This is a genomic window from Dasania sp. GY-MA-18 (assembly GCF_024734385.1).
GTDB lineage: Bacteria > Pseudomonadota > Gammaproteobacteria > Pseudomonadales > Dasaniaceae > Dasania > Dasania phycosphaerae.
Genome location: NZ_JANHAP010000005.1, coordinates 173,014 through 258,464, shown reverse-complemented (window position 1 = coordinate 258,464; position 85,451 = coordinate 173,014). Strand labels below are relative to the sequence as shown.

At 48.7% G+C, this 85,451-nt stretch carries 76 protein-coding genes (1 of these 76 running past the window's edge); 29 read left to right on the top strand and 47 right to left on the bottom strand.

The window, feature by feature from the left end; all coding sequences use genetic code 11:
• Nucleotides 1-217 (bottom strand): MerR family transcriptional regulator (locus NO559_RS08335; RefSeq protein ID WP_258331350.1); only part of this gene is annotated, 217 nt, incomplete at its 3' end.
• 224 nt (nt 218-441) lie between these two features.
• Between NO559_RS08335 and NO559_RS08330 the strand changes: the two genes are divergently transcribed.
• The 3 genes from NO559_RS08330 (at nt 442) to NO559_RS17030 (ending at nt 5,067) form a co-directional block, all read left to right on the top strand.
• A complete protein-coding gene (locus tag NO559_RS08330) occupies nt 442-1,584 on the top strand; it encodes an efflux RND transporter periplasmic adaptor subunit (RefSeq protein WP_258331349.1) in 1,143 nt (380 codons plus the stop codon).
• 17 nt (nt 1,585-1,601) lie between these two features.
• Nucleotides 1,602-4,682: an efflux RND transporter permease subunit gene (locus tag NO559_RS08325; protein ID WP_258331348.1), complete on the top strand. Its 3,081-nt coding sequence runs from the start codon at nt 1,602-1,604 to the stop codon at nt 4,680-4,682.
• A gap of 91 nt (nt 4,683-4,773) precedes the next feature.
• Nucleotides 4,774-5,067, top strand: coding sequence for an efflux RND transporter permease subunit (locus tag NO559_RS17030; protein ID WP_375542737.1), 294 nt, complete (start codon nt 4,774-4,776; stop codon nt 5,065-5,067).
• A gap of 70 nt (nt 5,068-5,137) precedes the next feature.
• On the opposite strand, the gene NO559_RS08315 is transcribed toward NO559_RS17030, so the two are convergent.
• Nucleotides 5,138-5,581, bottom strand: coding sequence for a DUF411 domain-containing protein (locus NO559_RS08315; RefSeq protein ID WP_258331346.1), 444 nt, complete (start codon nt 5,579-5,581; stop codon nt 5,138-5,140).
• Between the two features lie 431 nt (nt 5,582-6,012).
• Here NO559_RS08315 and NO559_RS08310 point away from each other — a divergent pair, with 431 nt between their 5' ends.
• From NO559_RS08310 to NO559_RS08290, 5 genes are all read left to right on the top strand, one after another.
• Nucleotides 6,013-6,906: a cation transporter gene (locus NO559_RS08310; RefSeq protein ID WP_258331354.1), complete on the top strand. Its 894-nt coding sequence runs from the start codon at nt 6,013-6,015 to the stop codon at nt 6,904-6,906.
• An 18-nt stretch (nt 6,907-6,924) separates the two neighbouring features.
• On the top strand, nt 6,925-7,614 hold the full coding sequence (locus NO559_RS08305) for a class I SAM-dependent methyltransferase (RefSeq protein WP_258331345.1): 690 nt from the start codon (nt 6,925-6,927) through the stop codon (nt 7,612-7,614).
• 497 nt (nt 7,615-8,111) lie between these two features.
• Entirely contained in the window at nt 8,112-9,494 is a 1,383-nt protein-coding gene (locus NO559_RS08300; protein ID WP_258331344.1) for a TolC family protein, read from the top strand.
• Nucleotides 9,495-9,569: 75 nt separating this feature from the next.
• Nucleotides 9,570-10,472 carry an efflux RND transporter periplasmic adaptor subunit gene (locus NO559_RS08295; RefSeq protein WP_258331343.1) on the top strand — a complete coding sequence of 301 codons (903 nt, stop codon included), beginning with the start codon at nt 9,570-9,572 and terminating at the stop codon, nt 10,470-10,472.
• Between the two features lie 10 nt (nt 10,473-10,482).
• Nucleotides 10,483-13,608, top strand: a complete 3,126-nt coding sequence (locus tag NO559_RS08290; protein ID WP_258331342.1) for an efflux RND transporter permease subunit — start codon at nt 10,483-10,485, stop codon at nt 13,606-13,608.
• Between the two features lie 83 nt (nt 13,609-13,691).
• Here the strand turns inward: NO559_RS08290 and traD are convergent, their stop codons facing one another.
• The 14 genes from traD to NO559_RS08220 form a co-directional block, all read right to left on the bottom strand.
• Nucleotides 13,692-15,038 (bottom strand): conjugative transfer system coupling protein TraD, encoded by a 1,347-nt coding sequence (traD, locus tag NO559_RS08285; protein ID WP_258331341.1) that lies wholly within the window; start codon nt 15,036-15,038, stop codon nt 13,692-13,694.
• The gene (locus NO559_RS08280) at nt 15,035-15,460 is read right to left on the bottom strand and encodes an integrating conjugative element protein (RefSeq protein WP_258331340.1); all 426 of its coding nucleotides are present in this window, start codon (nt 15,458-15,460) and stop codon (nt 15,035-15,037) included. The genes traD and NO559_RS08280 overlap by 4 nt, the downstream gene beginning before the upstream one ends.
• Nucleotides 15,461-15,528: 68 nt before the next feature.
• Nucleotides 15,529-16,095 carry a transglycosylase SLT domain-containing protein gene (locus NO559_RS08275; RefSeq protein WP_258331339.1) on the bottom strand — a complete coding sequence of 189 codons (567 nt, stop codon included), beginning with the start codon at nt 16,093-16,095 and terminating at the stop codon, nt 15,529-15,531.
• The gene (locus NO559_RS08270) at nt 16,092-16,922 is read right to left on the bottom strand and encodes a TIGR03759 family integrating conjugative element protein (protein WP_096910816.1); all 831 of its coding nucleotides are present in this window, start codon (nt 16,920-16,922) and stop codon (nt 16,092-16,094) included. Before NO559_RS08270 ends, NO559_RS08275 begins: the two co-directional genes overlap by 4 nt.
• Nucleotides 16,919-17,710 (bottom strand): FimV/HubP family polar landmark protein, encoded by a 792-nt coding sequence (locus NO559_RS08265; protein ID WP_258331338.1) that lies wholly within the window; start codon nt 17,708-17,710, stop codon nt 16,919-16,921. Before NO559_RS08265 ends, NO559_RS08270 begins: the two co-directional genes overlap by 4 nt.
• A 209-nt stretch (nt 17,711-17,919) precedes the next feature.
• Nucleotides 17,920-18,264 (bottom strand): hypothetical protein, encoded by a 345-nt coding sequence (locus NO559_RS08260; protein WP_204995684.1) that lies wholly within the window; start codon nt 18,262-18,264, stop codon nt 17,920-17,922.
• Between the two features lie 360 nt (nt 18,265-18,624).
• Nucleotides 18,625-19,491 carry a phage integrase N-terminal domain-containing protein gene (locus NO559_RS08255; RefSeq protein WP_204995685.1) on the bottom strand — a complete coding sequence of 289 codons (867 nt, stop codon included), beginning with the start codon at nt 19,489-19,491 and terminating at the stop codon, nt 18,625-18,627.
• A gap of 838 nt (nt 19,492-20,329) precedes the next feature.
• Nucleotides 20,330-21,178 carry a cation diffusion facilitator family transporter gene (locus NO559_RS08250; RefSeq protein ID WP_258331337.1) on the bottom strand — a complete coding sequence of 283 codons (849 nt, stop codon included), beginning with the start codon at nt 21,176-21,178 and terminating at the stop codon, nt 20,330-20,332.
• A gap of 4 nt (nt 21,179-21,182) precedes the next feature.
• Complete coding sequence (locus NO559_RS08245) at nt 21,183-21,605, bottom strand: MgtC/SapB family protein (RefSeq protein WP_258331336.1); 423 nt, start codon at nt 21,603-21,605, stop codon at nt 21,183-21,185.
• Between the two features lie 245 nt (nt 21,606-21,850).
• Nucleotides 21,851-22,132, bottom strand: coding sequence for a hypothetical protein (locus tag NO559_RS08240; RefSeq protein WP_258331335.1), 282 nt, complete (start codon nt 22,130-22,132; stop codon nt 21,851-21,853).
• 95 nt (nt 22,133-22,227) lie between these two features.
• Complete coding sequence (locus tag NO559_RS08235; RefSeq protein WP_258331334.1) at nt 22,228-25,338, bottom strand: efflux RND transporter permease subunit; 3,111 nt, start codon at nt 25,336-25,338, stop codon at nt 22,228-22,230.
• Nucleotides 25,339-25,350: 12 nt separating this feature from the next.
• Nucleotides 25,351-26,394 (bottom strand): efflux RND transporter periplasmic adaptor subunit, encoded by a 1,044-nt coding sequence (locus NO559_RS08230; RefSeq protein WP_258331333.1) that lies wholly within the window; start codon nt 26,392-26,394, stop codon nt 25,351-25,353.
• A complete protein-coding gene (locus NO559_RS08225) occupies nt 26,391-27,722 on the bottom strand; it encodes a TolC family protein (RefSeq protein WP_258331332.1) in 1,332 nt (443 codons plus the stop codon). Before NO559_RS08225 ends, NO559_RS08230 begins: the two co-directional genes overlap by 4 nt.
• A gap of 82 nt (nt 27,723-27,804) precedes the next feature.
• Complete coding sequence (locus tag NO559_RS08220) at nt 27,805-28,128, bottom strand: hypothetical protein (protein ID WP_258331331.1); 324 nt, start codon at nt 28,126-28,128, stop codon at nt 27,805-27,807.
• Between the two features lie 475 nt (nt 28,129-28,603).
• Between NO559_RS08220 and NO559_RS08215 the strand changes: the two genes are divergently transcribed.
• The 3 genes from NO559_RS08215 (at nt 28,604) to NO559_RS08205 (ending at nt 30,050) form a co-directional block, all read left to right on the top strand.
• Complete coding sequence (locus NO559_RS08215) at nt 28,604-28,828, top strand: helix-turn-helix domain-containing protein (protein WP_258331330.1); 225 nt, start codon at nt 28,604-28,606, stop codon at nt 28,826-28,828.
• A gap of 422 nt (nt 28,829-29,250) precedes the next feature.
• Nucleotides 29,251-29,673: a DUF1249 domain-containing protein gene (locus NO559_RS08210; RefSeq protein WP_258331329.1), complete on the top strand. Its 423-nt coding sequence runs from the start codon at nt 29,251-29,253 to the stop codon at nt 29,671-29,673.
• Nucleotides 29,674-29,816: 143 nt separating this feature from the next.
• A complete protein-coding gene (locus NO559_RS08205; RefSeq protein WP_156873349.1) occupies nt 29,817-30,050 on the top strand; it encodes an AlpA family transcriptional regulator in 234 nt (77 codons plus the stop codon).
• Here the strand turns inward: NO559_RS08205 and NO559_RS08200 are convergent.
• The 3 genes from NO559_RS08200 to guaB form a co-directional block, all read right to left on the bottom strand.
• On the bottom strand, nt 30,013-31,230 hold the full coding sequence (locus NO559_RS08200) for a site-specific integrase (RefSeq protein ID WP_258331328.1): 1,218 nt from the start codon (nt 31,228-31,230) through the stop codon (nt 30,013-30,015). The genes NO559_RS08205 and NO559_RS08200 overlap by 38 nt on opposite strands.
• A 308-nt stretch (nt 31,231-31,538) precedes the next feature.
• Nucleotides 31,539-33,119 carry a glutamine-hydrolyzing GMP synthase gene (gene guaA, locus NO559_RS08195; RefSeq protein WP_258331327.1) on the bottom strand — a complete coding sequence of 527 codons (1,581 nt, stop codon included), beginning with the start codon at nt 33,117-33,119 and terminating at the stop codon, nt 31,539-31,541.
• Between the two features lie 81 nt (nt 33,120-33,200).
• Nucleotides 33,201-34,670, bottom strand: coding sequence for an IMP dehydrogenase (gene guaB, locus NO559_RS08190; RefSeq protein ID WP_258331326.1), 1,470 nt, complete (start codon nt 34,668-34,670; stop codon nt 33,201-33,203).
• A 192-nt stretch (nt 34,671-34,862) separates the two neighbouring features.
• Here guaB and xseA point away from each other — a divergent pair, with 192 nt between their 5' ends.
• Nucleotides 34,863-36,233 carry an exodeoxyribonuclease VII large subunit gene (gene xseA, locus NO559_RS08185; protein WP_258331325.1) on the top strand — a complete coding sequence of 457 codons (1,371 nt, stop codon included), beginning with the start codon at nt 34,863-34,865 and terminating at the stop codon, nt 36,231-36,233.
• Here the strand turns inward: xseA and NO559_RS08180 are convergent.
• Nucleotides 36,230-36,880 (bottom strand): Crp/Fnr family transcriptional regulator, encoded by a 651-nt coding sequence (locus NO559_RS08180; protein WP_258331323.1) that lies wholly within the window; start codon nt 36,878-36,880, stop codon nt 36,230-36,232. The two genes, xseA and NO559_RS08180, sit on opposite strands and share 4 nt — an antisense overlap.
• A gap of 266 nt (nt 36,881-37,146) precedes the next feature.
• Here NO559_RS08180 and NO559_RS08175 point away from each other — a divergent pair, with 266 nt between their 5' ends.
• The 7 genes from NO559_RS08175 to NO559_RS08145 all read left to right on the top strand — a co-directional run bounded on the left by NO559_RS08175 (nt 37,147) and on the right by NO559_RS08145 (nt 44,196).
• Complete coding sequence (locus NO559_RS08175; protein WP_258331322.1) at nt 37,147-38,637, top strand: adenylate/guanylate cyclase domain-containing response regulator; 1,491 nt, start codon at nt 37,147-37,149, stop codon at nt 38,635-38,637.
• An 18-nt stretch (nt 38,638-38,655) separates the two neighbouring features.
• Nucleotides 38,656-39,033 carry a response regulator gene (locus NO559_RS08170; protein ID WP_309149062.1) on the top strand — a complete coding sequence of 126 codons (378 nt, stop codon included), beginning with the start codon at nt 38,656-38,658 and terminating at the stop codon, nt 39,031-39,033.
• Nucleotides 39,034-39,052: 19 nt separating this feature from the next.
• Nucleotides 39,053-40,606 carry a HAMP domain-containing sensor histidine kinase gene (locus NO559_RS08165; RefSeq protein WP_258331321.1) on the top strand — a complete coding sequence of 518 codons (1,554 nt, stop codon included), beginning with the start codon at nt 39,053-39,055 and terminating at the stop codon, nt 40,604-40,606.
• A gap of 26 nt (nt 40,607-40,632) precedes the next feature.
• Entirely contained in the window at nt 40,633-41,262 is a 630-nt protein-coding gene (locus NO559_RS08160) for a YigZ family protein (protein ID WP_258331320.1), read from the top strand.
• A gap of 85 nt (nt 41,263-41,347) precedes the next feature.
• Nucleotides 41,348-42,529, top strand: coding sequence for an MFS transporter (locus NO559_RS08155; protein WP_258331319.1), 1,182 nt, complete (start codon nt 41,348-41,350; stop codon nt 42,527-42,529).
• Entirely contained in the window at nt 42,522-43,259 is a 738-nt protein-coding gene (gene truC, locus NO559_RS08150; protein ID WP_258331318.1) for a tRNA pseudouridine(65) synthase TruC, read from the top strand. The genes NO559_RS08155 and truC overlap by 8 nt, the downstream gene beginning before the upstream one ends.
• An 88-nt stretch (nt 43,260-43,347) precedes the next feature.
• Complete coding sequence (locus tag NO559_RS08145) at nt 43,348-44,196, top strand: S1 RNA-binding domain-containing protein (RefSeq protein ID WP_258331317.1); 849 nt, start codon at nt 43,348-43,350, stop codon at nt 44,194-44,196.
• 153 nt (nt 44,197-44,349) lie between these two features.
• On the opposite strand, the gene NO559_RS08140 is transcribed toward NO559_RS08145, so the two are convergent.
• On the bottom strand, nt 44,350-45,144 hold the full coding sequence (locus NO559_RS08140; RefSeq protein ID WP_258331316.1) for an alpha/beta fold hydrolase: 795 nt from the start codon (nt 45,142-45,144) through the stop codon (nt 44,350-44,352).
• Nucleotides 45,145-45,255: 111 nt separating this feature from the next.
• Here NO559_RS08140 and NO559_RS08135 point away from each other — a divergent pair, with 111 nt between their 5' ends.
• The 6 genes from NO559_RS08135 to NO559_RS08110 all read left to right on the top strand — a co-directional run bounded on the left by NO559_RS08135 (nt 45,256) and on the right by NO559_RS08110 (nt 52,809).
• The gene (locus tag NO559_RS08135; protein ID WP_258331315.1) at nt 45,256-46,083 is read left to right on the top strand and encodes a hypothetical protein; all 828 of its coding nucleotides are present in this window, start codon (nt 45,256-45,258) and stop codon (nt 46,081-46,083) included.
• Nucleotides 46,080-46,844: a phosphoribosylformimino-5-aminoimidazole carboxamide ribotide isomerase gene (gene hisA / locus NO559_RS08130; protein ID WP_258331314.1), complete on the top strand. Its 765-nt coding sequence runs from the start codon at nt 46,080-46,082 to the stop codon at nt 46,842-46,844. Before NO559_RS08135 ends, hisA begins: the two co-directional genes overlap by 4 nt.
• Nucleotides 46,845-47,404: 560 nt before the next feature.
• On the top strand, nt 47,405-48,235 hold the full coding sequence (locus tag NO559_RS08125; protein ID WP_258331313.1) for a GIY-YIG nuclease family protein: 831 nt from the start codon (nt 47,405-47,407) through the stop codon (nt 48,233-48,235).
• A 164-nt stretch (nt 48,236-48,399) separates the two neighbouring features.
• Nucleotides 48,400-48,813: a GFA family protein gene (locus NO559_RS08120; protein WP_258331312.1), complete on the top strand. Its 414-nt coding sequence runs from the start codon at nt 48,400-48,402 to the stop codon at nt 48,811-48,813.
• Between the two features lie 829 nt (nt 48,814-49,642).
• Nucleotides 49,643-50,767 (top strand): OprO/OprP family phosphate-selective porin, encoded by a 1,125-nt coding sequence (locus tag NO559_RS08115; protein WP_258331311.1) that lies wholly within the window; start codon nt 49,643-49,645, stop codon nt 50,765-50,767.
• A gap of 38 nt (nt 50,768-50,805) precedes the next feature.
• Nucleotides 50,806-52,809, top strand: a complete 2,004-nt coding sequence (locus tag NO559_RS08110; RefSeq protein ID WP_258331310.1) for a choline BCCT transporter BetT — start codon at nt 50,806-50,808, stop codon at nt 52,807-52,809.
• A 176-nt stretch (nt 52,810-52,985) separates the two neighbouring features.
• On the opposite strand, the gene NO559_RS08105 is transcribed toward NO559_RS08110, so the two are convergent.
• The 11 genes from NO559_RS08105 to NO559_RS08055 all read right to left on the bottom strand — a co-directional run bounded on the left by NO559_RS08105 (nt 52,986) and on the right by NO559_RS08055 (nt 65,840).
• On the bottom strand, nt 52,986-53,690 hold the full coding sequence (locus NO559_RS08105; protein ID WP_258331309.1) for a phosphoadenylyl-sulfate reductase: 705 nt from the start codon (nt 53,688-53,690) through the stop codon (nt 52,986-52,988).
• 146 nt (nt 53,691-53,836) lie between these two features.
• Nucleotides 53,837-55,237 (bottom strand): siroheme synthase CysG, encoded by a 1,401-nt coding sequence (cysG, locus tag NO559_RS08100; RefSeq protein ID WP_258331308.1) that lies wholly within the window; start codon nt 55,235-55,237, stop codon nt 53,837-53,839.
• A gap of 143 nt (nt 55,238-55,380) precedes the next feature.
• Nucleotides 55,381-57,105, bottom strand: a complete 1,725-nt coding sequence (gene cysI, locus NO559_RS08095) for an assimilatory sulfite reductase (NADPH) hemoprotein subunit (RefSeq protein ID WP_258331307.1) — start codon at nt 57,103-57,105, stop codon at nt 55,381-55,383.
• A 1-nt stretch (nt 57,106) separates the two neighbouring features.
• Nucleotides 57,107-58,951, bottom strand: a complete 1,845-nt coding sequence (locus NO559_RS08090; RefSeq protein WP_258331306.1) for an assimilatory sulfite reductase (NADPH) flavoprotein subunit — start codon at nt 58,949-58,951, stop codon at nt 57,107-57,109.
• A 297-nt stretch (nt 58,952-59,248) separates the two neighbouring features.
• Nucleotides 59,249-60,127, bottom strand: a complete 879-nt coding sequence (gene cysM / locus NO559_RS08085; RefSeq protein WP_258331305.1) for a cysteine synthase CysM — start codon at nt 60,125-60,127, stop codon at nt 59,249-59,251.
• Nucleotides 60,124-60,960 carry a serine O-acetyltransferase EpsC gene (gene epsC, locus NO559_RS08080; protein ID WP_258331304.1) on the bottom strand — a complete coding sequence of 279 codons (837 nt, stop codon included), beginning with the start codon at nt 60,958-60,960 and terminating at the stop codon, nt 60,124-60,126. Before epsC ends, cysM begins: the two co-directional genes overlap by 4 nt.
• A gap of 140 nt (nt 60,961-61,100) precedes the next feature.
• Nucleotides 61,101-61,571, bottom strand: a complete 471-nt coding sequence (locus NO559_RS08075) for a MaoC family dehydratase (RefSeq protein ID WP_258331303.1) — start codon at nt 61,569-61,571, stop codon at nt 61,101-61,103.
• Nucleotides 61,572-61,596: 25 nt separating this feature from the next.
• Nucleotides 61,597-62,274, bottom strand: coding sequence for an ABC transporter substrate-binding protein (locus tag NO559_RS08070; protein ID WP_258331302.1), 678 nt, complete (start codon nt 62,272-62,274; stop codon nt 61,597-61,599).
• Between the two features lie 333 nt (nt 62,275-62,607).
• Nucleotides 62,608-63,021: a hypothetical protein gene (locus tag NO559_RS08065; RefSeq protein WP_258331301.1), complete on the bottom strand. Its 414-nt coding sequence runs from the start codon at nt 63,019-63,021 to the stop codon at nt 62,608-62,610.
• 18 nt (nt 63,022-63,039) lie between these two features.
• Nucleotides 63,040-63,600, bottom strand: a complete 561-nt coding sequence (locus tag NO559_RS08060; protein WP_258331300.1) for a class GN sortase — start codon at nt 63,598-63,600, stop codon at nt 63,040-63,042.
• Nucleotides 63,597-65,840, bottom strand: a complete 2,244-nt coding sequence (locus NO559_RS08055) for a marine proteobacterial sortase target protein (protein WP_258331299.1) — start codon at nt 65,838-65,840, stop codon at nt 63,597-63,599. Before NO559_RS08055 ends, NO559_RS08060 begins: the two co-directional genes overlap by 4 nt.
• Before the next feature lie 195 nt (nt 65,841-66,035).
• Between NO559_RS08055 and pdsR the strand changes: the two genes are divergently transcribed.
• Entirely contained in the window at nt 66,036-66,728 is a 693-nt protein-coding gene (gene pdsR / locus NO559_RS08050; protein ID WP_258331298.1) for a proteobacterial dedicated sortase system response regulator, read from the top strand.
• 6 nt (nt 66,729-66,734) lie between these two features.
• Entirely contained in the window at nt 66,735-68,822 is a 2,088-nt protein-coding gene (locus NO559_RS08045) for an ATP-binding protein (protein ID WP_258331297.1), read from the top strand.
• A gap of 472 nt (nt 68,823-69,294) precedes the next feature.
• On the opposite strand, the gene NO559_RS08040 is transcribed toward NO559_RS08045, so the two are convergent.
• The 12 genes from NO559_RS08040 to ffh all read right to left on the bottom strand — a co-directional run bounded on the left by NO559_RS08040 (nt 69,295) and on the right by ffh (nt 81,528).
• The gene (locus NO559_RS08040) at nt 69,295-69,999 is read right to left on the bottom strand and encodes an OmpA family protein (protein ID WP_258331296.1); all 705 of its coding nucleotides are present in this window, start codon (nt 69,997-69,999) and stop codon (nt 69,295-69,297) included.
• A gap of 132 nt (nt 70,000-70,131) precedes the next feature.
• The gene (recJ, locus tag NO559_RS08035) at nt 70,132-71,874 is read right to left on the bottom strand and encodes a single-stranded-DNA-specific exonuclease RecJ (RefSeq protein WP_258331295.1); all 1,743 of its coding nucleotides are present in this window, start codon (nt 71,872-71,874) and stop codon (nt 70,132-70,134) included.
• A gap of 140 nt (nt 71,875-72,014) precedes the next feature.
• Nucleotides 72,015-73,412: a threonine synthase gene (gene thrC / locus NO559_RS08030; RefSeq protein ID WP_258331294.1), complete on the bottom strand. Its 1,398-nt coding sequence runs from the start codon at nt 73,410-73,412 to the stop codon at nt 72,015-72,017.
• Between the two features lie 46 nt (nt 73,413-73,458).
• The gene (locus NO559_RS08025) at nt 73,459-74,769 is read right to left on the bottom strand and encodes a homoserine dehydrogenase (RefSeq protein WP_258331293.1); all 1,311 of its coding nucleotides are present in this window, start codon (nt 74,767-74,769) and stop codon (nt 73,459-73,461) included.
• A gap of 162 nt (nt 74,770-74,931) precedes the next feature.
• Nucleotides 74,932-75,807 carry a DsbC family protein gene (locus tag NO559_RS08020; RefSeq protein ID WP_258331292.1) on the bottom strand — a complete coding sequence of 292 codons (876 nt, stop codon included), beginning with the start codon at nt 75,805-75,807 and terminating at the stop codon, nt 74,932-74,934.
• A gap of 45 nt (nt 75,808-75,852) precedes the next feature.
• On the bottom strand, nt 75,853-76,620 hold the full coding sequence (locus NO559_RS08015) for a DsbC family protein (protein WP_258331291.1): 768 nt from the start codon (nt 76,618-76,620) through the stop codon (nt 75,853-75,855).
• Between the two features lie 69 nt (nt 76,621-76,689).
• Nucleotides 76,690-77,586 carry a site-specific tyrosine recombinase XerD gene (gene xerD, locus NO559_RS08010; protein ID WP_258331290.1) on the bottom strand — a complete coding sequence of 299 codons (897 nt, stop codon included), beginning with the start codon at nt 77,584-77,586 and terminating at the stop codon, nt 76,690-76,692.
• Nucleotides 77,587-77,830: 244 nt separating this feature from the next.
• Nucleotides 77,831-78,187, bottom strand: coding sequence for a 50S ribosomal protein L19 (gene rplS, locus NO559_RS08005; RefSeq protein ID WP_258331289.1), 357 nt, complete (start codon nt 78,185-78,187; stop codon nt 77,831-77,833).
• Between the two features lie 155 nt (nt 78,188-78,342).
• The gene (gene trmD / locus NO559_RS08000; RefSeq protein ID WP_258331288.1) at nt 78,343-79,101 is read right to left on the bottom strand and encodes a tRNA (guanosine(37)-N1)-methyltransferase TrmD; all 759 of its coding nucleotides are present in this window, start codon (nt 79,099-79,101) and stop codon (nt 78,343-78,345) included.
• Between the two features lie 26 nt (nt 79,102-79,127).
• Nucleotides 79,128-79,682, bottom strand: a complete 555-nt coding sequence (gene rimM / locus NO559_RS07995) for a ribosome maturation factor RimM (protein ID WP_258331287.1) — start codon at nt 79,680-79,682, stop codon at nt 79,128-79,130.
• Nucleotides 79,683-79,685: 3 nt separating this feature from the next.
• Nucleotides 79,686-79,934, bottom strand: coding sequence for a 30S ribosomal protein S16 (rpsP, locus tag NO559_RS07990; protein ID WP_258331286.1), 249 nt, complete (start codon nt 79,932-79,934; stop codon nt 79,686-79,688).
• A gap of 217 nt (nt 79,935-80,151) precedes the next feature.
• Nucleotides 80,152-81,528 carry a signal recognition particle protein gene (gene ffh, locus NO559_RS07985; protein ID WP_258331285.1) on the bottom strand — a complete coding sequence of 459 codons (1,377 nt, stop codon included), beginning with the start codon at nt 81,526-81,528 and terminating at the stop codon, nt 80,152-80,154.
• Between the two features lie 229 nt (nt 81,529-81,757).
• Between ffh and NO559_RS07980 the strand changes: the two genes are divergently transcribed.
• A complete protein-coding gene (locus NO559_RS07980) occupies nt 81,758-82,540 on the top strand; it encodes an inner membrane protein YpjD (protein WP_258331284.1) in 783 nt (260 codons plus the stop codon).
• Nucleotides 82,541-82,609: 69 nt separating this feature from the next.
• Nucleotides 82,610-83,890: an HlyC/CorC family transporter gene (locus NO559_RS07975; protein WP_258331283.1), complete on the top strand. Its 1,281-nt coding sequence runs from the start codon at nt 82,610-82,612 to the stop codon at nt 83,888-83,890.
• Between the two features lie 230 nt (nt 83,891-84,120).
• Here the strand turns inward: NO559_RS07975 and NO559_RS07970 are convergent, their stop codons facing one another.
• The 3 genes from NO559_RS07970 to tgt all read right to left on the bottom strand — a co-directional run.
• Complete coding sequence (locus NO559_RS07970; protein WP_258331282.1) at nt 84,121-84,339, bottom strand: DUF1289 domain-containing protein; 219 nt, start codon at nt 84,337-84,339, stop codon at nt 84,121-84,123.
• 126 nt (nt 84,340-84,465) lie between these two features.
• The gene (locus tag NO559_RS07965; protein WP_258331281.1) at nt 84,466-85,071 is read right to left on the bottom strand and encodes a CoA pyrophosphatase; all 606 of its coding nucleotides are present in this window, start codon (nt 85,069-85,071) and stop codon (nt 84,466-84,468) included.
• Nucleotides 85,071-85,451, bottom strand: partial view of a tRNA guanosine(34) transglycosylase Tgt gene (gene tgt / locus NO559_RS07960; protein WP_258331352.1) — the final stretch only. The gene runs 759 nt beyond the window's last position; only the last 381 of its 1,140 coding nucleotides appear in the window; its start codon lies off the right edge, out of view — the gene reads right to left on this strand; its stop codon occupies nt 85,071-85,073. The genes NO559_RS07965 and tgt overlap by 1 nt, the downstream gene beginning before the upstream one ends.

The following is an 85,451-nucleotide window of genomic DNA, read 5'->3' as shown; positions in this document are numbered from 1 at the left end:
GCGATTGGTTTAGTTCGATCAACTGACGAACCTCTGATAAAGCAAGGTCAAGGCTACGGCAGTGTTTAATAAACATAAGTTGTTCAACAGCTGAGGCATCATACAGACGAAAATTTCCTTCACTGCGCGTTTTCGATTTAAGCAGCTTCTCTTTTTCATAATAGCGAATTGTCTGTACAGAACACCCGGTCAATTTGGCTAGCTCACCAATTTTCATCATTTCCTCCAACGCTTGACTCTATAGCAACCATAGAGTTTACACTATAGATACCAAGCCAAACAAGGGATACAAAAGAGCGGCTCATCCGATATTTTAACTACAATTCAACGGCGCTGATTGTGAAAGCTCATTAAGAGGAGCGAATTAAGGAAATGGCAACGTAATTTAATTACGGCTCAATTTAACTGGATTAACTTAATCTGGCCTACATGGGAATATTGATGCGTATTATCAAACCTATTATTTTAATTGTAGCTTTCACTGCTTTTCTGAATGGATGCTCCGAGAATACCGAACAATTGCCACCCCCAATCCCGAGCGTGAAAACTTTTACAGTAGGCGAATTGACAAAAGGACATGCTCGGCGTTTATCGGGTTATTTATCAGCGAGCGAAGAAGCGGTGCTTAGTTTTCCTGTAGGTGGAACTCTGAATTCGGTTCTTGTGGTTCCGGGTGACGAAGTAAAAAAAGGACAAATTCTGGCTCGTTTGAATAGCCGTCCGTTCGAACTGGCGTTACAGGATGCACAAGCAAAATTGCAGGCAAGTCGCGCCCGCCTTCAAGAAGTCGAACAGCGTTACAAACGTATAAAAAACCTGGCAAACTCGAAATTCATATCTGTGTCTGAGCTCAACCTGGCTGAGGCTGAACTTAGCTCAGCTCGGGCGCATGTGGCGTCGGCACAGAGTCAATTGGAGGATGCTGAGCAAAACGTGCTAAATGCAGTAATGTTGGCTCCCTTTTCCGGATCAATTTCTCAACGAACTGTTGACCCCTTTGAAGAGATTAAAGCGGGTGACCGAGCTCTGATCATCAGCTCACAAGATCAACTACAAGTAGAGGTGCTAATACCGGAAACACTGATTCAATATGTGGAATTTGGACAGAAGGTGATCATCGATTTCCCTGCACTAAAAGGAATTAGTACTGATGGAATGATTACTGAAATTGCATCAAAGGTAGCTGGCACCGCTTATCCGGTGAAAGTTCGGTTGATGAACTCACCACCTGAATTGCGAGAGGGTATGAGTGCAGCGGTCACCTTTAACTTTCAGCAGGCTGATCCGGAATCGGAAACTTATATGATTCCCATATCGGCACTAAATTTAAGCTTCATTACCGCTGAAACTGGCCAGCAGGAATCAGCAACCATTGATCGTCGTAATGTGCCGTTATTGGTATTCAATCCCGAAACATCGCAACTAGAAAAACGCGAAGTAATGATTGGAGAGTTACGAGGAAATCAACTGGAGGTGTATAGCGGCTTACAGGAAGGTGAGCAAATTGTAACTGGAGGGGTGGCGATGTTGCGAGACGGTATGACCGTGCGTGTATGGACCCCTGAAATGGGGCTGGCACGTTAGCGTGCGTTGATAATGTGATGCACAAACTAACGCAATTCGCGATCGAAAATTCCCGCTTTACAATTTTATGGCTGCTGGCAATTTTTGTAGGAGGTATAGCTACATATCAAAACCAGCCGCGCCAGGAAGATCCCCAAGTGACTCTGCGAGTCGGTAATGTAGTTGCCCAGTTTCCCGGTTTATCACCGGAGCGGATGGAGCAACTAGTGACCAAACCGATAGAAGCTGCAATTAAGCAGATTCCAGAAATAGAGACTATCGATACCGTTACCATGACGGGCCTGACCATTGTTACGCCGAGGATTGCGCCCAACCACTCAGAGCTTGAGCCCATCTGGGCAGAGTTGCGCGTAAAAATGGACGATCTGATTCGGCACCTGCCTAAAGGAGTTCACGGCCCATTTGTTAATGACGATTTTGGTCAGGTTGCGGTAGCAACGCTGGCGTTGACGGGTGGCGATTATACTATGGTCGAGCTGTATGAAATCGCCACTGATTTAAATGATGAGCTATCGTCCCTGCCCCTTGTGTCTAAGGTGAAGCTTTATGGCATCCAAGATGAGCGAATCTGGGTAGAACTTAATCCTGAGTTTTTGGAACAAGTTGGCTTAAGTGTCGGTGATGTCTCAACCACTATCAACGCTCAGAATTTGGTGCTACCTGGCGGGACCGTTAGTGCCGACAACCAACGCATTGTCATTGAACCTTCTGGCGACTTTAACTCACTATCAGAATTGGAAAATCTACCGCTGAAAACTCCTGCAGGTGGTCTGGTGTACCTACAGGATATTGCTGTGATTCATCGCGCCTATGTTGATCCTCCAGAAACGCTGGCTTTTTATAATGGTAAGTCAGCCATTGTTCTTGGCGTTTCGATGACCAATGGTTCAAACGTTGTTGCCATGGGTAAACAGTTGGTTGACGAACTTTTGCTGATCCGACAGCGCCTACCCGTGGGTATGGACTTAGATGTAGCCGTTTTTCAACCTGACCTGGTAGAGACATCGGTAAATAGCGCATTCAACAATCTACTTCAAACCATGCTGGTGGTATTGATGGTAGTGCTGCTGTTTCTTGGATGGCGTGCAGGTTTGATTGTTGGGCTTATGGTGCCATTGACTATATTAGCAACATTAACGGGTATGTCTTTCACAGAAATTGAACTGCACCGTGTATCTATTGCAGCCATTATTGTTTCACTGGGTCTACTTGTCGACAACAGTGTAGTAATCATAGAAGACATTCGTCGCAGGCTCGACTTGGGCGAAGGGCCTTTACCGGCAGTATTGCAGGCACCAAAAACGCTAGCGTTGCCTTTGCTGACCAGTTCACTGACAACCGTGTTAGCCTTTGTGCCTTTATTACTCATATCTGATGCGATCGGTGAGTTTTTGCGTTCTCTTGGTCAGGTAGTCACTTTGGCATTACTTCTATCTTGGCTGATATCTGTTACCGTTGCACCAGCATTGTATTACTGGTTTTTAACTGGAAAGGCAAAGACAACAAGAACACCATCGATAGCAGCATCCTCCATTTCTGGCAATGACTCGAACTATCGATTTTATCGGTACTGTCTCGAGTTCATTTTGCAACATCGACTTGCATTTATTTTGGCTTTATTGGGGGCTCTGATCATATCATTATCAATGTTCAGCTTGGTAAAGCAGAGATCATTAGGGCCATCGGAACGCAATCAGTTTTCAGTTTATCTAGACCTACCTGCCGGTTATGATATTACCGCCACAAAAGAGTCCGCAGAGACTCTAATGCGCTATTTACTCAACAAAAGTTACAATCCAGAAGTAACCGATGTGGTTGGCTACGTGGGTACTGGTGGGCCGCGTTTTTTTCTAGCGTTAAGCCCTAATGATCCGCAGCCGAACAAAGCCTTTTTTGTGGTCAATACGGCGAGTTATCAACAGGTTGACACAGTAATGAAGCGCGCACAACAGTATATTGTTGAGGGGTTGCCGCTGGCGACCGGTCGTGCTGAATTGCTTTTTTTGGGTACGGCCCCACTAGGAACAGTGGAGTACCGAATTAGTGGCCCGGAAATTGGGACATTGCGACAGCTTGGGCAGCAGGTGAGCAACGCATTTTATGAAATCGATAGCATCCAAGCAGTACGCAATGACTGGGAAAATCCAGTCTTGAAAATACGCGTCGAGATTGATCAGGACCGCGCACGTCATTCAGGCGTCACCAGCGAAGTGATTGCTCGTACTTTATCGGGTTACTACGATGGTGAAGCGGTGACGGTATTTCGAGAACGAGAAAAAAACATCCCGATAATAATGCGGGCACAACCCAACATGCGAGATACCATTGATGGATTGCGCACAGTAGAAGTACCCTCTAGCAATGGCACATTCATACCATTGATGCAATTTGCTGATTTCTCCGGTTCTATCGAACCAAGTAAAATTGTTCGCCACAATCAGGAGCGAACCCTAACCATTGCAGCCAAACACCCTAAACTGACAGCGGTAGAGTTGAATGCGTTAATGCAAGAAAAACTTACCAGTCTCGCACTGCCTGCCGGATATACGATCGAATTAGATGGAGAAATCAAAGGCGCAGAGAAGTCCAGAGCTGCGTTGTTTCAATATGCGCCACAGGCACTATTTGGCGTTTTCGTTTTACTGATATTACAGTTCGGTTCATTTCGCCGGGTAGGTATTATTCTATCAGCTATCCCGTTGATTCTGATAGGCGCCATATGGGGGCTACTTGTCTTCGAAGCCTATTTTGATTTCACTGGCATGCTGGGACTGTTCAGCCTTGCCGGTATTCTAATTAACAATGGCATTGTGTTGATTGATCTAATCGATAAGAAGCGCAAAGATATACCCGATGTTGACCAGGCAGTTATTGCTGCGGCGATAGAGCGAGCCAGACCCATTATCATGACCACGCTTACGACTATTGTCGGGTTGGTTCCACTAGCATTGTTTGGCGGTGAATTTTGGTACGGCATGGCTATTGTCATCATGTGTGGCTTGGGGTGTGGCACGCTGTTGACATTGGGCTATGTACCCGTGATATACAGCCTATTATTCAACAAAAACATACGACTATCAGCGCAGCCACAACCATAAGCACAGTGAAAGGCTGAAACTAAGTGACGCGATCAGAACATTGATTGTAGCAATTGCTACAAAGCGTCCCACTATAAATACGAAAGTGGCCATGGGCGCTGCCCAGCGTACCCGCCCCATGCTGATGACAGGGCTGGCGTTGTCGATTTTGCTAATTCCCATTCTGGTGAGTGATGGCACCGGTGCGGATGTGATGAAACGCATCGCCGCGCCAATGGTGGGCGGCACTGCATCGGCAATGGTAGCGGTACTGCTGGTGTTTCCGGCCTTATTTGTCCTGTGGAAGTCGCCGGCAGTTAACTCGGCGAGATTCATTCTCTTGGAGCCTAGCACAACATCGAGGGCCAACCCTTGCAAGCTGCAGTTACACCCAACCACAGGCTGATTGCAAGTGTCTGAAGCACTTAAGCAACCGAGTAGCTCAGTGCCGGGGGGACTCCCGCAGGACACCGACATCAATGCTTCACAAAGATGTCGATACTACCGGCTTCATCAAAGCTCATCACGTTGTAGGGTTCTTTGGTACTGCCACGCTCCATACCGGGTGTGCCAATGGGCATGCCCGGTACGGCAATGCCTTTGATCTCAGGCTGAAATAAGAGCAGGCGTTTTATGTCTCTGTGCGTGATGTGTCCTTCAATCACATAGTCGCCAATCACCGCCGTATGGCAGGCAGCAACCTCAGGCGGAACGCCAAGTCGACGCTTGTGCGCGTAGACATCTCGGGTATTCACAACGGTGACTGCATAATCGTGTTCTTGCAGGTATCTTATCCACTTGTCACAGCAGCGACAGTCCGGGTTTTTGTAGACCGTAATCTCGTTGGGCAGCAGCGCCGCAGCCTGGAGACTGGATGTGATGTTGAAGGTGAGCACCACCACGATAATCAGGAATCTCATCTATGTCTCCGGCACAGTGATTATGGCCTTTAGGGCTGTCTGTACTACAGTGTAATCTAAATGGCGAGCAAAAAATGTTAAGTAGCGCAAAGCGCTTTAAAATACTCCCTTTGATCCTGCCTCTCGGCTAGGTCCATCCCGGCGCGTCTATCGCGGGTTTTTTGCGAGCTGAAAAATGGCGACTACGGATGGATAATTGTCAATGGATGCGCATCGCACGGAATTTAAGATAGGCTTTCGTCTTCCCCTGAGTGACACGCTAGTCGCCCTAACACCGTGGGTAATCGTCATGATGTGAGGCAGCGTTAATGACCACAGACAACGCGACGAGAAAACCAAAGTACACCAAGGACGTCAGGCTCCATAGGGCTTGACTCTATAGCTACTATAGAGATTAAGCTAGACCCTACTGATAAAGCAAGGGTGTAATGATGACAAATTCGTGTAACGGCGGCTGTGAAAAATCGGCTAACGAGGAGGTGAGCTCGCCCTCTTTGCCCAGGGGCATGGGGGGCTTTGCCAGCGTACTGACCGTACCCCAGATGGATTGTCCCTCGGAAGAGCGGATGATCCGTCTGGCTGTAGAGGCCATCGACCCCGCAGTGGCCCTAGAGTTTGATACCCCGAATCGCAAGCTCACGGTGTTTTATGGGGGCAATTTTGCACCCATTCAGGCCGCTATCGAAAATCTTGGACTGGGGGCAACCGTAGATGATACGCGACCCATTGATGGGGAGGACTTCTCAGCAGCGGTCACCTCCGCGCAGGCAACCAACAGCAAGGAAGCTGGCGTCCTCAAGTGGCTATTAGCGATCAATGCCCTCATGTTTGGGGTAGAAATCAGCATCGGTTGGGTTGCACAGTCGACTGGATTAATTGCCGATTCACTGGATATGTTTGCCGATGCAGCCGTCTACGGCCTAGCACTGTATGCCGTGGGGCATAGTGCTCAAATGAAGCTGCGTGCCGCGCACTTTGCAGGCTGGTTACAGATGCTGCTTGCACTGGGTGCGTTGAGTGAAGTTATCCGGCGATTTTTGTTTGGCAGTGAACCGGAGTCGATGCTCATGATGAGCTTTGGCTGCGTGGCACTGGCGGCCAACACCCTGTGCCTGGTGCTCATTGCCAAACAAAAGGACAGCGGAGCCCACATGAAGGCCAGTTGGATTTTTTCAGCCAACGATGTGATTGCTAATCTTGGGGTTATCGGGGCTGGTTTATTAGTTGCATTGACTGGTTCACGCTACCCGGATCTGGTGATTGGTTTTCTAATCGGCTTGATCGTGCTGAATGGCGCACGCCGCATTTTACAGCTGAAGTCTTAACGGTGAATCTTTGAGCCTATGAAATCATACAGCCAACAACCCTATATACCCGCATTGAAATATCACGCGCTAACACGCTTTTATGACTTAGTAGTGCGGCTGACCACCCGTGAAGGAATGTTTAAAAATAAATTGGTTGAACTAGCGGCCCCTCAAGCTGGGGAGCATGTTCTCGATGTTGGCTGTGGCACCGGCACATTGACCTATCTACTCGCAGAACGCGAGCAAAAGCTTCGTATCAAGGGGTTGGACGCCGATCCAGTGCAGCTTGAGCGGGCGAATAGCAAAGTGGCTGCCATTGGCAGTCAAATTAGTTTCCAGCAAGGGTATGCACAACAGCTACCGGATAACGCACAGACTTTCGATATCGTTGTTTCGAGCCTGTTCTTTCATCATTTGACAACCCACCAAAAACGCGAAGCCTTGGCCGAAATTCTTCGTGTCCTTAAACCGGGAGGCCGGCTGCATATCGCGGATTGGGGAAAGCCGTCATCGCGTATCCAACGACTCATGTTTTTCATCGTTCAACTACTGGACGGTTTTGAAACGACACGCGACAGCGTTAAAGGTACATTACCAAACCATATGAAAGAAACCGGATTCACTGATGTAGAAAATAGTAGATTTGTACCCACATTCTTGGGAACCGTTCGACTTTTTCAAGCAAAAAAACCATCAAAACAACCAAATACAGCACAATTAAACTAAAATGAGCAATTGAAAATTGAACACCTCCAGTACAATAACTCTGTTTCCCGTAATCAGGACAGTATAGACTTGTTAGCTATGTTGCGACCCGTCATCCTATATTTGTTTGTTTTTTCGTTACTCTTTATGGGTATCGAAGGCGCAGTGGATTCTGTGGATGGAGAGCATCCTCTCGGGGAGAAATATGCACATATTTTAGATAGCAGTGATTCTCTTTCGCCAGACGTAGATGACATGACAACCGCTGCCAGCATTGTTGTCACGGTCACTGCATCAACATCTCAGGGCATCTCACCATCATGAACTGTGATATGACCGACCAGAGATTTTCAGCTTACGACCCTCACACCCTCAATTTCGCACAGGCACCACCGACTCCTCCTCCCATCGTATAAGCCATTTCTGATACTTATCAGCGCGCAGCTATTACTGTAAACCATTACCGGTAACAGGCTAATCACTGTGCACGATCGTTCATTAAAATCGGATTTTGATTTATGCAAACGCGAAATATTGTCGCTACTTTATTATCGGGTAGCTCATCCATTTTCAGCAGGGCGGAATCTACGGAACCGCCCAAGGCTGTGCGCTCTACAAGCGCTGGATTTAATAGAATCAGCTTTAAAAAGCTGGTATTTATCGGTCTGATTGTAGGCGGACAACTGCCTCTTGCTCAGGCTCAAGCCACAAACAGTACCCTCACGCTAAACGCCGCACTGAAGCGTACTCTAGAACAGAACCCTTCCCTCAAGGTTTTTGACTTTCGTAACACAGCGCTAACTGGGCAGTTGGAAACGGCAAATTTAAAACCGGCTTATGAACTTGGTTTGGAAGCAGAAAATTTTGCGGGCTCCGACGAACTCAGCGGCTTTGATGGTGCTGAACTAACCATTTCGCTCTCTTCCGTACTGGAATTGGGCGATAAGCGCGCTGCGCGCAGGGGCATCGTTTCTAATAGTCGCTCCGTTCTCGATGCACAGAGACAGGTGGAATCACTGGAATTGCTGGGTGAAGTAACCCGGCGCTATGTGGATGTACTCGCTGCACAAGAGCAGGTATCCCTGGCGAAAGAAGCAAGTGAGCTTTCTAACCAGACTCTAAACATCGTAAAAGAACGCGCTAAAGCAGGCGCAACACCAGATGCCGAAGTAAAACGCGCCCAGGCTGCGGCCTCGCAAGCACAACTCACACTACTCTCCACTCAACAGCAGCTCGCTTATCTGAAAGTGTCACTCGCGGCACTTTGGGGAGAAACGTCGCCAAAATTTGCAGCCATTGATGGTGATTTGTTCCACTTTGGTACGGATGTTAATTTTGACAGGCTCTATACCAAAATGAAAAATAACCCGGCTATCAAAGTCTTTGCAGCAGAAGAGCGTCTCAAAGAAGCGGAAGTACGTCTTGCCCGAACACAGTCGAAAGCTGACATTAACTGGTCGGTTGGTGTGCGCCGTTTTCAGGAAAATGACGATACAGCCCTGGTTGCAGGTTTTAGCATGCCGCTCTTTTCATCGAAAAGAAACTCCGGCGCGGTTTCTACTGCACTTGCTCAACGCAACGAAGTCTTTGTTCAAAAGGAAGTTTCATTACTCAACATGCACACGCAGTTATTTCGCGCATACCACAATAGAAAGCAGGCCATTCTTGCAGCCAGGGAGCTTCAAAACTCTATTATTCCTGCGTTAGAAGAAGCGCTCAAAGAAATACAGGCGGCGTACCAACGTGGCCGTTACGGCTATCTTGAATATGTTTCCGCCAGACAGGAATTGCTCAGTGCCAAGCGCACCCTGATCGAATCCGCTTCATCCGCATTAATGTATGGAGCCGAAATCGAACAGCTCACAGCAGAGCCTTTGTCCACCTCGCAGTATGTATGGTGAAGCATTAACAAAGTAAACAAATTTTAACGCTATTTTATTGATTCGGCTTCAAGCTGATCTAACAGGTAATCGAAAATGAAAAACTATTTACTCATACTATCACTGCTACTTGGCGTTGTTTCGCCAATACAGAACATTCTGGCGGATGAAGACAACGACGGAGAAGAACATGAAGAGACGGCCAGTCATATCGATGACGACCTCTCTGAGAAAGTTGGCATTGTCACGACAATTGCATCACCAGGAACACTCAGTCAAACCATTACGGTTTATGGAGAACTAACACAAGCACCAGAAAACACTCATGAAATTTATGCGCGTTTTCCCGGTGTTATCAAGTCAGTGAATGTTTCGATTGGTGATACGGTAAAAGAAGGTGATCGGCTAGCAACAATAGAATCAAATGAAAGCCTAAAGGACTATCCGTTACATGCACCAGCAACCGGTCTGATTGTGCAACGTCAGGCGAACCCTGGAGAACTCACTCAAGAGCGACAATTATTTACCATCGTGAATTTAAACACTGCTTGGCTGGAGTTTCGCGTTTACCCCGCTCAACAAGAAAAGGTAAATAAAGGCCAAACTATTCTGGTCGTTATAAATGACCAATCCCTCGAAGCTCTTGTTACACATGTGATTCCAGCAGCAGACAAACCGTATGCCCTCGCTCGTGTAAAACTGAGCAACACCGATTTAAATTTATCACCAGGGCAATTTGCCAAGGGTAAAATCCATACACGTCAATTTGATGTTGCATTGACCGTGAAAAAAGAAGCTGTTCAGGAACTGGGGGGGCGATTTGGCGTATTTGTAAAAAATGACGAGAAGTATGAGTTCACCCCGTTAGTGTTAGGGAAATCGGACGATAACTTTTTTGAGGTACTTTCAGGTCTCGACAGCGGGGCTGAATACGTATCAGAAAACAGCTACTTAATTAAAGCGGATATTTTGAAATCCGAAGCCGAAGATAACGACTAGGAGACGCAACATGATTGAATCTATTTTGCGTCTCGCTATTGAGCGGCGCTATCTGTTTTTGAGCTTTATATTAGTAATTTTCGCTCTTGGAATTTGGAGCTATCAAAAGCTACCCATTGATGCAGTGCCTGATATTACCAATGTGCAAGTACAAATTAACACAACTGCACCTGGCTATTCGCCATTGGAAGCGGAGCAGCGTATTACCTATCCGGTCGAGACAGCTTTAGCGGGTTTACCTCGTCTCTCGCATACTCGCTCGCTTTCGCGTTACGGCTTATCTCAAGTTACTGTTGTTTTTGAAGAAGGTACGGACATCTACTTCGCACGCAACCTTATTAATGAACGTCTTGGTGCGATCAAAAGTGTACTACCACAGGGCCTGGAGCCAGAAATGGGACCAATATCCACGGGGCTTGGCGAAATTTTTATGTACACAATTCAAGCCAACCCAGATGCACGCATGACTAATGGAAAACCTTACACGGCAACAGCTTTACGAGAAATTCAGGATTGGATTATTAAGCCACAACTTGCACAAGTAAAAGGTGTTATCGAGGTAAATAGTATCGGCGGTTACAACAAGCAATATCATGTTACGCCTATTCCAGAAAAGCTTTTGTATCACGAAGTAAGTTTCAATGACATTGCTAATGCATTAAGGGCAAATAACGAAAACCGTGGCGCAGGTTATATTGAGAAAAATGGCCAGCAATTATTGGTTCGTGCTCCAGGGCAACTAGCGACTATTGAAGAAATTCTAGATGTCATCATCAAGCAGAACGACGGGATTCCAGTGAAAATTCATGACATCGCCGAAGTCGCTATTGGCAAAGAACTTCGCACTGGTGCCGCGACGCGTGATGGCGTGGAGACCGTACTGGGCACTGCCATGATGCTAATTGGCGCAAATTCCCGAACGGTTGCTCGAGATGTCGCACTAAAACTCGAAGATATTCAGATATCACTACCAGAAGGAGTGGTCGCAGAGCCTGTGTATAACCGCACAACGCTGGTCGACAAAGCCATTGCAACAGTCACTAAAAATCTTGTTGAAGGCGCATTATTAGTCATTGTTGTGTTGTTTTTACTACTTGGCAATCTCCGTGCAGCGTTAATTACCGCTGCTGTGATACCGCTATCTATGTTGATGACAATAACAGGGATGGTTAAGACGGGTGTTTCCGCTAATTTAATGAGCCTTGGTGCACTTGATTTTGGGTTAATAGTTGATGGTGCCGTCATTATTGTTGAAAACGCCGTTCGTCGGCTTGCGGAATCACAAAAACAGAATGGGGGTATTCAGGCATTACGCGAGCGGTTGAATATAGTTTTTGAAGCAACGTCGGAGGTAATAAGACTCAGTTTATTCGGTGTGGCAATTATTACGGTTGTGTACATCCCCATCTTTACGCTTACCGGCGTCGAAGGCAAGATGTTTCACCCCATGGCCGCAACCGTGGTGATGGCGTTAATTTCCGCCATGGTTTTGTCTCTAACACTTGTACCTGCTGCTGTCGCGGTATTCATGAACGGAAGAATCAGCGAGAAAGAAAATGCGGTGTTGTCTGCTACCAAAAGGTTCTACCGTCCAGCATTGCTCTTGGCCTTTAAATTCCGTTACTTAGTTGTATCATTTGCAGCAATGCTTGTCGCATTTAGCCTCTGGCTGGCGACGACATTAGGTTCTGAGTTTGTTCCGCAACTGAATGAGGGCGATATTGCGCTTCAGGCTTTACGGATACCCGGCACAGGTTTGGAGCAATCCGTTGAGATGCAAGAAATCCTGGAAAAACGCATTAAAAGCTTTCCTGAAGTGGACAAGGTTTTTTCGCGAATTGGAACACCTGAAGTGGCCACCGACCCTATGCCACCCAGCATTGCCGATATTTTTGTCATTCTTAAACCTCGAGATCTATGGAGTGACCCTTCAAAATCAAAGAGTGAATTAGTTGAAGAAATGGAAGAGGCTTTGGAAAGAATTCCGGGTAATAACTATGAATTTACTCAACCCATTCAGATGCGATTTAACGAACTTATCTCGGGTGTTCGGGCAGATCTCGGAATAAAAATATTTGGCGATGATTTAGATCAGTTGATGTTTACCGCTAATGATATTTTGCAGATTGTTAACTCAATCGAAGGTGCGGCTGACGCCCGTATGGAGCAAGTAGAAGGATTACCCTCATTATCCGTTATACCAAAAAGAGAAACGCTCGGTCGTTACGGCCTCAACGTCATTCAACTGCAAGATTGGATTGCTACAGCGATTGGAGGCGAGTCCGCAGGTATTCTATATGAAGGTGATCGCCGTTTTGAGCTGATTGTTCGTTTACCCGAAATGCTTAGGCGAGATATAGAGGGACTCATGTCCTTACCTGTTCCACTCCCCAATGGTGACTATATCCCTCTTGAAGAAGTTGCTACGTTGAATATTCAACCTTCACCCGCACAAATCAGTAGGGAAAATGGTAAGCGGCGCGTAGTAGTGACGGCAAATGTACGTGGTCGCGATTTGGGCAGTTTCGTGAACGACGTTAAAAATAGAATTCAACAGGAAGCAAAGATTCCACCAGGGTATTGGCTTGATTATGGCGGAACCTTTGAGCAGCTTGAATCGGCTAGCCAGCGCTTAGCCATAGTGGTTCCCATTACACTCCTCGTGATTTTAGGAATTTTGGTGATGGCCTTTGGCTCGCTCAAAGATGCGTTAATTATTTTTACTGGCGTACCTTTAGCACTAACCGGTGGTGTTCTCTCTCTATGGTTGCGGGATATGCCACTGTCGATTTCGGCAGGCGTTGGTTTTATTGCCCTATCTGGAGTCGCCGTGCTCAACGGTTTAGTGATGCTGGCCTTTATTCGTGACCTCTGGCATGAAAAAGGAGATCTTCTAACATCAGTTGTTGATGGTGCGTTAATTCGATTGCGTCCGGTATTAATGACGGCATTGGTCGCCAGCCTCGGTTTTATACCTATGGCACTCAATACGGGGACTGGTGCTGAAGTACAGCGACCTCTGGCAACTGTCGTGATAGGGGGGATTATTTCGTCGACGTTGCTAACACTTTTTGTATTGCCCGTGCTGTACCACTGGGTACATCGTCATAGCAAGCAAGGTGTCGAAGCCGGATAAACTTGAGAGCACACCCTCCTTTTTGAGGGTGTGCTAATTTTCTCGTTGGCCCAAAAATCTATAGGGAGCTGTAAATGCCTTCCCTACTTCGTCGACCCTAAACCATCAGCAACAGTAAACACCGCTTCCAACTCGGAGCAATGCTGAGACTTCATAATCTCAGCACGCTGTTGCTTCTCGTGCTTTTCAGTCATGGCAAGTGCCAGGGCTAACGGTGGCGGCACGTTTCTGAACAAGCATTGCAGGTTGTCAGATAGCACAACGCCCTCGGTATAGTTTCCAGGCTCTTTTCTTGCCGCGCGAAGCATACCCTTCTGCTCCTCAGGGTCTTTGCCCTGATCGATCCTTGGCAACGACTTTATGTTGATACTGTCTTGCAGCTCCCCCAGCTCATCCTGCCAATCCTCCGGGCCATGCTCTGCCAGCCAATGACGGCCATACAGAATCAACAGAGCATCGATATCGGTGATATAGCGACGAATTTTGAGGTAATCCGGTGTTTCACCCATCGCCACCAGCGCCACGGCAATGACATTGATGAATTGCCAGGCGAATTCTTTAAACGCACTGGCCTCACCTTCACCCGGCAACTGGCTGGCGATTCGCGTCGCGACCTCTGTAATCCGCGAAAAAGAACCAATGGCGTTGTACCGGGCACTCAGTTCGGGATAGCCCAGATGAAAGATAATGAGCTGACGCCCTGCTTTCTGGGCTTCGACATAGATGCGCTTTAGATAATCGGCATCTCCTTTCGGGTCTAACACGATGACACAGTTGTTGCCGCGTCGAATATCCTGGGTGGTCAGCACTTCGGCCAGCCGGGTTTTGCCATGGCGAGTTCGGGCGATCACCACCATATGTCCGACCCGGTCACTGAGCGGCATTGTGGCATTGGTTTCCCCTCTGATCCCGACGCCGTGTATGACGGCATCGCCCCCAATGGCTGGCGGGGGACGGACGGGATTCAGAGGGGAATCTAGTGCAGTCCATCGCATGATCGTTCGCAATAGGGGCGTATGCTCCCATTCGATCTCTTTGCGACGAACCCATTGTTTGATGGCGCTGGGCTGCAGATAACGTTCAGCGCGTTTATCGCGGGCAGCGTAGAGTCGTTCGGTGTGTGTCTGGTTCCAGCGAAAACCCCGCCCTAAGAACAATACCGATTGACTCACCGGCACTTGAGAAGAAGACATGACATAGCGTGGGCTGCGCTTGAGATGGCGCTGATATTGAATCACTCGCCAGGCCTGGCGACCGCGCCACACGCCGACCCCACTCAAACACCCGGCGCTGAACAAAGCAACCGATGGCGTCATCATCAAAGTGTGTGGTGCAGCTAGCACGATCCCTGCACAACTCAGCGCCACTATCGCCGAAGACAGTTCGACTGGAGGGCGTAATAACACCTCGACTTCATACCGGTCGGTCACTGCTCCCAACCCTCCTTTGATAGCAATATCGGGTAGTGGCTCAAACCCAACTTAGTGGCGAAACCTTCGGCTGAAGCGGGCACCAGACGAAGCCCTTCCGCGATAGTCAAAACCGCCTCAATCTCCTGGCGATCCCTCGCCTCAATCAATAGGCCAACGGCTCCGATACGGATAAGCAGCTCACGCTTTTCAGCCAACCAGTCTCGCGATTTCTGATCAGACCCCACCAAAAACAAGGGCCGCTGCAAGTAGCGCAATGCTTTTGGGGTGACTGTGACCTTACCCGGCTGCATTGAAGGTGTGGTGATCGGCAGCTTGAACGGCAATTGGCGATTCGCGTCCTGAGCAGTGGGCTTTTCTTGTGGCGCTCGTTTCGGCAGATAGGGCTCAAGCGGTAAGGTATCGCCTGAGTCATAAATCACGGTTAGTGGTTCTCTGGCGTGAGCCCCTAAACACAACAACAGGCACAGCAGTCCGAATAGCCCTCGCATTAGAACCACTCCCGCCAATACTGCCTTACACGCTCTCGGTAACGCTGAGCGCTGTCGAGCGATTCCGCGTCCTGGCCGGGGTCGTGGTAGCGCGCTACCGCCTCCCACCAGTCATTAGTCTGCTCAAACTGCTCGTACAGAATCGTGGCTCCAGCACTGAGGTTCTTAATAGGCACCAGCGATTCGTCAATCGTGGCAAACCGTTGCCCGTGCCAACGCCAGTTAACTTGCATCAACCCGATATCAACTGACTGCCTATTTCGGATAGCCTGGGAAACTCGGTGAATTGCATCTTGCTGGGATTCGCAAAAGACGCTTTGGCCATCGATATTCAACGCCCAGGGCCACGGTACCCGCTCACCGCGATAATGCGTACCACTTTCTGCCATTGCTATCGCATAGAGAATATCGACAGGGACTTGATGACTCTTGGCAACTATCAAATAGGCCACTGGCACGTCCTCCAATGCGACCGCCGCCACTGATTGCATCAATGTCACCCCGGCGATCCATTTTTTCACTAAACAAGGTTTAACCAAACATGACCTCATCAAATAAGGATTCATAACCCTAAACTCTCCCTGCTCAACTGAAAGAAACGTCCATTACGTTTTAAGAAGATCGGCATAGCATCTGCCGTTGAAACCGTGGATTGACTCTTCAATCGCTGTAGTAACCCATCATCACGGTTCAAAGTGAGATGCCCCCCATCGAACCAGGCTGTTTTTATAGCGTGGGCATTCGCCCATGCTCTAACAGCCTCATCATCTTGAGCATCGCGAACGTACACATCGACACCGCTTTGTTGAGCACTCGACAGCAACCCCATTAATCGGTTAATAACCGGCAAACACTCACGGCAATTTGGCGGTACAAAAAGAAGCAGACGGTCACCATCAACAAAGCGTTTTTGCGCTAATCGCTTCGCGTCCTTCATTGCAGACTTCTGTTGTTGGTGCGCAAAGTAAGGAGCCAACAAGCGGTGATCTAACATCTTTGCATTGGGGAACAGACGTTCGAAGGCAGCGCGGTAGGCTTGTTGAAATCTCAACGTGCGCCCGGTTAAATCAAATTCCTGTTGCGCATACAGCTCGGCGTAACGCTGTTCTTCCTGCGGAGACTCTGCAAACATCCCAAGTGCTAACAATGGATCAAGGTCGGGATTCCATTTTCCTAATGGGCCACGCATTAAATCGAGATAACGCTGATACTCTTCTTGATCTAATCCCCACCGTTTCGCCAAGGTCTGTAATTCAATCGTTCGGCTGATCGGCGTTTCAGCACCAGGGGTTTGTGATGTGTGTGTTAAAACCTCATTCGTATCCGCAATCGCTGCGCCGGAAATAGACAAAAGTAAAATCAACCCTATTGCTAAAGTACGCTGGTGATTCACGGTGTCACCTCACGCTGAATCCATAGACGGTAGTGCTCGTCAACGAGCTGACTGGCTTCAAATGCGGTTGGCAATGTTTCAGGATTAACAGGCGGTAGTTTCAGCATCGCACCAGCTAATAGATGATTCATATTGTCATTGGCAAACGCATGGGGATTCGCATGAAAGAGGTAAACCAGAACCTGGTCTATTGTCATGCCTGGGAGATCGAGCTGGCTGGCGATGCGGCTTAAAATGTCACCCCGCTGCACAGGACCGTAGCTTTGACGATCTTGCTGCGCGGCTGAAAGTGCCCCCGGCTCTTTCGACGGCAATGAGTTTATTTCCTTCTGATCCAACCATTGTTGTTTGGCGATCTCCATCTCTTCAGCAGTAGCAAATTGACCAAACCCTTCACGCAACTGATAGCGCACTGAGCGCTTGACTGGATTGATTAGAGGTCGAAAGCTTTTCCCGCCCAAGGTGGTCAAAGCATCCATTAACGTCATTGATCCCAAATTTCGATGCGGTTCGGGAAGTGTCAAAACCAACAAAAGGTATTGTTCATCTGCCTCATGAGAGTCGTCTAATTGAAAACCATAGGGCTTCAACAGGTAGTCCAGCGACCCTCCTACCGTGGTAATTTGCTCAGGTACTCGGATATCAACGATGCTTTTCAGCAAGTCAGTTTGTGCGCTCTCCGGCCCCATAGGAACAGAAAGATAGCGACTCTCAAGGATACGACTATCCTCCGTATCCGTAGTGTCTGCCTGCACCGTTAATGGAAGAGCGAATATCATCGTCAGCATCGCCATCCACCTGCCAATCACTGTCTCTCGCATGAATACCACCATTCATCCAATCGTTAAAAACGGTTACCAGATTAGTGATGGCAGCTTGCTAGTGGCAGCGAAAAGCTTTCATGGACAAAAGAAAGAATAGGATTGATCGATTTTCAAGGAGTGAGGGAGAAGTGGAAATGATAAAGGCCTGACGGGAGCCAGACCTTTATCGTGGGTTACTGGGCAAAGGCCAGTTGATCATTAACTTCTAGTCGCATAGCCGGTGTTGGCTGCCAGTGCTTCAGTACTACGAGGGTTTCCCACCGTACACTTGTGACACCTATCATCGACGTTTCTGTCAACTGACCTTGCAGCTGTGTTAACAACGCACGGGTACTGTAACTTTCTGAGATTGTGCCTTCGGCACTGATACTCAGGATATTTTCCTCAATGCCTATATCGATATAGCCTGCATCGACAAACTCGGTTTCTCGCAACTTGCTGAGAACGGATCGCACAACAGCATTATCGGCATCTGCTTTGAGTTTTACTGCACCTCGCATTTCCAGGTACTCCATCATCTTTCTCCTCATCGTTGAATGAACAAGAGAAATATGTCCCTACGGGAAATCATTTCTCCCGTAGGGGTGGTATAACTGGCTAACGTATCAGCAGTTGCTTGTAACGTTTTCGGGCCATACCGATTGATTGGCAGCGTAACTGCCGGGTACTATTGAGACTGCAATAGCCACAGTGTGATTCGTCATGAGGTTTCAGCGTCAAGGAGGAACGCAGGCATGAGCCGAGTAGTCCTTGATGCGATTGATCATTCTCACCCTCTCAAAGGGGTTGCAGTGCTGCTGCAACCCCTGCTACCGGCGAGGGCGGGAAGGCCCAGCGGCCAGGGCAGCGCCCGTTGAGCGTAACTCCTGAATGATTGCTTACCGCCCGAGATACACCGCCGTGATTTGCTCACGCTCATGACCGAGCTCCTGAGAAATCGCCCAGCGAGCCACCTGATCATTCGCGCGTTCTTCTTCAGTGAGTTCACTGCTAGATGGGCCACCACAGGCGGGTGCCTGCTTTCCGGTGAGTTCGTAATATCGCTCTTGCGCATAGCGGTGACGCAAACCATGCAACTTGGATAGCCCTGCCTTTTGCGTCTCACGTTCATAGAGGCGCATTTGCTGAACATACATCAGGTGGGATGGAATCAATGAACCTTTCCCGGCTACCAATCGTGCCCGCCGGAGAACATCCCGCTGCTCGTCGGTTCGAATAGGAATTTCTCGTGCCCGCCCTCCTTTACACCAGGTAGATTTCAAACGAATGTAGGTATTTCGGTCTGCGTAGTCCGGACTGAACTTAATTGCTTCTTCCCGCCTCAGGCCAAAGGCTTTTTGCAGTTCCAGGCTGATTCTTAAATGTGGATCGCTGATTTTTTCGAGCAGCTCCTGATCCAGGTCACGCGCTTTCGACACGTTAGTGACAAAGACCCGAGAGTCAATGCCGTAATAGGCATTGTCCTTAGCAACTACATTTTGCTTACCGATTTTTTCAGCCCACCAACGCAACGCTGCAAGACGATTTTTGATCGTACCGGGAGTCAGCCCTTCTTCGAGGTATTTGGTGACCAAAGCATCGACATGCTTAGGCTTGAGAGATTTCGCCTCCATTCGCCGATAGCCCAATTCATTAAGATGATTCGCCATCGTTTGTAACAACTGAAAGCGTTCAGCTTGTGTGGCGCGACTGCCATCTTGATTGCGCTGACATAAATCCTTTAATTGATAATTGAGATCTTTCACAGACAACTCCTCGTCGAGAATTAAAGCGTGTTCACATTCTCGAAAAAGAAGATATGCTGAGTCGTTAGTTAACCTTTCAAGGCCGAAGGAAATAATCTTCAAGTATTTATTGATGCATCAATCTAATGCCAATCAGCCGACAGCTAAGTATTACCGGCATTGAAGCAAAAAAATTGATCGTGCGTTATAGATAGCTTCGTTTGTGTCTAATCGTTCCGGTCAGGCTTGTTGTCCGTTCTTCGCCTAAGACGACTGTTCTGAACGGACAAATTGCCCTATGGAACAGACGTGCGACCGTTCAGAACAGTCGTCTTCAAGCTGGAACAGTGCGGTGTTAAAGTTTCGGTCAGTGTTTATGACTGTCCAGCCACCACAGTGGATGGAGAAGCAATCTCAAAATCAGATTGCTAACGTCACGGGACACCACTCCCACAAAACCTGAATAGCGGCATAACCAACAATGCCAATTCCCGGATGGGTACGACAGGGTTTCGTTTTCACGCTTTAGACAGTACTACTACTTTCATTTTTTCTTTTGCCAGGCATTTCTCCTTATTTATCTATACAACTAAGTGATAAGCCACTCATCGCGGTTGCGTGAATCAACTTGAAAAGCCCTTTCGAGCCGGTTTGCTATTGAGAGTGCAATAGCCACACATTGAGGTTTTAGTATCCATAAAGTGAAGAGAAAATACCCTGATAATGCTTTCGGCATGTCAGGAATATTTATAGAGATCAGTATTCATGGGGGTTAGCGATTTATCGTACCCCACGTCACTGCATTTGGTTGCAGTGACGTGGGCCTTAAGCCTCAGGAATAAACTCTCATATTCCTCACCTATATTTCTTCTATAGTGCAATGAGTAATTCCGAAATTCTGTTTTAATGCTGACCTAACCGCCGATTTAATGGTAGTTCGATCAGTACCCCTTAAAGATAAATGCCCTTCAAAAAACAACCTATTTTCATCCAGCTGCCAAACATGCACATGCTCTACCTGATCAACCCCTTCAATATCATTCAAAGTAGACTTGATGTCATTAATACTGACCCCCTCCGGGACCGCCTGCATGAGAATCAAAATGCATTTTTTTAGCAATACTATACCGTGATAAATGACGTAGACAGATATGGCTATCGTCGCAATAACATCCACGATATACAGCTGATAAAGAATAATCATGACACCGGCGACAATCACTGCAACAGAAGCCAGCGCATCGGATACGTTGTGAATAAACGCCGCTCGAATATTCATACTTTCCCTAGCCCCAGCAGAATAGGTTAGAAATGCCGTACCAATATCAATAACCAAGGCAATACCAGCCACCCAAAACACTATCCAACCATCAATAGGTGTCGGATTAAAGAATTTGTTAAAAGCTTCATAGATCAGATAAAGGCCAATGACAATTAACGTTGTGCTATTAATGAGAACACCCAGAATCTCAGCGCGCTTATAGCCATAGGTCATGCTCTCATTCGCATTCTTATTGCCTATTTTTCTAGCGATTACAGCAATGACTATTGCTCCTGCATCACTCAAATTATGCAAGGCATCTGCAACTAGTGACAAACTACCGGATAACACTCCCCCGACAACTTGAGCCACTGTTAGAAAAATATTGATTAAGACTGCGATGGATAGTTTCCGGTCTACCCCGTGCTCATGACTATGCATTCCCATTTTTCTATTCCTTTTGCTTTAATATAGGCAGGTGATGGAGCGCCAACAATCCAAACAGCAGTACTGCAGACAGCACCGGTAGTAGTAACATTTTGAAAGCAACAGCAAGGCCCACCGCAGCTGTTGCCCAAATCGTTGCGGCAGTAGTCAAGCCGCTTATCTTATCTTCAGACTTAAAAATAATACCAGCTCCGATAAAACCTATTCCTGATACCACCTGAGCCGCGATTCGGGTAGGATCAGGCGCATCAACATGCATGGACACCAATCCGAATGTACAAGCTCCCATAGAAATAGCTGCATAGGTTCGAATACCGGCGGAATTTTTATGTAACTCACGTTCCAGCCCAATCAATGCTCCTAAAAAACCTGCAAATAGTAATCTACCGGTCATACTAAATTCTAAAGCCCAATCCAGTTCAAACATTGAAGCTCCTTTAAAAGATAACCACCACTCCGCAGCTTGTTAAACGATTAATCCTGCTCGAGTTTTTCAGCTTGTAAACTAATTTTTTGATACACACCCAAGCCAATCATTAGAAATACCGAGGTAATAATTAAAATTGCTGGGTAAATCAACAAAGTAATGTCTGCTGTCCCAGCCTTCAAAATATAGATCAGGCCCTCAATCCCAACGACGATCGAAATTATAACCATGATTTTGGTGAGTGCTTACCTGGCCTCTTTAGGGGAATGCAATTTTTTACTACGAACAACTTCTTCTTCAATCATGTATTTAGCAACGTCCAGAATGGCCACCGAAATGACTATCGCACCTACAGAACTGAGCATCTTAGAGACAAAACCATCGCTCAGACCATCCACAGTTAATACATGAGCCAAAACTTCATAAACAGACCACCCCATAATAAGCAGAGCCATTAAAGTCAATGCAATGGCAGCGACAAAGTAAATAAATACAGAAATACGTTCAAATTTTTTATCTATACCCATTTCATTCCCCTTGGCCCAATACCGGGTTCAACTAAAAACCGCCGCCCCAAACCTTCGGGTGCGGCGGTATAGCCTCTATATGACGTAATTATCCGTTACACTTTTTCACGCGCATGCGCCAACCGATACAGGATAGGTAGCACAAACAAGGTCAGTATGGTTGACGATACAATACCGCCAATCACAACCGTTGCCAGCGGTCGTTGCACTTCTGCACCGGTACCTGTGTTGAGCGCCATAGGCACAAAGCCCAGACTGGCAACCAAAGCTGTCATCAGAACAGGGCGTAGTCGAATTAAAGCACCATCGATGACAGCCGAAGCCAGGTCGCCCCGCTCATGCCAAAGATCGCGGATAAATGCTAACATCACCAACCCGTTCAAAACGGCGACGCCAGACAGGGCGATAAATCCTACCCCGGCAGAAATCGACAAAGGCATATCCCGTAGCCAAAGTGAAATAACACCACCGGTCAGGGCCAGCGGAACGCCGGTAAAGATAATGGCTGCATCTTTAAACGAATTAAACGCCATCACCAATAAACCTAGAATAACAACCAAAGTAATTGGCACCACTATCGACAGACGCTGAGTGGCCGACTCCAGTTGCTCAAAGGTCCCACCGTAATCCAGCCAATAGCCAGCTGGTAGATCGACCTCTTGTGCAATACGGGTTTTAACCTCTGCAACAAAGGAACCGAGATCTCGTCCTCTCACATTGGTTGTGACCACAACGCGGCGCTTGCCGTTTTCACGGCTGATCTGGTTAGGTGCTGGTGCGATATCCAATGTCGCCACCTCAGAAAGCGGCACATAACCGCCATTGCGCAAGGGCACAGGCAGCTCGCTGAGTCCATCCAAGTCCCTGCGTATAGACTCAGGCAGACGAACGATCAATTCAAAGCGCCGGTCACCTTCAAAGATCAGTCCTGCTGGCTCACCACCGATCGCCGCTGCCACCAGGTCTTGCACCATCATCACATTCAGTCCATATCGGGCAATCGCCAAGCGTTTGGGCACCACCGACAGCATGGGTAGACCGGATACCTGTTCTACTCTCGCATCGGCTGCCCCCGGCATGGATTTGATCACGGTTAAAATCTCTTCAGCTGATACCTCCAGCTGCTCAAGATCATCGCCAAACACTTTAATCCCCAAATCGGCACGCACACCAGAAATCAGTTCATTGAATCGCATCTGGATTGGCTGTGTGAACTCATAGTTGTTACCCGGCAATTGTTTAACCGCCTCCTCAATCTCCCTGACCAACTCCGTCTGAGTCATCGTCGGATCGGGCCATTGATCGCGCGGCTTCAGCATCACAAAGTTGTCGGCTACATTGGGCGGCATGGGATCGGTAGCCACTTCAGGAGTGCCAATTTTGGCAAACACCTTATCCACCTGAGGGAACTCCATAATCCGCTCCTCCAGCTGAAATTGCATACTGACAGCCTGCTCCAGGCCAGTACCGGGTATACGCATAGCGTGCAGAGCAATATCACCTTCCTTAAGTTGCGGGATAAACTCAGAGCCCAGTGTTGTTGACAACCAACCGCTGAGAACTACCAGCGACAACGCCGCTGATAACACCCACCAACGCAGTTTCATCGCTCCTTTTAATGCCGGCTCATATACGGATTTAGCCGCGCTAACAACACGGTTTTCCTTTTCACTGATATTACCCGTCATAAACACGGCAATGGCTGCAGGTACAAGCGTCAGCGATAGCACCAAAGCCGCCAGCAGTGCCATGACTACTGTTGCCGCCATAGGGTGGAACATTTTCCCTTCTACACCTGTGAGGGAAAATAGTGGTATATACACTACCGTGATAATCATTACACCGAACAGGCTAGGCCGGATGACCTCATTAGTCGCTTCAAACACCAACTGCAAGCGCTCTTTCAACGGCTGCTTACCACCGTTACTGCGCTGCGCTTCAGCCAAACGGCGAATCGCGTTCTCAACAATGATCACCGCCCCGTCCACGATCAGGCCAAAGTCCAGCGCACCCAGGCTCATCAGGTTCGCCGACACGCCAGCTTTAACCATGCCTGTGATAGTCGCCAGCATCGCTAGCGGAATCACTGCGGCTGTAATCAATGCCGCACGGATATTACCCAGCAACAAGAACAACACCGCGATAACCAGTAACGCCCCTTCCACCAGGTTTTTCTGCACGGTACCAATGGCTTTATCCACTAGCACGGTGCGGTCATACACAGTGTCCAACTTGATACCGTCAGGAAGAGTTTTCTGTATCAGCTCCAACCGCTCAGCAACTGCAAGGGCAACAGTCCGGGAGTTTTCACCCACTAACATCATAGCGGTACCCAGTACGGTTTCTTTGCCATCGCGGGTAGCAGCTCCGGTGCGTAATTCCTTGCCGATTGCTACACCGGCAACGTCAGCAATTTTTACAGGCACACCGTCAATGTCTTTGATGACGACTTGCTCGATATCGACAATCGCCTGTAGCTGCCCCGGCGAACGCACCAACAACTGCTGGCCGTTGCGTTCAACATAACCGGCTCCACGGTTGCTGTTATTGTTGCGAAGGGCATCACCAATGTCGTCCAACGATACACCAAAAGCCAACATCGCCTGTGGTCTGGGCGTAACATGGTATTGCTTATCATAACCACCGATGGTGTTGATCTCGGTAATGCCTGGCACAAGTGCCAGCTGCGGCTTGATAATCCAGTCCTGAATTTCCCGCAATGCCGTGGCATCGTAGGGGCTACCGTTGGCCTGTACCGCACCAGGTTCAGCCTCAACCGTGTAGGAAAATATCTCGCCCAAGCCGGTCGCGATAGGCCCCATCGATGGCTCAAGGCCTGGCGGCAATGAACTCTTGATAACGCCCAGCCTCTCATTAATCAGATTGCGGGCAAAATACAGGTCGGTTCCTTCTTCAAACACCACCGTGACTTGCGACAAACCATAACGGGATAGGGAGCGAGTATAAGAAAGATTGGGGATACCCGCCAAAGCAGTCTCAACCGGATAGGTAATACGTTGCTCAGATTCCAGCGGGGAATACCCAGGCGCTTCAGTGTTAATCTGCACCTGGACATTGGTGATATCGGGTACTGCATCGATGGGTAACTGTTGGTAGCTCCAAATACCAGAACCTAACAGCACCAGTATCAGGGATAGTATTAGCCAACGCCTCTCGATCGAGAGGCGCAAAATTGATTCAATCATGATTACGTCCTCTTAGTGATCGTGGGAAGCGCCGGATTTTTCTAAATCGGCTTTGATCAGATAGCTGTTTTTGACAACATATTCGTCACCAGACTTCAGCCCATCCAATACCTCAGTAAAACGGCTATCACTGCGACCCAGTGTGACCGGTCGTGCTTCATAGCGTTCACCTTCTTTGACAAAGACAACCGTGCGGCTTTCAAACGTTTGAAAAGAGCGATTGTCCACTCGCAGGGCGACTTGCACTTGCTCCACAGTCACCAGACCTTGCAATAACAATCCAGGAGTCCAACGTCCTTGCTTATTATCAATAGCTGCCCGAGCCAGGACAAACGGTTGACCACTGTCGCTGGGAATCAAGTGTTTGATCATGGACGTTGTCTGCTCCGATTCTATTGACATGGTGACCGGCTGCCCTAAGGCGATACGGCTCATCTGGCCAGGGAATATCTGGAACTCTGCCCAAACCTGATCAAAGTTAGCAACCGTGAACAGTGCCTGCTCCTCCGTCGCTTCACCCTGTGAGGCATGACGAGCCGTAATGATCCCTGAAAAAGGTGCCTTTAAAACATAGCGTTTGAGGCTTTCATTCGACTCCACCTCTGCCAGCTTTTGCCCTTTTTCGACACGCTCGCCGATACTGGCGCTTACCTGTGTAATCGTACCGGGAAAGCGTGCACGAATATGACTGATACGCCCCGGGTCGGCAATCACCCGACCATAAACGGTCAGCGTCTTGTTGATTTCACCAGGACCAGCAACGAAGGTGGTAATACCGGCTTTGCTAGCCATCGCGTCAGTAATTTCAACAACGCCTTCCTGATCTTCTAGATCCCCTCCCTCATGACCATGTTCCTCATTCTCTTCTTCATGACCCTCTTCATGGTCATCTCCCTGATGCTCTTCATAATTCTGCTTTGCATGGTCATGTGATTCATGCCCGTGTTGCGCATGGTCATCACTCTCACTGTTGGCAGCCAGGCTCACTGTGAGCAACGCTACAAAACCGATGACCAACCCCATCGAGCCCTTTTTTTTCAAAATACAAATATTCATTGTTTAGCTCCTTGGAAATTGGTGAAAGAATATTGCTCTACCGTCAGCGGTTCTGCGGTAAGTTGTTCAATGTCCGCGCCATAACGCAAAGCGGCGGCGGCGGCATCAATCAAGGTTCGACGCGCACTTAACAACTCTTGCCTAGCAGATACATAATCGACATAGCTATAACGTCCACGTTCATAGGCCTGCTGTGTTCCCTCCAAGGCCTGCTCCAGTGCAGGAACAATGTTCTTACGTAAATCGTCTACGGTGTGAATAGCCTGCTGCCGATTGCTATAAGCGCGATACAGTTGCGCACGCATCGTCAGCAAAGCAGCCTCTCGCTGTACAGAGATCACGTCACGAGCGGCTGTGGCTGACCGAACCGCTCCACTATTTCGGCGTCCGGAAAACAAAGGGACGGAAAATCCTGCGACAACAGCTGTGTTATCCGTTTCCTGAAACCGCCTCAATCCAACCGACCAGTTCACATCGCTACGACTCTGGGTCTTGGCCAGCCGTAATTCGGTTTCCTTTAATCGCTCCTCTGCAGCAAAAACCTGAATCGCCGGGTTCAGCTCAACACGTTCATACAGCGTATCGAATGTCACATCCTTACTAAAACGGTACAAATCACCTTCAGCCCGATTAAAATCCGGCTTTGTCTCTCCCCAAAGTGAACCCAAAGCTACGTTGAGGTAACTCAACTGTTTCTTTTCTGCAGAAACCGTAAGATGAGCCTGAGCTGCGGCTGCTTCGGCACGTTTAACTTCAGCATCCGGTGACGCGCCAGCCTTAGCCTTTGTTTTGACTGCCACTAATGCCTCCTTCGCCAGCTGATCCGCTTTCTCCGCCAAAACCACGCGTTGCTGTGCAGCTAACACATCAATGAAACGGCGCGTAACCTCACCCGATAAATCCAAAGCGTCTGCTTGCCTTTGAGCTTCAAACCGGCTGAAACCACGATTGACAACCTCGACTCTCGCATCCCGCTTTCCACCCAACTCTAATGCTGATGACAATGAGATCGTCAGCTCCGCTTGGTCAAACCCATTAAGATCTCCGGAACCCGCAAAGTTCTCGGCCTCAAAGTTCAGTTCATAGGCTGGGCGGAGCTCGGCCGTAGCCAACTCGCCTTTCAGCGCTTGCTGACGAAAATCAAAAACCTTCAAAGACGGGTTCTTGGCCAGGGTACGTTGTATCGCAGTTTGCAATGTGATTGTGTTCTCTGCTGCCTGCAATGAAGTAACGGGCAGCATCAGCAAACCGATTAGGGCAAAGCCGACTCCTAACCTTTTTCGGTTGCTTCGGGGCACAACCACGGCCCCATGTTCAATACTTAGCATGGTATTAATCCTACATAAGCGTGACAAACCAGGGCATTATCGCTCTAACGGCGATAAACCCAATAAAAGACTGTGCGTAGGATTAGGCTTGAGGAGGACGGTCTAGCGAAGAAGGAATGTAATTAGGCTTAACACCGATTAGACTTAATAGGCGAACTTTGCCTTTCGCAGAAACATGACTGAATGTGGGTGCGACAATAGAATTGAAATGGGGACAATGATTGTGGTGGCAATCTATCGAATCTGCTGAAGACAGACCACCATCTAATTGGTCTGCAATACTATTACCATCTTCGGTATCGGCAAAACTGTGATATATCCCTTGTGGGTCTGTATCTGAATGATGTTCCTCATGAGAGTCAGCCACAGCCAACACTGACTGCAGAGCAATCAGTACGACTAACATGTAAGACACCCATTTTCTCATGACACATCTAATAACTGTTAAAGGACTTTAAAGAAATAGCTCGACCACTTACGACAAACCGAACCGCTTTTAGTTCATCATATATTACCTAATTAGTCAATTTTAGCTCTACCATACACCGCCTCTTAGCCTTTATTATCATCCTTTTCATACTAAAAGATTGCTTACAACCAGAAGTCGGCTCTCACCTAGGGCAGCGGCTGACTGACTTCCAACGATACCCGCACACTAGCAAAATTTCTGCAGGCTAGACCCAGTGTAACCATTAGGTGATTCATTACACCTTGTGACTGTAAGTAAATACACTCACAAGGCGTGCCAGATCCTATAAAAGCTCGATCTCAATAGATAGCGCTCGTACTCGAAATATATTTCTTTATGGACTGAAACAAAAAGTGTGACTATCGACTAACCATACCGTTAATGTGCTCGTGACTCTTTCGGAAACCAAAACATGAACGACACCACAGCGACTATTGATGACCGTGAACTCACCACCAAAGAGGCAGCTTCTCTACTAGGTTTGTCGCCCAGCACACTGAGAAAATGGCGCTGTACTGGAGAGCGCCCCGAATTACCCTGGTGTAAGCGGTTTCGCAAAGTTTTTTACCTGGAATCTGAGGTCATTCTTTTCAAGGAAAAAAATACCACATCCAATTGCGATGAAACCTACGTCTAGCTGTTATTTCAACCATTCTGGAAGTATCTTGATTTAAGTATGTTGGCGTTTACCGAGCTTGGCCGGGTTCGCTAATCGCTCATTCCCCGTTGGGGAACTGCCGCCCTATCAATCCCTAACGCTTCAGCCCTCCAGGCTGCAAAATCATCGAAACAGTTTTCCTCACCTTCATCCACCTCTCAGCCAAATATCAACCCAGATGCTCAAGCTACTTTGCTAAGGGGCCTTGCCCCTCGCGCATTGCAAGTGCAAGGCTCCGCGCTTCCTCACCCGTTCAGATTCCTTCGCGTTGCTCAGTCACTTAGCTGCGGCTTCCGGTGAGCCACTGGCCATTTGCTACCCCCACGCTTCGCCAGCGGTGCAGGAGCGCAGACGGGTGCTGCGCTCGTTAAGCACAATTCACGAACTCAAGGGTAACCATTATGAGAAAGACCATTTATGAAACTAACTATGACCGGCTGATTAAACTGGGTGTTATTACTAATGAGAGGGCTGTACCCAATCAATGTCGCCGCAGTCAGGTGGCGGGGTTAATGGATTGGGTGGTGGAGCGTTTACCCCATCTGGACGGTGTTTCAGGCAATGATGAGGGTATTGCGGTGTCACTGGCGCATTACTTTGAGCAGAACGGCGATCTATGCAAAGATCCGGAGATGGTTGTACTTATCTACCCATCTCAACGAATGGCAGAAGCCTTTACCTTTGAAATGTCGATACCGCCTATCTATCAGCAAGTCTTTCCAGAGCCTGGCAAGTTCCACCCTCAACAGCGTAAAGAGCTTAATTCGTTTCTTCGGCAATGGCTGAATAACCTGATTGCACAGCAGCATTTCGTATCAGAATAATTTTTTATCGCATTGAAAGATTTGCAACGGAAAGTCGATACATGAATTGTTAGTGTTCTCGCTCGACATCCGTAAATTGAGTAGATGGAATAATAGCCGTGGGTAACACCAGAGAAACCAAGCATCGGGATAATGGAAGCACCTTGAATTCAGGAAAGACGCTGATCAACCGCAGAACATTATTAACGATGATTCCGCTCTCAGATCGCACCATCTACAATCTGGAAAAACGCGGCGAATTCCCTCGCCGCATCGTATTAACAAGCCGCAATGTCGCATGGGATTTAGCGGAAGTAGAAAATTGGATTGAAGAGCGTAAACAATCAGACGCTAAAGCCATCAGGCCTGGTATGCCTCTACTTCTCGGTTCTCGCTAGTCCATTCATCAATCATATTCGCCCAGTCCTGTAACATTTCTGTTCGCTGTTCTCGGTATTCCGCTTTATTGTAAATTGCCCTAACTCCCTTCTGTTCATGGGCAAGACTTTTCTCTATCCAATCCGTGTTGTAACCAGCCTCATGCAGCAGCGTACTGGCTGTCCTGCGCAAATCATGAGGACCGAATTTAGCAAGCGACTTTCCATCTTTCTGAGCAGCTTTGTAAGTATATGTGAGCACCCTATTTAGCGTGGCATTGCTCATAGGTGTATCCGAATCATACCGCGAGGGAAGCACATACTTTGAACCAGCAGCAAATGTTTTCAATGCAATAAAGATATCCATTGCTTGTTGAGATAAAAAAACTAAATGAGGCTTACGTCTTTTCATGCGTTCTTTCGGAATAGTCCAAAGCGCTTCGCTAAAATTAATTTCATCCCAGGTTGCATTGGATAACTCTGACTTTCTCACTAGAGTGAGCAACAATAGTTTAATCGCCGCGCGGTATTGAGGTGATGTCCCTATTCGATTCATGTACTTGTACATCAGATCAATTTCAAACGGTGTTAATGCTCTTTCACGCGGTACAAATTTAGCTATAGTGGTTGGACGTACCATTTCAGCCGGATTCTCTACATTCTGTCCTCGCTCAATCGCCCAACGGTAGACGTTTAAAACTACCTCGCGCGCATGAACAGCCGTTGCCGGGGCACCTCGTTCAACAATAGCGTCAGTCAAAGATCGTAGATCTTCATGGGTAACCTCAGCCAACTTCTGATTACCAAAAGCCTTCTTTAATTCTCGGTTATAAACAGACTTGCGCATGTCGCGGGTTGAATCCGCCATCTGATACCCACGCAGCCATTTATCTGCCCAAGCACCAAATGTTTCGGCACCTTTCACCCGCGCCCTATCGCGTGCCTTTTCTCTCGCAGGAGACTTACCAGAAGCAATCATTTTCTTTGATTCGTTAAGACGCTCTCTAGCCTCTGCCAAGCTAATACCACCCACGCCATAGCGCCCAAAAGTCAGCGTTTCTTGGCGACCATTTAATGAGTAGTTGTATCTGAATGAGACTGTACCAGTCTTGGATACAGCGACGTAAAGCCCATCGCGGTCAACAACTTTGTACATTTTGTCTCTGGGTTTCAGGTTTCGAAGCTTGGTATCAGTCAACATAAAGGTACCCTCTCAAAACGCCCCAAATACCATGATAAAAACTAGCGATTTTTAGGGTGTTTTTCTTTTAGATAACAAAGAGTTAACGAAATCCAATACCATGAAGACCTTAAAAATCACTGCATGGTATTGTCTTTGGTCATCAACATTGAAAAAGACGATACCATGGAAAATGCCATGAACAAAGTTTGCTTGGCGGTGCTAGAAGGTGCTTGAAATTACCAAGCCAATAAAGAAAAAACCCATTGAGAACAATGGGTTATAGTAGGTTTACTGCTTGTAGATACTTGGCGTTGCCAGACGTGGGATCATTCCCACTCGATGGTAGCAGGCGGCTTGCTAGACACATCATAAGTCACCCGCGATACACCACCAATTTCATTGATGATACGACCGGAGACTTTTTCTAATAAGTCATAGGGCAAGTGCGCCCATCTGGCAGTCATAAAATCTATGGTTTCTACCGCACGCAGCGCGATAACATATTCATAGCGGCGCGCATCACCCACCACACCTACCGACTTAACCGGTAAAAATACCGCAAAAGACTGGCTGGTTTTGTGATACCAATCGGCGGCGTGCAATTCTTCTAAAAAGATGGCGTCGGCCTCGCGCAAAATATCGGCGTATTCTTTTTTCACTTCACCTAAGATACGTACACCTAAGCCCGGGCCGGGGAAGGGATGCCTATAGACCATGTCGTAAGGCAGGCCTAATTCCAAGCCCACTTTGCGCACTTCGTCTTTAAACAATTCACGCAAAGGCTCTACCAATTCAAACTGCATATCATCAGGTAGGCCACCCACATTGTGGTGCGACTTAATCACATGGGCTTTGCCGGTAGCAGCAGCCGCTGACTCGATCACATCGGGGTAGATAGTGCCCTGCGCCAACCATTTAACATCTTTAAGTTTAGAGGCTTCGGCATCAAACACATCGATGAAAGTGTTGCCTATAATTTTACGCTTTTTCTCAGGGTCGCTTTCGCCCTTAAGATTATTTAAAAATAATTCTTCGGCATCGGCGCGTATCACTTTTACGCCCATGTTTTTGGCGAACATATCCATCACCTGGCCGCCTTCGTTTTTGCGCAGCAGGCCATTGTCCACAAACACACAGGTTAGCTGATCGCCTATGGCGCGGTGTAATAAGGCCGCCACCACCGAAGAATCCACACCGCCGGATAAGCCCAACAATACTTTATCACTACCCACCTGCGCTTTTACGTTAGCAATGGCATCTTCAATGATATTGGCTGGGGTCCACAAAGCTTCACAGCCACACAACTCTAATAACAGGTGTTCAAAAATACGCTTGCCTTGCAAGGTGTGCGTCACTTCGGGGTGAAACTGCACACCAAAAAAACGTTTCTCGGCGTGATACATACCGGCTATAGGGCAAGACTCGGTAGAAGCCATTAACTCAAAGCCTTCGGGCATGGCCACCACTTTATCACCGTGGCTCATCCATACATCTAATAAAGCCGCACCGGTGTCGGTGTTAACGTGATCTTTAATATCGTGTAGCAGCGCTGACTCGCCTTCTACCTTAACTTGGGCATAACCAAACTCGCGTATATCCGAGCCTTCTACCTTGCCGCCCATTTGTTCGGCCATGGTTTGCATGCCGTAACAAATACCTAATACAGGCACCCCCAGGTTAAAAACTAACTCAGGCGCTCGCGGTGATTCACCCGCGGTTACCGACTCAGGGCCGCCCGCCAAAATAACCCCCTTGGGGTCAAAGGCTTTAATATCGTCGTCAGAAATATCAAAGGCGCGTATTTCACAATACACCCCTATCTCACGCACCCTACGTGCAATCAGCTGAGTATATTGCGAGCCAAAATCTAAAATTAAAACTTTCTGGGCGTGAATATCACGTGACATAGTTAATCTCTAAACGGTAAAAATAAAAAAGTAATCACACATAATCAAAAAGGGACAGCCTATCGCTGCCCCTGTTTGCGGTTATGCGCGTGGATAATTCGGCGCTTCTTTGGTGATGCTAACATCGTGTACGTGACTCTCGTTCATACCCGCCGCAGTCACCTGCACAAACTTAGGTTTGGTACGCATGGTTTGCATATCGGGGCTGCCGGTATAACCCATGGCTGAACATAAGCCGCCCATCAATTGATGCACTATAGCCGACAAAGGCCCTTTATAAGGTACTCGCCCTTCTATACCCTCGGGTACTAATTTTTCCACACCAGCATCGGCGCTTTGGAAGTATCTATCACTAGAGCCCTGAGTTTGCGCCATGGCACCTAAAGAGCCCATGCCACGGTAAGATTTATAAGTACGGCCTTGATACAGCTCAACTTCGCCCGGCGCCTCTTCGGTACCGGCAAACATGCTGCCCATCATTACCGCGCTAGCTCCAGCCGCTATGGCCTTAGAAATATCACCAGAAAAACGTATACCGCCATCGGCTATTACCGGCACATCGTGCTCACGCAAGGCCGTGGCAACATTGGCTATGGCTGAAATCTGTGGCACACCTATACCTGTCACTATGCGGGTGGTGCATATAGAGCCTGGGCCTATACCCACTTTTACCGCATCGGCACCGGCTTCTACTAAGGCCAAGGCCGCTTCAGCGGTGGCGATATTACCGCCTACCACTTGTACCTCTGGGTATTGCTGCTTGATTAAGCGCACACGCTCAATCACATTTCTAGAATGGCCGTGAGCAGTGTCTACTACCAACACATCCACACCCGCCGCTATCAAGGCGGCAACTCTATCATTGGTATCGGCGCTGGTGCCTACTGAGGCTCCTACCCGCAAACGGCCATCGTGGTCTTTACAAGCCTTGGGGTAGGTTTGCGCTTTATTCATATCTTTAACGGTAATCATGCCGCGCAATTTAAAGTCGTCGTTAACCACTAAAACTTTTTCTATGCGGTGGTGATGCAATAACTCGCGCACCACATCCAAGTCTTCACCTTCTTTAACGGTGACTAAATCTTTTTTGGTGGTCATGATTTTAGAAACAGGCGCCGCTAAGTCTGTTTCAAAACGCACGTCACGGCTGGTAACTATGCCGACCAAATCACCCTTATCGATGACCGGTACACCAGAGATATTATACGTCTCACGAATTTCAAACAGCTTGGAGATAGGCTCGTCAGCGTTAATGGTAATAGGGTCTTTCACCACTCCGCTTTCATATTTTTTAACCGCACGCACCTGCTGAGCTTGCTCTTCTATGGTCATGCTCTTATGGATAATGCCTATGCCGCCCTCTTGAGCGATAGCTATAGCTAAGCGAGCTTCAGTCACCGTATCCATAGCCGCCGACACCAGAGGCATATTGAGGGTGATACCACGCGTTAGGCGAGTCGTTAAATCGACATCTTTTGCAGTGACTTCAGAATAGCCAGGCAGCAATAAAACATCATCGAAAGTTAAGGCTTGTTCAGCAATGCGCAACATATTAGATTCCAGTTGATCTGCTGTAAAAAGAAACGCCGCTGTGACACGGGTATAAATTAGCCCCGTATTGTAAGCTATTGATAAGGCAAGGTAAATACGAAAACCCAGTGTTTATGGGGGTTTCCTGCGCTTAATATCCAGGCCAAGCAGAAGAACTTATGCAATTACAAGGGTTTATGTTTCAATAGCGCCATGTTGACACCCCAAGCCCCACAAAATAATCGTACCGTGCTCAGCGTAGGCCAGCTTAATCGCCAAGCCAAACGCCTGCTGGAGTCGCAATTTCCCAATGTTTGGATAGAGGGTGAGATCTCCAACCTCTCACGCCCCTCTTCCGGCCACTGGTACTTTAGCCTCAAAGACGCCAGCGCCCAGGTACGTTGCGCCATGTTTCGCGGCAATAACTTGCGGCTGAGGTTTCAACCGCAAGCCGGGCAAAAAGTCGTTATCCGCGCCAAGCTCAGCCTGTACGAAGCTCGCGGCGACTACCAACTCATCGCCGAGTATATGGAGCCCGCCGGTGCTGGCGACCTGGCCCGCGCCTTTGAGGAGCTCAAAGCCAGGCTCAACCTAGAGGGGCTTTTTGACCCCAGCATTAAACAACCCCTGCCCGAGCACCCTAAGCATATAGTCGTCATCACCTCGCCTACCGGCGCAGCAATTCGGGATATTTTAACGGTGCTCAAGCGCCGCCACGCGGGTATACAGGTCACGATTTTACCGGTGGCGGTACAGGGCAACGAGGCAGCAGGGCAAATCGCCAGAGCCATACACACCGCCAACCACTTGGTTAACAGCCAACAAGCCGATTTTGATGTGATATTGCTGGGCCGCGGCGGCGGCTCGCAAGAAGACTTATGGGCCTTTAATGAAGAGATAGTGGCCCGTGCCATCGCCGCCAGCGAGCTACCTCTGGTCAGCGCCGTAGGCCACGAGACCGATTTCACCATAGCCGATTTTTGCGCCGACCTGCGCGCCGCCACCCCCTCGGCTGCCGCCGAGCTGCTCAGCCCCGACCTCAGTGAGCAAATCGCCACCATCGCGGGCTACCAGCAATGGCTGATCAGTTTTATCCAGCAGCGCCTAAGCCAGCAGCAACAACAACTGGGTTGGCTATCCAGCCGCCTGCGCCACCCCGGTAGCCGTTTGGCCGAGCAGCAACAACGCCTAGATGAACTGGATATACGCCTGCAACAGGCCTGGCAAAAAAACCGCAACCACAACCAACATCGCGCCGAACTGCTGCGCATACGCCTGCAGGGCTGCCAGCCACACGGCCTGATACGCAGCCTGCGCCAACACAGCTTGAGTTTATTGAAACAATTAAAACAGCTACACAGCCAACAACTGCAAAGGCAGCAGCAGCAGCTCAAAAGCACCATGCAGCGCCTGCACACCGTCAGCCCGCTGGCAACCCTGGATCGCGGCTATGCCATAGTGACCGACCACAGCGGTCAAGTGGTAACTAATGCCCAACAGCTGCAGGCAGGGGATGAACTCAACGCCAGGTTGAGCAAGGGCGAAGTAAACTGCGTCGTTAAAGCGGTAAAAACAGGCCGCTAATACTCGGCGGGCAAACGGCCGTGAATAATAATTTGTCGGCCTTCAAAGCTAATATAATCACCCGCCACCAAGTCTTTCAGTATACGGGCCACCATCTCACGGGAGGCCCCCACCCTATCGGCAATATCTTGTTGGGTGAGTTTGTCAGGGATAATCGAGCTAATCGCATCCCTAGGCGCCGCCAGATCATTAAGCACATTAACCACTCGGCCATAAACATCCTGCAAGGCCAGTAGTTTCACGTCGTGGGTAAGCTTACGCACCCTGCGGGCAAGATTGCGTATTAATACCTTGGCAATATTGGGCTGCTCGTCTAATACACGGTTAAAGTCTTCTTTATAGATAATGCAAAAATTGGATTTATCTAAGGTGCGCACCGAAGCCGAACGCTTGTCATCATCCAATAGCGCCAGCTCACCAAAATGCTCGCCAGCCTTCATAGTATTCATAATAAATTCTTTACCGGCTTTATCGCTGCAGTACACCTTTACCCTACCCGAGTTAATAATATACAGGGCATCGGCATAATCCCCCTCATTAATCACCACGGTGTTTTTAGCATAAGTGCGCACTACCACTTTATCCGCCATTAATGCTAGCTCCTGCGGATTTAAGCCCTTGAAAATATCCAGTTTTCCGAGAATCATTATTATTACCACTTATTATAATTGTTATTCTCAAGGCTAAGCACATACGGCCATCCCTTGAACGCAAGCCTTTAAATAATAGCTACTGCAACTTTTTCGTGCCCAAAAATATAACACAGCCTTAGCACAATGCCAGTTTTCACTTACTTAATACCCCATTACGGTACTACCGCTTTGGGGATACTAGGATATACTTAATCGCGCTTGCCCAGTGATAGCGGCCAGACACAAAACAATACTAAAAAAATCATTAGCATGGTGGCTATATGAACACATCCTCACGCAGTGGCTTTGCTGCTAACAAACCGTCCAAGAATTGGCCGGCAACTGCACGCCTAATTGTTAATGCCACCACCGAGCTCTACAGCAATCAATACCAACAGCACGGTGTTATACACAGCGATTTTAGTAAGCTATTAATCGCCGCCGAAAAATTAGAAAACCTCAGCCTACAACAGCAACGCGGCGCCATACCCGAATACCAAAAAATCTGGCACGACCTCAGAAACCTGATCGGCACCCTACAGGGCTATATAGAGCTAATACAAGAAGAACAGCAAGTAGACGAAAAATCACAGCAACAGTTAGAGCATATCGATCGCCTCACCCTGCAACTACTAGAGTTTGACAACCAACACCAAATTAATACCAATACCCCCTACCCCAGCACCAAAAAAGTAACCAGCGGCAGCATCTTAATTGTTGATGATCAGCGCGAAAGCCGCGAGCTAATCCGCCGCCATTTACTGCGCGACCAACATCAAGTGTTAGAGGCAGCATCCGGCCTAGAAATGCTAGCCCTATTAGAGTACCAAGCGGTAGATTTAATACTGCTAGATTTAATCCTACCTGAAATGGATGGCCACGAGTTACTGGCCAGGCTAAAACAACACCACAAATGGCGTGCCATACCCGTGATTGTGGTTTCGGGCAATAAAGACACCGAGCGAGTTATACGCTGCATAGAGGCCGGCGCCGAAGACTTTTTATTCAAACCCATTAACCCCGTGTTATTAAAAGCACGTATTAGCGCCGGCGTAGAGCGCAAACGCTGGTTAGATAAAGAGCAGCTATACCGGCAAGAGCTAGAAAAAAATCAAAAATTTATCCGCAAAATTTTTGGCCGCTACGTATCAGAAGAAATTGCCGACACCCTATTAGAAAACCCCGATGCCTTAGACCTGGGCGGCAGCCAGTGCAAAGCCACCATTATGATGGCCGACATACGCGGTTTCACCACCATAGCCGAGCAACTGCCGCCGCAACAAGTGGTGCGTTTGCTCAATAATTATTTGGGGGCCATGTCTGAAATTATCATGCGCCACAACGGCACGGTTAACGAATTTATTGGTGACGCCATACTGGCCATATTCGGTGCCCCCATTAATCGCGAAGACGATAGCGACAGGGCCATACAATGCGCACTGGCCATGCAAAAAGCCATGGACGCCATCAACCAGCAAAACCTTAAAGAGAACCTACCCGCTATACAAATGGGCATTAGCATTAATACCGGCCCCGTTATCGCAGGCAATATAGGCTCACTAAAACGCACTAAATACGGCGTAGTGGGCCACACCGTTAATCAAACCGCCCGCATAGAAGATGCCTGCCCAGCGGGCAAAATTCTTATTTCTGAATCCACTCTTGCCGACTCCACCGCCATACTCTCCATAGGCCAAAGCCAAACCATACAGGCCAAAGGTATTTTAGCGGCAATTAATATCTATCAACTGAATGATGCCGCCATACCTTAATAGGAACACAATAGCCCCATGACTATGGACACTATTTTATTAGTTGAAGATAACGAGATGAACCGCGATATGCTTTCGCGGCGGCTACAACGCAGAGGCTACCATGTGATTTCGGCAATCAATGGTGAAGATGCCGTCACCATCACCAAGCAACTGAAACCCCATATCATTTTAATGGACATGGAGCTGCCCATAAAAGATGGTTGGACTGCCAGTAAAGAAATTAAACAATTATTTCCCAGCCTACCCATAATCGCTCTTACCGCCCACGCTTTTGAAGGCGATAAAGAAAAAGCTCTAGCGGCAGGCTGCAATGACTACGCTACCAAGCCCGTAGACTTTAATGCTTTATTGGGTTTACTTGGCCGCTACCACGAAAAAAACTACCAAATATAAAAACCCAAAAGCCCATACTATGAATCTACGCGAGCGCCTAACCCTAGCTATTATTACTATTCTCGTGTTGTTTTCCATCAACGTGGGCACCGACTCTTGGAGCAATAACACCCGTAAAGCCAGTATTAAAAAACTACAACAAGCGGTACAGGGTCAGCTGGAAGTTTCCTCGATCAAACAAAATTTAGATAGCTTTTACAGAACCGTTTTACTTCATCACTCCCTACAGCAAACTGCAGGGCAGTCCATAAGCCTGCCAGAAATCACCCAGGCGTTAGCGGGCATCAAACAACTGCAAAACGACTTAAAAAAACTAGGTCAGTTTGCCAACTCGACCAGCACCGACAATTACCAACTACTGTGGCAGCAGTTCAGCCAGCTCAGCCAATATTGGGAAGACTTTTATAGAGGCACAGCCAGCAATGCGCAATATTTCGACCCCGATCACAGCACCATTCAATACCAACAGCTATTAAGCCTATTGCAAATTCAAAAAGACGCGCTTATTGATATAGCTGAAAGCCAAAACATTGAAATGAGTAAAACCGAAAAAGTCACCAACCGCATTACCATCGTGGTGTTTTTTATCTCCATCATACTCACCATAGGCCTGGGGGTTATTTTAATACGCTATACCAACAGCGAACTCAACCGCCTCAAGCAGGGGGCGATTATTATTGGCAATGGTAATTTTGATTACCGCATACCCATTAAAAATAAAGATGAGCTGGGGGCCGTGGCAGAGTCCTTTAATATTATGTCCGCCAAAATGAAGCGGGCCATGTACGAAGTACACACCGCCAAAACTCAAGCCGACCAAGCCAACCGCGCCAAGAGTGATTTTTTGGCCAACATCAGCCACGAGTTGCGCACCCCGCTCAACGCCATCATAGGCTATAGCGAAATGATGTTAGAAGATTTACAGCGCGGCGAAATAGACCAAGATGAACAAGCTAAAGACTTAGTAAAAGTGCTATACGCAGGCCGCCACCTGCTCAACCAAATTAACGATGTGCTGGACTTCTCTAAAATTGAGTCCGGCAATATGACCATATACAAAGAGGCCTTTAACCCCAATCAAATCCTGCAAGAGGTCATTAACACCATACGGCCACTGGCTAAAAAAGGCGAAAACCAATTATTTTTTGATAATAGCCAAACCGCCCCCAACCTCTATAGCGACATCACCAAGTTCCGGCAAATATTTTTTAACCTGCTTAGCAATGCCTGCAAATTTACCCAGCACGGCGATATTCATTTACAAGTACTTTACGATGAAGCACAGCCCGAGCGTGTACAGTTTGTCGTCAGCGACACCGGCATAGGTATGAACGAAGAGCAATTAAGCGTGGTGTTTGATCCCTTTATACAGGCCGACACCTCCACCACCCGCCGCTATGGCGGCACCGGCCTAGGGCTAGCGCTATGCAAGCAGTACTGCGAATTAGTAGATGCCAAAATACATGCCCGCAGCGAACCTAATAAAGGCTCACAATTTTATGTAGAATTCGCTACCCTAGCCAGCCAGCAGCAAAGCCCTAGCGAAAACGCCAGTGTAGCTGCCGCCATCTAAATCAGTTTTAGCCTAACAACCATATTGTGTCTTACTTGATTCCACAGTCAGCGCTGCGTTTTGAACTAGAAGAAAAACGCAGCCGCTTTATTTGCTACCTGCAACCGGTAAGCTCCCGCGCCGAGGCGCTGGCGTTTTTAGAACAGCTCAGGCAGCAATACCCCGACGCCAGCCACCACTGTTGGGCCTATGTGATAGGCAATCCGCAAAACCCCGACAGCATGGCCGCCAGCGACGACGGCGAGCCCTCGGGCACCGCTGGCAAGCCCATGCTGCAAGTGCTGCAATACCGCCAAATCGGCAATATCATGGCCGTGGTGGTGCGCTATTTTGGTGGCACCCGCTTGGGCGCTGGCGGCCTGGTACGCGCCTATTCGGCAGCCGTGCAACAGGCGAGCGAACAACTCAGCCTGCAGCGGCACATCCCCCTTAGCCAGCTCAGCTTGCAGTGTAGCTACCCCTGCGAAGCCATAGTGCGCCACCTCACCGACAAAGTTCAAGGCCGCATCATCGAGGCCAGCTACGGTGCTGATGTACAACTGTTGATAGAACTACCCAGCGCCGAACTCAGCGCAATGCTCAGCCAACTGGGTAATCAAGCACCGGGGCAATTCAGCCACCAATGCCCAGGCTCCCCCACTAAACCGCAGCCATAAAGTCAAAACGCACTGTAGGCTGGCAATGTCAGCACAAACTGCTTATGCTTGCGGCTTTTATCATTAACACATAATAAACGCCTACATGCCCATTCTGTTTCTTACCGTAGTTATCGACCTTATTGGATTTGGCATCGTCATCCCCATACTGCCCTTTATAGGCTTAGAGATAGGTCTTAGCAGTTTTGATATAGGCGTGTTGATCGCCGTTTACTCTGTCTGCTCCGGCATTTGCGGCCCTTTTTGGGGCAAACTCAGCGACAAATGGGGCCGCAAACCCATTATGCTGTTTTGCCTATTTGGCGGCGCCGTGGGTTACGGGCTGCTGGCACAGGCCGACAGTTATTGGAGCATCTTTTTTGCCCGCGCCCTAGGCGGGGTCATGGCGGGTAACTTCGGTATCGCCGCCGCCATTGTCGCCGACATCACCACCAGCGAAAACCGCGCCAAGGGCATGGGTGCCATAGGCGCTGCCTTTGGTATAGGCATGACCATAGGCCCCTTTTTGGGCGGCCTCTTAGCTGGCGACCACTACAACCTAGTACTGCCCTCGCTGGTTGCTGCCGGTTTATCACTCGCTGCCATGCTGGCGGGCTTTATCTTCTTAAAAGAAAGCCTAAGCCCCGAGCAGCGCTTATTAAAAGCCCAGCAGCCTGCCGACAAAAGCTCGCTATACGGCATGATGAAACAAACCGGCAACCGCTGGCTGTGCCTGCAATACTTTTTACACAACCACAGCGTTAGCCTCATGGGCTATATTTTCCCTTTATGGGTAGCCGCCATGCTGGGCTGGGGCCCTAAGGAAACCGGCTATGTATTTGGTGCCCAAGGGGTGGTTGCGGTATTAATACAGGGCGGCTTAATGGGCCGCCTAGTCAAACACATAGGCGAATTAAAACTGCTGGCCACCGGCATATTGGGCTTAATACTGGGCTACAGCATTGCCCTGTTTTTTCAAAGCGAAACCGGCATAGTCACCGCCTTTTTTGTGGCCATTACCGGTGCCACCTTCTGCATGCCCGTGCTCAACTCACTACTCTCACAGCGCACCCCCGAAGCCATACGCGGCCGCATGATGGGCACTGCCACCTCTATCTCGGCACTGGGCCGTATGTCTGCACCCATCGCTGGCGGTATTATGCTCACCCTGTTTGGCTACAGCGCCGCTTGGATCTTGGGCATAGTGATAGGCTGCATTTATATTAGCTGGGTGGTACGAGAGCTACGCTTGGCCAAAGGACAAGCCGCCACTGCCAGCCATGAGTGATGAACTGGAAATCATCTACCAGGATGAATACCTAGTCGCCATTAATAAACCCTCGGGCTTATTAGTACACCGCAGCATGATAGACCGCCACGAAACCCGCTTTGCCCTGCAAATGCTGCGCGACCAACTAGGCCAGCATGTCTACCCTATACACCGGCTAGATAAACCCACCTCGGGCGTGTTGATCTTTGCCCTAAGCTCCGCCATAGCCCGCCAGCTTAGCCTATGCTTTCACGATAAAACTGTGAGCAAAACCTATTGGGCAGTAGTGCGCGGCTACGCCCCCGAGCAAGGCAGCGTAGACCACCCTTTAAAAGAAAAGCTGGATAAAATCAGCGATAAAAAAAGCCGCCGCGACAAACCCGCGCAAGAGGCCATCAGCCACTACCAAAGGCTGGCCACCATAGAGCTGCCCTACTGCGTAGATCGCTACCCGCACAGCCGCTACTCGCTGGTGCAGGTACAGCCAGAAACCGGCCGCAAACACCAAATCCGCCGCCACCTAAAACACCTGGGCCACCCCATCATAGGTGATGCCAAACACGGCAAGGGCGTACACAACCGTTTTTTTCAGCAACAGTTTAACTGCCATCGGCTACTATTAGCCTGCACCGAAATCCGCTTACCCCACCCCGTTAGCCAACAGCCCTTAACCCTACAGGCCAGCCTAGATGAAAGCATGAGCACCCTGCTGCAACATTTTGGCTGGCCACTACCCGCGATAAACTAACCCTGCCCCGCCCAGATAACACTAATAACGCCAACGGCTTTACGGTAGAATGGCGCTTTTACACTGATAGCCATAAATAGAGCACAGCATGGGCCAAAGCAGCACCGTACAAATCGGCAAAACCAACACCCTCAGCATTAGTAAAATTAACGCCGTAGGTGCCATGTTAGATGGTGGCCCACTGGGCTCCATCTTACTCACCGCCACCGCCAATACCCCCAGCCTAGTAGTGGGCGAAAATATAGAGGTATTTGTGTATTTAGATGCCGAAGGCGAACTGGCTGCCACCACCCTCAAACCTAAAGCCCAGCTAGGCGAAATCGCCTGGCTACAAGTAGCCGATGTCACTAACGTAGGCGGCTTTTTAGATTGGGGCCTGCCTAAAGATTTATTTATTCCCTTTGCCGAGCAACAGTTCGAGCTACAAGTGGGCCGCCACGTATTGGCCAAAGTCTATTTGGATAAAAAAAATCGCCTTACCGCCTCCACCCGCTTAGATCACTTGCTCAGCGACGACGAGCACAATTTTAAAGACGGCGAAAAAGTAAACTTACTGATCGCCGAAAAAACCGAGCTGGGCTACAAAGCCATAATCAACCACCAATGCTTCGGCCTACTCTACGACAACGAGCTAATACAGCCCCTTAAAAAAGGCCAAAGCCACACGGGTTACATCAAAAAAATACGCAGCGACAACAAAATAGACCTAAGCCTCAACCCCATAGGCTTTAACCAGCAGCAACACGACGCCATAGGCCAAAGCATTTTAGACAAACTCAAAGAAAACGACGGCTTTATGCTACTCAACGACAAAAGCCCACCCGAGGCCATATACAAAGTTTTTGGGGTGAGCAAAAAAGCCTTTAAAAAAGCCTGTGGCACGCTGTATAAGAAAAAGCTTATTGATATAGAAAAACAGGGGATTAGGTTGCGCTAGGAGCGCAAGCAGCAAGCAGCAAGCAGCAAGCAGCAAGCTAATAATTTTGATAGCCTCACCTACTCAGTCAATATTTTTCTTGCCACTTGAAGCTTATCGCTTGCCACTGCCTTAATTTTTCTTGCCACTTGAAGCTTGCCACTTGCCGCTGCCTTAACTTTTCGCCAAAAAGTTAAGGCACAACAAATTAAACGCCGCCGGTTTTTCAGCATGCAACCAATGGCCAGTGTTTTGTATCACTTTTACACTAGCCTTAGGGAACAGTTGCAATATGCGCTCGCGGTGTTCGGGTAAAATATAATCAGACTGCTCGCCTTTAATAAATAACACTTCGCCTTCAAATACTGCCTCTTGCTCAAGGCCTGCTTTAATCGCGTCATAATTAGCCTCTAAGGCGGCTACATTCATACGCCAGGCAAAGCGTTTGTTCTCATCCCTGTACATATTGCGCAGCAAAAACTGCCTTACCGCTGGCTCTTGTACGTGCTGAGCTAATACCGCCTCGGCATCGCGGCGATTATTGATGGTGTCAAAATCGACTGCATTTAAACCCGCAAATACATCCGTATGATTAGCCTCGTAAGCTACCGGTGAAATATCAGCCACTATCAACTTGCTCACGCGCTGCGGCTGCGATAGCGCCAGCTGCATGGCTACCTTGCCACCCATAGAGTGGCCCAGCACATGGGCTTGGGCTATGCCCTGAACATCCATATAGGCCAGCACATCGGCGGCCATTAGTTCATAGCCCATGCACTCGCTGTGGGGCGACTGGCCATGGTTGCGCAGGTCCAGGCTGTGTACTTGGTAATGCGCTGCCAAAGCCTTGGCCACCGCCCCCAAGTTAACCCCCATACCAAATAAGCCGTGTAGCAACAGCACGGTTTCAGCATTGGCGGCTTCCGTGGCTTCCACTTGGGCGTATAGGCTTAAGGCTTGTTTGCTCATTATTTATTCTCGGCTTCTCATCTGGGTACACGGTTGTTAGAATCACCCAGCAAATTCATCATCATCTTTCATCACACAAGCCAGCCGGCCTAACCGCCGTGAGGACTCAACGTGCGCATTATACTCATTACCCTAGCATTACTCATCAGTGCCTGTAGCAATAACGGCAGCATCTCTGAAAAAGGAGCCTCCGCCTTCCCCTACCGCTACAACCAAGAATTGGTAAAAGCCAAGCCCATTAAAAAAGTCATAGTGGCTAACACCAGCTTTGGCCGCCCCGTTATGTCGCACCTGCGCAAGGCCGATAGCCGCGTTAAACGCCATGTTAAAGAATACTTACAAGACAACGGCTACCAAGTACTGCCCGAGTACCACTTTGAAAACGCTTGGAAACAAGCCATACGCAGCTACGGCCAGCCCTACGACCCCAGCACCGGCCGCATAGACAATATTACCTGGCAGCGCGTAATGTACACCGCCGGCCAAACCCTAAAAAAACAAACCGATGCTGATGCCATCGTTTTTGCCGACGTGATAGAACACAACGCACAACACAATAATGGTTTGCAGCACTTAGCCCGCTTTAACGGTGTTAACCGCAAGCCCATGTTGCGTGGTGCCGACAAATCCATCCCTTTAGGTTTTGATTGGAACCAAGAAATCAAAGCCGCCTCGCTATTAGTTAACATCTACAACATAGACTTACAAAGAGTACTGCTTAACTACGGCGGCATATCCACCACCCAAGAGCTGGACACCAAAAAGGCCGACCCAGTATGGGTGCGTAGACGCAAACTATTATCCAGCGAAGACGACATAGAAGAGGCCATAGAAATCGCCTTTCACCCTTTGATAAAAATGGCCGACTACCCCGGCAAAGAGCAACCCTATGAAACCTTGCTCAACAACCAAAGCGCTGAATCGGAGCCTGCCCAGTGACCCTGTTTAGACCCTGCATAGATTTACACCAAGGTCAGGTAAAGCAAATCGTAGGCGGCAGCCTCACCGAACAGGGCGCTGCCACTAACTTTGTGAGCAGCCACGACGCCCGCTACTACGCCCAGCTATACCAGCAGCAACAACTCACCGGCGGCCACGTTATCGCCCTAGGCCCCGGCAATAAAGAACAGGCCATTAGCGCCCTGCAAGCCTGGCCCCAAGGCTTACAATTTGGCGGCGGCATTAACCCCAACAACGCCGCCGAGTTTTTAAACGCCGGTGCCTCACACCTAATCGTTACCTCTTACTTATTTGAGGGCGGTGAATTTTCATGGCAGCGGTTAGAAAAAATCAAAGCCGAATGCGGCAAAGACCGGCTAGTGCTGGATTTAAGCTGCCGCAAAACCAAAAGCGGCTGGCACATCGCCACCGACCGCTGGCAAACCATTACCAACACCGCCGTTAATGCCGACACCTTAAACGAACTGGCCAGCCACTGCGCTGAGTTTTTAATCCATGCCGCTGATGTAGAGGGTTTGCAGGCAGGTATAGATAAAGATTTGGTTAGCTTGTTAGGCCAACATTGCAGCATCCCTGTTACCTACGCCGGTGGCGCTAGATCGCTGCAGGATTTGCAGGAGGTGGATCAGCTTTCTGGGGGCAAGGTGGATTTGACCATAGGTAGTGCGTTGGATATTTTTGGGGGGAATGGTGTGACTTTGGAGGAGTGTGTGGATTGGAATAGGAGGCAGGCTGGTTAGCCTTCCCACCATATCGCTTACCGGACGAGTGACTTATATTAGGCTCTCGCCTCTTCTCCCCCCATCGTCATACCGGCGAACGCCGGTATCCATAACTTTTTTTCTTTTTTGATTATCCCACTGTATTTCCAGTAACGTTTCGCCTTGCCGGGCGATAAGAGACCTTTGCATGCCCAAAGGCCTCTTAACTCCAAAGGGCCCCCCTAGTCCGTCGTCGGCTACGCCGATGCCCTGCGCTACTCCAAAACTAGCGGCCGCTGCGGAACTCGCATTTTGAAGATACTCAATCTTCAAAATACTCAGACAGTCCTCGCTATGAATACCGCTACTTTTCTCCGTTGCTCGGCGACTCCCAAGGGGAGTTTGGGTGCTTCGTAGAAAGTATGCCACTAGTATTAAGACTGTAAATACTACACAGATAAAGAATTAGGTGTTCATATTTAAATTTCTGTATATTAAGGCATAAATATACAGAAATTTACTTTTCTATTGAGATTTACATATAACCGTGACTCTCCAACAATTATCTTTACAAATTGCTAGGTATCCTCAAGTAACATATGAATATTGTTGAATTACTAAAATTAAGAGGCTTAGACACAAGTAAGAAAATTAAACTTGTTCGGCATCAAGATCAGCGACATGACCTCTATGAACTAATGACAACAGGACAACTTGAAACCTATCAAGCTTGCCAATCTAAACCTATTCTCGATTGCGAATATATGATTTCCTTCATTGGCCTACCGTATAGTAAAGCTAGATTATATGGGGTATATAAAGTTCTTTCGCGCTCTCGAGTTGCTGAAGTTAGCCTACCTAGTTCTTATACGCTTTCCGAAGATCCTGATAATTGGTTTTACCGACTCGAGAAAGAAAAAGGTTACAAGGATTTAGAAGAGAGAATAGTAATTGACTGGGGGCAATCCACGAGAGCATGGCATCAATGGTTCACTGAAAAGGAAGTTGTGGAAATATTGCCTACTGGGTATGCAAGACCTTTTCCTGGATATCTCGATTTTGTTCTAAATTTCGATGAGTTAAGCCGTATTTTTAATCACCCTGAAGCAAATCGAGAGTGGCAATCTGCTTTATCTAACGTGGCGGGAATATACTTAATATTACAACCTAGTACAGGCGCACAGTATATTGGTTCAGCTTGCGGTATTGATGGCATATATGGCAGGTGGAAAAACTATTCAACATCTGGCCATGGTGGTAATAAGCTGCTAAAGAATATATGTGAGAATAGCGAGAATATGCACCGCGAGTTTAGGTTTTCAATATTACGTACTTTACCAAAATCTCTTACACAAAAAGAAGTTATCGAATACGAAAACTTTTATAAAAACAAACTAGGCTCAAGGGCATACGGACTAAATGAAAACTAAGTACCTAAAAAACTTCTTTGATCAATATTAATTCAACAATATCTCTCTATGTCAGAATACTTGAAAACCATTAGAGACAAACGAGATTTTTACTATACCGGTCAAGAAAACTACAGCCTCAATAAAATTTCTTACTCAATCAACACACCAGGAGCACAGCCACCATGAAACTCCCCACCAAAGGTTCCTGCCAATGCGGCCAACTTACTTATACGTTACATGAAGCACCCAAAATGGTGCTGGCTTGCCACTGCACTGAGTGCCAGAAGTTATCGACTGCGCCTTTTAGTGTTACGGCGATGATTCCGGCGGATACTATTGAGTTTAGTGGTGAGCTTAAAGAATGGAGCCGTCCTTCTGATAGCGGCAATATTAATAGCGCTAAGTTTTGCCCTAACTGTGGTAACCGTGTGTACCATTACAACCCCGATGATCCCTCCACGGTAAAATTAAAACTCAAACCGGTAAACCTAGAAGACGATAGTGTATTTGAGCCCACGGCACATATTTGGGTCAGTGAAAAACTAAGCTGGTTTGAGTTACCCGAAGGTGCAAAGGTTTTTGATAAACAGCCTTAGTATCGCTGTGTCATCAAAATCCAAGCCACTGGATACCGGCGTTCGCCGGTATGACCTTCCCCATTAGTACAGCGTGTTCCACGCAGTACTAATGCCATCAAAGCTAACAACGCTCTACTCAACAATCTATTATCACAAACCAAACTCACTACGAAGCACCCGTCCCCCTTGGGAGTCGCCGAGCAACGGAGGAATTTAACGGCACAAAATAGCGAGGACTGTATGAGCCTTTTGAAGATTAAGTATCTTCAAAAGGTGAGTTCCGCAGCGGCCGTTAATTTGATTCAAAAAAACTAAGGTTTTTTTTTCACCCTCTGGGCGACCTAAAGGTCGTCCAAATTGCATGCAATTTGTTTGAGTAGCGCAGGCTTATTTATAAATTAAAGGGGCGTAGCCGACGACGGACTAGGGGTGCCCTTTCTTTTGGTTCTGTTTTCTTTGGGCAAGCACAAACTGCATAGCAGTTTGGACGCCTGTGGTCTAAAGGCGCCCGTAGGGTGAAAGAATGCGAATAGCATTTTTGAATCAAAATAATGAACCCGCCCAGCTGGGCGGAACTCAACTAACCCAATGACTACGATAAAAAAGAAAAAACCACCCCTTCCTGCAAAACAACCTAACTTTTTTAAACAAGCTAAATCATCAACATGCACTATGCTTAATAAACCAACACGAAAAAAACAATGCTAACATAAATACAAACCCCATTTTTATGGCCTTTTCAAAACATAGAGCACATAAGCTTGTTATAATTACCCAACGAAAAACCCCATGTTTTAGCTGTAATGCCGCTAAAAACCGAAATTCTCCAAAAAAAATTGGCTCTATTGTGAAAATTTTACTAAGCGAGCACAAACCACATAAACCCTCGTTACAAAAAATTTTAGCCCTGCCCTTCTTGTGCTTAGGCCTGATGGCCGCCAGCTCTAACGCTAGCGCCGAGGCCCAAAAAACCTTATCCGCAGGTGTATGGGGTAATTACAAATACCTGCCCGGCGACAAAGCCAATAACAATAGCGGGGGCGAGTTCGGTGATGAGGCGTTGATTATTTATGCCGATGGCGACGCAAAGGATGAAGGCCGCTGGCTGTACTCGGCTGAAATGCGTATAGGCCCCGGCAGTTTTACTGACCCTGACAATAATTCTAGCGGTAGTGAATTCGCTATGCACAAAGCCTGGGTGGGCTGGCGTTGGGGCGACCATTACACATTGCGGGTGGGCAAATCACAGCTGCCCTTCGGCTGGAAAACCAGCAACTTCTGGCCCGGTGATATCTTGCTGGCGGGCTATGGCGATCAAATGGATGTAGGGGTTAAACTCAGCCGCGAGCAAAGTAAGTTTAACTATGACCTTGCTTATTACCTGGCCGACGACTGGGGTGGCGACAGTACCGACACCCTAGACGACAACGGCCACTGGGGCAGCGCTACCACCTACCGCAAGGTGCAAACCTGGGTGGCTAATGGCTTGTGGCAGGCCACAGCGCAGCACGCCCTAGGCCTATCACTACAAGCTGGCCAGCTGCAGGACCTTACCGGCACGCCGGATAAACCTACCAGCGGTAGCCATCAGGCCTTTGCTTTGTATTATTTAGGCGAAATCGATAATTTATTTTTAAAAGCCTCATACATACAACAAACACGAGACTTACCCAAAGCCCATTGGCAAACTGCCATGCTACCAGAAACGATTAAAAATAATCGTTTGGCCGCCGAGCTAGGCTACCGCCATGGCCCTTGGACTTTTTATATAGATGCCAGCGCAGCCCAACCCAAAACCCAAGGCAACCGCGTTAATACCGTTACCGCTTATGCGCCGGGTTTTAAATACGACTATGGCCCCGGCTGGCTCTATGTAGAGTATTTAGTACAAGATGGTTTTATAGACCGCAACGGCCAAGTGGGTGAAGGCGACTTTGACGCACTGTATATCACCCTAGACTTTTACCTATAAGCACATCCCATACACCGCAACTGTAAACGGATAACCCTATGAACAACGCAACAGACATAGCCAGCAATAATAAAGAGGAAAAGCCAAGCTGGATAAAAGTTAACCTCCCCGTATTTATAGGCTCAGTCACCCTGTGCCTGATCTTTGTGCTATTTACTGTTATTGCGCCGCAGCTGGCTAACCAGCTGTTCTCGGCAATCAATGCCTGGGTGGTACACACTGCGGGTTGGTTTTATGTATTAGCGGTGGCGCTGTTTTTATTATTTGTGGTGATTTTAGCACTGTCGCGTTATGGCCATATCAAACTAGGGCCAGACCACAGCGAGCCGGATTATAGTTTTTTATCTTGGTTTGCCATGCTGTTTTCTGCTGGCATGGGCATAGGCTTAATGTTTTTTGGTGTGGCCGAACCGGTCATGCACACCATGAACCCACCGGTAGGCGATGCAGGCACCGTTGAGGCTGCGCGCCAAGCTATGCGCATCACTTTTTTTCACTGGGGCATGCACGCCTGGGCGATTTATGCGGTAGTGGCCTTGGCGCTGGCGTATTTTGCTTTTCGCCATAATTTACCACTCACCATACGCTCGGCTTTTTACCCGCTAATAGGCGACAAAATTTACGGCCCCATAGGCCACGCTATCGATATATTTGCGGTATTAGGTACGCTGTTTGGGGTGGCAACCTCGTTGGGTTTTGGGGTGATCCAAGTCAACTCCGGGCTAAACTATCTGTTTGATGTGCCGGTCAATGTTAACTGGCAAATGGCACTCATCGCCATCATCACCTGCTTTGCCACGATTTCGGTAGCCATGGGCTTGGATGGCGGCATACGCCGCGTGTCTGAGTTAAACCTGATACTGGCGGTGATCTTATTAGTGTTTGTGTTAGCGGTAGGGCCTACCGTGTACTTGCTACAAACCTATGTGCAAAACGTAGGGGCTTATTTATCGGGGCTGGTGGAAACCACTTTCAACCTATACGCCTATCAACCCGGCGATTGGATAGGCGGCTGGACGTTATTTTACTGGGGCTGGTGGATAGCCTGGTCGCCCTTTGTGGGCATGTTTATCGCGCGGGTTTCCCGTGGCCGCACCATACGCGAGTTTGTTACCGGGGTATTAATTGTGCCGGTGGGCTTTACCTTTATGTGGATGACCTTTTTTGGCAATAACGCCCTGCACATGATTTTGGAACAAGGCAATGTGCAGCTGCCAGCAGCCGTTGCCGCCGACACTTCGGTGGCACTGTTTCAGTTTTTAGAATACTTGCCCTTTTCAACTATCGCCTCGCTAATCGCCACCGTGCTAGTCATTACTTTTTTTGTCACCTCCTCCGACTCAGGCTCATTGGTAGTAGACATGCTCACCTCCGGTGGCGACGATGAAACCCCGGTGTGGCAGCGCATATTCTGGTCGGTGCTAGAGGGCTGCATTGCCGCCGCGCTGCTAGTCGCTGGCGGTTTAGCCGCCCTGCAAACCGTGGTAATAGCCAGCGCCCTGCCCTTTGCCATTATTATGCTCTTTATGTGCTGGGGCTTGGTACGCGCTTTACGGCTAGAAGTAGTCAAACAAGTTAGCTCCCGCGACGCCATGATAGCCCCGCGCCTGCCCCCACGCCCCGGCGGCTGGCAACAGCGCTTATCACGCATAGTGCACCAACCTCGCCACAACGAAGTAATCAGCTTTTTAGAAACTATCGTAGAGCCCTCACTCAAAAAAGTAGTAGACGAATTAACCAAACGCTCGCTGGATGCAAAGGTCACCAACGACCAACAGGGCAGGATTTGGATAGAGGTGGACCACGGCGATGAGCAAGAGTTTTTCTACTCCGTACACGCACGCCCCTACACCCCGCCCAGCTTTATTATGCGCGACACCACCCGCCGCCGCGATGAAAAACTACGCTACTACCGCGCCGAAGTTTACCTAGCCGAAGGCGGGCAAGATTACGACATCATGGGCTGGACAGAAGACCAGGTTATCGCCGACGTGCTAGACCAATACGAAAAGCATATGCATTTTCTTAGCGCGGTGCGCTGAGTCTGCAGAAAGTCGCCTTGATTACTATGCAATTTATCTGTGAAGCGCAGACTTTTTTACAAATAAAAACTATGGATACCTGCGTTCGCCGGTAGAGCCTGCCCCGCGACTAGAAGGAGTCGCCTTGGGTATGACCAATAAAAAAAATCCCCGCATTGCGAGGATTTTTTTAAAAACTATTTCAAGATAGTGACTGGCGCTTCCGCCACGTGCAGGCCGCACTCCTGGCCGCCTTCACGCTGCTCCCACCACCAGCGGCCAGCGCGTACATCCTCGCCGGGTTGCACCGCGCGGGTACAGGGCGCGCAGCCTATGCTGGGGAAGCCTTGGTCGTGTAAGGGGTTGTAGGGTACGTGCTCGGCGCGTATATATTCCCACAGCTCGGCTTCGGTCCAAGTGGCCAGTGGGTTGTACTTCCACAGGCCGTTGCCTTCGTCCCACTCTTTGGCGTCTATGCCGGCACGTGAGGGGGATTGCTCGCTGCGCATGCCGGTAATCCAGGCCTCCTTGCCTGCTAAGGCGCGTTTTAGCGGCTCTACTTTGCGTATGTAGCAGCAGCTTTTACGGGCCTCTAAAGAGTTGTAAAAGCCGTTAATGCCGTTTTCAGCCACGTAGTTTTGGGTGGCTTCGGCTTGGGGGTAATACACATGCACGCGGTAGTTGTAACGCGATTCTATGGTAGACAGCAGGTTAACGGTTTCGGGGTGCAGGCGGCCGGTATCCAGCGAGAATATGTCTATGGCAATTTTATTGCGCAAAATCACATGGCTTAGCAACATGTCTTCTGCGCCTAAGCTGTTGGCCAATACGATGCTGCTGTGCTCCTGCGCCATGGCCTGTAAATCGGCGATCAGGGTGTTTACTTTGTCTGCCAATGCCATGGCACTCTCCTACTTTAAAAACAGTGGTCTACGATCTCAGCCCTAGCGGGGCTGTTAATGGCGCGTATTATGGAAAATATCAACCATGAAATAAAATACTAACTATCACTAAGCTAATAACTAAAAAGAATAACTGGTTGACGGTATTACTTTAAGGGCTTAGCACCAAACCAGTGGTAATCCCCCAGCTGCTGGCATACCTCACCCACCAAAATAATAGCCGGTGATTTTACCTCGTGGCGCTGTATTAACTGGGCCAGATCTTTAAGCTGCCCCCCTACACTGCGCTGCTCTGGGCGGCTGGCGTTTTCGATTATCGCTACCGGCGTATTGGGGGCGCGGCCATGCTCTATCAACTGTTTTTGTATATCAGCCGACTGGTGCAAGCCCATATAAATAGCCAGGGTTTGCTGGCTTTTTGCCAGGCTGGCCCAATCTAAATCTCCGCCCTCTTGGCCGTGACCAGTCACAAACACGGTAGATTGCGCATAGTCGCGGTGAGTTAGCGCCACACCGGTATAGGCCGCTGCCGCGGCGGCGGCGGTGATGCCCGGCACTACATCAAAGCTAATACCTGCCTCGGCCAAGGCATGTAGCTCTTCGCCGCCACGGCCAAACACAAAGGGGTCGCCACCTTTTAGGCGCACCACTTTGTTGCCCGCCTGTGCCGAGGCCACCAAGCGTGCCTGGATTTCCTCTTGCGGTACGCTGTGAAAGCCCTTGGTTTTGCCTACGTAAACAAACTCGGCATCGCGTCTGGCACGCTCCAGTATGCTTTTATCCACCAAGGCATCGTAAAAAATCACATCGGCCTGCTGCAAACGCAGCTGGGCTTTAATAGTGAGCAACTCGGCGTCACCGGGGCCTGCGCCCACTAGGCTGACATGGCCTTTTTGTAGGCTGGTGATATTACTGCTGCAATCATCCAATAGCTGCTGAGCTAGTTGCTCGGCTTGCGTTTGCTGGCCTGCGGTAAAGCGCTGCAGTATGTCGCTGTCTAACAGGCGCTCCCAAAATTGGCGGCGCGTATCGAAGCTGGGTAGGCTTTGTTTAACTTTATCGCGCCAGCGCCCCATTAAGCTTGCCACCTCGGCTATAGCCTGCGGCAATAAACTATCAATTTGCGCGCGCAGCCGCCGCGCCAATACCGGTGCATTACCGCCGCTGGATATAGCCACTTGTATATCACCACGGTCTACTACCGCAGGCATAATAAATTCGCTGTGCTGGGGGTCGTCCACACTGTTGCACCACAGGCACTGTGCCACGGCTGCAGCCTGTACTTGCTGGTTTACGCTGCTGTCATCGGTGGCTGCCACTACCAGCCAACATTGCGCTAAGTCTTCGGCGCTAAAACTTTTTAACTGCAACTGTATTTGCTGTTGCTGTGCCCAAGCCTGCACAGCTGGGCAGGCTTGTTCGGCCACTACCCACACTTGCGCACCGGCCTTGAGCAGCGCCTCAATTTTTCTTGTGGCGACTTTGCCTGCGCCTACTACCAGCACTTTTTTGTTATGCAAGTCTGCAAAAATGGGGAAAAATTTCATAAGCTTTAGCAAAAAACTCTATCGTTGTTCAGTAACAAAAAAGCCTTATTCATGTCCTGCATAGCACAGTGAATAAGGCTTTTTATTATGGAAGATTATTTAACAGCCGCTAAAAAATCTTCTAGGTCTTTTATGCTGCGTGATTAGGCTTCTTGACGATGGAAGTCTTGTGGACCTTCATAAGCCTTCACCACACCCGTGCGCACTAGGAAATCACCAAAGCGCTCATCGGCATTACGGTCAGCTGCGTACTTGCCTAACAAGTCATCCACTATGGGTAAAATTTCTGACTCGTCTATGTTCTCTTCATGCAAGACGCTAAAGCGCTCACCGTGGCCACCAGCACCTAAGTACATGTTGTAACGGCCTGGGCCTTTACCGATAAAGCTGATTTCAGCCAGTACCGCACGGCCACAGCCATTGGGGCAGCCTTGCATACGCACGGTAATGGGTAAGTCGGCTATGCCATGTTTTTCCGCCAGTTTCTCTATATGAGTCACTAGGCTAGGCAAGTAACGCTCACTTTCGGCCATCGCCAAGGGGCAAGTAGGTAATGCCACACAAGCCATAGAGTTTTGACGTATGGGTGATACCTGCGGCCCAGTTTGTAAACCGTACTGCTCAACCAAGGCTTCGATTTGCGGACGATTTTCGGGCGTGATGTTGGCAATAATAATATTTTGGTTAGGGGTCATGCGGAAGTCACCTTGGTGTACTTCAGCTATGGCACGCATACCGCTTAATAATTGCAAACCTTGCTCGGCGTCGTCTTTAATGCGGCCGTTTTCTACAAACAGGTTTAGGTGCCAGTTGCCGTCGTGGCCCTGTACCCAACCGTAGCGGTCGCTGTTGCTGATAAATTCAAAAGGCTTATCAGGCTGTAATTCAAAACCTAAGCGCTTGTGCAGTTCTTCTTTAAACCACTCTATGCTGCGGTCGCCTATGGTGTACTTAAAGCGAGCAAAGCGACGCTCTACCCGGTTGCCGTAGTCGCGTTGAATTTTTACCGTTTCTTCTGCAATTTTCAGCATTTGATCAGGGGTACAAAAACCTATGTGATCAGCAATACGCGCGTAGGTTTTGGGGTCGCCATGGGTCATACCCAAGCCGCCGCCTACGGTTACGTTGTAACCCAGCAGTTTGCCGTCTTCGATAATGGCGATGTAACCCAAGCAGTGTGCGTAAATATCGACATCGTTATAAGGCGGTATAGCCACTACCGCTTTAAATTTACGCGGCAAGTAGTAAGGGCCGTAAATAGGCTCTTCTACATTTTCGGGGTTTTCAACTTTTTCACCGTCTAACCACAGGTCGTAGTAAGCGCGAGTAGCTGGCAATAAATGCTCAGACAATTTCTTGGCCCACTCAAACACTTCTTCGTGGGCGCGGCTGTCTACTGGATTGGGGTTACACATCACGTTACGGTTAACGTCACCGCAGCCGCAGATGCTGTCCATCAATACTTTGTTCATGGCTTGGAAAGTGGGTTTTAAATCACTTTTAATAACGCCGTGTAACTGGAAGGTTTGACGGGTGGTAATACGAATCGTGCTGTTAGCAAACTCTTGGCACATTTCGTCCAGCGCTAACCACTGCTTAGGTGAGCATACGCCACCGGGGATGCGCGCACGTATCATAAAGCTGTATTCGGGCTCTAAGAATTGCTTTTTGCGCTCGTGCTGGTTTTCGCGGTTAAACTGTTGGTAAGTACCGTGGTGCTTTAAGGTATGGATATCGCTATCGGCAACCGCGCCACTCAGTTGGTCGGCAACACTTTCATTTAGGGTGCTGCGTAAACCTTTACTGGCCGCTTTACCTTTTTCTATATCGGTAACGGGTATGTAGTTAGGATCGGCTAGATGTGTCATCTTAATATACGTCCTTCTGGTAGCGACCTTTGCGCTGTAAATCATCTAAGTAGGCTTTCGCAAACTCTATGCCTTTGTCGTTGTGCGCGGCAATTATGTCTATCAATGCCTGCTCTACGCCTTTGGCCATGGCGTCTTTATCGCCACACACATAAAAGTGTGCGCCTTTTTCCAGCCAGGCAAAGATATCTTCGCCCTGCTGACGTATACGGTCTTGCACATAAATACGCTCAGCCTGATCGCGAGAAAAAGCTAAATCGATACGGCTTAATAAACCGGATTTGTGCCAGGCCTGCCATTGAGTTTGGTATAAAAATTCGTAACGGGCGTTGGAGTTGCCGAAGAACAACCAGTTCTCACCTTTAGCTCCTTGCGCCTCACGCTCTTGCATAAAGCCGCGGTAAGGTGCTACGCCAGTGCCAGCACCTACCATAATAATGGGTGTATCGGTGCTTTCAGGTAAATGGAAGTGACGGTTAGGCTCTATAAATACTTTGGCCTTGTCATCATCGGTTAATGCCGCTAAATAATGTGAAGCGCCGCCAAAACGTTTTTTACCTTGACGCTCTTCCACTACTTCACGCACGGTGATGTGCACTTCTTCTTCCACCGCACTCTGGCTAGAGGCAATAGAGTATAAACGTGGCGTTAATGGCCGCAGTTGATCAAACAACTCTTGCGCCTGCCAGCCGTGCGGCATTTCTTCTAACACTTCGACTACTTGGCGCTGATAAATAGCTGCTAGGAAATCGGCGCGCTCACCTTCGGCTAAGCCTTTCCATACTAAGCGCTTGTCGTTTTCGCCGCTGTTTTCTATTAAGTATTCCACCAGCTTGGGGTGTAATAAAGTTAGCTCTCTGTCGTTTAGCAGGGCTGCACGCAGCGATTTTTGCTCTTTATTGCAAGTAATTTCAGTGTCGCCGTCTAATTGGGTGACCGCTAAAATTTCTTCCACTAAGGCGGCATCGTTGCTGTGCCAAATACCTAAAGCGTCACCAGGTTGGTAGCTTAGGCCTGAATCTTCCAATGAGATTTCTACGTGCATGATATTTTTCTCACTACCGCTGCCGGTAATAGGGAAATTATCGATAATCTCAGCACTAAAGGGTGAAAACTTATTGTAGGCACTTTCGGTAACCAGGCTTAGCGCTGGTGCGGCAGCTGTAGCCGCGCCACCAGCAGTAGCTAGCTTATCCTGCCAATGGTTCTGCCACTGCTCTAACCACTGTTCGGTTTCGGCTTGGTAATCTATATCGGCATCGATGCGATCGCCTATGCGGCTGGCACCTAATTCGGCCAAACGCTCATCAAAATCTTTACCGGTTTTGCAATAAAACTCGTAGCTGGAATCACCTAAGCCCATCACGCTATAGCTGAGGTTGGCCAGCTTAGGGGCTTTTTTGCCCTGCACAAACTCTAAAAAGCCGCGCGCTGAATCTGGTGGGTCACCCTCACCTTGGGTGCTAACAACTATCGCTAGGTGAGTTTCGCTTTTCAGGTGGCGAGGGTTGTAATCCTCCATGTCCACCAATTTGGCGCTGGCACCTTTGCTAGTGAGATGTGCGTGCAAGCGTTCCGCTACACCGCGAGCGTTACCGGTTTGCGAACCGTATAACACCGTTATAGTCGCTCCGGGAGCAGCCTCGGCGCTGGCGGCAGGAGCTGCCGCGCCCGCTACCATAGCCTGGCCGCTTAAGCCGGCAAAATAGCCGCTTAGCCAGATCAACTGCTGTGGTTGCAGATCGGTGATGGCACCCTGTACGCGCCCCATTTGTTCAGTGCTCAACAAGCCCTGCGGGCCTGTTTGAGCCACGGCCAGCTGCGCCGCAGATTTTTCATTTGACATAAGTCGTCTCAAATAATTAATCTAAAAAATTTTAAATATCACTGGGGCCATAGACCCTAGCGCCTTACTCAAACTCTGTTCAGCTTTCCCAGATTCTGCTCTTTACTCGCCCACACCCAGCGCTTGGGCTGAGCAAAAGCGCAAATTTTACAGCAAAACGCCCTAACGTGGGCTGGCATTTACCACAATGGCGCGCATTATGAACAATTCTTTTAATTAAATAAAAGACTAAGTATTAATAAGGTAATAACTTTTTGATCTAATGCGAGACCTACTCTCTGGTGCTACCGGCTGCTGTTACTGAAATAAATCCGAGCTTAAATAACGATCCCCGCGATCACAAATCACGCAGACTATCACCCCGGAAGTTAGGGTTTCGGCAAGCTTTGCGGCCACTGCCACTGCGCCTCCGCTGCTCATACCACAAAACAGCCCCTCTTCACGCGCTAAGCGGCGCGTCATTATACGCGCTTCTTGCTCAGATATCTCTATGACTTGGTCAACTCTTTTACTATCGAAGATTTTAGGCATATAAGCCGCTGGCCATTTGCGTATACCCGGTATTTGTGAGCCCTCGGTAGGCTGAGCTCCGACTATTTGTATGGCGGCATTTTGCTGCTTGAGATATCGCGATACCCCCATAATCGTGCCGGTGGTGCCCATAGAGGAGACAAAATGCGTTACCGCCCCTGCGGTATCACGCCAAATCTCTGGGCCAGTGGTTTCAAAGTGGGCGCGGTAATTGTCGGGGTTGGCAAACTGATTGAGTATTTTGTAGCCACCCTGCGCCGCTTTGGCGTCGGCGTAGTCTCGCGCCTCTTCCATACCACCTTGGGCCGAGGTCAAGGTAACCGTAGCGCCATAGGCCCGCATGGTTTGCACCCGCTCGGCAGTGGCGCTCTCGGGCATTACCAGCTCTATTTCCACCCCGTGTAAGCTGGCTATCATGGCCAGCGCTATGCCGGTGTTGCCACTAGTGGCCTCGATAAGCTTAACCCCTGGGCCGAGTTCACCGCGCTCTAGTGCGCCTTGAATCATAAAGGCAGCAGCGCGATCTTTAACACTACCACCGGGGTTTTGCCCCTCTAGTTTGGCCAAAACCGTGATGCCCGGTTTTTGCACTACAGCTTGCAGCTCAACTAAGGGGGTATTACCAATTAGCTCTATTAGCCTCATAAACCGGCATCGCCCAGTTTTTCTGTGCAATCGGCCTGCCTGATTTGAATTTCAGGCTGGTGATAAACCCGCGAACAATGCGGCACGGATTTAGTCAGCCAAACATTACCGCCTATGATGCTATCGGCGCCTATTACGGTGTCGCCTCCCAGTATGGTGGCACCCGCGTAGATCACTACATTATCTTCTATAGTGGGGTGGCGTTTGTGATCGGCCATGTTTTTAGCAACACTGAGCGCACCCAAAGTCACACCCTGGTAAAGTTTGACATGCTCACCTATTACCGTGGTTTCACCAATAACCACACCGCCACCATGGTCTATGCAGAAGAAACGACCAATCTGCGCTGAAGGGTGTATTTCTATGCCGGTGCGGCTGCTGGCAAACTCACTGAGTATGCGTGGCAATAAAGGTACTTTTAAGTTATCTAACAAATGCGCAATGCGGTACAGGGCAATGGCATAAAAGCCTGGATAAGTAGCAATAATTTCTAAACGGCTTTTCGCTGCCGGGTCGCCTCGCTCTATGGCTATTAAGTCATCTTGCAAAATATCGATGATGACAGGTAACTCAACTTCAAACTGCTCACGCAGTGCGGCAGGCGAACGGGTATCACCGGCGGCAGCAAATACCACACTGAGCAAGCATTCAAAATCCAGCTGAAACTGCACATAGGCGCGATTAAATTCAGCTTCATCAGCAAACTCTTGCTGCAAACGCTCGGGAAATAAAAACGCCAGTAGCTCTTCAACCCAATTCAGCACTTCATCCCTATGGGGTAAGCGTGAGGCGTGCTTATAGCGGCAATATAATTTTGAACTCAGAGATTCCATGCATCACAACCTATGTTTGAAGGGGGTGACTAAGCCTTATGGGGCTGCAGCCAACTTTAGGGCAGGAGTAATAGGCTAAGAATCATAACGGAAAGTCATAATTGGGTAAATAGAACAGCCATGCATATGGCCGCTAATAGCTAATACCAACGCTTTAAGAGTTCGGCCACACAGACCGGCTTTGGGTAGTTTTCACCTTCGAACTGCAGTTTATATTTTACATCTATATAAGCTGGCTCTGATTCCACACTTGCCGCTACAGCCATTACCGCAAGCCGTAACCGCAACTTATCCCCTACTTTTAAAGGGTTAATAAAGCGCAGCTTATCGAAACCGCGATTAACTCCCATGCGGCCGTTAGTTACCGTAAAGACCTGGCTCATTAGCAGTGGCGCTAAAGCCAATATTAAATAACCGTGGGCAATACTGCCGCCAAAGTTGGTTTGTGCCGCTGCGCGTTCGGGGTCGGTGTGTATCCATTGCTGATCGCCGCCCACGGCGGCGAATTGATCCACACGCTGCTGGTCTATCAGCAACCAAGGTGATACCCCCAGCTCCTTGCCAAGGTAACTAGCAAAATCTTTAGCTTGCAGTTGTAGTGGCGGCATCATTAACAGCAACTTTTATTTGCGCGGTTTATTTCCAATCACTTAAACCGTATTGGGACATAATTTTTTCTATCTCACCATTAGCTCGCAATTCCCTGATGACCTCATCAACACGTTTAACCAGCTCTTTAGATTTTGCTTTAGCGGGTGAACAGGCGATATACATAGGCTGCGGCAGGTTGGTATGGCCCACTAGCTTTATTTTGCCTTGTAAGCCCAGTTGTAAAATTTTAGCGTTGGCAACAGGCTCACTCTCTATCAATGTATCAATACGGCCAGCAGCTAATTTTTTAACATTTTTATCTAAGGCATCAACACCCGACAAAGCCTTAAATACATCTTTGCGAGTTTTTACCAAAGCATCAATCTCATCTTCATAGGAATAGCCTTTGATAATGCCAACCTTTCTATCTAGCAGTGATGAGGGGCCATCGTATTGCCATGTATCAGAGGAGCGTACATAAACTGCAGTTTGGTTGACTCCCCAGCTCTCTTCGGGAAATACAAAGCCCGGCGCATCTTCTTTAAAAGCGCCAACCACACAATCGAAATTGCCCTGCCTAACTTCCTCTACAGCTCGCTGCCAAGACATCAGCTTATAATCCACACTATCGAAAGTACGCTTGGCAAAATCTATTAAAAAACCTTCTGGCTTTTGCCCAGGCTTACCGTTCATGGGGAACCACTCATCCGTACGTATACTCACAGATTGAGCAAAAGCCGAATGACAACAAATTGTTAACATCATGACAAATAATATACGCACAATCGTCTCCATTAATTTTATTAGTTTTATTACGCTGGTTTGAGTTAAGTAACGCTAAGCGACTACATACTCATTAATACACTCATTAATAATAGGACATACAACTCACAATATCATGGCCTTAGCAAGCCTAGGGTGTTTAGCGCTTTAATTATTGTCTTATTCGCTGCACAGTTTGATATTGGTCTCTATAGGATCTGTTACAAAGTAACAAGCGCCAGCTTATTAACCAATACCCCTTTGGGGTTGGCTAAACCTGATTAAAACAGTGGGTTAATGAAAGCCTAGCCAAGCCCTGTTTGCCAGCCGCTGCCACAGTAAATTATCGTCGCTGGTAAACGCTGAGAGCAGCTCTACCGAGCCGATAATGGCATGGTTAAGCCGCTCTAAAGCTGCAATCGGCACTTTATATTCTAAATGCTCATCGTAACCTACTGTTTGTAGCTCAAACCCTTTGATAAAGTCAGCTGGCAGCCTAAAGCGCACAACAAAGCCAGCGCTGTATTCCACCGCATGCCACTGCCGCGCTATAGCTTCAGCATAGCCACGATTGAGCTTAGGATAAAAGTTTTTTTGCTGTGGTATATCGGGGCTAAATCTGCGCCAGTTAGAGCGTATTAATAGGGCCAACTGCTCAGGTGATAGCGCTTTATATAAGTCTATATGCCCTGTTATTGCTTTGCTCATAATGCTTCTCTTTAATTATTAAATAGCCGTTGCCGTCAACACATAGCGCAAGGGGCCACCGTGACTAAGGCTGTTAAAGGGATAGCAAGTCACCAGTACCAAAGCGGAGCTTGCCGCTAATGCTAAAGATTGCTGCTGGCTATTTACTATCGCCAGTTCGCTAACCTCATAGGACTGCTGCTTGCCCTGACGATTACTAAGCAGCAACTCATCGCCTTTTTTTAAGTGCTGCATAAAAGCAAAGTGCGTATCCCTGTGGCCCGCCAACACAGTAGTGCCACCACTGTTTAAATCAGCACTGGCCAAGACATGACCCGGGCCAAAAGCCAGAGCATTGCCTTGCGCGCCGTGTAATATTGTTAAATCCACATTTAGGCTGGGCAGCTGTAATCGGCCCACCGGCCAAGTATCGGCCCAAGGCCATGGCTTGACCGGTTCACCACTGCTTAAACTTTGCTGCCAAGCATGACGAATTAAACCTTGTGCCAAATGGGCTTTGGCCTTTATCCATAAACTGTCTAACAGCAGCAATAAAGCGAGCAGTAATAATACCCCTGCAACTAAGCTGCGCCGGCTCATAAACGCTGCTCGCGCCGCTTTAAGCTAAGCCCATAAACCACGGCGGCCAACAGTAATAGCAACAAACCCAAGTAAAAACTTTGCTGGCTGCGAGTTGCCGTATTGGGATAGGCAAAACTCTGCCCAGCCTGCCCCTTAGGTCTAGCGTTAAGCACGGCCATGGGCACTAAGCCCTGTGGGCTGGGGCGGCTGGCCACATCCTCTACCGCCACAAAGCTGGTGTAGGGACTTAGCAATTGATGAGCCACTGCGACTGCGACCACTTCAGGCTTAACCGCCGCCTCATCGCGGCCACTAATGACCTCATCTAATAACTGAGCGATTTTTTCTCGCGCCCACAATTTGGCCACACCGCTATGCTGAGCTTTATGTTTAAGTATCAATGACTGCTGCCAAAGCTCACCACCGTTATAGCCTTGCACTAGCAGCTCTCCTTGTAACTGTTTAGCTGCTACTTTAATTAGTAGCGGCTGGCCCTGATATAAATCGGGAATCTTCTCTGGGTATTGCTCAACGACCACAGCCTTGGGCCAGGTGATAGTAATACCGGTTAACACTGGATTTTCTAGCTGTTGAAATAGCGCCGCCATTTTTGGCTGCACTTCATTAACGCTGCCTATATGGGTAAAACTGCCACGGCCAAATTGCGCCGCCTTGCGCATAAAATAACTATTGGGTGCCGAGCCTATGCCCACGGTGAATAAACGACTAGCAGCCAAATGCTTGTGTATGGTTTTAAACAAATCGGCCTCATTACCCACCGCGCCATCGGTAATAAAAACAACTTGTCGCACACCTCGCTGATCGTCACTTTGCTGTAAGGCCATCTGCAAAGCAGGCTGCATATTTGTGCCACCTCTGGCCTCCATGTTTTGCACCTGCTTTATGGCGAGTTGCACATTGTTGGCGCTAGCAGCTACTGCCTGCCTATGCATGGGGTATGCCTGGCTGTTGAATTCGATGACATTGAAGTAATCCTGTGGCCGCAAACGACTTAGCGCCATAATTAAACTCGCGCGCGCTTGGCGTATAGATACCCCCGCCATAGACCCGGAGGTATCCAATATATAAATCACCTCCCTAGCAATATTGGCCGCTGCCGCTTGTTGCTGGCTGGGCATTAGCATTAACAGCGCGTAATCCTGCGCTTGCTCATGCTCACCCTCTATCGTTTCCACAAATAGCGCAGCCTGCGGTTGCTGGCCGGGCAGTGCTTGCCAACTAAGCTCAAAGTCTTGCGCCATTGACACCTGCCCAGCGCTAAGCTGCAATTGATAACGGCCCTGTTGCTTGCTGACGGTGATATCGTGATAGGCACTGGCTATTTCCTTTAACGGCATCCCCATATCTATATCTGCACTAATGCTGATGGGGTTAATTAGCTGGCCAGCATCGCTAGCTTTAGGGTTTAACCAGGGCGTAATTAGAGCACCATCACTGACTACATCAGTATTAAATCCCCAACCTAAGCCGCTCTCTAGGGTGAGCGCCTGATTGGCTAGCGCTACCTCACGCTGTAATTGCGCGCTTTCACTGCTAGCGGCACGCAGTGGTAAACCGGGTAAAAATCTAGGGGTGATAGTCATGGGAAAGCGCAGGCTAAATTTACCCTGCTGATAATTCACCGTTTGGGTATATTGCAACAATAGCTGCACCGTCGTATCTGGAGGGATATTAGCGACTTTAGCGGTAAATAAATTGGGCCGCTGCTGCTCGACTAAACCGGCTTTTTTGCCGGCCTGCTTGGCAGCTAAATAGATTTTTTTAGCGGCCTGTTTTTCTTTAATACTGCCCACTATCACTCTATCGCCAATTTTTATGCGCATACTATATACCGCCGCAGTATCCGGCAGCGGAAACACGTATACCCCTTCTACCCAATCGCCACTACTATTATTAAAAGATTGCTCTAAGGCCACATTAGCCAGCATGCCATTAATACTAAAATGCACTTTGCTATTTTTAAGTTCTGCAGTTTGATAACGCTGCTCCAAATCGCTTTGTAAGAGTAGCTGCCCGGCCTGCACCTCATTAATCCGCGATAATGCTGATGAGTGCCTAGCGTCATCTGCGGTATCGGCTTGCACCGAATACCAAGCGATGCCACTCAGCAATAAGGTGACTAGCGTTAAACACAGCAACCGCTTGAACGAGGACTTTTTACGGCGGTAGCTGTACGGGTAATCATAGGAATAATCCTCTAACACAATGCGCTTGTTGGCAGATTTAAACTTGAACATAGCTTGCCTATTGATAGTCTGTGATGGGTAATGCACAGTTAATCAAGTAAGTCAGGCAATTCGCGGTATACGATATGGCAATGTGGTGAGCAATTGTGATGAATTATGGCAAAGCCGTTATTTTGCCTAAGCACTGCATTACAATGGCGCACAGCAACAATAACCCCAGCCCTAACAACAAATACAGGAAGCCCTATGCCCCGACACATAGCCATTGTTGAGGACGAACTGGCCATAGCCGAAAATTACCGCGATGCCTTAGTGCAACAAGGCTACCAGGTTAGTATTTATAATAATCGCGCCGCCGCGTTAGCGGCTTTTGCTCAGGCCCTGCCCGACTTGGCAATTATTGATGTGGGGCTAGGTGATGAAATAGAAGGTGGTTTTGATTTATGCCGTGAACTGCGCCAGCGTTCAGCCGAACTTCCCATTGTTTTTTTAACCGCCAGAGAAAGCGAGTTTGATGTAATTTCCGGCCTACGCCTAGGCGCTGATGATTACCTCACCAAAGATATTAGTCAGGCCCAAATGATGGTGCGTATTATCGCCCTGTTTCGCCGTGTTGACGCGTTAAAAAATCCAGCTGCACAGGAAGACATTATTCAGCAAGGCCCACTGACCGTTAATAAAGAACGCATGACCACCTTGTGGCAAGAGCAAGCGGTAGATCTCACCGTCACCGAATTTTGGATTATTTATGTATTAGCTAAAAAGCCCGGCCATGTAAAAAACAGGCAGCAACTTATGGACGCAGCGAATGTAGTACTGGATGACAATACCATCACCACCCATATAAAAAGACTGCGCAAAAAGTTTTTAGCGGTAGACCCACAGTTTGCGGCCATAGAAACCGTTTATGGTATGGGCTACCGCTGGAAGGCGAATTAAAAAACGATGAGCTTAAACAAACAACTATTGTGTATCAGCTTATTGCTTTTAGCCATGCCTTGGGCTGGCTGCCAGTACCTGCAAGAGATGGATGGCCTGCTAAGGCAAAACCAAGACCAAACATTAATGGCCAGCAGCAAGGCCATCGCTGCCGTGCTATCACAGCGGGCGGAACAACTACTACCTTTTTTAGCGAAAGACTCTGCCGCCGGCGAACAACAAGATAGGCCTTTATATTTTCATGCACTCAACAGCCCACTAGAAATAGACGGCTACCCCGAAGGCTGGCAGGACATAGCAGCACTGGTCGTCCATAACCCCAACAAGCCGCAACAAAGCACCCGCTACCGCAGTGCTATTTACCAAGATCAACTGTATTTATTTTTCGAAGTGCAAGACGCCGAGCTGCGTTACAACAACCCTTCACGTTCACTCACTAACGACGGCGATAGAATTATTGTTAATACTGGCAGTAGCCGCGATAAAGAACATACCCAAGCCTATATTTTTACTACCTCGGCCCCCGGCTATGTGACTGCGCGCTATAACACCGCCAAAGGTACTTTCCGTGAATCACGCATACGCGCCCACTGGCAAGACAGTGAACAGGGCTATAATGTGGAAATAGCCATCCCTATGGCATTAACTGCTGGCAAATTATCCTTTCAAATTATTGATCAAAACTACAGTAATAACAGCACGGATAGCTACGGACCTTTTGCCTCTAGTTTTAATCACCCCCCAGCATTTATTTATCAAACCCCAGACCTGGCTCAACAACTGGCTATTTTTAAACAGCCCGGCCTACGCCTAAAAGTGTATGACCGCCGCGGCTGGTTACTTGCACAGCAAGGCAGCTTTAACAGCCCTAGCAATGATGATTCACATTGGCTACTTAAAAAACTCTACCGGGCACTACTGCAAAATCAAAACCAGCAACTGCGTACATACCCCGATGAGCAAGTGGCTTTGCAGCGTCATGAAATACAGCAAGCCTTACAACAACAGCTAAGCAGCCAGCACTACCAAGACGGAAACCGCAGCAACCATCGTATAATTGCCAGCGCTGCCCCCATACTACTAAACACCGAAACTGGCACACAGATAATCGCCAGCTTGGTGGCCGAACAAAGCAGCGAGCAAATGGCCGCGCTTACCGACAGCGCCTTTAAACGTTTGCTAAGCAAAAGCCTAGGGGTGATGAGTATAGTGGGGCTGGGATTATTAGCTTATGCCAGCTTACTCTCATGGCGTATACGCAGGCTTAGCCGCGCCACCCAATCAGTTATTAATGAACAAGGGCAATGGCTGGGTGAGTTCCCCCACAGTAATAGCCAAGATGAAATCGGCGAACTTAGCCGCAACTATGGCCAGCTATTGGCACGCATTAAAGATTACACCGACTACCTGCAAACTCTATCGCGTAAACTTTCCCATGAGTTGCGCACGCCCTTAGCCATCATACACAGCTCATTGGATAATTTAGGCAACCAAGATTTGCCTGCACAAAGCGCCACTTATCAACAGCGTGCCAAACAAGGTGCGCTACGGCTGGGCAAGATTTTAACCGCTATGAGTGAAGCCAGCCGCGTAGAAGAAAGTATTAGTCATGCCGAAATGGAAGACGTAGATATTAACGCTTTGCTTAGCAGCCTTAGCCAGGCTTACCAAGATTGCTACCCCAGCAAAACTATAACACTACACAACACATTAGCCGCCGGCTGCATACTGCATGTTTCACCGGATCTATTAGTGCAATTGTTGGATAAGCTTATGGATAACGCCGCCAGTTTTTGCCCTGAGGGCGGCCAGATAATTTTTGTAGCACAACAACATAAACAGGCAATTTCTATTAGCCTGAGTAACGATGGCCCACTACTACCAGAAAAAATGCGCGGCCAGTTATTCGACAATATGGTATCACTGCGTGACGACAAACAAGACGGTACTCACTTAGGCTTAGGATTGCATATAGCGTATCTCATTGCCCAATTTCATCAGGGCAAAATCAGCGGCCAAAATCGCGATGATAATAGTGGGGTTATATTTACGCTCAGCTTGCCATTATCTCTACTGCAGCCAGCATCAGCCTAAATAATCCCGCCCTAGCCTACAGCAAGATAAATTTCACCGTTTCTATTTCGCCCTGCTGGGCAAGTTACTTCTTTTGCGTGCACAAAAGAAGTAACCAAGAAAAGTGCACCCTAGTCCGTCGTCGGCTACGCCGATACCCTGTGCTACTCACAAATTTCGTCTAGGACGGAATTTGGACGCCAGTTTTATCATGGCGCCCGAAGGGTGAAAATACGCCTTCGCGTATTTGAATCAAAAACTAATGGCCGCTGCGGAACTCACACAAAAACGATAATCAATCGTTTTTGTGTTCAAACAGTCCTCGCTGCTGCGCGCCATTATTTTTTTCCGTTGCTCGGCGACTACCAAAGGAATCACAAGTGCTTCGTAGCAAGTTTTACCATGAACATTTTCATAGGCGTCCACATCAGCATTGCATTATTGCTACCCGAAATAGCCCAGCATAAAGCAGGACATTAATTTATACCATTAACTAGTGCAAACTTACCTCTGCCATTGCACCCAACTCCTCCCCCCGGTTGAGCTGTATGCGCACTACCCGCTCCATGGCATAGCCTTGATAATCACCTGGTTGCGCCTGTGATTGACTGGCGCCGTGGCTATAAGTTGTTATGCGCTGCTCAGCTAGGCCTGCTAATTTTAACTGCTCGGCTACGGCGTTCACTCGTTGCTCCGATAAAGCCAGATTAAATTGTTGATCACCGCTGGGGTCGGCATAGCCATCCAAGCGTAAATTTAACTCTGGATTTTTTGCCATAAAATCCGCCAACATCGCTAAGCGATGCTTGCCCGCCGCGCTTAATTCGCTGCCACCCGTTTTAAATAATAATTCTAATTGCAGCTGCTCTAAAATTAACTGCGCGTAGCGCTGGCTGTGATCTTCGGCGGCGGCCAATTGTGATTGCAAGCGGTTGATATTATTGCGGCTGTTTTGCAAAGCTAGTGCCGACTGTTGTAAATCTTGCTCTAAGTTGTCGGCCTGCTCTACTTTGTCATCCAACCAAACACCGCTGGCGGCGCCTACCACCATACCTATGGGGCCTGCCAACATGGCACCGGCTACCGCCGAGCCAAAAAACACGCCGGCTTTACGGGCCACATGCCTGTCATCATCGGCATGGGCTAGGTTAACGGAAGTGGCGGCAATAATAGTTGATAATACTAGGGCTTTTTTCATAACTCGTTCCTCGTACAGGTGTGTGCGTTAAGTTCGAGTTAATTAAACACCTTTAATAAGGCTAAGCCGTGGATGAAAAATGAAATTGTAAAGCGCAATTATGATGAATTATGGCTGGCGCTTTTAAACTTATTAAAGCGCCTCTATATAATCCACCATAAGCTGTAAACTTTGATTACCTCTAAATTCGTTTACATCCAACTTATAAACCAACTTAGCTTTTTTGGCGGCGTTGTTAGGCCAAGCCTTGATATCAATATTAAAGGCAATGGCATCAATAAGCTGGCCGCCTTGCGGCTCGGTAGAAAGTACCAGTTTTAAATGTTTTTCGCCCACTATGCGTTGCTGCACTAAATATAATTCGCCTTCAAATAAAGGTTCGGGGAAATGCTGCCCCCAAGGGCCTGCATCGCGCAATTGCTGCGCCAGCTCTAGCTGAAAGTCCTGTGGGCTTAATTCGCCGTCGGTCAGCAATACCGCCTGCAAATCATCCTCGCTAAGTTGTCGCCTTACCTCGGCATCAAAGGCGCGGGCAAAATCGGGGTAATGCTCTTTATATAAACTCATGCCTGCGGCCATGCTATGGCCGCCAAACTTGCTGAGCAAATGCGGGTGTTTGGCCGCTACCGCATCTAGCGCATCGCGTATATGCAGGCCTACAATAGAGCGCGCCGAGCCTTTAATTTGCTGCGGGCCACCATCATCTTCGGCATCGGCAAAAACGATTACGGGGCGATGGTAATGATCTTTTATGCGCGAGGCTAATATGCCTATCACCCCTTGATGCCAATCCGCTTGATACAAACACAGGCCATAAGGCATATCGCTATCATCTAAACTAATTTTTGCCAGGCTGCGCATGGCCTCTTGCTGCATACCCGACTCTATGGCACGCCTATCGTGATTTAACTCATCCATTTGCTGGGCCAGCTCGCGGGCGCTGTACTCGTTAGCTGCCAACAAACACTGTATGCCTATGCTCATATCATCTAAGCGACCAGCCGCATTTAAGCGTGGCCCTATGGCAAAACCAAAGTCTGCGGCCACTAAACGGTGCAGGCTTCTATTGGCGACTTCTAATAAAGCTTTTATGCCGGGGCGCACTCGGCCACTGCGTATGCGGCCTATACCCTGCGCGACTAAGATGCGATTATTTTTATCCAGCGGCACTACGTCGGCCACTGTGCCTAGGGCCACTAAATCTAAATACTCGGCCATATTGGGCTCGACAATATTATTTGTCGCAAACCAATTGCGCTCGCGCAACTGCGCCCGCACCCCCGACATTACATAAAAAATCACCCCGACCCCCGCCAGGTTTTTACTGGGGAAATCGCAGCCAGGTTGGTTGGGGTTAACTATAGCCGCCGCCTCAGGCAAGTGCTGGCCAGCCAAATGGTGATCAGTCACAACCACCTGTATGCCCAGTTGATTGGCCGTGGCCACGCCATCAATACTGGAGATACCGTTATCGACGGTAATAATTAAATCGGGATTTTTTTGCTTGGCCACCTGCACAATTTCAGGAGTTAAGCCATAACCATATTCAAAGCGGTTGGGCACTAAGAAGTCTACAAACTTAGCCCCCATATCAGCCAATGCACTCACCGCCACCGCACTGCTGGTCGCACCATCGCAATCGAAATCACCAACGATTAAAATATGTTTTTGCTGCACTATATGGTCTGCAATTATGGCAGCGGCCTGCGACCAACCTTTCATTAACTGCGGCGGCAGTAAATCTTTCAGCTCATGCTGAGCATCTTGATCACTCAACACCCCTCTGGCGGCATAGATTTGCTGCAGCAGAGCCGGTGTTGCTTCGGTGAATTGGGTATCTGATAAATCGTATTGGCGTTGTTTTATTATGGGCATAAGCCACCTAATAATTATTCGATTAATTTCAGCAAGGCGTATTAATAATCTGACCGTGGATACCGGCGTTCGCCGGTATGACAAGCACTAAGCACTATATACCGTAATTAAAAAAGGCCGGTAAGACCGGCCTTTAATGATTAAGCGGTGATGTTGTCCACCACAAACTTATGCACTTGCGCCAAGTCATTAGGTAACACCGTGCAGCGCTCGGGTAACTCAAACAGGTCGGCCATATGATGCGGCAAGGCTGGCTCATGCGGGTAGCCTGCTTTCATCACTGCCTCTGGAAACTTAGCGGGGTGCGCTGTGGCTAAAGTCACCATGGGCACATCGCTATTGCGTCTGGCGGCGCGGGCTGCCTCTACCCCTATAGCTGAATGCGGGTCTAATAAGTATTCAGACGCTTCATAGACTTCGGCAATCGTTTTAACGGTTTGCTCATCGTCTACTGCATGGCTATCGAACAAATCACGCACATTAGCAAAAGCCGCATCGGTGATTTTTACATCTTCGGTTTGGAAGCGCTCCATTAAATCTTTAATGGCCGCGCCGTCTCTATCATAACAATCAAACAACATGCGCTCGAAGTTGCTAGAGATAACGATATCCATAGAGGGCGACAAGGTGTGCTCTAATTGCTGCTTAGAAAAATCGTTATTAGAAATACAGCGGTGCAATATATCGTTTTTATTAGTGGCTACCACTAACTGATCTATAGGCAAGCCCATTTTTGATGCCAGGTAACCGGCGTAAATATCGCCAAAATTACCGGTGGGCACAGAGAAAGCCACTTTGCGGTGCGGGCCACCCAAGGCCAGTGCCGCGTAAAAATAGTAAACGATTTGCGCCATGATGCGCGCCCAGTTGATGGAGTTAACCGCAACCAGTTGTCTATCGGCAGGTAAAAAGCGCTTATCGTTAAAGCTGGCTTTAACCATGCTTTGGCAATCGTCAAAGTTACCCTCTACCGCAATATTGTGAATATTGCCTTCGGTAACGGTAGTCATTTGCTTGCGCTGCACATCGGAAACTCGCTGATGTGGATGCAAGATAAAAATATCGATATTGCTGCAACGCTTACAGCCCTGTATGGCCGCTGAACCGGTATCACCGGAAGTAGCCCCCATAATCACAACTTTTTGCTGCTTGCGCTCTAATACATAGTCCAGCAAGCGGCCCAGCATTTGTAGGGCAAAATCTTTAAAAGCCAAGGTGGGGCCTTGGAATAATTCCAATACCCATTCGTTTTTATCCAGCTGCACTAAAGGCGCAACCGCAGGGTGGCGAAAATCTACATAGGTGTCGTCGATGATGGCTTTTAAATCGGCATCGGGTATGCAACCGCCCACAAAGGGCTGCACAATTTTAAACGCTAAATCGGTATAGCTAAGTGTGGCCCAGCCGGCGATTTCATCTAGGGAAAACTGCGGTAATTGCTCGGGCACATACAGGCCACCATCGGGGGCCAGGCCGGTTAATAATACTTCTTCAAAATTCAGTGCCGGTGCTTGGCCACGGGTGCTGATATATTTCATAGTGCTGTCTTCTTAAACTCTTTTAAAGGCGGTTAATCGACGCGGATTAACCGGCTAATGATTCTACGCGTATACGGGTGACTGGGGCGTAAACAAAATCCAGGCTTTCTATCTCTGCTACCACCCGGTTAAGTTGCTTTTCTATCACGCGGTTAGTGACCAGTATTAAAGGTACGGTAGTCTCGTCCTCTTCTTCCTGCTCTTTTTGGATGATGGCCTCTATGCTAATACCGGCTGCGGCAAAAATCTTGGAGATTTCATTCATTACGCCAGGTTTATCATCCACGGTCATGCGCAGGTAATGGGCGCTAACGGTTTCTTCTATGGGCAGTACCGGGGCATTGCTTAATTCGCCCTGTTGGTAGCTTAGGTAAGGCACCTTGTGCTCGGGGTCGGCAGTTAAAGTACGCGCCACATCGACTATGTCGGCAATAACCGAGGAGGCCGTGGGCTCGCTGCCCGCACCAGCACCGTAATATAGGGTGGGGCCTACCGCGTCACCTTTTACCAGCACGGCATTCATTACGCCGTTAACATTGGCAATTAAACGCTTCTTGGGTATGAGTGTGGGGTGCACCCGCATCTCTACGCCCTGCTCGGTTTTGCGCGCTACACCTAGGTGTTTAATGCGGTAGCCCAGCTCTTCGGCATAGCCCATATCTTCGGTGGTAATTTTGCTAATGCCTTCAGTAAAGGCCTTATCAAACTGTAGCGGTATGCCAAAAGCCAGTGAAGCTAAGATGACTAATTTGTGCGCGGCATCTATGCCCTCTACGTCAAAAGTGGGGTCTGCTTCGGCATAGCCTAGCGCCTGAGCCTGGGCTAACACATCGGCAAAGTCGCGGCCTTTGTCGCGCATTTCGGTCAGAATAAAGTTACCGGTACCGTTGATGATGCCCGCCAGCCACTCAATTTTATTAGCAGACAAACCTTCGCGTATGGCTTTAATAATGGGGATACCACCGGCTACAGCAGCTTCAAAGGCCACATTGACGCCCTTGGCGTTAGCAGCGGCAAAAATTTCGTTGCCGTGCTCGGCGATTAGCGCTTTGTTGGCGGTAACTATGTGCTTGCCATTGGCAATAGCGGTTAGCACTAGCTCTTTGGCTACAGTAGTGCCGCCTATCAGCTCAACTAAAATATCAATTTCGGGGTCGGCGGCAACATCAAAAATATCGCGGCTAATGGTAATCGTACCGGTATCAATGTCGGGGTTTTCACGACGCTGACCTATGTGGGTGATTTGTATATCGCAACCTGAGCGCGCTGAAATTTCAGCAGCGTTACGCGCTAATACTTTAAGAGTTCCCGCACCTACGGTGCCTAAGCCACAGAGTCCTACTTTTACCGGGTTCAAACCACTATCCTCGTTGACAAAAATAAAGCCGCAATTGTAGTAGAGCTGGTACGGGTATGCACCTATTTTAGGGGCCAATACTGCTATCGTGAGCTAAAAAAGCACCACATAGCAGCAATTGAGTATTATTCATACTCGGCCCTAGCCCATGGCTGGCTATTTTTACAAAGCGGAGCTAGTTGGCTCGGCCGCTATAGGCGCGACCTCTAAGGAGGAGGCGGTGCTAGTCTCAGCCTCTGGAGTGGGGGTAATACCCAATAAATTGAAAATCTGCGGCACCCGCAACAGCCCCGAGATTAAACGGCCATCAGCGGTTAGCACTGCCGGTAAGCGCTCTACCCCCAACTGCTTTGCCAGGGCGATATGCTTATCCATTAAGCCCGCAGTACAGTGCTTTTCTGCCAAGGAACGGCCCTGCATTAGCATATCCAGCGCTTGCTGCGGCTGGTCGGTACACCAAGTGCGGCGCACCTTGTGGTAAGCCGAAGAGCCCGGGCGCTGCCGGTTTAAGGATAGGTAGCGCACTTCTATACCCTGCGCCACCAATAAGGGCGACTCTTGGTGCTGAAACTGGCAGTAGTAGCAATCCACATCCACCACCACGTAAATCACCGCCTGCGCAGGCAGCTCAGGGCTAAGTGCTAAATATTCATTAGGCTGTAACTGAGCCAATAGCTGAGCGCGCTGCTGCCGCTTTAATTGCTGGCTAAGGTCTAACACCCCTGTAGCCGTGCTTTGGTATAAGTTGCCCGCTAAAAAATACTCAGCGCTAGGTAGAGCATATAGCAACAAACCACTGGCAAACTCTACTTGGTAAAGCCGGCCATCAGCTATAGGCGTTACTGAGCGCACTTCTTTAAGAGGAAAATTAGCCGCCATTTGCTGGCGTACTGCCTGCTCGGCCATGCTGACATGCTGCGTCACAGATTGAGCCATAGTTTGCGCTACAGCCTGATTACTCACTAAGCCCTGCTCGGCCTTTGCCAGTGTAGAAAAAAACAATAAGCAAAATAGCCCAGCGGCCGCAAAGTTATTCATAATCAACCTAAAAAATTTATTCAATGGTTTTATTGAGTAGCTGTTTTAAAGCTCTATAGCCTGCGCCAACTTATCGGCTGGCATATAGCCCGGCAGTAACTGGCCACTAGAGGTAATAATAGCGGGGGTACCGCTCACCCCTATCTCTTGGCCCAATAAAAACTGTTTGGCCACGGGGTTGTCTTTGCACATATTAAGAGACATGGTTTTGCCCTGTTTTAAGCTGGTTAAGGCTTTATTAGGGTCATCTGCACACCATGCGGTGACAATTTTATTATAGGACTTTGAGCCTATACCTGCCCTGGGGTAGGCCATATAGCGCACCTCTATACCCATTTCATTAAGCTTGGGGACTTCAGCATGCAGCTTGCGGCAATAGCCACAATCTATATCGGTAAATACGGTAACATAATCTTTAGTTTCGCCAGCGGGGGAAAAGATAATCATATCCTTGCGAGCCACGTCTGCCATGAGCTTGGCTCTATCACCAGAACGCTCATACTCGGAGATATTAACAAAGCCCTTGGGAGTAATCTCAAACAAGTCACCGGCCACAAACTGCAAACCACTGGCAGACGAATATAATAAGGGCCCATTTAAGATTTGTACTTTATATAAGCCGGGCATACGCGAAGTTGTTACCGACTGCAGCTGCCAATCGGGCCTCACCATTTTAAAGGCACGGCTAATATTATTGGCCACTTCTACCGAGACCTTTTCATCAGTAGCGCCCTCAGCAGCATAGGCCCCAGACGCCAGCAATAAGCTTGCCGCCATTAACGTACGTCTAAAACCTGTAAACTTATACATCATTACTCTAAACCTTAATTTATTTGTAGTGCTGCTTGGAGCCCTGCAGCATGCAGAAGTTCAGCGCTGTTATCAACCTCTAGGGTGGTGCTGGGCATGCAAATCTTTCATACGCGCGCGCGCCACATGAGTATATATTTGTGTGGTGCTAAGGTCACTGTGGCCCAGCAATAATTGCACAACCCGCAGGTCAGCACCATGGTTAATTAGATGGGTGGCGAAGGCATGGCGTAGGGTGTGCGGCGACAGCGGCCGCTTAATACCTGCGCGCTGCGCATAGAGTTTAATGCGATGCCAAAAGGTTTGCCTAGTCATCATATCGCCACGACGCGAAGGGAACATCACCTCGCTAAGCTTGTGGCCCAGCAGCTCTGGCCTTGCCACTTGGCTATAACGCTTTAGCCAATGCAGGGCCTCCTCCCCGGTAGGCACCAGCCGCTCCTTACTGCCCTTACCCATTACCCGCACCACTCCCTGCGCCACGCTTACCTGACCCAAGGTGAGTGATACCAACTCAGTGACCCGCAACCCTGAGGCATAGAGCAGCTCCAGCATGGCCTTATCGCGCAACTCCAAGGGGTTATCCACATCGGGTTCGCTTAACAAACTCTCCACATCGGCTTCGGTTAAGGTTTTAGGCAGCGACCTGCCCAGCTTGGGGCTATCAATATCTAAGGTGGGGTTAACAGTGATATGGGCCTCACGCAGCTGGTATTGGTAAAAACCACGCAGGCAGGACAACAGGCGCGCGGTGCTGCGGGCTGATTTACCCTGACCACGATTTTGCCCTAAATAATCAAACACCTCGCCAGCAGTCGCCGCCAACAAGGTTTGCTTTTTAAGATGCAAAAACGCAGCAAATTGCTTTAAATCACGCCTATAAGAGGACAGAGTATTTTGACTTAAGCCCTTCTCCATCCAAATAGCATCGAGATAATTATCAATAATGACTAGCTGTTGATCCAACACAGGCCCACGCACACGAGTATTTATTATCACCAGAAAGTAACACGTTTAATTAAAGCTAGCGACTATAGACTAGGAACTTCGCACATCGCCGCTCCTTCGCAAAGCTGGCCCCACGAGTGAAACGAGTGCCGTGGGTCTCTATGCGACCGCGGCAGAGCCTGCCCCGTGAAACGCTTTGGGTATACCGTTCTTCCTGAACATAAAAAAAGGCAGCCTAGGCTGCCTTTTTAAAAATAGAAGCGGTTTATTTACCCAACTTCTCTTTGATACGTGCTGCACGGCCGCTAAGCTCACGCAAGTAGTATAGTTTAGCTTGTCTAACGTCACCGCGACGCTTAACTTCTATGCTATCAACTAAGGGGCTGTAAGTTTGGAAAGTACGCTCTACGCCTACACCGTGTGAAATTTTACGAACGGTAAAAGCTGAGTTTAAAGCGCGGTTACGCTTACCAATTACTACACCTTCAAAAGCCTGAAGACGCTCACGAGTACCTTCTTTAACTTTAACCTGCACAACGACAGTGTCACCAGGACCAAAGGCTGGAATTTCTTTGGTCATTTGCTCTGCTTCAATGGCAGCGATAATTTTGTTCTTGCTCATGGCATTTTCCTAAAATATAGGCTGTGTATTCACAGCTATTTAAAACCCTGTACTTATCTGCGTGCTTTACTTATACCTGTTCCCGCGTGCTCAGGGACTACAGCTATACACAGACATTGGTCCAGATGATTGTGCGTTTTTTACTGCCCAGCAAGCTAGCTTGCGCCATCTTGCTCGGCGATAAAGCTCGCCAGCAAATCCTGTTCTTCTTGGCTGAGTGGGCGCTGCTCTAATAGCTCTGGCCGCCGCTGCCAAGTTCGCCCCAACGCTTGCTTTAAGCGCCAGCGGCGTATTTTGCTGTGATCACCGCTTAACAGCACCTCGGGTACCGTCTTGCCCGCCAAGACTTCGGGGCGGGTATAGTGAGGGCAATCCAGTAAGCCTTCAGCAAAAGAGTCCTCTTTGGCTGATTGCTCATGCCCCAATGCGCCGGGCAATTGCCTCACTACTGCATCTATCATCACCATGGCAGCTAACTCGCCACCACTTAATACGTAGTCGCCTATAGACCATTCTTCGTCTATTTCGGCTTCTATCAATCGCTCGTCTATACCTTCGTAGCGACCAGCGATAAAAATCAATTTGTTGTTGGCAGCTAGCTCTACTACGCCCTGCTGGTCCAACTGGCGACCCTGGGGTGATAAATAAATCACCTTGCTGTCATCGCCCATGGCTTGCTTGGCGGCCTGTAGCGCTTTGCGCAAAGGCTCTACCTTCATCACCATGCCGGGGCCACCGCCGTAAGGCCTATCATCTACGGTGCGGTGCTTATCCTCGGTGTAATCCCTGGGGTTCCACCATTGCAGCTTAAAGATGCCTTGCTGCAATGCTCTGCGGGTAATGCCGCTGTCGCTAATGGCGGTGAACATTTCTGGGAACAGCGTTATGACACCTACCGTCAAACTCTCTGTCATTACCCATCCTGCTCGTTGTGCTGCTGTTAAAACTCTGGATCCCAATCGACCCTAAGCAAGCCGTTTGCGATGTCTATGTCAGTGATAAATTGGCCCGGTAGATAGGGGATTAAACGCTCCTCTCTATCTATACTGCCCGCGCATTTGCGCACCACCAACACATCGTTAGCACCGGTTTCCAGCAAGTGGCTGACCTTACCCAACAACAGCTCTTCGCCCTTGTCGTTTTGGGTATAAACCCGCAAGCCTTCTAACTGATGCCAATAAAACTCATCTTCAGCCAATGCCGGCAGGGCATCAGCTGCAATCGCCACCTCGCACTTGCAATACTGCGCGGCAAGGTCGCGATCATCCACCCCGGCAATACGAGCAACTAAGCCCTTGCCGTGGCGTTTGCCTTCTTCAAAGCTAATCGGCTGCCATAGCCCGCCGCGCTGAATCTGGCAATCCGTATACGAGAGGAAATTTTCCATAGGCTCGGTATACGAATGTATTTTAACCCACCCTTTAATGCCGTATACGGAGGTAATTTTACCAATTACCACCCGCTCAGCGGCGCTATCCGTGGGTTTAGCTGTCATCAATTAAGCCGCTTTTTTGGCGCTCTTAACTAAGTCAGCTACGCGATCAGACAATTGTGCACCTTGAGATACCCAGTGCTCAACGCGATCTAACTCAACGCGCAAACGCTCTTCTTGGCCACGTGCCACAGGGTTGAAGAAACCCACACGCTCAAGATAACGACCATTACGTGAAGTACGGCTGTCAGTCACAGTCAAGTGATAAAAAGGACGCTTTTTTGAACCGCCACGAGCTAAACGAATTGTTACCATTGTTAATTTCCTAACGCTTGAGCAGGCCACCAAGGCCCACAAATCAAATTCTTTACTCTACCCACGCACTCATACACCGAGCGCATGCTAGAAAGGCGCGGTATTTTAAGGGAAGCAGGCTAACTTTGAAACCTCTTTTGTGGTTTTTTAGGGTAAATAACCCTTCATCTAGTGTTTATTTACCCTAAAACCGCTGATTGGCTGCGCAATCAGTGACTTAGCGGCCTAAAAAACCGCCACCGCCGCCGGGAGGCATCATGCCACCCAGGCCCCGCATCATATTGGCCATACCGCCTTTTTTACTCATTTTCTTCATCATTTTAGCCATTTGCTTATGCTGCTTGATGAGGCGGTTGAGGTCTTGTATATCGGTGCCAGAGCCCATAGTGATGCGGCGCTTGCGCGAGCCATTGAGTATATCGGGGTTGATGCGCTCGGCGGGGGTCATGGAGTCTATTAAGGCCTCCATTTTTACGAACATTTTGTTATCCACCTGCTGCTGAGCCATTTGCGCCATACCGCCCATGCCGGGCAGCTTGTCTAACATGCCGGTGATACCACCCATGTTTTTCATTTGCTGCAGTTGGTCACGCAAGTCTTCCAAGTCGAATTTTTTGCCTTTTTTAATCTTCTTGGCGAGCTTATCCGCCTTTTTCTTATCTAGCTTTTGCTCGGCCTCTTCAATCAAAGACAGCACATCACCCATGCCCAATATGCGCGAGGCGATACGGTCTGGATGGAAAGGGTCCAACGCTTCGGTTTTTTCGCCCACACCCATAAACTTGATGGGCTTACCGGTGATATGGCGCACCGACAGTGCGGCACCACCGCGGCTATCGGCATCGGCCTTAGTTAAGATTACGCCGGTTAAGGGCAGCGCATCATTAAAGGCCTTGGCGGTATTGGCTGCATCCTGGCCGGTCATGGCATCAACCACGAATAAGGTCTCTATGGGGTTGATGGCGGCGTGTAAGTCTTTGATCTCCGTCATCATCGCCTCATCTACCGCCAAACGACCGGCGGTATCGACGATAAGTACATCGGCAAACTTAAGCTTGGCCTCTTGTATGGCGGCATTGGCTATATCTATAGGCTTTTGCTCTATAGAAGAGGGGAAGAAGATAGCACCCACCTCACCGGCCAATGTTTCTAGCTGCTTAATTGCCGCTGGGCGGTATACGTCGGCACTGACCACCATGACCTTTTTCTTTTCTTTTTCTTGTAAGTAGCGCGCCAACTTGGCTACCGAGGTGGTTTTACCCGCACCCTGTAAACCGGCCATTAATAACACCGCTGGCGGCTGGGTGGCTAGGTTGAGGCTCTCATTGGCCTGACCCATCACATTTTCTAGCTCATCGTTAACAATCTTAACGAACATTTGCCCGGGGCTAAGGCTTTTGCTGACCTCTTGACCCACCGCACGCTGTTTAACCGCCTCGATAAAATCTTTAACGACTGGCAAGGCCACATCGGCTTCCAACAAGGCCATGCGCACTTCACGCAAGGTCTCCTGGATATTGTCTTCCGTTAAACGCGCCGAGCCGGAAATACTGCGCAGGGTATTCGATAAACGTTCTGTTAAATTGTCGAACATGTAATGCCTTCTCAAAACCATGCCCTAACTCTGCGATGAAAGCTAAGACTATTGAAATAATCGGTGTAAACTGGTGAAGTATACCTGAGCCTAAGGCAGTAACCCAAATCCAATTGGTATTAGCGCGTAAAACCGCAGCGGCATAACTGGATTAAGCTATAAGCACAGCGCTAGCCACAACGTAGTTAGCACAAATAAACCACCACAAAAACTACAACAAGAAAACCACATGACTGTTATTTTTGAAATCAGCGCCATTTGCCTCTACTTGCTGGCCGCAGCCTATCAAGGCGCCTTTTTACTCAACATCACTAGGCAACCACACAAGCTAAGCCTGATAGGGCTGAGTGCGCTAGCACTGCTATGCCATGGTTTTAGCTTGTTTAGCCGCCCTATTGATTTAGGCTTTTTAAATATCAGCTCTTTATTCTTTTGGTTTATCGCCCTGCTAGCCTTGCTCAGCACCCTGCGCCGCCCCACTTATAATCTCTTGGTGATACTGCTACCACTGGCGGCACTGGCCATTATTGCCAGTATGAACAGCACTACCGCCCATCCTCTACAAAGCCACCTCAGCAAGGGCATGCTCAGCCATATACTTAGCTCTATCTTGGCCTATAGCGTACTGACTATTGCCATGTTTCAAGCTATCGCCCTGAGCATACAAGACCACCAACTCAAGCAGCACCACGTTAAAGGTATTATGCGCGTGCTACCACCACTGCAAACCATGGAAGCCATGCTGTTTGAGTTGCTGTGGATAGGCGTGGTGCTATTAAGCGTTTCTATTATTAGCGGCATTGTTTTTCTGGAAGACATATTCGCGCAACATCTTATCCATAAAACCGCACTTAGCATTGCCGCCTGGTGCATATTCAGCACCTTATTATGGGGCCACTGGCAGCTGGGCTGGCGCAGCCAAACCGCTGTGCGTTGGACCATAGGGGGGTTTATTGCCCTGATGTTAGGCTATTTTGGCAGTAAGTTTGTATTGGAAATTATTCTTCCATAACACTTATTGCGTGTTTAGCCTTTTTTCGTCAAGATACGCGCTTGTTCATCCTATAAGGAATATCACTCGTTGGACGAGTTATCGTTAAACCTACTTTTTACCATTATTGCCATTTTAATTTTGTTGTCGGCCTTCTTCTCCAGCGCCGAAACCGGCATGATGTCACTCAACCGCTACCGCCTTAAACATCTGCTCAAGCAGCGCCACAAAGGTGCCCGCCGAGCTTATAAGCTGTTAAGAAAGCCTGATCAGCTAATCAGCCTGATATTAATCGGTAACAACCTGGTTAACTTTATTACCGCCTCTTTATTTACGGTAGTGGCTATACGTCTATGGGGCGAAGATGCCGCCGTGGTAGCCGCACCGGTTATTTTAACCATGGTGGTGTTAATTTTTGCCGAGATCACCCCCAAGACCATTGCCGCCTTACATCCCGAAAAAATCGCCTTCCCCGCCGCCAATATTTTAACCGCACTACTTAAAATACTATTCCCGGTAGTGTGGTTAATTAACAGCCTCACCAACGGCATATTAAAACTGTTAGGCATAGACCCCAGCATAGGCAGCAACGAAGACTTAAGCTCAGACGAGCTGCGCACCATAGTGGGCGAAGCCGGCCCGCATATACCCAAGCGCCACCAGGGCATGCTGATTAATATACTGGATCTGGAAGATATTAACGTCGAAGATATTATGATCCCCCGCAACGAGGTGGTGGGTATAGACTTACAAGAGTCCGACGAAGATATTTTAGCGACTCTGCGCGACACCGAATTTACCCGCATTCCAGTTTATGATGACGACATCAACAATATTCTAGGGGTGTTACATCAGCGCTATGTTAGCCGCATTATTGACAACGAGGGCCTTAACCGCAGCCAACTAACCAAGGAAATGGTAGAGCCCTATTTCGTCCCCGAAAGCACCCCGCTGCACACCCAGCTGGTTAACTTTCAAAAGCATAAACACCGCATGGGCATGGTGGTGGATGAGTATGGTGTAGTGCAAGGCTTAGTTACCCTAGAAGATATCTTAGAAGAAATCGTAGGCGAGTTTACCTCTAACTTTGCCGACAACACCGAAGATATACACACCCAAGATAACGGCACCCATCATATTAATGGCACCACCACCATACGCGACATTAATAAAAATTTAGATTGGGAATTACCTACCGAAGGCCCCAAAACCCTAAACGGTTTATTGTTAGAGCATTTAGAATCTTTTCCAGATGCCGCTGTGTGCGTACAGTTTGACGAGTATTTATTTGAAATCATTGAAGTCAAAGACAATATGATACAAAACGTAAAAGCACATAGGCTAGACAGCCCCAGTGAGCCACATCACTAACAGCCAGCCATCCACAAGAGCTACCAGCCCGACGTTATTGCACACAAGAGGCCGGTAGCCCGGCTTAGAAGCCCCCCCCCTTACCCTACACATACATAAGACAGAGCTATTATCTAAAAGCTGCCAGATTTCCACTCAGCAGATTAGCTATCTGATTCGACAGGCACAGAAAAAAGAAAAGAAAAAAGATTTAAGCGTGACAGCAACTCACAGAATATGACTCACTTATTTTACAGCAGTATATGCTTATTCATCGCCTTAAAACGTTTTTTGCACTCCCCCAACACCTCACGCTTTTCATCGTTGCTGTACATCACCCAATCGGTAATTTCTAAGGCGGTGCGGTAACAACCCTCGCACACATCCTCTTCGTTAAGCACGCACACGGAAATACAGGGGGATTTGACAGGCTCTTGCTCAGACATATTAAACACTCTTACTTCATTCATTAGCTACCGGCCAGGCTAACACCCACAATCAGGGGTGGTAGCAGCAAAGTAGTACTTAGCAGGCCCAGCTACTATGGTAACACCACAATACCCAAGCATTAAGCCTTATTAAGGCCACGCCGCCGCTTAATCGTAGGCCGGCAACGGCACCGCAAAAACCTGCACCATTAAATCAGCAACCAAGCGCGCGGTAACCCCGCTGATCACATAATCCTGATAACAAAATTGCGGTGATAAGCGCTGGCTGCCGTTATAGGGCTGCATAGCAAACTGCCAGTTATTAGGCTGTGCTAATTGCGCCAAAGGGGGCATAAAAATATTGGCCACCTCATCGCTATTAGCCTGTAAGTTAACGGGATTTTCAACCAAGGCGACACAGGGAGTGAGCACATAGCCGCTGCGAGTAACCCGCTTATTAAGCTGCCCCATATACTGCACCGCCGCTGCTGGCAGCGCCACCTCTTCATGGGCCTCGCGCAAAGCGGTAGCCACATCATCACTATCGCCAGCTTCAGGCTTGCCGCCGGGAAAAGCCACCTCGCTGGGGTGCAAGGCCAAATGGGCGGCCCGCTGAGTCAGTAACAGGGCAGCCCGCTCTTGCACATTCATCACCGCCATTAAAATAGCAGCGCGCTTAGCCGAGCTGTCATCTAACTCAGCAACAGCTTCTGTAACTGCAGGCTGCGTATAGCGCAAATTTAGCAAGCGCTGCCTGGCCTGCATAAAATCCATTATTCGGCCTGCGGATCAGGTGCTGACAACTGATCAAAAGGGGTTAAGCCCTGTTGCTGATAAAAAGTATTGGCGTATTCCTGCAAGCGATTTTCCGCGATAGCTTCGCGTATGTTTTGCATATGGCGCTGGTAATAACGCAGGTTGTGTATGGTATTGAGCTGGCTACCTAAAATCTCTTTGCACTTATCTAGGTGATGCAAATAAGCACGGCTAAAGTTTTGGCAGGTATAACAATCGCAGTCAGGGTCTAGCGGCTCGGTGCTGTGCCTGTGCTTGGCATTGCGCAGTTTTATTACCCCTTGCGAGGTAAACAGGTGGCCATTGCGGGCGTGGCGGGTAGGCATCACACAATCAAACATATCTATACCGCGCATGAC

Coding starts and splice junctions, on each gene's coding strand:
- NO559_RS08295 (WP_258331343.1), top strand. CDS start 9,570: ATGAAAAACTATTTACTCATACTATCACTGCTACTTGGCGTTGTTTCG.
- guaB (WP_258331326.1), bottom strand. CDS start 34,670: ATGTTGCGCATTGCTGAACAAGCCTTAACTTTCGATGATGTTTTATTG.
- NO559_RS08015 (WP_258331291.1), bottom strand. CDS start 76,620: ATGATGTATAAGTTTACAGGTTTTAGACGTACGTTAATGGCGGCAAGC.
- NO559_RS08215 (WP_258331330.1), top strand. CDS start 28,604: ATGAACGACACCACAGCGACTATTGATGACCGTGAACTCACCACCAAA.
- NO559_RS08240 (WP_258331335.1), bottom strand. CDS start 22,132: ATGGGTATAGATAAAAAATTTGAACGTATTTCTGTATTTATTTACTTT.
- epsC (WP_258331304.1), bottom strand. CDS start 60,960: ATGGAATCTCTGAGTTCAAAATTATATTGCCGCTATAAGCACGCCTCA.
- NO559_RS08225 (WP_258331332.1), bottom strand. CDS start 27,722: ATGCTAAGTATTGAACATGGGGCCGTGGTTGTGCCCCGAAGCAACCGA.
- trmD (WP_258331288.1), bottom strand. CDS start 79,101: ATGACAGAGAGTTTGACGGTAGGTGTCATAACGCTGTTCCCAGAAATG.
- rimM (WP_258331287.1), bottom strand. CDS start 79,682: ATGACAGCTAAACCCACGGATAGCGCCGCTGAGCGGGTGGTAATTGGT.
- NO559_RS08110 (WP_258331310.1), top strand. CDS start 50,806: ATGAACAACGCAACAGACATAGCCAGCAATAATAAAGAGGAAAAGCCA.
- NO559_RS08040 (WP_258331296.1), bottom strand. CDS start 69,999: ATGAAAAAAGCCCTAGTATTATCAACTATTATTGCCGCCACTTCCGTT.
- NO559_RS08250 (WP_258331337.1), bottom strand. CDS start 21,178: ATGGGAATGCATAGTCATGAGCACGGGGTAGACCGGAAACTATCCATC.
- NO559_RS08105 (WP_258331309.1), bottom strand. CDS start 53,690: ATGGCATTGGCAGACAAAGTAAACACCCTGATCGCCGATTTACAGGCC.
- NO559_RS08275 (WP_258331339.1), bottom strand. CDS start 16,095: ATGAATCCTTATTTGATGAGGTCATGTTTGGTTAAACCTTGTTTAGTG.
- NO559_RS08045 (WP_258331297.1), top strand. CDS start 66,735: ATGAGCTTAAACAAACAACTATTGTGTATCAGCTTATTGCTTTTAGCC.
- NO559_RS07970 (WP_258331282.1), bottom strand. CDS start 84,339: ATGAATGAAGTAAGAGTGTTTAATATGTCTGAGCAAGAGCCTGTCAAA.
- NO559_RS08200 (WP_258331328.1), bottom strand. CDS start 31,230: ATGTTGACTGATACCAAGCTTCGAAACCTGAAACCCAGAGACAAAATG.
- NO559_RS08145 (WP_258331317.1), top strand. CDS start 43,348: ATGGGCCAAAGCAGCACCGTACAAATCGGCAAAACCAACACCCTCAGC.
- NO559_RS08260 (WP_204995684.1), bottom strand. CDS start 18,264: ATGATGGAGTACCTGGAAATGCGAGGTGCAGTAAAACTCAAAGCAGAT.
- thrC (WP_258331294.1), bottom strand. CDS start 73,412: ATGAAATATATCAGCACCCGTGGCCAAGCACCGGCACTGAATTTTGAA.
- cysG (WP_258331308.1), bottom strand. CDS start 55,237: ATGAAATTTTTCCCCATTTTTGCAGACTTGCATAACAAAAAAGTGCTG.
- NO559_RS08265 (WP_258331338.1), bottom strand. CDS start 17,710: ATGCTGACGATGATATTCGCTCTTCCATTAACGGTGCAGGCAGACACT.
- NO559_RS08060 (WP_258331300.1), bottom strand. CDS start 63,600: ATGAGCCGGCGCAGCTTAGTTGCAGGGGTATTATTACTGCTCGCTTTA.
- rpsP (WP_258331286.1), bottom strand. CDS start 79,934: ATGGTAACAATTCGTTTAGCTCGTGGCGGTTCAAAAAAGCGTCCTTTT.
- NO559_RS08290 (WP_258331342.1), top strand. CDS start 10,483: ATGATTGAATCTATTTTGCGTCTCGCTATTGAGCGGCGCTATCTGTTT.
- NO559_RS08300 (WP_258331344.1), top strand. CDS start 8,112: ATGCAAACGCGAAATATTGTCGCTACTTTATTATCGGGTAGCTCATCC.
- NO559_RS08235 (WP_258331334.1), bottom strand. CDS start 25,338: ATGATTGAATCAATTTTGCGCCTCTCGATCGAGAGGCGTTGGCTAATA.
- NO559_RS08065 (WP_258331301.1), bottom strand. CDS start 63,021: ATGAGCAAAGCAATAACAGGGCATATAGACTTATATAAAGCGCTATCA.
- ffh (WP_258331285.1), bottom strand. CDS start 81,528: ATGTTCGACAATTTAACAGAACGTTTATCGAATACCCTGCGCAGTATT.
- NO559_RS07980 (WP_258331284.1), top strand. CDS start 81,758: ATGACTGTTATTTTTGAAATCAGCGCCATTTGCCTCTACTTGCTGGCC.
- recJ (WP_258331295.1), bottom strand. CDS start 71,874: ATGCCCATAATAAAACAACGCCAATACGATTTATCAGATACCCAATTC.
- NO559_RS08175 (WP_258331322.1), top strand. CDS start 37,147: ATGAACACATCCTCACGCAGTGGCTTTGCTGCTAACAAACCGTCCAAG.
- NO559_RS07965 (WP_258331281.1), bottom strand. CDS start 85,071: ATGGATTTTATGCAGGCCAGGCAGCGCTTGCTAAATTTGCGCTATACG.
- NO559_RS08315 (WP_258331346.1), bottom strand. CDS start 5,581: ATGAGATTCCTGATTATCGTGGTGGTGCTCACCTTCAACATCACATCC.
- NO559_RS08245 (WP_258331336.1), bottom strand. CDS start 21,605: ATGTTTGAACTGGATTGGGCTTTAGAATTTAGTATGACCGGTAGATTA.
- NO559_RS08325 (WP_258331348.1), top strand. CDS start 1,602: ATGCACAAACTAACGCAATTCGCGATCGAAAATTCCCGCTTTACAATT.
- cysM (WP_258331305.1), bottom strand. CDS start 60,127: ATGAGGCTAATAGAGCTAATTGGTAATACCCCCTTAGTTGAGCTGCAA.
- NO559_RS08210 (WP_258331329.1), top strand. CDS start 29,251: ATGAGAAAGACCATTTATGAAACTAACTATGACCGGCTGATTAAACTG.
- NO559_RS08330 (WP_258331349.1), top strand. CDS start 442: ATGCGTATTATCAAACCTATTATTTTAATTGTAGCTTTCACTGCTTTT.
- NO559_RS08310 (WP_258331354.1), top strand. CDS start 6,013: ATGACAAATTCGTGTAACGGCGGCTGTGAAAAATCGGCTAACGAGGAG.
- NO559_RS08125 (WP_258331313.1), top strand. CDS start 47,405: ATGAATATTGTTGAATTACTAAAATTAAGAGGCTTAGACACAAGTAAG.
- rplS (WP_258331289.1), bottom strand. CDS start 78,187: ATGAGCAAGAACAAAATTATCGCTGCCATTGAAGCAGAGCAAATGACC.
- cysI (WP_258331307.1), bottom strand. CDS start 57,105: ATGACACATCTAGCCGATCCTAACTACATACCCGTTACCGATATAGAA.
- NO559_RS08305 (WP_258331345.1), top strand. CDS start 6,925: ATGAAATCATACAGCCAACAACCCTATATACCCGCATTGAAATATCAC.
- NO559_RS08155 (WP_258331319.1), top strand. CDS start 41,348: ATGCCCATTCTGTTTCTTACCGTAGTTATCGACCTTATTGGATTTGGC.
- NO559_RS08220 (WP_258331331.1), bottom strand. CDS start 28,128: ATGTTAGTCGTACTGATTGCTCTGCAGTCAGTGTTGGCTGTGGCTGAC.
- guaA (WP_258331327.1), bottom strand. CDS start 33,119: ATGTCACGTGATATTCACGCCCAGAAAGTTTTAATTTTAGATTTTGGC.
- NO559_RS08075 (WP_258331303.1), bottom strand. CDS start 61,571: ATGATGCCGCCACTACAACTGCAAGCTAAAGATTTTGCTAGTTACCTT.
- truC (WP_258331318.1), top strand. CDS start 42,522: ATGAGTGATGAACTGGAAATCATCTACCAGGATGAATACCTAGTCGCC.
- xseA (WP_258331325.1), top strand. CDS start 34,863: ATGTTGACACCCCAAGCCCCACAAAATAATCGTACCGTGCTCAGCGTA.
- NO559_RS08020 (WP_258331292.1), bottom strand. CDS start 75,807: ATGAATAACTTTGCGGCCGCTGGGCTATTTTGCTTATTGTTTTTTTCT.
- NO559_RS08120 (WP_258331312.1), top strand. CDS start 48,400: ATGAAACTCCCCACCAAAGGTTCCTGCCAATGCGGCCAACTTACTTAT.
- NO559_RS08230 (WP_258331333.1), bottom strand. CDS start 26,394: ATGAATATTTGTATTTTGAAAAAAAAGGGCTCGATGGGGTTGGTCATC.
- NO559_RS08170 (WP_309149062.1), top strand. CDS start 38,656: ATGACTATGGACACTATTTTATTAGTTGAAGATAACGAGATGAACCGC.
- NO559_RS08090 (WP_258331306.1), bottom strand. CDS start 58,951: ATGTCAAATGAAAAATCTGCGGCGCAGCTGGCCGTGGCTCAAACAGGC.
- NO559_RS08180 (WP_258331323.1), bottom strand. CDS start 36,880: ATGATTCTCGGAAAACTGGATATTTTCAAGGGCTTAAATCCGCAGGAG.
- NO559_RS08165 (WP_258331321.1), top strand. CDS start 39,053: ATGAATCTACGCGAGCGCCTAACCCTAGCTATTATTACTATTCTCGTG.
- pdsR (WP_258331298.1), top strand. CDS start 66,036: ATGCCCCGACACATAGCCATTGTTGAGGACGAACTGGCCATAGCCGAA.
- NO559_RS08055 (WP_258331299.1), bottom strand. CDS start 65,840: ATGTTCAAGTTTAAATCTGCCAACAAGCGCATTGTGTTAGAGGATTAT.
- NO559_RS08140 (WP_258331316.1), bottom strand. CDS start 45,144: ATGAGCAAACAAGCCTTAAGCCTATACGCCCAAGTGGAAGCCACGGAA.
- NO559_RS17030 (WP_375542737.1), top strand. CDS start 4,774: ATGGGCGCTGCCCAGCGTACCCGCCCCATGCTGATGACAGGGCTGGCG.